The sequence below is a fragment of the Janthinobacterium sp. SUN073 genome, assembly GCF_030397665.1.
Lineage (GTDB): Bacteria > Pseudomonadota > Gammaproteobacteria > Burkholderiales > Burkholderiaceae_D > Janthinobacterium.
Genome location: NZ_JAPUBT010000009.1, coordinates 115,083 through 230,425 on the forward strand (window position 1 = coordinate 115,083; position 115,343 = coordinate 230,425).

Consider the following 115,343-nt stretch of genomic DNA (forward strand, 5'->3'; position numbering starts at 1 on the left):
GACGAATTGCGCGCCGTGCGTACGCAGTGGCGCGAAGGGCTGGCCAGCAACCAGGAGTGCGGCGCGCGCGAATTCCCGTCGCGCCAGCATTTGCACGACATCATCAAAGCCCTGTGCGCGGCCCTGTTTCCCATGCGCCTGGGCCCCCTCGACCTGCAGCAGGAGAGCGAGGATTTCTTTGTCGGCCACACGCTCGACACGACCCTCACGGGATTGCACGAACAGGTGCGGCGCGAACTCAGTTACCACGCGCGCCAGCACGGCTTGCAGCAGACGGTCTCCATCGAACAGCAGGCGCTGGCCATCGTGCAGCGCTTCGCCCGCGCGCTGCCGCGCATCCGCGCCCAGCTCGACACGGACGTGGCGGCCGCCTTCCATGGCGACCCGGCCGCGCACAGCGTCGATGAAGTGCTGCTGTGCTATCCGGGCATCCTGGCCATCATCCATTACCGCCTGGCGCATACCTTGTATGCACTGGGCGCGCCGCTGGTGGCGCGCATCATCGCCGAGGTGGCCCATTCGCAGACGGGCATCGACATCCACCCGGGCGCCAATATCGGCAGCAGCTTTTTCATCGACCATGGCACGGGCGTGGTGATCGGCGAGACGGCCATCATCGGCGAGCGCGTGCGCATCTATCAAGCCGTGACTCTGGGCGCCAAGCGCTTTCCCGCCGGCTTTGATGGCGTGCTGAAAAAGGGACTGGCGCGCCACCCCATCGTGCAGGACGATGTGGTCATTTATGCGGGCGCGACGATCCTGGGACGAGTGACCATCGGCCAGGGCTCCGTCATCGGCGGCAATGTCTGGCTGACCCGCAGCGTGGCGCCCGGCAGCCATGTCACGCAAGCGCACAACCAGCAGGAAGCAGCCGATTTGCCAGCGCCATCGCACCCCGCTTTTGCCCACCACCCATGAGGACAGCATGTTGATCAAACAGTTTGGACTGGCCGTGCGCCAGTTGCGCGAAGGGCATGGCTGGTCGCAGGAGCGGCTGGCCGAAGCGGCCGATTTGAACCGCTCCTTCATCGGCGAAATCGAACGGGGCGCGGCCACGCCGTCGCTGCTGACGGTGGAAAAACTGGCCGTCGCGCTGGGCGTCGGCCTGGCGGGATTGATGGCCCGCTGCGAACCGGAGCTGGTGGATTAAAACGCCGCGTTGATGGCGATAGCATGTTGAGAAGACTGGGGAGACGTCCGATACTTTATTCGTTTTTCAGATAAGCATATTCACTTTTCTCATCAGGAGTAGTCATGGCAGAAGCAACAGAGAACCAGTTCGCGCTGGGCGATAACGCCGCGCGCCAGCTGGCCAATGCAAGCAAGAGCGTCCCCCAGTTATCCACGATCACGCCGCGCTGGCTGGTGCACCTGCTGCAATGGCTGCCCGTGGAAGCGGGTATCTACCGCCTCAATCGCGTGAAAAATCCGAAGGATGTGCGCGTGGCCTGCTCGCAGCGCGACGAGTCGGAGCTGCCGCAAACGTTCGTCGACTACGACGACCAGCCGCGCGAGTATTTTCTCAATGCCGTCAGCACGGTGCTCGATGTGCACACGCGCGTGTCGGACCTGTACAGCAGCCCGCATGACCAGATCAAGGAGCAGCTGCGCCTGACCATCGAGACGATCAAGGAGCGCCAGGAAAGCGAACTGATCAACAACCCCGATTACGGCCTGCTGGCCAGCGTGCACGACGACCAGCGCATCTTTACCCTGACGGGCGCGCCCACGCCGGACGACCTCGACGAACTGCTGACGAAAGTGTGGAAGGAACCGGGCTTCTTCCTCGCGCACCCGCTGGCGATTGCCGCTTTTGGGCGCGAATGCACGCGCCGTGGCGTGCCGCCGCCCACCGTCAGCCTGTTCGGTTCGCAGTTCCTCACATGGCGCGGCGTGCCGCTGGTGCCGTCCGACAAACTGCCCATCGAAGACGGCAAGACGAAAATCATCCTGCTGCGCGCGGGCGAACAGCGCCAGGGCGTGATCGGCCTGTTCCAGCCTGGCCTGGCGGGCGAGCAAAGCCCGGGCCTGTCCGTGCGCTTCATGGGCATCAACCGCCACGCGATTTCGTCCTATTTGATTTCGCTGTATTGCTCGCTGGCCGTGCTGACCGACGATGCGCTGGCCGTACTGGAAGACGTGGAGATCGGTAAATACCATGACTACCCAGACACCTACAAGTGATGGCGCGGCAGGCTTGCCTGCCGTCCCGTTTTTACCCGACGAAGCGACCCTGAACCGGCTGGCGGGCGAGTTTTTCGCGCGTTTGCCGGGCTTGGAAAAGTCGCCCAGCCTCGGTGGTTCCGGCAGCGTGCTCGATGCGGCGCCCCGCTATGCGAACCGGCCGCCGCCGCAGCCCGGCCCTTCGTTCGCCGCCATCGTCCCCGGCGTGGCGACGGCGCAAGTGCCGCCCGTGACGGCGCCCCTGGAGTCGCCGATTGCGCCGGCGCCTGCCTCCGTGCCGACGCCACGGGCATCAAGCCTTGGTGCGCCGTCGCCCTACTATTTTGTCGGCGGCGCGCATGGCTATCCCGCGTCGCACGGCAAGCTCGATGGCCTGGCGCAGCAGGGGCTGGGGCAGGCTGCTCCCGATGATTTAAGCGGACTGTTTGTCACGCCGCAGCGCGCGCCTGCGCGCCAGCTGCCCGTCTCGCCAGCCAGTGGCCAGCCCGCGTTCTATTTCCAGACCGAGCTGCCCTCGGCGACGCAGCCGGGCCAACGCCAGGCGCCCGCGCCGTTCGATGTGCACGCCGTGCGGCGCGATTTTCCCGTGCTGGCCGAACGGGTCAACGGCAAGCCTTTGGTGTGGTTCGATAATGCGGCCACCACGCACAAGCCGCAGTCGGTGATCGACCGCGTGTCGTATTTCTATGCGCACGAGAATTCGAACATTCATCGGGCGGCGCACGCGCTGGCGGCGCGCGCCAGCGATGCGTATGAAGCGGCACGCGCCAAGGTGGCCCATTTCCTCGGCGCCGCCTCGGCCAATGAAATCATCTTCGTGCGCGGCGCCACGGAAGGCATCAACCTGGTCGCCAATACGTTTGGCCGCAAGTACATCGGCAGCGGCGACGAGATCATCGTTTCGCAGCTTGAACACCACGCCAACATCGTGCCGTGGCAGCAGCTGGCGGCGGAAAAGGGCGCGACACTGCGCGTGATTCCCGTCGACGACAGCGGCCAGATCATCGTCGATGAATTCCGCAAGCTGCTCAACGGGCGCACCAAACTGGTGTCCGTGACGCAGGTGTCGAATGCGCTGGGGACCGTCACGCCCGTGGCACAGATCATCGCGCTGGCGCATGCGGCCGGCGTGCGCGTGCTGGTCGATGGTGCGCAAGCCGTGTCGCACCTGCGCGTCGACGTGCAGGCGCTGGGTGCCGATTTTTATGTGTTTTCGGGGCATAAAGTGTTCGGCCCGACGGGCATCGGCGCCGTGTATGGCAAGGCGGACTTGCTGGAGCAATTGCCGCCGTGGCAGGGCGGCGGCAACATGATCGCCGACGTGACGTTCGAGCGCACCGTCTACCAGGGCGTGCCGAATCGTTTCGAGGCGGGCACGGGCAATATCGCCGATGCCGTGGGCCTGGGTGCGGCCATCGATTACGTGCAGCGCATCGGCCTGGACAACATCGCCGCCTACGAGCACGCGCTGCTGGAATACGCCACGCACCACCTGCAGGCGATTGCCGGCGTGCGCCTGATCGGCACCGCATTCGAGAAGGCCAGCGTGGCCTCGTTCGTGCTGGCCGGCTACGAGCCGGCGGAAGTGGGGCGCGCCCTGAACGACGAGGGCATCGCCGTGCGCTCGGGCCACCACTGCGCCCAGCCGATTTTGCGCCGCTTCGGCGTGGAAGCGACCGTGCGGCCATCGTTTGCCTTCTACAACACGTATGAGGAAATCGACCGGATGATCGCGGTGGTGCGCCGCCTGGCGGGTGCGCGCCGCTGATCTTGCCTGCTTGTCAGGCCAATGCCGCCCTTGCGCCAGCGGGGGCGGCATTGTTGCGTCAGGTCACGGACTTTGCGCGCGCCTGGCTGGCGTCCGCAGGCTGGCGGTATAATTTATCCTTGGCAATATTCAAGCTGCGGCCCCAAGGAGATATCCGGTGGAAAATCAACACAGCTCGCCCGAGCTTTTCCTGTTCCTGGCGTCGACCGTGCACGACATGAAAAACTCGATCAGCGTGGTCAGCGGCACTTTGGAGTCGCTGCTGGCGGCCGAGCAGGCCAAGCCCGCGCCCCAGGCCGACCCCGCCTACCTGCAGATGGCGCAAATGCTGTACCAGACCAAGCGCCTCAACGATAACCTGATCCAGCTGCTGGCCCTGTACAAGGAAGTGGGCAAGCCCGGCTACCCGTTTGACGTGCAGCCGCAACTGGTGAGCCAGGTGGTCGACCAGGTGGTGGACCAGGAAAAGATCCTGCTGGCCTCGAAAGGCATCCGCCTGGAGACGGCGTGCCCGGCCGAGCTGATCTGGACCCTGGATGAAGACCTGGTCATCGGCGTGCTGGCGCATGCCATCAACAACGCCATCCGCTACACGAAAGACACGATCCGCCTGTCGGTGCGGGAGCACGACAATATGCTCGAGCTGCGCGTGGAAGACAATGGCGATGGCTACTCGCAGGCGCTGCTCGACGCGGGCAGCGCGGCCATGGATGGCATGGCGGCCGGCGTGAACTTTTCCACCAACAGCACGGGACTGGGCCTGTATTTCTCCAGCGAAGTGGCGAAGATGCACAAGCACCGGGGCAGTAGCGGCAGCATCGCCCTGGAAAATGGCGGCGCGCTGGGCGGCGGCTGTTTCATCCTGCGCCTGCCCTGAACGAGGATGCCATGACGACAGACAGCCACGCCACCGCCGCCGAAGCGGGCAGCACCGACTGGGCCGACAAGCATTATCTGCTGGTCGACGACTTCATCGGCATCCGCATCCTGCTGCGCGAATCCCTGCGCAACCTGGGCGCGCGCCATATCGACCAGGCGGCCAGCGGCGGCGAAGCCATGAAGCTGCTGGCCAAGACGCGCTACGACGTGGTGCTGTGCGATTACAACCTGGGCGAAGGCAAGAATGGCCAGCAAGTGCTGGAAGAGACGCGCGTGCGCAATCTGACGGCGCCGTCGAGCGTGTGGCTGATGGTGTCGGCCGAGAAAAGCGTGGAATCGGTGATGGGCGCGGCCGAGCACCAGCCCGACGCCTACCTGATCAAGCCGATCACGGAAGGCGTGCTGCTGACGCGGCTGAACCGCGTGTGGCACAAGAAGCAGGTGTTTCGCGAAATCGACCAGGCCTGCATGGAAAAGGATTATTTGCGCGCGGCCAAATTGTGCGACGCGCAGATCGAGCTCAACAAGCTGCACGCGCTGGAATTGCTGCGCATGAAGGCATCCTTGCTGCTGAAAAGTGGCGAGCCGGAAAAGGCCCGCGCCGTGTATGAAAAAGTGCTGGCCGAGCGCGATTACAGCTGGGCCAGGGCGGGCCTGGGCAAGATCCGCATGAATAACGGCGAGCACGAGGCGGCGCGGCAGATCTTCCAGGGCGTGATCGTCGAAAACAAGTATTACATCGATGCCTATGATCAGATGGCCGTCGCTTACCAGCTGATGGGCCAGCACGAGGAAGCGTGTGGCGTGCTGGAAAAGGCGGCGCGCCTGTCGCCCAATTCCGTGCCGCGCCAGCGCAATCTGGGGCTGGCCGCCTTGAAAGTCGGCAATGTCAGCATGGCGGAAAAGGCTTTTCGCAAGTGTATTTCCATCGGTGAATTTTCCGTCATGAAGACGCCGGACGCCTACCTGGGCCTGGCGCGCGTGTGCGGCCTGAAGAAGGATGCCAAGGAGGCGCTGCAATGGCTGCTGCTGGCGCAGCGCGAATTCCCGCCCGAGCAGATCGGTTTGCGCGCGAAGATCACGGAAGGCATGGTGCACCACGAAACGGGCGATTACCGGCGCGCGCGCAAGTGCGGCGACGAACTCGAAGCCATGCTGCTGGAAGACCCTGCGCGGCCCGAAAAAAGTATCTGCATGGAACTGGCGACCCTGCTGTTCGCCGTCGGCGTCAAGGATGCGCCGGCCGGCCTGCTGTGCTACGTGGTGAAGAACAATCACGACAACCAGGTGGTGCAGGACGAGGTGCAAAAGATCTTCGACAAGGCGAAGATGGGCGACGAAGGCACCAGCCTGATCATCGCCGCGCGCAAGGAAGCGTCGGACTTGATGAACAAGGGCGTGCTGCTGTGGAAGACGGACAAGCTCAACGAGGCGGTCGCCTGGATGCGCGCGGCACGCGAAAAACTGCCCAACAACCTGCGCATCCTGTTCAATTCCGCGCAAATCATCGTGTCTTTCCTGGAGCAGCGCGGTTACCAGGCGGAATTGGCGGCCGAAGCCATGGAAGTGTTGTTGTATGTAGACAAAATCGCACCGGGACAGCAGCGCTTTGCGCAATTGATGGAGCAACTGGTGCAGCTGACGCCGCCGCCCGGGCCGGAACAGGCCGTCGAGGTGCCGGAAAAAACGCTGCCGGCGCCGGAAAAAGGGGGAAAATCCGTGCGCGAGCGTGCCGGATGATAAACTAGGGGCCAGCGTGGGTTCGCCCGTGCTTGAGTTGCTTTACAACAATAAGGAAGAAACTATGCGTGATGTGGTCAATGAAGTGTACAAAAAAATGAAGGTCGGCAGTATTGCCTGGGTACGCCCGGTCGCCGCCAAGGGAGACACGCTGGAAACATTCCAGTCTTCGTACGAGCACGCCAAGGCGCTGGCCGACGAAGGCCTGATCACGATCGGTGACGTAAAACGCCAGGCCGACAACATGATCGAGGCGATCCGCATTCATCGTATCGCCTGATCATATCGCCGGCTTGCGTATCAGGCCTTGCCTGGTGCTTTAGCCTTGGGCGCTGCGCGTTTCGCGGGCGCCTTGCGCAGCGGGGCCTTGGCCTTGGCTGCCGTGCCTGCTTCTGCCGGCTTGGCGGACTTGCTGGCCGCTGGCTTGGCCTTGGCGCCACCGCCGAAACTGGCCGCTGCCGCACTGGCAGCGTCGGGCGACATTGCCGTCGACACGGCTTGCTTGAATTGATCTTGTAACAAATTCCACCAAGCACTTGGATTGGCCAACTGGGCTGCTGCCTGGTTGCCGGCATCGTCGGGCGCCGCCGCAGCGGGTTCCGGCGCGGGCGCAGGTGCGGGCGCCGGTTTCGGTGCAGGCGCGGGTGCCGCAGGTGTCGCCTGCTGGAAAAACGCGGAAGCGTAGGGCACCGATTCAAAGACGGTTTTCTCGCTGGCGCCTGGCTGGGTGATGGCCGCTGCCAGTGACGCACCCATCGATTTCAGCGTGGCGATAGTGCCGCGCTGTACTTCCAGCGCCTGGATACTGCCGCGCAGCATGCTGGTATTGAGGTTCAGCCATGCTTCGACGGCTTTCAGGTCGCTGATTTTCTTGTCCAGCTCTTCCACCGACATGGTGGGCGCCGTGATGCCGGGCATGCCCATGCCGGGCACGCTCATGCTGCCCCACAGGTTCTTGACGAAGTCGAGGGTATCGGTCACAACTGCTGCGCCCGGTATTTGGGGCATTTGCGGATTTGCCATGCGAAATCTCCTGGTAGGTGGATGTCCCTAGCGTAGCAGATATCAGCTTGCAACTGACGCAACGCTGCCAACATTTTCTTACATAAAACATCAGGAGTTGAGCGCGGGCAAGAAGCGGGAAGTGGGGCGAAAGCGTTACACTACGGCCTATGATGCCCGACTCCTTCTTTTCGCCACCGCGCCGCCGTACCGTCATCTTTGTCGCGGTCATCGGCGCACTGCATTACGTGGCGTTGGCATGGCTCACCTCGCATGCCCGCATGGTGCCGCTGGGGCAGAATCATGCGCAGATGGTCAGCATGGCCTTGATCGCCGAGCCGCCCAGGCCCCTGCCAGTGGTGCCACCGCCACCCGAGCTCCCCATGCCCAAGCCCAGGCCACCGCCACCGCCGCCAACGACGGAACTGGCGTCGAGCGAAACGCCCCAGTGGACGGCGCCCGCCAGCGATGTGCCGGAAGGCCCCGCCACGTCCGAGCCGGCCGCAGTGGCTGCCCCGGCCATTACGGCGCCCGCGCCCGCCGTGGCGGCCGCACCCGCGCCAGCTGCCGCGCCGCCACCACCGGCCGTCGAGCAGGCACGGCACTACAAGACGAATGTGCCTGCCTCGGCCCAGTTCGACTTGCATGTGGACCGGCGCGATGCCGACGGTACCAAGTGGCAGGGCGTGGCCGCCATGGCGTGGGACAACAAAGGCGATACCTACCAGCTGACACTGGAAGTGGGCTTGAGCATGCTGATCACGCGCATCAACCTGCTGGTGCTGACCAGCGAGGGGGTGATCGATGCCAGCGGCATCGTGCCCGTCACGGCCACGGAAAAACGCAAGGGCCGCGCGCAAACGGCCACGCATTTCAAGCGCGACGCCAAGGTCATCACGTTTTCGGCCACGACGGCCACGGCGCCATGGCAGGAGGGGGCGCAGGACAAGGCCACGGTGCCGTTCCAGCTGGCCGCCATCGGCCGCGCCGACGTCAACCAGCTGGCCGGCAATATCGATATCCTCGTCGGCGAGGAAAAGGAAGCGACCGTGTTCCGCTTCCAGCTGGTGGGCGAGGAAGAGCTCGATACCAAAATGGGCCGTCTGGTGACCTGGCATGTGCGCCGGCCACCGAAGCCCGGCACCTATTCGTCGCAGCTCGATATCTGGCTGGCGCCGTCCATGCAATGGTATCCGGTACAAATACGCAATACCGAGGCGAGCGGGGCGCTGACCACGCAAACCGTGACCCAAATTCGCGTCAATGACGCTACAGGAAAATAAATGATGACTTTGACTACTTTAAAACGCGTTGTGCTGGCCAGCTTGCTGGCAGCCATCCTGACTCCCGCCATGGCCGACGCGCCCGTGGAGCATCCCGTCATCAAGCGCCCCTACAAGCTGGCGCCATCGGCGGACCTCGTCTATTCGATCAAGGCCAAACAGCGCGGCATCGGACTGTCCGGCGAATCGGTCAGCAACTGGCGCGTGGGTGATGGCAAGTATTCGCTGCTGGCCGAAACCAAGGCTGCCCTGTTCGGCAAGATTCTGGAGCAGCGCAGCGAAGGCACGGTGGACGATTTCGGCCTGGCGCCTTCTCAATTCGTGGAAAAGCGCTTCCGCAAGGAAGCGGCCACCACCACGTTCAAGCGCGACAGCAAGACCATCGTCTTCAGCGAGGGCGATGACAGCTATCCGCTGAAAGGCGGCGAGCAGGACCGCAACAGCACCGTCTGGCAACTGGTCAGCGTGGCGCGCGCCACGCCCGAGAAATTCACGCCTGGTTCGGAATGGAGCTTCTTCGTTGCCGGTCGCCACGACGCCGAGCCGTGGACCTTCAAAGTCGTCAAGGAGGACAAGGTCGCCACCGGCCTGGGTGAAGTGGCCGCCATCCACCTGGTCAAGGCGCCGCCGCCGGACAAGAAGGGCCAGCAAGTGGACCTGTGGCTGGCGCCGTCGCTGGAATGGTATCCCGTGAAGGTGACGTTCGCTGATGAAGACGGCGATTACGTCGAGCAAACCTTGCAAAAGATCGTCAAGAAGTAAGTGCTTGCTAATAACCCCGATGCAGAAACCGGGGTCGGACCCGGCAGGGGGATGCACCCAGTGGGCGCATCCGATTCCGAAGGAACCGACCTTTCTTCGCCGTTGGGGTTTCCCTCAATACAACACTCGGCAACCTGACTGCCCGCTGGCTGCCCTCCCATGCGCTAAATTGCATGTCAGAACTGATATACTGACGCCCCCGCCCCGCAGCGCTGCGTTAGCCCGCTGCGCCGCCCGCTGAACACTCATCCGGAAAAGAATGATTGATATAATGGCAAGTGTAGCCGTGGCTACGGATGCACATCAGACAGAGCAAGAGCATCACGATTCCTTGCAGGCGCATTTCCAGCCCAATATTTCGGCCGATGAAATTGAGCAAGTTTTTCACTTGAAGCGGGCGCAGCCTTTGCTGCAAGTGTTTACGGCCCTGTTCCATGGCGGTTTTGATGGCGTGCTGGTGCGTCTGCTGGTGTTGCGCGAGCTGGCGTCCGATGCGGCCACGTCCGCCTATACGCGCGCCGATATCAACACCAAGCTGGCCTATTTATTGCCGGAAAGCCTGGAAACGGTCTTGCTGCGCCTGCGCTCGAACCAGTTGCTGGCCTGGGATGCGCAGCAGGGCGTGTACCGCGTGACGCCCATGGCGCGCAATGTGCTGTCCGCCATCGACAGCCTGCTGGGCCTGGGCCAGACGGAAGACGAAGCGGAAATGGGCTTTTTGCTGTCGCAGGTGGCCGGTGCGCAAGCCGTGGGCGGCGTGTCCGTTGAACAACTCCAACATTTGCTGGGCCGCCTGGTGGACTTGACGGAAGAATTTTCCGACGCGATAGCTTCCGGTTCCGAATTCCGGCTGCGCACGGCGCAGGCGAAGTGGAACATGGCGTGCGACTGGGTCGAGAAGGGTTCCGAGATTCTCGTGGCCATTACTTCCGATGAAAACGCGGACAGCGCCACGCACAAGGCGGCGCAGGCGATCGGCCGCGCGCAAAGTAAATTGTTGAACATGCAAGGCATGTTTTCGCGCGCGCTGAACCAGATCGAGCGCCAGCGGGTGCACCTGGGCCAGTCGGGCCTGTCGACCACGGACATCAAGCGCTGGCTCTTGCTGCATGAAGACCTGGCCAGCCTGGCCGAAGGCGCCATCGACCAGCCCGTCGTGCCCCTGTTCAGCACGCCGGCCGAGATGATCGACGTGGCCGAAACGGAACTGCTGTCCGAACGGGCGGCAGGTGTCATCAACACGGGCCTGCCCAGCGGAGAGGACGCGCCCACCACCATCAGCGACGGTCCCGCCATGCAGCTTGAACTCGATGACTTGCTCGAACGCCTGTCGAACTTTGCCAGCCTGGGCAATTTCCCCAGCATCGGCGAAGAAGGGCCGAAGTCCGTACCGGTGCAGGATTCGCTGCTGCCGGCCAGCTTTGCCGTGGCCTCGTACCGCGCCTCGATGCTGCCGCTGCTGGGCGACGTGTCCGAAGCGAGCTTGCAAGGCTCGACGGCCGAACTGGCCCGTTTGCCGATCACCTTTACACCGACCGACGAGATGGTCCAGCTGACCGACCCCCACGTGGCGGCCATGTCGATCGCCTCGCTTTCACTGAATGTTTCACTTGATTTAGATAGCGGCACTGCCGATGAATGACGATTCCCAAATCCTGATTGCGCGCCTGCTCACGCATCAAACCCTGCGCCGCGACGACAAGCTCGTCAAGCGCGTGCTGTCCGACGAGCTGTTCCGCGCCGAAATCGATGCGCGCCTGCTGGCCTGCGGCTTGAAGCTGCTCGACAACGTGTATGCCGACCACGTGACGTTGGCGCTGACGCGCACCATCGAACCGAAGATCTTCGGCGCGCGCGACGTCTGGCAAAACAATAATTTCGGTTTGGCGCGCGATGGCGTGGCCTTGCTGGTGGTGCTGTGGGCGCAGATCATCCTGCCCAAGCGCGAACGCCAGGAAACGCACCAGCACGCGGACGATGACCAGAACGATATGTTCGGCACGGAAAAACCGCTGCCGCGCGCGGAAGACGCGTCGATCGGTATTTCCTACAAGGCGCTGCTGTCGGACTTCGGCGACAAGCTGGGCAAGAAGACGCGCATGGACATGAATTTGGGCACCCTGGCCAAGCTGGGCTTCATCGAGCGGCGTGGCGATTTCATCCTGGAAGGCCCGCTGCTGGACCTGATGATGGATACCGACGTCTTGAAGGAGCGCATCATCAACGGCGCCCTGGCCGACGTGTTCAAGCGCGCGCCCGCGCGCCTGGTGGCTGTCGACCCCGATGCCGACCTGGCAGACGACCTGTCCGCCGAGATCGGCGACTTGCCCGACGCCGGCGATGCCGGTGATGCTGATTCGTCCGACCTCCCTCACTGAAAGCGCCCATGTTTCATATCAAATCACTTGAACTGGTGCACTGGGATTACTGGCAGCGCATCAAGAATATTCCGCTCGACGCGAAGATCATCACCATCGCGGGGCAGAACGGCTCGGGCAAGACCACCTTGCTGGACGCCTTGCGCACCCTGTTCGGCCTCGACTGCTCGATGGGCCGCACGTATAAACACTATGCGCGCCACTCGGGCCAGCAGACGGCCTGGCTGCGCGCCGTGGTCGACAACAAGAACGTGGGCAAGCAGCTGTCGAACCGCCCGTTCCGCAGTTCCGGCTTCTTCAGCGACGATGAAGTGACCCTGTTTTGCCAGATCCAGAAGAACGGCGGCGACTGGAAGCGCCAGTATCTGATGCGTCCGGGCAATGTGCAGATCGAGGACATCACGGATGCCAACGACTGGCTCGGCGTGGAAAACTACCGCAAGCGCCTGGCCAATGCGGGCCTGTCGCCCGCCATGTCGAAAGTGCTGGCGCTGGAGCAGGGTGAGACGGACAAATTGTGCGAATACGCGCCGCGCCAGTTGCTCGACCTGGTGTTTCAGGTGTTCGGCGACAAGGAAGTGTTGGACGCCTACGACGAAGCCAAGCGCCACCAGCGCGATACTGAAGTGGAACTGAAACGCTTCGAAACAGAGCTGGAAGCGTCGAAGACCAACCTGGAAGGCTTGCGCCTGCGCGTGGCCAATTACCACCAGTGGGAAGGGCTGCATAAAGAGCGCCGCAACCTGCTGGAAGAAGTGCTGCCCAGCTTGCAATACCACGAGGCGCGCGAAAAGGCGGCTCAGGCCAGCCGGCAATTGCGCGATGCGCGCAAACCGATGGCGCAGGCGGACCAGCAGCTGACCGATAAACGCAATGCGCTGGCGGCGCAGGCGAAGGCCCTGTCCGACGCGCAGATGAACGAAACCCTGCTGGAGCAGGAATCGATCGGCTTGCAGAGCCGCCTATCGCTGATCAATGCAAAACTGAAACCGCTGGACAGCCTGCTGGAGCAGAAAGACCGTTTGCACAAGCTGGCGGCGGACTCGGGCAGCGACATCGCCGAAGTGACGGCCCAGCTGGAGCAGAAGGAAGCGCAATTGCTGCAGCAGCGCCAGCAGCGCGACGCCCTGTCGGCGCGCATCGCGGGCGAGCAGGCGACGATTGCCGCGCTGCAAGGCAAGACGGCCATGCCGGAGCCGGACAATGTGCGCGGCATGCGCCGCGCGCTGCGCGAAGCGGGCATTTCCCACGCGATGCTGTCGGACATCGTCGAAGTGACGGACAGCCGCTGGCAGGGCGCCGTCGAAGGCGTGCTGGGTGGTTACGCCTCGGTCGTCCTGCTGGACAAGGCCAAGGATGCGGCCGCTGCGTATCGTCTGGCCGAGAAGGAGCGCTATCGCCACTTCATCGTGCCCGAGCTGGTCACGGCGCCTGTGGCGAAAGACGAGAGCTTGCTGGCGGTGGTGAAATTTTCCGCGCCCGTGCCCAGCTGGCTGATCGAGCAGCTGTCGCGCATCGCGCGCGTCGATTCCGTCGAAGCGGGTTTCAAATTGGGCAACCACGAAGAGTGGATCACGCCCGAGGCGTATCACCGCGAACGCCGGGGCGGCCGCTCGCTGTTCGTGGAAGCGTCGCGTTACCGCTTCGGCCAGGCCGGCCGCAGCGGCCGCCTGGAAGCGCTGCTGCGCTCGCTGCCGGGCCTGGAAAGCCAGGAAGACACGCTGACCCTGGCCATTTCCAAGCTGGCGGCCGAAGTGGGCGCCCTGAAAGCGCGCATCGCCGGCGTCGACGCGGCCAAGGAACTCAGTGCGCGCCAGGAAGAATTTGCCGAAGCGCTGCGCAACTCGAAGCCGCTCAAGGAAGAGCGCCTGGAAGTGGGCGGGCGTTTGGGCGAGCTGCAAAACCTGACGAAGAACGCCACCGTGGCGCGCACGCGCGCCGATACCGTGTGGCAAAACGCGCGCCTGGCGTTGTCCGAGGCGGAAGCGGGGGCGCGCCTCGGCTACAAGAAGCAGATTGAACAGCGCGCCGAGCATGCGCGCGCCTTGCTGGCCTTGCGCCATGCGTGGCGCCACTTGCCGAAAAGCTGGCGCCGCCCTGCGCGCCGCGCGGCCCTCGTCGCCGAGCACCAGAATGCGCACCAGGTGGACTTGCGCGTGGCCAGCCTGCAAAACAGCCTGGCGCGCGACGACTGGGAACTCGACGCCACCGTCATCGACCAGCACCACCGCCTGTCGGATCAATTGCATGGCCGCCAGTCGGAAACGGACGAGCGCCGCTACCAGAACAACCGCGCCATCGAAGCGACGGGCAATGCCCGCGGCGCCTACATGGAGCGCTTGCGCTACACCATCAAGACCTATAGCAAGAACATCAAGGAGCTGGGCGAGCTGGCCGGCATCGAAGTGCATGCCGACCCCGTGCGCCTGGAAAACGATGACGTGCAGCTGTCGCAGGCGGGCTTGCACGTGCGTTTCAAATTTGACGGCAAGGGCGTGATCGGCATGAACGATGGCGAAGCGTCGGGCGGCCAGCAGGTAATGAAGTCGCTGGTGCTGCTGATCGGCTTGCTGAAATCGGAAGACGGTTCCGGCGGCTTCGTCTTCATCGACGAACCGTTTGCCCACCTCGATATCCGCAACATTCAATTGGTCGGCGAATTCCTGAAAAATACGCAAGCGCAATACCTGATGACGACGCCGTTGACGCACAACACGGATGTCTACGATCCCTCGGAACTGACGTTGATCACGAGCAAAAAGAAAAAGGATAGCCAATGGGCACAACCGATTTTCGTGCTGCAGCGGCGCATCGATCCCGTGTCGGGCAAGGCCGCGTGATGGCCGTGCGCAAGCTGGTTCTGGCCGCGGCCCTGTCGCTGGCATTGGCCGGGACGGCCGTGGCTAACGACGGCATCGGTTCCGTCAGTGCGGGCGGCATCCTGTTCGGCAAGACGGACGCTGTTGCCATGAAAAAGGAAGTGCTCAGCGTGAGCACGGACTTGATCAAGGTCGAGTACGAATTCCTCAATGAATCGGCCAAGGATGTGGAAGAGACGATCTTCTTCCCCCTGCCAGAATACGCGGCCGGCTACCATGGCTCACCCACGTATTACGGCCAGCCGCAGCAGTTTACTGTCGACGTGGATGGCAAGCGCAAGGGCTATAAAACCACGTTTGTGGCCAAGCTCGACAGCAACGATGTGACGGCCCGCTTGCGCCAGTTGGGCTTGTCCGATGCGCAAATTGCCTATTTCCCTTCGCACACGCCGTTCGACAAAAAGGTGGCGCCGCTGACGGCCGCGCAAAGCAAGATCATGATCAAGGAGGGTCTGCTGGCCCAGCTGTACGACGAGGAGTGGGTGCCGGCATGGACCGTGAAAGTCCTCTATCTGTGGCAGCAGAAATTCCCCGCCGGTAAAGTCGTGCGCGTGCGCCATCAATATGCGCCGTTCGTCGCGGCCGGCCCCGGCGCCTCCTACCTGGGCGATGGCAATACATTTGAAAAGAAATACTGCGGCGACAAGGCCTTTTACAAGACGTGGAACCGTCTTGCGGCCCAGCAGGGCGAAAGCGGCTTCGTCAATGCCGTGTGGGTGTCATACATTTTGACGACGGGTAACACCTGGAAGAATGGCATCGAAGACTTTACCTTGAACCTGATCAAGGGCAAGCCTGACGAGCTGGTCAGCCTGTGCTTCCCCGGCACGTTCACCAAGATCAACCCCACCACCTTGCAAGTCAAGCTGCGCAACTTCCACCCGAAGCAGGATCTGGACGTGTACTTCGGCAATGTCGAGGGCACGGTCAGCCACGACGGCGTGGCGCCGCAGATCCGGCCATAGGAATGAGTACGCAGGAAGCGCTGGCCGCGCGCCTGCGCGCCATCGCCCGTGCCACGCCGTGGTGCATGCAAGCGCTGCACGCAGTGGCGCAGCTGGGCTTGCCCCACTGCTGCATCGGTGCCGGCGCCGTGCGCAACCTGGTGTGGGATGCCTTGCATGCTTACTCACAACCGTCCGCATTGAACGACGTCGACGTGGCGTATTTCGACGCGCACGATTTGCTTGCGGAAAGCGAGGTGCAGCTGCGCCAGCGCCTGGAAACGGTGCTGCCCAGCGTGCCGTGGGAGGTATGCAACCAGGCCCGGGTGCACCTGTGGTTCGAAGCTGAGTTTGGCTACGCCGTGCCGCCCTTGCTGTCGCTCGACGACGCCATCGCTTCCTGGCCCGAATTTGCCACCTCGGTTGGCATCTGGCTGCAGCCTGACGGCGAGATCGGCATCGTTGCGCCGCATGGCCTCGATGACCTGTTCAATATGGTGGTGCGGCGCAACCCGGTGCGTATCAGCGAAGGCGGCTATGCGCAGCGCCTGGCCAGCAAGGACTATGCGGCGCGCTGGCCGCGCGTCACCATCATCGCCCAGGTAAATGTGGCATAAAACACAATTAAATGCACTGTGGATACAAATTGGCTATAATTGCCAATTTTCCAATAGTGTTTTCCTGATCCCATGTCCTTCTTGATTTCCATGCCGCTGCGCCGCCTCGGCCGCCTGTTCTGCCTTTCCTCCGCCCTTGTGGCGCCCGCCGCCTGGGCCGACAGTTATACCGATTTCCAGCAAGCCAGCGCGCGCCTGGAAGCGCTGATGGCCAAGGCGACGCTGCAAAGCGGCTTGCCGCGCCTGGGCGACCCTGAAGTGGCAGCGTTGATTGCCCAGATTACCGATGCGCCGGGCCTGTTCCGGGCGCCCGTCGCGGCGTTGCAGGACATCAACCAGAGCGTGGCCCTGTGCGAGCGGGCAACCAACATCGGCAAGGCGTACTACACGTTTGGCCGCGAGCGGCCGCTGCCGCTGTCCGGAGCCGAATTGCAGCAGGCGCGCAATGACCAGGTAACGCAGAACCTGGCCAATTATGGCGATGAAATGAGTACCTTTTTTGCCTTTGGCATGCATTGCCATGGTCATTTGATAGCGCTGATGGAGCAGGAATTCAGTGCCCAGCCAGCGGATGCGGTGAGCGGAACCGAGCGCCTGCGCGCGCGTGCCTTCAGCAAGGGTTCGACCACCATGTATGTGGGCGTGGTGCAGTTCGTACAAGTGCCGTTCTGGAGCGTGGCGCAAAAGAAACGGATGCTGGAAGCGGCGGCGCAGCACGCCACGGCCAATGTGGCGTTGATGGCGCCGCCGTTGCGCGAGCGTTTGCTGGGCAGTCTTGCGCAGGCGGACCAGGATCTCGATCCCGCCCTGGCGCCGGCGCTGGCGACGATACGTCAGGCACTGGCGGTGACGACGTGTACCGGCCTGTGCCAGTACTACTGACCTGGCTTAGAGCCTATCCCAGTAGGGAGCGTCTTCTGCTGGCAGTTCATCAGGAGCGCGGACAAGGCGTGAGGAGGACGCGTGGCGAGCCACGCGACGACGATCAACGCCGTCCCCGCTTCTGAGGGGCGCCAGCAGGGGATGTATTCATCTACTGGGAGAGGCTCTTACTCGGCAGCTTCCAAGGGTTTGTTGCGCTGGCGCCAGCGCAGCAAGCCCCACGCATACATGGCGTAGTAGCCGATGACCAGGCCATAGGCGGCCATGGTCAGCGGGCTTTGGCCGAACGGCGGCGGCGGCACAGGCACGTCCTGGCGCGTGTTCAGGTAGATTTCCATGCCACGGTACAGCAATCGGGCGATGAACAGCATCGTGATGGTCAGGCCCAGGTAGCGGTGCTGGGTAAAAAAGAAATCTTTTCCTACTTGCTCGAAGCGCGTCAGCTTCAAGCCCAGTACGCCCAGCCAGCCACCGGCCAGCGCGGCCGCGCCCAGGCTGGACAGGGGCAGGACGTCGAATTTGGTCGTCGTCGCCAGGAACAGCAGCAGCGCGGGAAACGCGATCGCCACGCTCCAGTGGCGCCACAGCTGCGATTTCTGGCGCGCCACCAGTTTCTTCAGGCGCGAATAAATGCGCCAGACCAGCAGCGGGACCAGTAACAGCAGGGCGAGGGTGGTGGTTTCCATGTAGGCAATCGGGTGCGGGTAAAACAGCGATTGTAAGCGAGATGGGGACGGGCGACGATGCTTGTCAAACGGTAAAAGTTGCTGGTTGACATTTACATGGCATGAACGCACTATGCCTTGTCACAATGCGCCGCCATGAGCGGTGCGGTGCGCTTGCTTGTTGTCGCCACCTTCATACACTGGAGTTTCATGTCTACTCGTTTGCCTTTGCTGCCCATCACTGTCGGCCTGTTGGCCTCATCTTCCCTGGCCATGGCGCAAGATAGCGCTTATCAAGCCCCGCCAGCGCCCCTGCAAGCCATCGTCGATGCGCCGCGCGCGCCGACCCTGAGCCTGAGCCCGAAACGCAACCTGGCGGCCGTGCTGCCCACGCCATCCTTGCCCGGCATTAGCGAAGTGGCGCAGCCGGAACTGAAGCTGGCGGGTTTGCGCATCAATCCGCGCACCTATTCGGCCAGCCGCTTCAGCTTCTACACGGGACTGGGTTTACTCGACATCGATACGCAGAAGGAAATCAAGGTCAGCGGCTTGCCTGCCTCGCCCCGCATCGCCGACCTGGCCTGGTCGCCCGACCAGCGCTACCTGGCGTTTACGCATGTCGCCTATGCCGATCCCGCCAAGGGCGTGAAGGATGCGGGCGTGCAATTGTGGCTGCTCGACGTGCAGACGAAAGCGGCGCGCAAGCTGGCCAGCGCGCCCCTGTCGACCGTGTATGGCCGTGGCTTTTCCTGGATGCCGGACAGCAAGACCCTGCTGGTGCAGCTGAAGCCGGCCAAGCTGGGTGGGGCACCCGTGGCGAGCGGCATCCCGACGGGTCCGTCCATCCAGGATAGCGTGCCGGGCGGCGGCGTCAAGCAATTGCGCACCTATCCCGACCTGTTGAAGAACGAACAGGATGCGCAGCTGTTCGAACACTACATCACCGTCCAGCTGGCCTTGCTGGACGTGGCGGGCAAGCAGCGCCTGGTGGGCCCGCCGGGCCAGTTCTCGCGCGTGTCGGCCTCGCCCGATGGCAAGCACCTGTTGACGACCAGCATCGTGCGTCCGTATTCGTACATCGTCCCGGCGCATGACTTTGCCCACAAGATCGACGTACGCGACCTGAATGGCAAGGTGGAGCACGCGGTGGCGGCACTGCCGCTGGAGGAAGGGCTGCCGCCAGGCAATGACGCCGTGTCCGCCGGCGTACGCTCCGTCAGCTGGCGCGTCGATGCGCCCGCCACCCTGGTGTGGGCTGAAGCGCAGGACGGCGGCGATCCGGCCAAGACGGCGGAGATCCGCGACATCGTCTACACGCAGGCGGCGCCGTTCACTGCCAAGCCGGCCGTGCTGGCCAGGCTGGGCTCGCGCTACGCGGGCGTGGCCTGGGGCCGCGGCGACCTGGCCCTGCTCAGCGAAGCATGGTACAAGACGCGCGCCGTCAAGCAGTGGCGCATCCAGCCGGACCAGCCGTCCGCCGTGGCGGGCACGCCTGGCGACCTCGTGTACGCCGGCTCCTTCGAAGACCGCTACAACGATCCGGGCCAGCCCGTCATGCGCGCCGACGCGGCCGGCTTGCCGCGTTTGCTCATCGCCGCAGATGGTTCCATCCTGCTCGACGGCCAGGGCGCTTCGAAGGACGGCGACCGTCCCTTCATCGACCGTTTGAACCTGGCGACGAAACAGAAGGAGCGCCTGTTCCAGAGCGCCGCGCCGTACTATGAAAACGTGGTGGCCGTGCTGGACGAGGACGGCAGCCGGCTGCTGTCGACGCGCGAATCGCCCACCGAGCAGCCGAATTACTATGTACGCAACCTGAAACAGCAGGGTGCCGCGCAATTGACGGCCCTCACGCACTTCCCCCATCCGCTGCCGCAATTGAAGGACGTGCAGAAAGAGCTGATCCGCTACAAGCGCGCCGATGGCGTGGACTTGACGGCCACCCTGATGCTGCCGCCGAACTACGACGTCAAGCGCGACGGTCCGCTGCCGACCCTGATGTGGGCGTATCCGCAGGAATTCAAGACGGCCAGCGCCGCCAGCCAGACCAAGGGCTCGCCGTACAAATTCAATGCCGTCAGCTACTGGGGCCCGGCCGCCTTCCTGTCCATGGGCTACGCCGTGCTCGACAATCCTTCCTTCCCCATCGTCGGCAACGGCGAGCAGGAACCGAACGATACCTATCTGCCGCAGCTGGTGGCCGATGCCGAAGCGGCCGTCGAAGAAGTGGTGCGCCGTGGCGTGTCCGACCGCAACCGCATCGCCATCGGCGGCCACTCGTATGGCGCCTTCATGACGGGCAACTTGCTGGCGCACACGCGGCTGTTCCGCGCCGGCATCGCCCGCAGCGGCGCCTACAACCGCACCCTGACGCCGTTCGGCTTCCAGGCGGAAGAGCGCTCGTTCTGGCAGGCGCCCGCCGTCTACCAGGCCATGTCGCCGTTCAACTATGCGGACAAGATCAAGGATGCGTTGCTGATGATCCATGGCGAGCAGGACAACAACTCGGGCACTTTCCCCATTCAGAGCGAGCGCATGTTCCAGGCCGTCAAGGGACTGGGCGGCACGGCGCGCCTGGTGATGCTGCCGAACGAGAGCCATGGCTACCGCGCGCGCGAATCGATCATGCAGATGCTGTATGAAAGCAACAACTGGCTGGAGAAATATGTGAAGAACGCCGCGCCGCCGGCCGCCGACGTCAAGCCGGCAGCGAAATAAGGGGTGCGCAGGGCAGGTGGCGCATATCTCGTGGTATGGTCTTCTTTTGTCTGCAGGGAGGCCAGCCATGTCCGTCATCCACGCCCACCGCGCGCCCGACCCGGCGCCTGTCGATGAACCCATGCCGGCGCCGGAGCCGCAAGAAGCGCCCGGGCACCATCCGGGGCCCGTGCACCCGGTGCCGCAGGACGATCCCGTGCCGCACCCGCATCCTAATCTCGTCAAGAAAGGCTGTTTCAGATGGCAATTGTCAAGGAAGTCTACACACGCAAAGTCAGCGGAGAATCGTTTGACTATGAACTCGATTACACCCAGGGCGCGGACGTGGCCTGGATTGCGCGCGTGTACCACGATGGCGTGCTGAAAGGCTCGCCGCACGGCGCGCTGACGGCCAACGTGCTGTCCGGCCCCGCGCTGGAGCAATATCTGCGCGCCTACGTCGAAGGCATGATAGAGCGGGGGCTCGACGTGGCCGAGTAAGCCGTTTGCGGTAGAGCAAAGAAAAGGGCGCCGAGGCGCCCTTTGTTGTTTCTGTAGTGTCGGATTAGCGCGGCAACGCCACGCGTAATCCGACAACATTGTTGGCCGCCACTCTAATCAAACGCCCATGTGTACAACACGTCCAGCGCATTGTTGGTGCCGGTCTGGAATTGCAGGGTGATGCGGCGATTCAATTTGTAGCGCAGTTTCACCAGGCTTGTCGCCGTGCTGGTGCCTTGCTCGAACGTCAGGTAGGCGCGCGACGACAGGCGCTTGCCGACGGTGACGACCGTGCTTTCCAGCCCTTGCGCCTGCGACAGGCCCACTTCGTCGAGTCCCAGCGAACTGGCCAGCTTGCCCTGCAAGCCGCCGCCGGAGCCGCCGAAGAGGGCGCCTGCGGCCGTCGTCAGCAGGGCCATTTCATCGCCGGCCGCCGTTTCCGCGCCGTGGCCGAGGATCAGCCAGGCCAGCTTGTCGCTGTCTGACACGCTCGGCGTGGACACCAGCTTGGCCGTCGGCGCCTGCGCCGTGCCGCGCACTTCCACGCCCGCTTCCACATTCGTTTCCGACAAGGCTTCGCCCTCGGGACGCTTGCGCACTGCCAGGATGTTCAGCGACGGGTTGTCGTAGGCGCCCGTGAAGGCGATCAAGCCCCGTTCGATCGACAGCTTCTGCCCGTAGGCCGCGTATTGGCCGTTGGTGACTTTGATGCTGCCCGTCACGCGCGGTGCGGCGCGGTTGATGACTCTGGCGCGCACATTGCCGGCCAGGTCGGCGTCGAGTCCCATGCCGCGCAGGTGGAAGGCATTGCCCAGGTCAAATTCCAGGTCGATATTCAGGGGCAGCGAAGGCGCTTCCTTGCCGCCCTTGACTTCCTTGCCCAGCACCACCACGTCGCTGCTTTGCGTCGGGGTATCTTGCGGCGCCAGTTCGATCAACGCGCGGTTGGCCTTGAACTTGCCCTCGAAGCTGAAGCGCTTGTCGTTGCGTACCAGGGTGCTATTGCCCGACAGGATCAAGGTGCGGTCGGGGCGCGACAGCGCTTGCAGGCGGTCGGCCATCAGTTTCAGTTCCAGGCTCGCTTCGCCATTCGCAAAGCGTACCCAGCCATCTGCCTGCACCTTGCCGTCGCCGCCGTCAAAGCTCAGGCGCTGCAGTTGCAGCTGATCGCCGGCCAGCTTGGCTTGCAGCACGCCATTGCGCAATTTCAAGCCCTGGTCGGCCCAGTTCACCAGCAGCTTGCTGCCGTTGATGTCGCCATTCAATTGCGGCGCGCCGATGGTGCCGCTGCCGGACAGGGCCACTTTCAAGGCGCCACCCAGCTCCAGGCCTGGCTGGCCCGTCAGCGGCGCCAGCCAGGCCAGTGTATCGATGCTGGTGGTGCCCGTCAGCGAGAGGGCGCTGTCGTTGCCGATACGCCCGTTCAGCATTTGCACGGTGGCATTGATATCGCTCTGGCCCGCGCGCGCGCCATCGAGTTTCACGGCCAGGCGCAGCTGCTGGTTGGCGACATCCACGCGGGCATCGAAGGTGCGCAAGCCCAGCGCCAGCGGCTGTTCCACGCCCACCGTTACGTCGCCTTTTTCGCGGTAGATGTGGAGCATGCCGGCCAAAGACGGGTCTTTTTGCTTGGCAGTCGGCACTTGCATATCGAGCGACCATTGCGCGCCCAGGGTCAGGTCGCTGCGCGCATTCGCCTGCAGCGAGGGAATCACTTGCGCCAGATAGGTCAGCGCCACGCCGGCCGCCTGGCCGGAACTGCTCCAGCGGGGGCCGTTCTTGACCAGGCTTTGCATGGTGATACTGCCTGCCGGCAATTTGATGACGGTGTTGCCCACGCTGATCTGTTCGGGCTGGCCCAGGCCCGCCACGCCGCTGCCGGCGGGACCGGCCACTTTCACGGGCACGGGCGCTTGCAGCACCAGCGCATAGCGGCCCTTGTTTTGCAGGCTGTCGATCGTTCCCGTCCAGCCGGCACCGCTCTGGCTGCCACGGATTTGCACGCTGGCATCGAAATCGTCATTGCGCGCCGTCACACTGAGCGTATGGCTGCCGCGCGTGCCCGTCGTGCCCAGCTGGGCGCTGGCCAGCTTGAAGGTGGGCGTGCTGTAGCCCGTGATGTCCAGGCTGCTGATCATGGGGTCGAGCGCACCCTGGCCGGCGCCCACGCTGGCGCTGCCTTTGACGGCTTTCAATTGCTGGTCGCCAAAGAAGGTCAGATCCTTGCCATCGAGGCTCAGTTGCGCGGCCGGCGCGTCCATCTTGCCGCTGACGGAGCCGGAGGCATGCAGCACGCCGGCAAAGCGGGGACCGAGCGTCGACAGTTGCGGCGCATCGAGTTTCCACGTCAGCTTGTCGGTGGCGCCGCCCAGCGCGCCCTTGGCCAGCAGACTGTTCGGCCCCAGGCGCAATTCCGCATCCACGCTGTCGATGCGTTTTGCGTTGGCCGACAACTTGGCGTAACCGGCCAGCGGCGCGTTTTGCAGGGTCGATTCGCGCAAACCCAGGTTCAGGGCCACTTGCCAGTCGCTGGTCAGGCGGCCGCTGCCGTTAAAGTCCGCATTCACGCTGCCGTTGGGTAATGTCGCCCCAAAGGAGGCCGGGTTGATCTTTTGCAAGGAACCCGTCATTTTCAATTCCGCTTCCTTCTTCGGACCCGTCAAGCCCACTTCGCCGCTGGCGTGGATGGCGCTGTCCGGCGCGGGACGCTTGCCGCTGGTGAGGCCCAATCCCTTTGCATCGGCAACGAACGTCGTGCGTGGCTGCTGCAGCGTGCCTTGCACCACGCCGCTGGCTTGCACTGCGCCCAGCAAGTCGCTCTGCAGGGCGGAAAGCTGGCGCGCATCGACATTCCAGTTGAGTTTTTCGCCGGCGCCGCCAAAGTTGCCCTTGGCCGTGAGATTATTCTTGCCCAGCGCCAGTTGCACGTCGATGCCGCTGAAATGGGCCGCATCGGCCGTCAGCTTGCCCTTGCCGGACAAGGGCTGGTCGAGCAGCTTGCTGGGGCGCACGGTGAAGTCCGCATTTGCCAACCACTGGGGGGCCACGTGGCCATTGGCGCGCACGTCGAGGTTCAGGTCGGCCACGGGGAAGGCGCCGAAGTCGGCGGGATTGAGACGGCTGGCGTTGGCCACGGCCTTGAATGAGTGTTCATCCTTCAGGCTGATCTGGCCCGTCGCGTTGACGCTGCTTTTGCCCGCTTGCAAGGTGGCCTTGCGCAGTTGCACTAGGGAATCGGCGAGGGTGGCTTCCACGTCCAGGCGCAACTTGGCTTCACCGAGCTTGGCGCGCAGGGTCTGCGTCTTGCCATCGCTGTCGAGCACGATGTCGCCGACGATCTTGGTGCTGTTGATGCTGCTGTAAATATGCGGCAAGTCGATCTTGTCCGTATGCAAGGTCAGTTGCGCGTTGCCGATGGGGCCGTCGACGGCGTCGCGGTTGAGCTTGCCGCTACCCGTGAATTTGCCCGCGTTGCCGAAGTCGATGATGGCCGACTCTAAAGTCGTGGCCGTCAGGGTGCCGCCCAGGCGCGCTTCGAACTGGCGCAGCGGCAGCTTTTGCTGGTCGATGGGGCCAGGCGTGGCGTGGTTGAGGATGGCCAGCTTGCCCGACACGGTTTGCTTGGTCGGCCGGGTGTCGATGGCGGCATCGAGTTCCAGGCTCAGGTCCGCCTGCGGCAAGGTCGCGTCGAATTTGCCCGGATTGATGTTGCGGCCACGGATGCTGGCCGAGCGCAGGATGATGACGGGGTCGAACGGCGCCAGCGCCAGTTGGGCATCGGCCGTGGCCGCGCCCGCGCTGCCCTTGGCTGTCACGTTCAGCACATTCAGGTCGCCACCCAGTTGCAGATTCAAGGCGGCGGGTTTTTCACCGGCGGCGGCATTGAGCTGCGTCAAGCCCGCCTTGCCTGACAGTTTGAACGGCTGCGTGGCAGCAATCGTCGCGCTGGCCGTGGCCTGGCCGAACGGCGTCAGCGCCGAGGCGTCTTCCAGCTGCCATTGCGACTTGTCGCCCGACAAGGTGAAATGGATTTTTTCAAACACCGTGTTGCCGCCCGCGTTGATGAGGGTCACCTTGTCCAGGCGCGCGTCGCTGATGCCGATTTTAAAGGGCGAGGCCAGGCTGGCCGGCATGGTCGACGGCTCCTCGGACGGTGCCGTGCTTGCCACGGACAGGCTGGCCACGTGCAGTTCGCTGATGGCGATGCCTTCCGAAAAGAACTGGAACGGCGACCAGTTGATGTCGATGTTGTCGGCCGTGATGTGCTGCGTCTTGCTGCGGTAGCTGACGTGGCCCAGGTGCATGCGGTTGTACAGCGAGCCGGACACGCCCGACACTGTGATGTCGCCACCGCTGGCGCTGGCCACTTTTTGCACCAGCATCTGCAAGGTCGATTCGCGGCCCAGGAACCAGAAGGCGCCGCCCAGCAGTACGGCCAGGCTGGCGACGGCGATCAAGAGGTAACGCAACGCCCGGCGCGGTTTTTTTTGCGGAGGCTGGGGCGCCGCGTTTGGCGCCTCGGTAGTCAAATCGGACATCAGAAAGTGAATCCCAGAGAAAAGTGCAAACGGTAAGCTTGGACGGCGTGGCCATATGCGACGTCGACATTGATGGGGCCGACGGGGCTCTTGTAGCGCCCGCCCAGGCCGTAGCCCGATTTCGGCGTCATGGCCGCTTTGACGGTGTCGGCCGCGTTACCGGCGTCATAGAAGGCGGCAATCGCCCATTTCGGCTTGAACCAGTACTGGTACTCGGCGCTGCCGGTCAGCATGTAGCGCCCGCCGATGGTGGCGTCGCCTTCCTTCACGCCCAGTTCCTGGTAGGCATAGCCGCGCACTGACTGGTCGCCGCCCGCGCGGAACAGGTAGACGGCCGGCACGCCGCGTTTTTCTTTCGAGCCCAGCGCGCCCATTTCGCCGCGCACGATCAGCTCGCCCTTTTCACCCAGCGGACGGTAATACACGGCCTTGCCGGCCACGCGCACGAAGCGCTCGTCCGTCAGCACGGGCAGCAGGGCGCCGCCCACCTGGGCATTGATGACATAGCCCCTGGTGGGGAACAGCAGGCTGTCGAGGCTGCGCTTGGTGATGGCATAGGTCAGGGGCAAGCTCTTGCTGCGCGTCTGTTCCAGGCCCACGACGGTCTTGTCTTCGCTGAGGAACTCGAACGTCAGGCTGCGTTCGAGGTTGGTGCCGCCCCAGTTGCGCTTGGCAGAGATGGTCGTGACGGCCGTGATTTCATTGGAAATGTCGCTGCGCTCGAACGAAGCGCCCGCGCTATCGTTGTAGCCGCGCTCGGTGGTTGGAAAGTAAAAATTGGCGTGCGCCGCCTGTTTTTTCGTTTCCATGGTGAGGGCGCTCTTGAAGCGCGTGCCCCACACGTTCAGGTTGTCATAGTTGAGCTGGGCGCGATTGCCCGTATTCGTACTGAAACCGAGACCGGCGCTGACGTTTTGCTGCTTGTTTTCCGTCACGCGCACCACCAGCGGCAGCAGTGGCGCGGGGCCGCGGTTGGCAGGCTTGGTTTCGGCGGCGGCCCCGGCGCTGGCACCTGCGGCCTCGGCTTGCTGGCTTTCCTGGCCCGCCTCGATCTGCTCGCCCAGGATGCTGCTCATGTCGGCACTCACTTCCACGCTGGCAAAGTAGCCCGTATCCTGCAGGCGCGCCTGCAACGATTGCAGCGCCGATTCGCTGTAGTAGTCGCCCGGGCGTATCTTGTCGAGGTTGCGGATGATGCTGGCATCGTAGCGCTTCAAGCCTTCGATGCGCAGCTCGCCAAAGCGCAGCTCGGGGCCGCTGTCGAGCACCACCAGCAAGGATACCTTGTGCGTTTCCGGGTCGACCACGGCTTGCGTATCGACCAGCTGGGCGCGCGGGTAGCGCGTCTGCACCACTTCGCGCAGCAGCGCGCGCTTGGCCGATTCCCAGTCGGCCTGGCGGAACACGCTGCCCGATTTCAGCGACCAGCTGCGCTTCAGGCCTTCCGTATCGAAGGGTTCGGAAGCGGCCAGCGGCGGCGTGGGGTCGAAGCCGCGCAATTCCAGCTCGACTTTGTCGATGGTTACCGGTTCGCCCGGGTCGACGTCGACGATGACGACGGGTTTGGCGCCCGTGGTGTCGACGCGCACCGTGACGACGGGCGTGTAGTAGCCGGCCGTGGCGACGAGGTTCTTGGCTTGCTCAGGCGTATCACGCACGAGGCGCTGCAATTGTTCGCGGTCCATGCGCGGGTTGCCGCGGAAGCGTTCCAGGTCCAGGTTTTTTTCCAGCAACTCATCGAGGTCGCCGGGCGCGTTGACCTTGACCTCGTACTGCAGTGGCGCGGGTGCCGCTTCCGTGGCGCTGGCGCTCTCTGGAGCCGTATCTTGCGTCGCCTCCTGGGCGCCGGCATGGGCGATGGGAAACAGCAATATGGCACCGCCGGCGGCCGCCAGTGTCAGTTGCCCCATTACTTTTGTCACTACTTGTGCCAAAATTCGTGGTCGTATCGCCTTGCCGGCAGCCGTATGCCGTATGGGTCGTGCAGAAAACATGGTGCTCCAGATGAGTAAATGCTGACTGCATGTTACCGGAATAGGTAAACTGATGGCGGACGAATAAGTATTTTTTGCGCTGGGAATCACGTTTTCCCGCGCACTATTGGAACAGAATAAAACTGAAAAGAAAGAAATTATGCTAGCAACGGACTCCGCACTGGTGCTCTTTAGCGGTGGACAAGATTCCACCACCTGCCTGGCCTGGGCCTTGAAGCACTATAGCCGCGTGGAAACCATCGGCTTTGACTATGGACAGCGCCATGCGATCGAGCTGACCGTGCGTCCCGGCGTGCTCGAACAGATGCGCCAGCAATCGCCCGAGTGGGACAGCCGCCTGGGTCAGGATCACATGATCGACCTGTCCCTGATTGCCGCCATTTCCGATACGGCCATGACGCAGAACGTCGAGATCGTCATGCAGGAAAACGGCTTGCCGAACACCTTTGTTCCCGGACGCAATTTGCTGTTCATGACGGTGGCTGCCACCGTGGCCTACCGCCGCGGCTTGACGGTGCTCGTCGGCGGCATGTGCGAGACGGATTTTTCCGGCTACCCGGATTGCCGCGACGATACGATGAAGGCCCTGCAAGTGGCGCTGAACCTGGGCATGAATACGCGTTTGAAACTGGAAACGCCGCTGATGTGGCTGGACAAGGCGCAAAGCTGGGATCTGGCGGAAGACCTGGGCGGCCAGCCGCTGGTCGACCTGATCCGCAGCGGCACGCACACCTGCTACCTGGGCGAGCGGGGGCAATTGCACGATTGGGGATATGGCTGCGGCACCTGCCCCGCCTGCGCCCTGCGCGCCAACGGCTACCAGCAATACGCGGCGAGGAAGGCGGCGAAACAGGCCGTCAAATAAGCAGTTTGCGCCGTTTCTTCAAGCGGCGCGGCGGGGAGACCAGCCATGCTGTGGTTTTTGCCACAGGAGCGCCTTGCCATGAAATCCCTCTTTGCCGCGCTGTACGGCCCCGTCTTCTGGGCCGGCTTCATTGGCGCCGCCAGTTACCTGATGGCGGTGTGCCACTACTCTCTCTGGGTCTTGCCGCCTTTGCTGCTGCTGGCTCTGCTCACATCTTTTCTTGCCGAACGCTATCTGCCGTACGACGGCGCGTGGAACCATGCGCACGGCGATGGCTGGCGCGACGTACTGCACGCGCTCGTCAATGAAGCGCTGTACCTGCCGGGCCTGGCGGCTTTTCCCCTGCTGGCTGGCCATCTGGCGCTGGGGCCGTTCTGGCCAGTCCAGCTGCCGTTCTGGGGGCAATTGCTGCTGGCGATTGTCATCGCCGACTGCGGCATTACCCTGGTGCATTACCTGAGCCACCGCTATTATTTTCTGTGGAAGCTGCATGCCGTGCACCACAGCGTGCAGCGCCTGTACGGTTTGAATGGCTGGATGAAACATCCGCTGCATCTGCTGCTGGAAGCGGTGGGCGGCATGCTGCCCTTGTTGTTGCTGGGCATCCCGGAGCGTGTCATGGCCGTGCTGGCGTTTGCCGTGGCGATCCAGTTGTTGCTGCAGCATGCGAATGTCGACATGCGCATGGGGCCGCTGCGCCACGTGTTTGCCTGGGCGCCCCTGCACCGTTTCCACCACATGAAATACGGCACGGCCGGCGACGTGAATTTCGGCCTGTTTTTTACCTGCTGGGACCGCTTGCTGGGCACCTGCTTCGACGCACCGGACTATCGCATGCGGGGCGAGGATCTGGGCATCGGCAGCCGTCCCGATTATCCCGTGGCCTACCTGCCGCAATTGATCGAACCATTCCGCGCGGAAGAGGGCGTGCGCGCGCCCGAGCTGCCGGCTGGCTTGCGCCAGGGTCTCAGTCGAGAAGCGTGACCTGCAACTGGCGCAAGCTGCGGTCGGCGCGCACGCCGAACAGGCTGCGCATGGTGCGCGAAAAATGCGCGGCATCGGCAAAGCCGGCGCCGTGGGCCGCATCCGTCAGGGTGCTGCCGAGCAAGATGAAACGGATGGCCAAGCGCAAGCGGCGCCACAGCACCAGGCGCCGCACGGGCAGACCCAGCTGGGCGCTGAACAGCCGTTCCAGCTGGCTCAGCGACACATGCGCCGCTTCGGCCAGGGCGGCCGCGCTGACTTTGCCCGACAGCAGCGCGTCGACCTGGTCCAGCGCCCGCTGCACGCGCGCGTCGGCCGGCTGCTCGCGCGGCTGTGCCTGCAACGCGGCGGCCAGGCTGTCGAGGCTGGGCGCGCCTGCGCTGCTGGCGGCCGCCAGCAAGGCCGGTCCGCTCAGGCGCTGCGGTTCCGCATAGATGGTCAGCATGAAAGCCGGCGCGGCCACGATGGCGTGCGGGCGCAGGCTTTCGATCAGCAAGTGCCGCGCCGTGTGGACGATGCCGTCGAGCTCTGCCGTGAAGGGCGCACCCGTGCTCAGCATCAGCTGGTGCGCGTAATGGGCGTGGCTGTCCGTGGCGCCCGCTGCGCCATGCAAGATGGCAAAGTCCGGCGCCAGCCATAGTGTTCCCTGCCAGCTATCTTGCTGCAAACGCGACTCCTGCGTGATGGGTTGCGGGGCGTTCATGCCGGCGGACGGGGGATGGTTGTCATGGCATCGAATTTTCCCGAAGTACACATTATTGCATTTGCGAAATTTGTGATTTTTTTAATACAATATTCAGCATTGCAAGGGCGCCCGCTGTAACGTACTATCATTCTCATCGACTACCGATGGTAATCGTGCAGCCCGCTGCCAGCCATGCTGCTGGCCGTGTAGCGGTTTGATGTCCGTTCTGCTTGTCCGCCTGTCATGCCTACACGCGCGTTCACGTCGTGGTTTGCTCGGTCAGTGTCGCACTGGGGGGGGCCGCGCGTGCTGGCTGCGCTGGTGCTGGCGTTGTGCCTGGGACTGACGTATGGCGCCTGGCGCAATGCCCACGATGCCAGCGAACAGCAGGTGCAGGCCGATTTTGACTTCCGCGTGCGCGAACTGGTGGGCAACATCGTCGTGCGCATGCAGACCTACATCCAGGTGCTGCACGGCGTGCAGGGACTGTATGCCAGTTCGCAGGACGTCACGCGCAGCGAATTCCATGCCTATCTGGCGGTGCAGCAGGTGGACCTGCATTTTCCCGGCATCCACGGCATCGGCTACCTGCCGCTGTTGCCCGGTGCCGGGCTGGCGCGGCACGAAGCGAGTGTGCGCGCGGAGGGCTATCCCGGCTATGCCGTGCGTCCGCCGGGCCAGCGCGCCTGGCATGCGCCCATCACTTATCTGGAACCTTTAAGCGAAAGCAACCTGCTGGCCTTCGGCTATGACATCTGGTCGGAACCCGTGCGCCGCGCCGCGCTCGAACAGGCGCGCGACACGGGGCAAGCGGCCATGACGGGCAAGATCCAGCTGGTGCAAGATGGCGGCAGTGCCCAGACGCATGGCTTCCTGGTCGTGCTGCCCGTGTATGAGAATGGCTTGCCACATGCCAGCGTGGCGCAGCGCCGCGCCGCCTTGCGCGCCTGGGTGTTTGCGCCGTTCCGCATGGTCGACCTGATGGCGGGCGTGGGCGGCGAGGGGGCGCGCCAGCTGGACCTGGAAATCTATGATGGGACACAACAGGCTGAGGCGGCCCTGATGTATGACAGCGTGCCGGACATGCTGGCGGCGGCCGGGTCGGACAGCCTGGTGTCGCAGCAGGCGGTCAACATCGCCGGCCATGCCTGGACCTTGCGCGTGCGCGCCATGCCGGGCTTCGATGGCGAGCTGCTGGCGCGGCCCCGCCTGGTGGCCTGGACCGGCTTGCTGGCCAGCATCGTGCTGGCGCTGGCGGCCTGGCTGCTGGCGGCGGGCCGCACCCGCGCCCAGGCGGCGCTGGCGCGTTCGAGCCAGTTGACGGACCAACTGGAGCAGGGCCAGGCCAGCGTGCTGGCGATGGCCGAGGCGGCGCAGCGCAGCCAGGCCATGCTGCGCAGCATCCTCGATTCAACCATCGACGGCATTTTGGTCGACAACATCGCAGGCCGCATCTTCACCTCGAACCGGCGCTTCCGCGACCTGTGGCAAGTGCCCGACGCGCTCGACTGGCAAGCGGACGGCGCGGCACTGGTACGCCATGTGGAAAGCCAGCTGGAGCAGGCGGCGCCTTTCCTGGGAGCACGCGCCCACGCGCCGCACGGCCACCGCGAGCGGCGCGATGTGCTGCACCTGCGCGATGGACGGGTGGTCGAGCAATACGTGCGCAGCATGCAGCTGGGCAATGAACAGGCGCGCTTGTGGACCTTCCGCGACATCAGCGAGCGCAGCCAGATGGAACGGCGCGAGCACACGCGGCGGCAAGTGCTGGAAATGCTGGCCACGGGCGCGCCGCTGGAACGGGTGCTGGAAAGCGTGGTGCTGAGCGTGCAAGCCGACCATCCCGCCATGCTGTGCAGCATCTTGTTGCTCGATGAAAATCGCCACCGCCTGGTGCTGGGCGCGGCGCCCAGCTTGCCCGCGTTTTTCAACGTGTCCAGCCATGGCCATGACCTCGACACCCTGCAGGGCGTGCATGGCATCGCCGCGCAAGCACTGCGCGACGGCCAGCGCGTGATCGTGGGCGACTTGCATGCCGCTGCCAATGTGCAAGAGACGATGGAACTGGCGTGGCGGGCCCAGCTGCAATCGTGCTGGGCCGAGCCCGTGCGTGGCGGCTCGGGCAAGTTGCTGGGCGTGCTGATGGCGTATCACCGCCAGCCCACCTTGCCGGGCGCGGCACATTTGGCGCGGCTGAGCGAGGCGGCGCACCTGGCCGGCATGGCCATCGAACAAGCGCAGGTGGCGCTGGCCCTGCGTGCCGGCGAAGCGCGTTTCCGCAGCCTGTACGACCATGCGCCCGTGGCCCTGTGGGAACAGGACTGGTCAGCCGTGCGCTCCGCGCTCGATGCGCTCGAACAAGCGGGCGTGCGCGACCTGGGCGCCCACTTCCAGGCCAATCCGGACGCGCTGCAGCGGCTGGCGGGGCTGGTGCGCATCATCGATGCGAACGGCGCCGCGCTGGCGCAGGTGCGCGCCAACGAGAGCGACCAGCGCCGCGGCGCACTGGGCCTGGCGCAGAATTTCGATGCCAGCGCCTTGCCCCGTTTCGGCGATGCGTTGCTGGCGCTGGCTGGCGGCGCCCACCTGTACGAGTGCGAGAGCAGCTTCCTGCGTCTCGATGGCGCGGCGCGGCAAAATGAGCTGAGCTTGCTGGTGATGCCCGGCCATGCCGACAGCCTGGACTTCGTCATGGTGTCCTCGCTCGATATCACCGAGCGCAAGCGCATGAACGCGGAATTGCTGCAACTGGCCACCACCGATTTTTTGACGGGCTTGCCGAACCGGCGCCACTTCATGGCGGCACTGGAAAACGAGCATGCACGGCTGCAGCGTGAACTGGCCAGCTGCGCCAGCGTGTTGATGCTCGATATCGATCACTTCAAGCGCGTCAACGACGAGTATGGCCACGCCGTGGGCGATACCGTGCTGCGCCACCTGGGCGCGCTGATGTGCCAGGCGCTGCGCAAGGTCGATGTGCCGGGTCGCGTGGGCGGCGAAGAATTCGCCATCTTGCTACCGGGCACCGACCTGGCGGCGGCGGCCGTGTTTGCGGAGCGGTTGCGCCGGCGCGTGGCGGAAAGTTCGCTGACCACCGATGGCGGCATCCTGATCACCATCACGGTGAGTATCGGCATGGCCGCCATGGCCGGCACGGATGCCGATTGCGACGCCGTGCTGGCGCGCGCCGACGAGGCGCTGTACCGGGCCAAGCGGGGCGGGCGCAACCGCATCGAACAGAATGATGGCGGCAGCGACGGCGTGCTCAGCAAGTTCATGGCGCAGTGATTACAGGCTGTGCTGATGCGCTTGTGTCTGCTTGTGCTTGCGGCTGACGATCAGCCAGACGATGGCGACGGGAATCAGCAGCGGCAGCAGCACGGGCGTGCTCAGCGCCAGCACCAGCACCACGCAGAGTGCCAGCACGGCGATCAGCACCACGCCCACTCCCGCCAGCACCACGCCCGTGACGACGGCGGCGCACACCAGCGCCATGGCGGCGACGAGCAAGCCGCCGCCGGCAAACACCAGGCCGAACAGCCATTCCAGCGGACCGTCGACATCGTCGCCGTTGAACTGCATGTGCATGTCGCTGCCACCGACCTTGTCGAGGAACAGGCAGGCCAGCATGACGATGAGGACGAAGGTGAGCAGTTTTTTCATGGTAAGCCTCGATGTGTGGGTGATGGGGTGTTGCATGATCACACTGTAGGGGCACGCCGGGCTGGCCGCCAGCGGCGTGCGACAGGCCGTCATTTTCACGGTATGGGAGGTCTGTACGGGCAGAAAATGCTGAATCTGGAACAAGATTTCTTTTCTTGTAATACGCGCAAGCCGTCCTATACTGAATACCTCAGTCTCGCAAGGAGGGCAACATGCTTTTGTTTGCAGATACCGGGGATCAATCGCTATCCCTTTCCCACCATCGAACCACGCGCCAGCGTAGCGCCCCGCAGTCCTGCGCCGAGCCCGTCGGCGCGCCATCGGCGATACCGCCGATCATCATCAATCCCTTTAATTACCATGCGCCACTGCCAGCCATCGACCCGCGCTGGGTGCCGCCCGGTCCGCCGCTGACCTGGCCCAACCGGCCTGCCATGTCCATGTGCTGATGGCTGGCCATTGAAAGAAATGACTAGCCTGGTAGTGAAAAAAGCCCGCAAGCGCGGGCTTTTGCCAGTACCTGCCCGCGTCAGGAAGATTTGCGGCGCAGCATGAAACCCAGCAGGCCCAGGCCGGCCAGCAGCATGGCATAGGTTTCCGGCTCCGGCACGGCGGTGATGAAGGCGTGGTTATCCGTCTCGAAGGCATTCTGCGTGGAGTTGAAAGCAACCGAGGTGATCTTGCTGCCAACGCCGGCGAAGGCATTCACATACAGGCCCAGGGACTGATTGCCGTTGGCGGGATCGCCGGCCAGCGCTGCCAGTTGCGTGCCCGTCAGCGTGGTCGAACTGTGGTCGGCAAAGGTGTAGGTTACGCTGTTGTACGTATCCGGCGAACCCATGTAGAAGCCGAAATAGCTCAAGCCGCTACTGAAGTTGGCGATCACGGGCGAATGCTGGTCGGAAGAAGTGCCTGCCGACAAATACTTGCTCATATCGCCAGGAGGCGCGGCATGGTTGCTGTTCGTGCCGGTGAACAGTGCGCCGTCGATGTAGTTGGCGGGCAGGATGCCGCTGTTGAAATCGATCGTGGTGGCGCCTGCAACGGATGTCACCAGCCCTTGGCCGGCCAGGGTTGTGCCGCCGGCCGTAAATGTGGGGACGGCGCTGGCGCTGCCGGCGGCGGCAGCAAGCGTCGCGCATGCCAGTGTGGACAAGATTTTCATGTTTATTCCCTCAAAGTTTTATAGGTGTACGCAGCTGATTTGATCAGGACAGGCAGAAGTGCTTGGCGTGGCGAGGCACAGCGGCGTGCGGGGATGAGGGGCGCCGCAGGGGTAGAAATTTCTTGAGGCCAAGCATTACTAAATGCAATATTTGAAATATAAAAAACATAATTCAGATTGCAAAATCATAATAGTCTTAGTTGAGCAATATCAAAGCTCGATTACTAGAATAAAGCTACTACATTGATAGCTTGTCTTATTGCCGAGATCGACTATGGCGGGCCGCGCCTTACCTTGCGGCAAGGCGGCACGGGAGGGCATTTTCGACTATCATGCTAGCCCCGACCTTCCATCACGAGCACCGCCATGAGTACCGATTTCCCCGACTTTTCCGACGAAGCAGCCGAGCAAGACAATGACGCCCCGATCCAGGAGCCGCGCCTGTGGGTAGGCAATGGCTGGACGGCGAGGGTGATCAAGAACGAGGAAGATGAAGGCTGGGCCGTGGCCATGATCAAGGATGGCGAACCGGAGCCGGCGCTGGTGGGCCCTTGGACCATGGGCCGCGACAAGAAAAACCCGAAACCGCTCGACGTCAACGCGTTTAACACGCTGGTCAAGACGGCGTCGGAAGTGCTGCGCCGCCACGAGCAGCAGTTGCATGCGCAATTGCACAAGAACCTGTTTGTCGCCACAGACGAGGGACAAATCAAGGTGATGTTCGACATCGTGCCCGACGAAGAGCACCCATACGCGGAACTGAGCGCCTACGACGCGGACGGCGAACAGATCGCCAAGGTGCGCACTTCGGCCGCCTTCAAGTTCAATGCTACCGCAGCGGCGAACTGGATCGAAGGCGGCTACCGCCGGCCATGACAGGCGTAGGTCGGATTAGCGGGGCAAGGCCCCGCGTAATCCGACCTATTGTTGGCGCCAGTGGTGGTGTCGGATTACGCTCCTTCGGACCTAATCCGACCTGCCTCCTCTTCCTTCTCCACCTCCTCTTGCCGGCGGTACGCCAGCCGGTACAGCAGCGGCAGCACCAGCAGGGTCAGGGCCGTCGACGATAAAATGCCGCCGATCACCACGGTGGCCAGCGGACGCTGCACTTCGGCGCCCGTGCCCGTGGCAATCGCCATCGGCACGAAGCCCAGCGACGCCACCAGCGCCGTCATCAGCACGGGCCGCAGGCGCGTGATGGCCCCTACACGTATCGCCTCCTGCAAAGGCATGCCCTGTTCGCGCAGCTGGCGGATGTAGGCGATCATCACCAGACCGTTCAGTACCGCCACGCCGGACAGGGCGATGAAGCCCACCGCTGCCGAGATCGACATGGGAATGTCGCGCAGCCACAGGGCGACGATGCCGCCCGTCAAGGCGAACGGGATGCCGCTGAACACCAATAAGCCATCTTTCACGTTGCCGAACATGGCGAACAGCAACACAAACACGAGGGCCAAGGCCACGGGCACCACCAGTTCCAGGCGTTTCGTGGCCGACTGCAGCTGCTCGAACTGGCCGCCCCAGCTGGTCCAGTAGCCGGCAGGAATGGCCACTTGCGCCTGCAACTGCTGCGTTGCTTCCGCAACAAACGAGCCGATATCGCGTCCGCGCACGTTGGCGCTGACGACGATGCGGCGCTTGCCGTCTTCGCGACTGATCTGGTTCGGCCCCGGCGCCACTTGCAGGCTGGCCACTTCACCGAGCGGGATGAAGCGCGCGCGGCCTTCCGCTGCCGCGCCCAGGGGCAGGGCGATGGGCAGGCGTTTCAACTGCTCCAGGTCGCTGCGCAGGCTGTCGGGCAGGCGCACGACGATGTCGAAGCGGCGGTCGCCCTGGAACAGGGTGCCCGCCTCTTGCCCGCCGATGGCCGTGGCAATCGCCGCTTGCACGTCGGCAATATTGAGGCCGTAGCGTGCCGTCTGCTCGCGGTCGATCTGCACCGTCAGCATCGGCAGCCCCGTCGTCTGCTCGACTTTCACCTCTGTTGCGCCCGGGATCTTGCCCAGCACACCCGCGATCTTCGCCGCCGTGCTGTCAAGCACGGCCATGTCGTCGCCGAACAGTTTCACGGCCACGTCGCTGCGCACGCCGGAAATCAGTTCATTGAAGCGCAGCTGGATCGGTTGCGAAAACTCGTAGTTGTTGCCCGGCAAGCTGGTGGCCGTCGCTTCGATTTCCGCCAGCAATTGCTCGCGCGATTTCTTCGGCTCCGGCCATTCGTCGCGGGGCTTGAGCATGATGTAGCCATCGGAAATATTCGGCGGCATGGGGTCGGAGGCGATCTCGGCCGTTCCCGTGCGGGCGAACACGCGCGCGATTTCCTTGTGGTTACTCATCAGCTTGCTTTCCAGCTGCTGCTGCATGGCCAGCGATTGGCTCAAGCTGGTGCCGGGGATGCGCAGGGCCTGGATGGCGATGTCGCCCTCGTTCAGGCTGGGCACGAATTCGCTGCCCATGCGCGTGGCCAGCAAGCCCGACAGCAAGACGGCCACTGCCGCGCCCGTCAGCACGACGGGCGTGTTGCGCATTACCTTGCCCAGCAGCGGTGCATACCAGCGCTTGGCGGCGCGCATGATGGCGTTTTCCTTCTCCGCTACCTTGTCGCCGATAAACAGCGCCACGGCGGCCGGAATGAAAGTAATCGACAGCAGCATGGCGCCCAGCAGGGCGATTACCACCGTCAGGGCCATCGGCGTAAACATGCGCCCTTCCACGCCCGTCAGTGCGAAGATGGGCAGGTACACGACCATGATGATCAGCTGGCCATACAGCAGGGGCCGGCGCGCTTCTTGCGATGCCGCAAACACTTCGTGAAAACGTTCCTGCAAGGTCAACGGCCGTCCCAGTTTTTGCTGCGCATGGGCCAGGCGGCGTACGCAGTTTTCCACGATCACCACGGCGCCATCGATGATGATGCCGAAGTCGAGCGCGCCCAAACTCATCAGGTTGGCGCTCACATGGTATTGCACCATGCCCGTAAACGTGAACAGCATGGCCAGCGGAATCACCATGGCCGTGATGATTGCCGCGCGGATATTGCCAAGGAAGAGGAACAGGATGGCGATCACCAGCACGGCGCCTTCCAGCAGGTTTTTCTTCACCGTATTGATGGCCTTGTCGACCAGCACCGTGCGGTCATACACGGTGACGGCGTGCACGCCTTTCGGCAGGCTGCGGTTGATCTCCACCATTTTCTTGTCGACGGCTTGCGACACGGCGCGGCTGTTCTGCCCGATCAGCATGAAGACCGTGCCGAGCACCACTTCGCGGCCGTTTTCCGTGGCCGCGCCCGTGCGCAGCTCGCGCCCCAGCACCACGTCGGCCACGTCGCGGATGCGGATCGCCACGCCCTGCACATTGGCGACGACGATGTTGGCGATGTCGTTTTTCGATGCCACCTGGCCCGGCGCGCGGATCAGCAGTTGCTCGCCCTGCCTTTCGATATAGCCGGCGCCCACGTTGCTGTTGTTGCGTTCCAGCGCCGTCACCACGTCTTGCAGGCTGATGCCGTAGGCGGCCAGTTTTTCCGGGTAGGGTGCCACCTGATATTGCTTGGCGTAGCCGCCGATGGCATTGATTTCCGTGACGCCCGTGACATTGCGCAACTGCGGCTTGATGATCCAGTCCTGGATTTCGCGCAAGTCCGTCGGTGTATACGGCGTGCCATCGGGCTTTTTCGCGCCGTCCTGCGTTTCCACCGTCCACAGGTAGATTTCGCCGAGGCCCGTGGAGACGGGCCCCATCTTTGGCGTGATGCCTGCCGGCAAGCTTTCCTTGGCTTCCTGCAAGCGCTCGTTGATCATCTGGCGCGCAAAATAGATGTCCGTGCCATCCTTGAAGATCACGGTCACCTGCGACAGGCCATAGCGTGACAGCGAGCGCGTCTGCTCGAGGTTCGGCAAGCCGGCCATGGCCGTCTCGATGGGGAAGGTGACGCGCTGCTCGGTTTCCAGCGGCGAATAGCCGGCGGACTGGGTATTGATTTGCACCTGTACATTGGTGATGTCGGGCACGGCGTCGATGGGCAGCTTCTGGTAGCTGTAGATGCCCAGGCCAGCCATGGCGGCGACGGCCAGCATCACCAGCCAGCGCTGCTCGATGGCGAAGCGGATCAAGCGTTCAAACATGATGGTTTCCTTAGCTTTGACGTGATCAATGTTCGTGGCCGGCGGAATCTTTGCCCAGCTCGGATTTCAGGACAAAACTGCCTTGCGCCGCGTACGGCGTGCCGGCGGCCAGGCCTTGTTTGATGTGCGTCAAGGTGCCATCGCTGCGGCCCAGCACCACGGGCGTGGCCTGGTAGCCATCCTTGACTTGCACGAAGACGACGGGCTTGTCTTCCACCGTCTGGATGGCCGTGCTGTGCACGGTGACGGGTGCGTCCGCTTCGCCGGACACCACTTCCACCGTGACGAACAGGCCCGGACGCCAGGCCATGTCGGGATTCTGCAAGCTGATGCGTGCCTTCGCCGTGCGTGTCTGCTCGCCCAGCAGCGCGCCTACATAGGTGATCGTGCCTTGCGCGCTGGCGTCAAAAGCGCTGGCTTTGACTTCCGCCTTGCCTCCCATGCGCACGGTGGCCAGGTCTTTCGCCGGCACGGCGATTTCCGCCCACACGGTCGACAGGTCGGAAATGACGAAGATGTTCGCGTCTTCCTTGACGGCTTCGCCCAGGGTGATGTGTTTTTCCAGCACCATGCCGTCGAACGGCGCGCGGATCTCGTAGCGGTTCAGCGGACCCTTGGCAGCGCCACTGGCGCCCAGCGCGCTGAGCTTTTGCTGCGCATTCTGCACGGCAATTTCCGCTTCGCGCCACGCCTGCTGCGCCTGCAGATAATCCTGCTCGGCAGAAATTTTTTCGCGCCACAGTTTTTCTTCGCGCTCGTATGTGGAGCGGGCCAGCGACAAACGCCGCTGCGCCGACAGCAATTCGCTGCGCTGTTCCGACAGTTCCGTGCTGGCGATGACGGCCAGCACTTGTCCCTTTTTGACCAGCTGGCCCAGGTCCGCCTGCACGGCTTCCACCACGCCGGCCAGACGCGGCACGACGTGCGCCGTGCGGTCTTCATTGAAACGGATTTCGCCGGGCAGGGCGACGGTGGTCTTGATGCGGCCGGGCGCGGCCGTGGCGATGACGACGCCGGCCGCGCGGCTTTGCGCAGCCGTCAGTTCCAGCCGGCCTTCCACTTCTTCGTGGCCGTGTTCGTCTTTCTTTTCAGCATGGGCTTCCGCCTTGACGGCAGGGACCAAAGGGGCGCCGGACTTGCCCGTGCCAAGGATGAGGATGGACAGCACGATGCCGGCGGCCGCGATGGCGCCGATGGCGATTGCCTGTTTTTTGTTGAGTGTGATGTTCATTGTCGGGTCTTCCTTACAGGGGAGCGGGGGCGCCAAGCAGGCGCTCGATCTCGGCGGCGGCGTGCTGCGCTTCGGTCAGCGCGCGCAGGTATTGGTTTTTGGCTTGCAGCAAGGTGCGCTGGGCATCGAGCACGTCGAGGAAGGCGAACTTGCCGAACTCAAAACCCTTGCTGGCCGCGTCGTAGGCGCTTTGCGCGCCAGGCAAGATGTCCTGGCGCAAGCTTTCCACGTCGAGCCGGGCCGTGGCCAGGCGTTCGGTGGCGGCGGCGACCTTCGTCTGTACGTCGATGCGGGCGGCGGCCAACTCGTCGCTGGCTTTGTCGCTGCGGCGCAAGGCGTCGAGTTTGTTGCCCGCGTTGCGGTCGAACAAAGGCAGCGGCAAGGCCAGGCCGATGATGGCCTGGTTGCGGCCCAGCTCTTCCGAGCGCTTCATGCCGATGCTCACGGTGACGTCGGGCGTGGCGCGCCGCTGTTCCACGTCCAGCATGGCTTGCCGCTGGGCCAGCGCGCTTTGCGCCTGGCGCACGGTGGGTGCCTGGGCCAGGCGCGCCGCCAGTGCGCTGGCGGGTGGCAGCTCCGGCAAGGTTTCCAGGCGACCTTCCGCCAGGCTGAAGCGTGGCGTGGCGTTGCCCCACAGGGCGGTCAGGCGCTTGCGGGCGCTGGCCAGGGTGCTGCGGGCCAGGTTCAGCTCCAGCCGCACGCTCGCTTCGGCGACCCTGGCGCGGGTTTCCTCAACGGGGGAAGCCTTGCCGGCCGTCACCCGGCGCGCAGTGATGTCGCTGGCGCGCGCGGCCAAGGCTTGTGCGCTGTCGGCCAGGCGCAAGCCTTCCTGCGCCGCCAGCACGTCGACAAAGGCGGTGGTCACTAGCGCGCGCGTGTCGGCTTGCTGCAGCGACAGGCCCGCCTGCGCCAGGTCTGCGCCGCGCTGGGCGACGGCCGTGCGCGCCCCCCGCTTGCCGCCCAGTTCTATCAGCTGGTTGAGCTGCACGGTGGTGCTGCGCGTGGCGCGCCGCGTGTCTTCCAGCACGGTTTGCAGTTCCGGGTTGGGCAGGGTGCGCGCCTGCTGAAGGGCGCCCCCTTGCGCCGCCAGTTCATGGCGGGCGGCTGACAGGGTGGCGTTGCCGCCTTCGGCCAACAGCAGCGCGGCGGGCAAGGTCAGGGAGCCGGCAGGCTCCTCAGGTGCTTGCGCATGGGCAAGATTGCCAGCCAACAGGCCGGCGGAGAGACATAACAGATAGATGGAACGGTGCATCGAATTCTCCAAGGTGCGGAAAAAGAATTCGACGGGACGCACAGGCCTGCGCCTGACTTATTGCGCCTGACTTAATCAGGCGCGCGTATTGCGATAAGTGGAATGAAACGTCCCGTCGGCCTAGGTGGCCGACGACCAGTCAGGGCGCTTGGGAGCGTCCGGGATGTGGGACGCGTAAAAGAAGGGGGAGGTGTCCGCGTTGACGGACGCCATGTCGCCGATAGGCAGGCTGGAGCCGGCCGGCAGCCACGCATGGCCTATGCCGTGGCAGACGTTGCAGTCGCTGTGCGGCTGGCCTTTGGATTGCTTGTCAGCTACTTTTTTATCTGTGGCAGGCTTTTTGTCCGTATCGGCCTTGTGCTGGTGGCTGTGGTGGCCCAGGTGCTGCGCCGCCTTGCCTTCCTCGTGCAGACAATACGCGCTCGCCGCGGCCCAGGACATCTGGAGCGGAAGCACGAACAGCAGCAAAATGAGGAAGAATTTACGCATGGTGACGGCTATTGTACAGAAAGGCGGGCGGCCGTGCCGTGCTTAGCGCGGCTGGGCGCGCCACGCCTTCAACTGCGCGGCGATGGCCTTGCCCTGGAATAGCTGTGGCTCGGAATGCTCTTCCGCTTCCATGCCGCCCTCGCGGAAGTCGGCCGCCTCGCGGGCCTGCACCAGCACCCTGGCCTTGTCAAAGGCTTCGGCAAAGCCGGCGCTCCTGGGTAGCGCTTCCTTGAAATACGCTTCGCTGAAATACGTAAAATCGTTCTGGTCGTCGCAGCCGAACGAGGTACGGTCGCTGCGTGCGGCCGTGATGATGAGGGTGTTGTCATCTTTTAATGGCGCAATGAAGCCGCCCGCATAGCAGGCCGAGATCACGATGACTTTCCAGCGGATGCCGCTGTGCTTGAGCATGGACGCCAGCTCCTGCGCGGGCAGGCTGTGCAAATCCATGCCATTTTGCGCCAGCGCCAGTTCGTGCTCGGCCGAACCGTGGCTGGTGAGGAACAGGAACAGGATGTCGTTGGCCTTGTCCATCTTCGCGCCCAGGGCGTCGAGGCTGGCGGCTATGCTGGTGCGCGTGGCCATCGGCTGCTGCGCCACCGTGTTGCGGCTATTGACCAGCATCAGGGAACGCCCCACAGTGCCGTAATCGCGGTCGAACTGGCGCTGCACGAAGGCCGTTTCGCGGTGAAATACTTCCTGCGCGCCATCGCCCGCCACGCCCAGCAGGTACAGATTGATCTTTTTTGCCGCATCGCGCGGCGCGATGCGGGCCAGGGCGCCGTCGAGCAGGGTGCGCTGGTTATACAGGGCCAGCTCGATATTGTCGCGCGTGAGCTTGTCGGCCGCCGGGTCGTCCAGCTGGCCTTCCGTCCAGTTGCCGCTGTCTTCGCGCCGGCCATCCGCCTGCGCCACTGCATAGCGCAGCACGCCCTTGCCGTCGAACTGGCCATTCTTGAAGCCGCCCCGGTATTCGTCGCCGTCGGCCGTGCGCAGCACGCCTTCGCCTTCGAATTTCCAGTCTTTCAGCTCGCCTTCGTAGTGGATGCCGTCGCTGGTGCTGACTTTCGCCTTGCCCTGCAGCTGGCCCTGGACGAAGTCGCCTTCGAAGACGGTACCGTCCGTGTCGGTCAGCTTGCCGGCGCCGTGCGGGCGCCAGTGCTTGAAATGACCTTCGAAGGTGGCGCCGTCGGCGCCCTGGAAGCGGCCTTGCCCCTCGAAGCTGCCCTTGACGAAGCTGCCCGCATAGATCTCGCCCTTGGGCGAGGTGTAGCGGCCGATGCCGTCGAAGGCGCCCTGGCGGAAGGCGCCCGTGTACTCGACGCCGGACGCCTGGCGCAGCGTGCCCTGGCCGGAAAACACGCCGCGCGCGAAGCCCCCTTCGTAAAACGCGCCGCTTGCATACTCGAGCCGGCCCTGGCCATGCATCTTGCCCGCGACGAGGGGACCGAAATAGCGTCCGCCATCGGCCGTCTCCGCCGCCGGTGCCTTGGCGGGCGCGGCGCACAGCGGCGGCATGCCCAGCGCGGCAAAGACCAGCAGGCCGGCGAGGGTATAGGGGCGAAGCGAGGCGCGTAGCGTGGCGGTCATGAGGACGGTCTGGTCTGTAGGAAGGGGCCTAGTCTGCCACTGTATCGCCAAGGTGGCAAATGCCGGCGTGGCATGTGTTGCGCTGCCTCAAGGCAAGATTGTGCGTTTTATGCCGTGCCAAGGCTGGGCTGAACTGATAATATTGATTTTCAGAACATATCGACACAAGGCACACAGTTACCCATGGAAAGCCGTCTCAGCCGTCTGGAAGCCGTTCAAACCGTGTTGCTGGAAATCGGGCAGCGTTCGAGCACCTGCAGCGATATCAGCGAATTCCTGCAGGCGGTGCATGCGGCGCTGGGCCGCATCATGTATGCGGCGAACTTTTATGTGGCGCTCAGCGACCACGATGACGGCCTGGTGCGCTTTCCCTACTTTGTCGATGAATTCGACGCCGCGCCCGACCCGGACGAGGGCGTGCGCCTGGCCAGCGCCGCGCAGTCGCCCACGGCGTGGGTCATCGTCAATCGCAAGCAACTGGTGATGACGGCCGACGACGACGCCATGCGCGCCATCGGCGGCGGCGCCTGGGGCGGCGGCACGGCGGCCGAGCACTGGATCGGCTGCCCGCTGCTGGACCAGCAGCACCAGGTGCTGGGCGCCATCGTCATCCAGAGCTATGATGCCCAGCACCGCTTCAGCCTGGAAGACCAGGCCCTGTTCGCGCTGATCGCCACGCACGTGTCGAGCGCCCTGCAAGGCATGCAAAGCATGGACCGGCTGGAAAAGGCGGTGCAGGAGCGCACGGCCCTGCTGGCGCACGAGGTGGCCGAGCGCCGGCGCGCGGAAAACCTGCAGCATGCGCTGTATGAAATCGCCAACCTGTCGGCGCAGGCGGCCGACGCGACCACCCTGTATGCGCGCCTGCACGCCATCATCAGCGAGCTGGTGACGGCGAAGAATTTCCTCATCGCCCTGTACCATCCCGACAACAAGGACATCACGATCCCGTATTTCGTCGATGAAAAGGATGCGCAGGCGCCCGTGAAACGCTTCCATTACGGCATCGGCATGAGTTCGTACGTGCTGGCGCGCCGGCAAGCGTGTTTGCTCGATGCCAGCAGCTATGCGGCGCTGGTGGCCAGCGGCGAGATGGACGAGCCGCTGGGCAATGTGGGTATCGCCAGCTGGATGGGCGCGCCCATGCTGCTGGGCGAGCGCAAATATGGCGTGATCATCGTGCAAAGCTACGACGAATCCGTCGTGTATGGCCAGGCGGAACTGGACGTGCTGGCCTTCATGGCCAGCCACGTGGCCGTGGCGATGGCCCGCATCCAGGCCGACAGCGCCATGCGCCAGGCCAAGGAAGCGCTGGAAGAGCAGAACGCGGCCCTGAACAGCGCCCTGAGCGCCTTGCAGGAAGCGCAGTCGGAACTGGTGCGCCAGGAAAAACTGGCTTCCCTGGGTCGCCTGGTCGCTGGCGTGGCGCATGAAATCAATACGCCGTTGGGCATATGCGTGACGGCCACCAGCCACCTGGTGCAGGAATTGAAACTCACGCGCGAAGACCTGGACGGCGGCCAGCTCGATGAAGACGGCTTGCGGCAATTCTTCGACATCATCGACCAGACCCTGCGCATCATGACGACGAATACGCAGCGCGCCGCGGCGCTGGTGCGCAGCTTCAAGCAGGTGGCCGTGGACCAGTCCTCGGACGAATTGCGCAGCTTTAATTTGCGCAAATACCTCGATGAAATATTGCTTTCCTTGCAGCCGAAGCTCAAGGGCAAACCGATCAAGGTGGAGATCGACTGCGCGCCCGAAGTGCAACTGCGCAGCTATCCGGGCGCCGTCTCGCAGATCGTCACGAACATGGTGGTCAATTCACTGGTGCACGGCTTTGTCGAAGGCGAACCGGGCAAGATCAAAATCAGCGTGCGGACGGCCGGCGAGATGCTGGAACTCGACTACAGCGACGATGGCATGGGCATGGACAGCGCCACCCTGGGCCAGCTGTTCGACCCCTTCTTCACGACCAAGCGGGGTTCCGGCGGCAGCGGTCTGGGGGCGCATATCCTGTACAACCTGGTGACGGGGCCGCTGGGAGGCACAGTGAAGGTGGTCAGCGCGCCGGGGATGGGGTTGCACTACAAGATACGCTTCCCATTGGAGCCGAAGAGCGCTTGAAAACCTGAAAACGGCGGGCCGGAGACGCGGGCCTGAGAAAATGCCGATGGCGGCGTTGCAGCTCCTTGCCGTACCCTCGACATTTTTCAGGTCCGCTTGGCCCGGAATGCCCGTATTGGGGGCTTGGGCCGAAGCGTGTTTTGCCGGCGTGCGGGGGTCAGACCCTTAGGGTCTGACCCCGGTATTTGTACTTGGGTTAAATGTGGCCCCTAATCAGGAAAACGTTGATTCAGCGCAAGCGCTGCATCGAGATTCTCAATCAACAACTCGACATACTGCGGATCGAGGTGGCTGCCGCTCACTTCGCGCAGGTAGCTCACTACACGTTCCAACGGCCAGGCGTCCTTGTAGCAGCGCTTGTGCATGAGGGCGTCGAAGACGTCGGCGACGGCGGCGATGCGTGCGTATTTGTGGATGTTTTCACCCACCAGCCCTTGCGGGTAGCCGCTGCCGTCGTATTTTTCATGGTGCTGGTGGGCGATCACGGCGGCTGCTTTGAGCAGCGGACGCTGCGAGCCGTCGAGGATGGACATGCCCACCGTCGGATGCTGCTTCATGATTTCCCACTCGGCCGCGTCGAGCTTGCCCGGTTTCAGCAGCACCGCGTCGGGTGTGGAAATCTTGCCGATGTCATGCATGGGCGCCGCGTGGCGCAGCACCATGGTTTCTTCTTCCGACATGCCGGAGGCCTGCGCCAGCAGCTGGCACACTTCGGCCATGCGGCGCACGTGGTTGCCGCCTTCGTGCGAGCGCGATTCGACCACGTCGCCCAGGCGCAGGATCAGTTCGGCCTGGGTATCGGTGATTTCCTGCGTCAGCAGGATGTTGTCGAAGGCGATCGCCACGCCCGAGCAGAACACTTCCAGCAATTGCGCGTCGAGGTCGGAAATTTCTTCCACGCCCTTCAAGACCAGCAGCGAAGCCTTGCCACTGCTATTCGGAAAATAGCCGACATAGGTGTCGCCGTGCAGGCGCGAGATTTTATTGCTCTTGGCATGGTCCAGTTGTGACAGCAGGGAAGGGCTGAGGATGCCGTCATCGGCTTCATGGTCGCCGATCTGCGCGAGGATTTCATAATCCTGCTCGCCCGAGATGGCGCTGGCGCCGCGCAGGCGCAGCAGCATGCTCGTTTCCAGACGCAGCAGGGCAACGACTTGCTGCAGCAGGCCGCTGGCGAAGTCGCGCAGGTTGCGCTGCTTGAAAATGTGCGCCGAGGCGGCGATGACTCTTTCCAGGCCTTCGCGGTAATGCAGCTGGCTCAGCCGTGCTTCCTCGACCTTCATGATGTCGCGGTAGGCGCGCAGGGCGGCAAAGGTGGTGGTGAACAGCTTGGTGCGGTCCAGTTCCGTCTTTTCCTTGTAGTCGTTGATGTCGTAGTTGACGATCACCCGTTCTTCCGGCGCCTGTCCCGGCTGCCCGGTGCGCAGCACGATGCGCGTAAACTGGTTGCCCAGGTCTTCGCGCATCCAGCGCGCCACTTCCAGGCCACTGTCTTCGCGTTCCATCACCACGTCCAGGAAGACCAGCGCGATGCCGTCTTCGCGCGCCAGCACCTGCTTGGCTTCGGCGCCGCTGTACGCGTGCACGAAGCTCAGGGCACGGCCCTCCAGGCGGAAACGGCTCAGCGTCAGTTTGGTGATGTCGTGGATGTCGGGTTCATCATCGACGAGCAGGACTTTCCAGGGAGGTAACTTGGGCGATGCTGAAGACAAAAATGACATGAGGACGAGTTCCGCTAAAAGGCATAACTGACGCAATGTTGAGACGCCTGCGCCAGGAATTCCTGTGCGCCATTACCGGCGTTGCGCGTTTTTTAGGCGCATTTTGTCGATTGTAGACTGACAGCTAAATATTAACAATATGCAAGAAAAATTGACTAACAACATGCAACACACGTGCCAAAAAAACACTTTAAATCCAGGTTGCTGACACTATCTATGCTTTATCGCTTAGGCAACTATATTTTCAAGACAATACTTTGTTTTAATTAATATTGCCAATGAATCTGCAAAAAAAACGGCGTCTTGCCTTTCTGGCGCAAAATCAAAAAAGTAACAAGGTATGAATTGCGCGTCAGGATGGGGTGCGGCGCGCTATATTGAATAGGTATAAGAAGTGGCACCATGCCACGCACATCTCCTGAAAGGGTACATCATGCAAAAGCAAACGACGCGCGCCCTGGTCGCCGGCCTGGCCTTGCTGGCCAGCAGCGCGGCCTGGGCAGGAACGGAAGTGCAGTTCAGCAAACCGGATCAATACACGGATGTCCCGTTCAACCCGCAGGAACGCGATGACGTGTTGAAGGAACTGAGCCGGCATTTCGAGAAACTGGGCGCATCGCTGCCGCCCGGGCAGACCTTGAAAATCGACGTCACGGATGTGGACCTGGCGGGACGTGAAAATCCGTCCCTGCGTGCCGGGCAGGATATTCGCGTCATGAATGGCAGGGTCGACTGGCCGCGCATGCGCCTGCACTATGTGCTGGAGCAGGATGGCAAGGTGATTCGCAGTGGCGATGCCGCCCTGTCCGACATGTCGTACCTGAGCCGCATCAATCACTACTTCAACAATGAGAAGTTGCGCTATGAAAAGTTGATGATCGATGACTGGTATGCCGATACTTTCGGCATCAAGGTGAAGCGCCAGGCGCGCAAGTAAGGGGCGCAGCCCGTCAGGCGGCTTGCCGCTGCGCGTGCCGCCGCGCGAAACGTATTGCGCTACGGAAATTTGCACTTCAGGCTATAGTCAAACGGGGCAGGCAGATGCGGCATGGCGGCATCTGCCTGCCCGTGACTTTTCTGAAAGGAATGCACATGCGTATTTCCACGATGGCGAAAACATGGCTGGCCGCATTGGCGCTGGCCGCCGGCAGCAGCGCCTGGGCGGGCGTGCAGGTGACGTTCGACAAACCCGATGACTATTCCGATGTTCCGTTCAGCTCGCGCGACCGGGAACAGGTGCTGGCGGGCCTGGGGAATCACTTCACCTGGCTGGGCAAGAGCTTGCCCCCCGGCCAGGACCTCAGGATCGAGATCACCGATGTCGACCTGGCCGGACGCGAAGACCCGGCACGGCGCGGTGCCTTCGATGTGCGCGTGATGACGGGCCGTGCTGACTGGCCCCGCCTGCGCCTGCGCTATACGCTCGAGCAGCATGGCAAAGTCATTGCCAGCGGCAACGCTTATCTGTCGGACATGTCCTATTTGCAGCATATCAATCGTTATTCCAGCAACGATGCCTTGCGCTATGAAAAGCGCATGATCGACGACTGGTTCAAGAATACCTTCGGCGTCAAGCCCCAGGGCCGCAGCAGTCCCGTCATGAGCTTGCAGCCGCGCGAAGTGCGGCGCTGGTAATTCAGCGCAGGTAAGCCTCTTCGATGCGTGCCAGCTGGCCGTTCTGCCGCATGGCAAGCAAGGCCGCATTCATTTTCTCGATGAAATCGGCCTTGTAGGCGGGCGTATTGCGCGCGCTGTAGGCGATATACGTGGCTTCGGACGACAGTTCGAGCACTTCGTGCAATTGAAAGCCGTAACTGCTTAGTTCTCCTTGCAGCTGGCGTGCCGTGTGGCGGGCCGCACCGCGGTCGCTGGCGTAGCAATCGATGCGCCGCAGGGCCAGTTTCTTCAGATTGGCATCGTTGCCCTTGGCCGCTTCCAGATGCAGCAATCCCTGGCGGGCCGGCACCATCAATTTTTCCGACAGCAAAAAACCCGTGTTGACGCCGATCGTCAGGCCGGCGAAGTCCGTCGGGAAGTGCGTGCGCGGCTTGCGCATGACGGCGTCATGGCAAAACAGCACCACCGATTCGCGGTACAGCATGGCCGAATATGGTTGCACGTACGGCCGCTCCGTCTTGCGCCCGGGCGGGAACAGACCGAACACCTGGCCTTTTTCCAGTGCGTCGAGTCCCCGTTTCCAGGGGCGCGGCTGCAGGTCCAGCCGATACTCCGGCATGCTTGTGGCGGCTGCGCGCAGCATATCGACGTACATGCCCTTGAAGATGCCCTTTTCCACATAGCTGTACGGCGCATAGTCGTCGTCGCCATACAGGATGACGGTTTGCGGCGCGGCCAGGGCGGTCTGCCACACGCCCCACAACGCCAGGGCCAGGCATAGTCTTGCCGTTATCGCTGCTTGCATGCCGCTCCAGTTTCAATGTCTTCCTGGCAAGCATACAGCATGGCGGCAAGCTGACCCGCTTAATCTGTCCTTTAATCGATCCAGTTCACCTGCGGGAACTTGCTGCCGAACTCTTCCGGCATGGGTACGACTTGGCTGCGCTTGTAGTTGAAAAACACAAAGCCGGACTTGGCCATCGCGATCAGGGTGCTGTCGCGGGGACGCGTGATGCGGAAGGTGATGTCGCCGCCATATTTATTGAAATCCATGACGCCCACTTCGAACAGCAACTGGTCGCGCGCATGGGCTTCGGCACGGTAGGTGGTGGCCAGGTCGGTGACGATGATGCCGGTGCCGTCCGCTTCAATGTCGCGCACGCCGAATTCAAACAGGAAGCGGGCGCGCGCCTCGGAAATCATGGAAATCATGGAATCGTTGCCGAGATGGTTGCCGGCATTGATGTCCGTGGTGCGTACCGTCAGTTGCGAGGAATAGCAGTACTGGTCTTCGGGAAATTCAAGTTTCAAACGGGCCATGGTGTTCTCTTGGGCTGGTGCGCGGGGCGCGTCGGGAAAAACCCATTCTAGCCGGTTCCCCGCGCCCCGTCGAAAAACGCCCTCTGCCGCGTGCGCCGCCATGACCGCCTGCGCACGCTTATTTGCGTACGCTTATTTATGTACACTTATTTATGTACACTTAATTACGTACAACCTTGTACACCTTGCCCGTGCCGCTCAGCATGTACAGCTCGTTTTGACCATCCTGGCCGAACGACAGGATATTGCCCACGTTGGTGATGCCCCAGTCCGTCACGGCGGAGGGCGTGCCATTGCTGTAGCTGAAGCTTTTCAGCCAGCCGCTGCAGTAGTCCGAATACAGGTACTGCCCCGCCAGTTCCGGCAGGGCCGTGCCCCGGTACACATAGCCGCCCGTGATCGAGCAGCCGCCGGCCGTATCGTGGCCGTATTCGATGGCGGGCAGGACCAGCCCCGCCTGGTTGCAACTGGCGCTGTTGTAGCAATGCAATCCTTCCATGATGTTCCAGCCATAGTTGTTGCCCGCCTGGCCCACGGGACGCACGTCGACCTCTTCCCAATTGGCCTGGCCCACGTCGGCGATATACAGCAGCTGGGCCGGCACGTCGAAGGCGTAGCGCCACGGGTTGCGCAAGCCATACGCCCAGATTTCCCCGCGTGCGCCCGGCGTGCCGGCAAATGGGTTGCCCGGTGGAATGACGTACGGCTGGGCTACCGTGCTGGCGTTGACGTCCAGGCGCAGCAGTTTTCCGAGTAGTACATTCGTGTTTTGCGCATTGCCGGACGGGTCACCCGCGCTGCCGCCGTCGCCCGTACCCGCGTACAGGTAGCCGTCCGGGCCAAAGCTGAGCAAGCCGCCATAGTGGTTGCTGAACGTGGGGTGGGGTAGCGTCAGGATGGTCAGCGCGGACAGGGGATCGGCCACGTTGGCGTTGCCCGCCGACACTTGCCGCCGCTCGATGACGATGTCGCCGGCCAGGTTGGTGTAATAAATAAAGAAATAGCCGTTGCTGGCGTATTGCGGATGGAAGGCCAGCGACAGCAAGCCCCGCTCGCCGCTGGTGGTGAGCGGGCTGATATCGAGGAAGGGCGTGGCCAGCAGGTTGCCGTTCTGCAGCACGCGGATGCGGCCGGGGCGTTCGAGAATGAAGAGGCGGCTGTCGCCGGGCGGGGCCGTGAGGAAGATGGGCGTGCTCAAGCCGCTGGCCACCTCTTGCAGGGCCAGGGCCAGCGGTGCCGTGACCGCATAGGTGATACTGGCGCTGGCCGTCGCCCCCGCATTGACTTGTACCTGCTGCGTGACGGGCGTGGGTGCCAGCGTTTGCGTGCCTTGCGCCACGCTGGCGGCGCTGAGCGTGTAGGCGCCGGGTGCCAGGCCAGTGAGCGTGGTGCTCGCCGTCAACGTCTTGCTGTACGACCCGGGGCCGCTGAGCGTGGCGGCGCCCGCCACGCCGGCCGGCAAGCCGACTATGCTGATTGTCAGGTCACCCGTGGTGGCGTCGGGCGGATGGTGCTCGTGGCCGCCGCCGCAGGCGGCCAGCAGGGCCAGGCAGCATGCCAGCAGCAGGGGCAACCAGGGGCGGGGAAAGCGGGAAAGCAGATGGCGCATGTCAGTCTCCTGCGGGAACGACGCAACGACTGCTCAATTAGGGGACTTGCACCAAGAATGCGCGTCCTTGTGTTGGAACGTTTGAGCTGGCGCAAACGTGCGGCGGCATCGGACAAATGCGCGGCGTTTTCAGACAAGCGCGGGGCCAGCTGCAGCCTCACGCCCTCCCGCGCCCGATAATGGCGCATCTGAAACCGAGCAGGAAGAATCCCCATGAAAACCAAAGCCGCGATTGCCTGGAAGGCGGGCGCCCCGTTGACCATCGAAGAAGTCGACCTGGCCGGCCCACGCGCCGGCGAAGTGCTGGTCGAGCTGAAAGCCACGGGCATTTGCCATACCGATTACTACACCCTGTCCGGCGCCGATCCGGAAGGCATCTTCCCCGCCATCCTCGGCCATGAAGGCGCCGGCGTCGTCGTCGACGTGGGTCCGGGCGTGACGACCCTGAAAAAGGATGACCACGTCATCCCCCTGTACACGCCGGAATGCCGCCAGTGCAAATTCTGCCTGTCGCAAAAGACGAACCTGTGCCAGGCCATCCGCTCCACTCAGGGCCGCGGCCTGATGCCGGACGCGACCAGCCGCTTTTCCCTGAATGGCCAGCCGCTGTTCCACTACATGGGCACGTCCACTTTCTCGAACTACATCGTCGTGCCGGAAATCGCCCTGGCCAAGATCCGCGAAGATGCGCCGTTCGACAAGGTTTGCTACATCGGTTGCGGCGTGACGACGGGCGTGGGTGCGGTCTTGTTCTCCGCCAAGGTCGAGGCGGGCGCCAACGTGGCCGTGTTCGGCCTGGGCGGCATCGGCCTGAACGTGATTCAGGCGGCGAAAATGGTTGGCGCCGACAAAATCATCGGCATCGACATCAATCCGGCGCGCCAGGCCATCGCGCGCAAGTTCGGCATGACGCATTTTATTAACCCCAACGAGGTGGAAAACGTCGTTGATGCCATCGTGCAACTGACGGACGGCGGCGCCGATTATTCGTTTGAATGCGTCGGCAACACGACCCTGATGCGCCAGGCGCTCGAATGCACGCACAAGGGCTGGGGAAAATCGTTCATCATCGGCGTGGCGGCGGCCGGCCAGGAAATTTCCACGCGCCCGTTCCAGCTGGTGACGGGGCGCGAATGGCGCGGTTCGGCCTTCGGCGGCGCGCGGGGCCGCACGGACGTGCCGAAAATCGTCGACTGGTATATGGAAGGCAAGCTCAATATCGACGACCTGATCACGCACCGTTTGAAACTGGAAGATATCAACCAGGGTTTCGACCTGATGAAGAGCGGCGAATCGATCCGTTCCGTGGTCTTGTACTGATCTGCGTGTACGTATTGCGCAACACTTGACGGATGGGGCAGGGCGGCAGGGCTGTACTTCGCCGTCTGCGCCTGCTAGTGTGAAGGCATCCGCTTTGCTTTGGGAGCCGCTCATGTTTGCCACTGCCTACCTCGCCACGTTGCGCCGCATGCTGCCCGTCTTCCTCGGCGCGGCCCTGTCCTCCCTGCTGTCCTTGTGGTGGAGCAATGCCGCCATCCTCGCCACGCCCGCCATCTGGCTGGCGCTGCTGGCCACCTATCTGCTGTGCGCGCTGATGTTTACCCCGCTGGCCTGGCACCGCCAGCAGCTGGCCACGCGCCACGTGCGCAGCAACAAGTCGCGCTGAGTCTCGCAGACCCTGGCGGACCTTCGCTGCGCCTAGCGCGCCGTGCTGGAAAAGCGTTCGCGGTAGTCGCGTGGCGTGATGGAGAGTTTCTTTTGAAACAGGCGGCGCAGCCTTTCCTCGCTGTGCAAGCCCGCCTGCGCGGCCACCTGTTTTAAGGAAGACACATTGTCTTCCAGCAAGCGACGCGCCGCTTCAAAGCGCGCCGTTTCGATGAATTCCGTCGGACTGCTGCCCGTTTCGCGCTGGAACACGCGCGTAAAATTACGCTCGCTCATGGCTAGCCTGGCCGCCAGCAGCGGCACCGTGAGCTCTTCGGCCAGGTGTTCCATGATCCAGCCCTGCAACTGGCGGATGGTCGGATGCGTCGTCATCTGGCTCGACAGGTGTACGGAAAACTGCGACTGGCCGCCAGGCCGCTTCAGGTACACCACCAGGTCGCGCGCCACTTCCAGCGCGATATCGCGGCTGAAATCGTCTTCCACCAGGGCCAGGGCCAGGTCGATGCCGGCCGTCACGCCAGCCGACGTCCAGAATTTTCCTTCCCGCACGAAAATCGCATCGGCATTGACCTGTATCAATGGATAGCGCTGGCGCAGGCTGTCCACGGCGCTCCAGTGCGTGGCGGCGCTCTTGCCGTCGAGCACGCCGGCTTCGGCCAGGAAGAAGCAGCCCGTGCACAGCGCCGCCAGCGTGTCGATGCGCGGCGCCGCCTCGGCCACCCAGGCGGCCAGGGCGGGAATATCCTGCAAGACTTGCTCGACATGGTGGCAGCCGACGATGACGGCCAAGTCGGGCAGGCGGTTCACATCGAGTGCCTTGCTGGCGTGCAGCGACATCAGCGTATCGGACTCGACTGGGCCGATGGCTGTCGAGGCGATGCGCACGTCGTAGCCGCCGGGCAAATTGCGCAGGCGCAAATGGGTGTTGGCGTAATCAAACACTTTCATGGCGCCGATGGCTTCCAGCGCCTTGAAGCCGGGGTAGACGATGATGTCGACGGTACGTAATGGAAATTCTTGCGGGCTGTGCTTGATCATGCAATGAATGAGATAAATGAAATAGTGCCATAATGCAACTTCGGTTTTGGCATGCAGATTAGCATGAAATTTGCTACAAACCGTTTGTCCTCACATTCATCAGATTGCCGAACACCGTGCGCATATACATTTTCGTTGCCGCTTTACTATTTTCGCTGTGTACTGGTCCAGCCCGCGCCGGAACGCTCAATTTTAACGGTGCTGCCGTCACGGACTGCAGCAATAGCGGCGTCGAATATACCTGCGCCTCTTTGTCGATGCTATGGAATGACGAGATTGTCATTGAGAGCGGCTACCGTGTGACGGTCAACAGCCCTGTGACAATAACGTATAACCAAGGCTTGACGATGCGAGGCACGGCTACCCTGACGGCCAAGGGCGATATCAATGTCAGCGACAATCCGCCAGCGAGGTTAAAAATAAGTGGCGGTAGCATTATTGCCAATGGTGGCACTTTTATTGCAGGCGGGCAGAACGGGCAAAACATAGTCGCCAATATCATCGCGTCGTCGATCAAGCTGGGCGGCAGTCCGATCAGCGTGACAGGCAATCTTAATGCAAAGGGTGCCGTCACTATCTCTGCCAGTTCGACCGTGAATGGCGCTATTCAGGGCGGCTCCGTGAGCATCGAGGCTGATGCCAAGGTCACCAACGGTATTAGCTCGACAGGGCCAATCAATCTCGCATCGAGAGTGAATGTCACGGGGGCTATTACCGGTACCACCATCGTTACCGCTTCCGCTGTCGTTATTGCTGGCAGCATCACCGCCAGCACCTCGCTCTTGATCGAGTCTGCAAGCAAGGTGACCGGCAACCTGACGGCCCCTTCCATCCAACTGAAGTCGACGGACCTGGTGGTGACGGGCGATGTCAAGGCATCCCAGACTCTGGTCGTTGAGAACAAAGCTACCATCAAGGGCGATGTCGAAGGTGGAAACGTGATCCTTGGGGATTCCGATGCGGCCATCACCGGCAACGCCTTGGTCGATCACATTACATTGGGATACCACGGCCGGGTGCAGCAGACCATTACCTGCAAGGCGTACACGCCAGCCAACCCCTGCAGCTGCGTGACGAACAACAGCGGCTGGCCCTACACTGACCCCATGGGGCCGAAATGCGGGCCCGGCACGCAGGCAGGGCCCCACCATTTCCAGATCGATCATCCAGGCACGGCCCTGACGTGCGCGCCGCAGACCGTGAAGGTCACGGCGTGCGCGGATGCCGCCTGCAGCGCCAGGTACACGGGCGGCGCGAATGTCACCGTCAGCCCTGGCGGCACGTCGACGCTGATCGGCAGCAGCGGCGTGGCTACGGCCAGCGTGCGCCAGTACACGGTCGGCACGGCCACCCTGGGCCTGACGAGCGTGCCCGGCGCCACCGGTGCGCTCGTCTGCAAGCGCGCGTCGGACAACAGCCGCAGCTGCGACATGAGCTTTGCGGCGACCGGCTTGATGGTCACTTCCGTCAATCATAATTCCGCCGTGGCCACGGATTTCACAATCAGTGCATTGCAAGACAAACCGAACGAGCAGGCCTGCGTGCCCCTGTTCATGAATACCACCAAGGATTTGACCCTCAGTTGTAGCTACAGCAATCCCTCCGCCGGCACCTTGCCGCTCCTGGTCAAAGGGACGGGGGCCTTCGTGCCGTTGGCCGCGAGCGCCAGCAGCGCGTGCAGTGCGACGGGGCAGTCCGTCAACCTGGCGTTCGACAACGCTGGCGTTGCCACGGCAACCATGTTGTATGCCGACGCGGGCAAGCTGACGTTGAACGCGAAGTATGAACCGGCCAGCGGCGGCGACAAGGGCTTGAAGATGCAAGGCAGCGGTGGGGTGGTTGTCGCTCCGTACGATTTTGTGTTCAGTCCGATCGCCACGCCACAGCGTGCGGGCCTGGCCGTGATGGGCGTGGCGCCGGCAACGGTGGTTAGCGTATCGGCACGGAATTTTTTGAAGGCAGCCACGCCCAACTTTGGCCGGGAATCGGCGGCGCCAACCGTGCTGCTGGGACGTACTGTCGTCGAACCCACATTTGTCGGCCACGCCGAGCCATCGGCCGATGGCAGCCTGGGCTTCAACGGGGGTGTCTTGACCGCCACGGGCATGAGCTGGAAGGAAGTGGGGGTTGTTCAATTTACGGCCAGCTTGATGAACTACCTGGGATGGCAACTGCCTGCCGTCAACGGCGACGTTCCACCGCTGGCAAGCGGCACGAGTGGTAAGGTGCAGTTCATCCCGCACCACTTCATCACGGAGCTGATCAAAAAGGACGACGGTGACGAGCCGGCCGCGACCAACGGCATCGCCACGCCGTGCGCCGCGCCGCTCACCTGTGCCAACGATGGGGAGAAAGGCCGCTACGCCTACTCGGGGCAGGCGATAGGCGTGCGCGTGACGGCGCGCGCCCTGGGGGAGACGACGACCCAAAATTATGATGAGCTCAATCCGAGTGTGCTGGCGCCCGTGTTGCTCGAAGGCCTCGATGCGGCCACGGGCAAGATTTCCTTTCCGCCGAGTACTCCTGATGGCAGTAGCCGCCTCACCGATGGCAGCAAGGCGCAAACCACCGTCACCGGCGTGGCGCCCGCGAAATTCACCCTGGGCATCGCCCGAACCATGGTCGCCTACCGTTTTCCGGGCAAGGCAGGCGTGCCGGTGACGGTGGCGCCCACCGACGTGCTGCTGCGCGCCAGCAGCACATATCCCGGCGGCGCCGTCGTCAGCTCCAGTTCGGCATTGATACAGAACGAGGCACGGATGACCGTGCTGTCGGGGCAATGGCAGGTAGCCCACGGCTATGGCTCCGAGTTGCTGCCCGTCCGGCTGGCCGTGCAAGTGCAGTACTGGAATGGCACGAAATGGATCACGAACCTGCTCGACAGCATCAGTGCGTTCAACAAGTCGCAGGTACTGTTTGTCAATTGCAAGAAAACGCTGGACTGCAGCAAGCTGGCCGCTGATGATCTGCCCTATACCGTCGTGCAAGGCGCGTTGCCGCAGGCCTATCGCCTGACGCTGCTGGCGCCCGGAACCGGCAAGGCCGGCAGAGTGGACGTTTCCGTGGGCAATCATCCCTACCTGGGCAGCACGGTGGGCGTTGTTGTCTTTGGCATCCTCAGATCGGGCCCCGTGATTTACCTGCGCGAGATGTATTGAGCCTGGGCAAAGGGGGGCGGACGCAGGCGGCGTGAAAAACCAGTAACATGCCTGGCTGTGGCATTCCCCCCAACCTCAGACTGGAGTTTCTATGAGCACAACATCGCAGTGGATCGATATCGCCGGCCCCGACGGCAGCTTCCAGGCTTACCTGGCCGTGCCGCATATTGGCAAAGGCCCCGCCATCATCCTGTTGCAGGAAATTTTCGGCGTCAACGAGCACATCCGCGCCGTGGCCGACCAGTACGCGGCCGATGGCTATGTGGTGCTGGTGCCCGACCTGTTCTGGCGCGCGGGCGCGCACATCGAGCTGGGCTATGACGCTGACGGCTGGAAGCGCGCCGTCGAGCTGATGCAGGCCACCGACAATCCGCATGCCGACGCCGATATCGCCGCCACCGTCGCCGCGCTGCGCGCGCGCCCGGAAGTGACGGGCAAGCTGGCCTCGGTCGGCTACTGTTTTGGCGGCCGTCTGTCATTCCAGACGGCAGCAGCCGGCCTGGTCGATGCCGCCATCGCCTATTACGGCGGCGGCATCCAGAACAAGCTGGACCTGGCCGACCGTATCCAGGTGCCGTTGCTCATGCATTTCGGCGGCGAGGATAGCCATATTTCGCCGCAAGCCGTGCAAAAGATCGCCGAGCGCTTCGAAGACCGGCAAGACGTGGAAATCCATATCTACCCGGGCGCCGAGCACGGCTTCAATTGCACCCACCGCGACAGCTACCTGCAGCGCGCCGCGGCCCAGGCACATGGCAATTCCTTGATTTTCCTGTCGGAAAATCTGTAAGCGGGAGCGCCGCCAGCGCTGTCGACTCGGCAGTAAAGCCGCATGGGCGCTAAAATAGCGGCTGTGCCGGGCATCTCCGGCCGGCCGGGCGCAGCGCCCGGCAAACCTGGATGAGGAACCGAATCAAAGATGGCCCAAGTAATTGTTTCTGTAACATTGGCGGCAAGCGCCGAAAGAGTGTGGGATTTTATCGGCGGCTTCCAGTCGCTGGCTGAATGGTCGAGCTCCATCAAGACCAGCCTGTCCGAGCATGGCGGTCGCGTGCGGCGCCTGAAAACCACGGACGGCGCCATCATCGCCGAACGCCTGCAAAGCTACAGCGAAGCGGACAAGAGCTACAGCTACACCATCGTCTCGGGCCCGATCCCCGTCAAGAACTACCGTTCCACCCTGCGCGTCACGGGCGAACCGGGCGGCGCTTCCTGCGTGGCCGAATGGTCGGGCGAGTTCGACGCGGCCGAAGGCGTGGAAGAGGTCATGGTGGGCGCGTTTCAACATTTGTATGAAACGGCGTTCATCGACCTGAAACGCATCATGGCGATTTGAATTGCCAAACCCCATAGCAAATACCGGGGTCGGACCCTGAGGGTCCGACCCCAGCCTTTCCGCTTTGCGGGTTAAAACATTGTTACCCTCTTAGCGTTTTACCTTGCCAAACGCTTCGCCCTTGTTCCAAGTAGGCAAGTTCCTGTCGTTCGCCACTTCGTAACCGAGGTTCAGGGTGAACTGTGCCTGCTGCACCATGCCGGACAGATCCCACGAAGGGTGGTACTCATCCGTGACCTGGTGGTAATCCTTTTTGAAGGCCACCAGGCGCTCACCTGAGGCTTTGGGTTCCTTGACGAAATCAAAGGAGCCGTCGCCGGAGAATACTGCCGAACCCACGTTGAAGGCGGGCACGCCGGCCTTGGCAAACGCAAAATGGTCGGCCCGGTAAAACGCGCCGGACAGGTCGGGGATCGTCGGCGCCAGGCGCAAGCCCATGCGCTTGGCGACCTTGGCGGCGCTGGCGTGCAGGCTGCTGCGCTCGGCGCCGGCCACGCCGATGTCGTGCGTCTTGCCGACAAAATTCATGCTGTCGAGGTTCAGGTCGGCGGCGGTTTTCGCCAGCGGCCATAATGGCGCGCGCGTGTAGGCCGTGCTGCCCAGCATGCCCGTTTCCTCGCCGGCCGGCCACAGGAAGATTTGCGTGCGGCGCGCCGGCTGTTTCACGGCCACTTGCGCCATGGCCAGCAGGGCCGCCGCGCCCGAGGCGTTGTCGATGGCGCCGTTGTAGATATGGTCGCTTTGCCCGGCGCGCTGGTTGCCCTCGTCATCCTTGCCCAGGTGGTCCCAGTGCGCCGAGTAAATCACGGCTTCGTCCTTGAGTTTCGGGTCCGTGCCCGGTACGATGCCGGCCACGTTGAATTGCTCGATGCTGCGGATCTGGCTATTGACTGCCACCTTGACCGTCGCGTCCAGGGGCACGGGGCGGAACGCGCGCGTTTCGGCCTGTGCACGCAAGGCGTCCAGGTCTTGTCCGGCTTGCTGGAACAGGGTGCGCGCCATGTCTTCCTGCAGCCAGCCTTCCATCGCATTGCCCGCGCCAGCCAGGTTGAAGCGCTCATGGCCGAAACCGTTGGCCGGCACCGACCACGGATACGAGGCGGACGCCGTCGTGTGGATCAGCAAGACCCCGGCGGCGCCCTGGCGCAGCGCTTCCTCGTACTTGTAGACCCAGCGGCCGTAATACGTGAGGGACTGGCCGGCAAAGCGCTGCGGTTCGGTGGCGGTCGGCTGCGGGTCGTTGACCATCATGATGACCAGTTTCCCTTTTAAATCAACACCCTTGAAATCGTCCCAGTTTTCCTCGGGCGCGCGGATGCCGTAGCCGGCAAACACGACGGGCGCGTCGAACGCCACTTTCTGCTGGCCATTCGCCGCGCCAAAGACGATATCCTTGCCGAAGGCGGGAGACAAGGTCTTGCCGCCCGCACTGAACGTCACTGTGCTCGATGGCAAGGCCTTGCTGCCGACAATGGTCAGCGCCTGGCGGTAGCTGCCATCTTTTAATGGCTGCAAGCCGGCTACGGCCGCCTGCGTTTCCAGGTAGCGCACGGCCAGGTCGCCGCCGCGCTGGCCCGTGCCGCGTCCTTCCAGCAAGTCGTCGGCCAAGAAGGACAGATGGGCGCGCAGGGGCGCTTCGGCAACGAGCGGTTGGGCGAGGGCGGCCGTGCTGAACAGGCTGGCGGCGAGGACGAAGGGTAAACGCATGACAACTCCAAAAGTGAATACAGGAAAGCAAAACAGCGGCAATCTTACTCTACCGCAATGCTCTGGCGTAGCGCGCGGCGTGCGCGCGCCATTGCGGCCACAATGGCCGCTGGTCCACCGACAAGGAGCGTTCCATGACTGCCACTGACTTGCAATCGAGCAATACCCTGCGTACCGCCGACGGCACCTTGATTTACTACAAGGACTGGGGCAGCGGCCCGCCCGTCGTCTTCAGCCATGGCTGGCCGCTGTCGTCCGACGCTTGGGAAGACCAGATGTTTTATCTGGCTGCGCACGGCTACCGCGTCATCGCGCACGACCGGCGGGGCCATGGCCGCTCCAGCCAGCCGTTCGACGGCAACGACATGGATACTTATGCCGACGACCTGGCCGCCCTGATCGCAGCGCTGGACTTGACGGGCGCCACCCTGGTCGGCCATTCGACGGGCGGCGGCGAAGTGGCGCGCTACATCGGCCGCCATGGCACGCAGCGCCTGGCGGGCGCCGTGCTGGTGGGCGCCGTGCCGCCGCTGATGCTGCAAACCACTGAAAATCCGCTGGGTTTGCCGCTGTCCGCGTTTGACGCCATCCGCGCCGGCGTGCAGGCCGACCGCAGCCAATTCTTTCGCGACTTGAGCGAGGCCTTCTATGGCTATAACCGGCCCGGTGCCAAGCCGTCGCAGGGCGTGCGCGACAGCTTCTGGCGACAAGGCATGCAGGCGGGCATGCCGGCATCCTATTTATGCATCAAGCAATTTTCCGAAACGGATTTCACCAGCGACCTGGCCAGCTTCGATGTGCCGACCCTGGTGATCCATGGCGACGACGACCAGATCGTGCCGATTGCCGCCTCGGCGCGGCGCACGGCTGAGCTCATCATCGGCAGCAAGCTGCTCGTGTATGCAGGCGCGCCGCACGGCCTGGCGACGACGCACAAGGACCGCCTGAACGAAGACTTGCTGGAGTTCTTGCGCACCTGAAACGGGGCGGGCGCCATGCTGGCGAGGCGCCCGCCGTTGCTGTTGCCACGTAGAACAGGCGCAGGCGGCACATTGTTGTGTATCGTTTAATGTTGGCAAAATCACGCGTCTATTGCGTGTGGATAGCCGATTTTTCTGCCTTTTTTCGGTAGATATGCCGCAAAAAACGGCGTTCTGCGGCATGCAGCCACCCGGTGAGGTCCAGTAAAGAGTAAACTAGCAGATACACTCTTTCGCATTGGGCGATTCGAGCGAACTTGTGAGTGATTTCATGTCTGATACACCAATTTCCTTATTTTCCGACCTTAACCTGAGCGAGCCGCTGATTCGCGCGCTCAAGGATGTCGGTTACGAAACACCGTCGCCTATCCAGGCGGCCACGATTCCATTATTGCTCGCTAACCGCGACGTGCTGGGCCAGGCGCAAACAGGCACGGGTAAGACCGCCGCCTTCGCCTTGCCGATTCTGTCGCGCATTGATCTGAAACAAAGCTCACCCCAAGCCCTGGTCCTGGCACCGACACGCGAACTGGCCATCCAGGTCGCCGAAGCGTTCCAGGTGTACGCCGCCCACATTCCCGGCTTCCACGTGCTGCCGATCTACGGCGGTCAAAGCTACGGCCCGCAACTGTCGGCCCTGCGCCGTGGCGTGCACGTCATCGTCGGTACCCCTGGCCGCGTCATCGATCACCTGGACAAGGGTTCGCTCGACCTGTCCAAGCTGAAGACGCTGGTGCTGGACGAAGCCGATGAAATGCTGCGCATGGGCTTTATCGACGACGTCGAGCGTATCTTGAAAGAAACGCCGGATGGCCATCAAACGGCCCTGTTCTCGGCCACCATGCCTTCCGTCATCAAGCGCATCGCCACCACCTATCTGGTCAATCCAGCCGAAGTGACGGTCGCCGCCAAGACGGGTACGGCCGACAACATTCGCCAGCGTTACTGGCTGGTGTCGGGCATGCACAAGCTCGACGCTTTGACCCGCATCCTGGAAGCGGAAGTGTTTGACGGCATGATTATCTTTGCCCGCACCAAGCTGGGCACGGAAGAGCTGGCCGGCAAGCTGCAGGCACGCGGCTTCTCGGCTGCCGCCATCAATGGCGACATCCAGCAAGCGCAGCGCGAGCGCACGATCCAGCAGTTGAAAGACGGCAAGATCGACATCCTCGTGGCAACCGACGTGGCCGCCCGCGGCCTGGACGTCGAGCGCATCAGCCACGTCGTCAACTACGACGTGCCGCACGATCCGGAAAGCTATACCCACCGTATCGGTCGCACGGGCCGTGCCGGCCGCAGCGGCGAAGCGATTTTGTTCATCACCCCGCGTGAAAAGAACTTGCTCAAAGCCATCGAACGCTCGACCCGCCAGCCGATCGGCATGCTGGAATTGCCGACGATTCAGGCCGTCAACGATGTGCGTATCGCCAAGTTCAAGGAACAGATCAGTGAAACCCTGGCCTTGGGCGAACTGGAGCAGTTCCAGTCGCTGATCGAAGATTTCGAACGCGAGCAAAATATTCCCGCCATCGAAATCGCCGCCGCCCTGGCGAAGATGGCACGTGGCAATACGCCGCTGCTGCTGGACAAGAACAAGGCGCGCGAGCAAGCCACGTGGCAAGACGACCGTCCTGTACGCCAAGACCGCTTCGAACGCAATGACCGTCCGGAACGGGGCGACCGTTTCGAGCGTAACGAGCGCAGCGAGCGTGGCGAACGTCCGGCCTTCCCGAAAAAGGAACGCATTTCCCGTCCTGCCGACGCCGGCATGCAGACTTTCCGTATTGAAGTCGGTCATCAGCATGGCGTGAAACCGGGTAATATCGTGGGCGCCATCGCCAACGAAGCGGGTATCGATTCGAAAAATATCGGCCGCATCGAAATCTATGACGACTACAGCGTCCTGGACTTGCCGGATACCATGCCGAAGGAATTGCTGGATCAGCTGAAGTCCGTCTGGGTTGCTGGTCAGCAATTGCGTATCAGCCGTGACGGCGATGCACCTGACCTGGCGCCGCCAGCCGCGCCGCGCAAGCCGTTTGCCGCCAAGTCCGCGCCAGCGTTCAAGGATGCGCCAGCGGACGCGGGCGAGGCAGCACCAGCGCCGCGCGCGCCGAAGAAGGAACGTCCACGCCCGGGCGTGACGGCCTACCGCATCGAAGTGGGCCGTGAGCACGCCGTGACGCCAAGCAACATCGTGGGCGCCATCGCCAACGAAGCGAACCTGGAAGCCAAGCATATCGGCCGTATCGATATCTTTGACAACTACAGCGTGCTGGACTTGCCGGAAGGCATGCCGCCGGAAATCCTCGACCACCTGAAATCGGTCGTCGTGTCGGGCCAGAAATTGCGCATCAGCCTCGATGACGGCACGACGGAGCGCAAACCTGCACCAGCGCGTCCAAAGTCGCCGCCGCGTAAAACGTTCAAGTAAGCCATTCCTTCCCAGGCGCCTCCCCGGCGCCTGTGTCGCGAATTGGAGACAGTTCCCCCACTGGCGCATTCGCGCCAGTTTTTATTTCCTCTCAAGAAATGAACATTGTCGCCGCCTTATGCTTGCCGGCAGGCGTCACCATGTGCCGGCCTTTATCGCAATGCTTCCGCAGTTTTTTATCGTCGCCTGCACCATATTTATTGCCTGCTACATCGATACATAATTTTTTATTAATTATTGCATCTGCACGTAATTTGAATTTTGCATTTCAATAAAATCAATCAAGTTAAATTAAAGTAAATTCTAAAACATAAATAAATTGACTTTTATTAAATTATTTGACCCGCGTCACTTTCGCCGTGGCGATATCTCGCCGGTGCTTGATGTGGTATATTGTTTTTATGTTTTTGTTATGCTAGTTGAAAAAAAATAGAGGAGCGACATGCGGGTCAATACGCCTATCACGCAAAAGGAATACGTATTAAATGAAGGCATGACGATTGTTTCCACCACGGATTTACAGGGAAACATCAATTACGCCAATCAGTATTTCATTGAAGTCAGCGGTTTTTCAGAAATGGAACTGCTGGGTGCGCCACAAAATATTCTGCGTCATCCCGATATGCCGGCCGAAGCCTTTGCCGACCTGTGGGATACCATCAAGACGGGCATGCCCTGGACGGGCATGGTCAAGAACCGCTGCAAGAATGGCGATTTTTATTGGGTCTTTGCCAATATCACGCCCGTCATTGAAAACGGCCGCCCGATCGGCTACATGTCCGTGCGCACCAAGCCCACGCGCGAGCAGATCAATGAAGCGGCAGCCCTGTATAAAAGTTTTAAAGATGGCAACACCGCCAGGCTGGCGATCCGCAATGGCCGCGTCGTGCGCCAGGGCTGGGTCGCCAAGCTGGCCGAGTGGCGCAAGCTGAGCCTGTCGCAAGACCTGGCCCTGCATTGCATCGTCTTCGGCGTGGTGCTGGCCATCCTCGGCTGCGCCGTGTGGAGTATCGATGGCGACACGAGCACAGCCACGCGCAGCTGGCTCAGCGGCGCTTCCGCCGCAGCCGTCGCGCTGATGCTGTATTTCTGGGCCCATCTGCACAATTCGCTGGTCGCGCCGCTGGGCGACGCCATCACGATGGCGCGCAAGATGGCCGGTGGCGACTTGACGGGCGTGATCGACAAGGTGCGTGATGATGATATGGGTCAATTGATGGCGGCCTTGCGCCAGACCAATATCAACCTGCACAGCATCATCGGCGACGTGCGCGCCAATTTCGAGGATATCCGCATCACCACGGCGGAAATCGCCACGGGCAATATGGACCTGTCCAGCCGCACGGAATCGCAGGCGTCCAGCCTGGAGCAGACGGCAGCGAGCATGGAAGAATTGACGTCCACCGTGCAAAACAGCGCCGACCACGTGGCCACGGCCAACGACCTGGCGGCGCAAGCGTCGACCGTCGCCGCCAAGGGCGGTACCATCGTCAGTGAAGTGGTCACCACGATGGATGAGATCAGCACCTCGTCGCGCAAGATTCTCGACATTATTGGCCTGATCGACGGCATCGCCTTCCAGACGAACATTCTTGCCTTGAACGCGGCCGTGGAAGCGGCGCGTGCGGGCGAGCATGGCCGTGGCTTCGCCGTCGTGGCTGGTGAAGTGCGCAGCCTGGCGCAGCGCTCGGCGACGGCGGCCAAGGAAGTCAAGCACCTGATCGACCATTCGATCGCCACCGTGAATGCGGGCAGCGTGCTGACCAGCAATGCGGGCGCCACCATGGCGGAAGTGATCGCCTCCGTGGCCCGCGTGACGGAAGTGATGGACGAGATTTCTTCCACCACCCGCGAGCAGAACCAGGGCATCGGGCAAGTCAACCAGGCCGTCATCCAGATGGATGGCATCACGCAGCAAAATGCGGCGCTGGTGGAGCAGGCGGCCGCGGCCGCCACCAACCTGGCCCAGCGCACGGACAGCGTGGCCCAGTCGATCGGCATCTTCAAATTGAAGGCCTCGCCCAAGCGCAAGGTTGCCGGCGTGGGGCGCGGCGTGGGCGCGGGCGTGGCGGCAAGGGCGCTGTTAAAGGTACGCTAGTAAAACCCGCGAACTGCCGGGGTCAGTCACTGCGTGACCGGAATGCTTCCCATTGGGAGCATTCCCCCCAGACTTTGTGGGGTACTCTTACTTCTTCACCCGATACACTTCCCCGCTGCGCACCTTCCGTACCACCCCATCCCCGCCAAACAAAATGACATATTCTCCCTGCGCACCTGCGGCGGCCGGGTAGTTGTACATCCACACTTCATTGCCGCTGTCGAAACGGATGGCCGTGCTGTCGCCGAGCGCGGCGCGCACCTGCTCGCGCGTGCTGCTGCCTTGCTGCACCGTTTGTTCCAGCGTAGCGTAAGGCACAGTCTTGCTTGCCTGCAAGGCGCGCGTGCCCGAGCACCCGGCGAGCAGCGTCAGCATGGCGAAGACCAGCCACTTCATGGCGCCACCTCATCCATATAAGTAAATTCCAGCAGGGTATCGTCGGGCCAGCTCGCATCCCACAGCGGCGCGTAATACGTGCGGTCAAGCAAGACCTGGCAATCGCAATAGGGCAGCGAGGCGGGCGTTTGCTCGCCGCCCGCGTACAGCATGGTGAACGGTAACGACACCCTGCGTTCGCCATGCACGAGGGTCACGCCGAACAGGGGCCGCTCCGTGAAGAACAGGTAGTTGCCATCGGGTTCGGAACACACTTTATCCGTGCTGTAGAGCATGCTGGACAGCCAGGCGATGATTTGCGGGTCGTTCGAGATCAGGCCCGAATCCATGCCGGCGCGGCATTCCAGGCGCAAGTCGCCCAAGCGCCGCGTGCCGGGCGGCAAGCCGGGCGTGATCACTTGCGCCCGCCAGCTCATGGTGGTGGCCTTGCGGTTGGCGATCAGCACGGCGTCTTCGCGCGCGGCCTGCGCATTGCGCACGGGGGCAAAGCTGTTGTCCTCGGCCAGGGGCAGGGGGATGCTGACGCTGTCGCCGGCGATGCGCAGCTGTACGCCTGTCATGTCCACGCCGGGCTGGCGCGGCAGCAAACGGAAGCGCAGCACCGCTTGCGGCGCCAGCGCATGGTCGCGCTCGAAACGCTCCACGCCCTGCAGCATCTTGCGGTAGGATTTGTCGACGGGGTCGCGCGTGGCGTCCACCTTGACTTGCGGCACGGGCGCGGTTTGCGCCAGCGCAGCATGGCCGTGGATCAGGCAGACGAGCAGCAGGGAAAGAGGGATGCGCATGGCCCGATGCTACGCCTTTTTGCGCATCAGCCACGCACGGCTGGGGATCAGTACTCGCTGTATTTGCGCGCGTCGCCGCGCACTTGCTGCGCCGGATACTTCTGTGCGTTGAGTTCCATCTTTTCCAGCACGGCCGCGTGCAGGTCGACGCCGCTCTTGTCGGCCAGGCGCACCAGGTACATCAGCACGTCGGCCAGCTCGTGGCGGATGCCCGTGCGTTTGGCCTCGTCCAGTTCGCTGTCCGCGCCCGTGGGCAGCCACTGGTAATGTTCCACCAGTTCGGCCACTTCCACGGACAGGGCCATGGCCAGGTTTTTTGGCGTGTGGAACTGGTCCCAGTCGCGCTCGGCGGCAAAGGCGCGCAGGCGCGCGCGGATGTCGAGCAAGCTGTCGGTGGGCGCGTTCATGCCGCCACCTGCAGCGGTTTTTCCATGAAGACACTGAACGGATCGTCGGGATAGTCGCCGTAGGGACCGCGCCGCTGGTAGCCATGGCGCGCGTACAGGGCGATGGCGGCGGGCTGGTGGACGCCCGTTTCCAGGGTCAGCAAGCGGCAGCCGCGCGTCAGCGCCTGTTCTTCCAGCAAGGCCAGCAAGCGCCTGGCCAGGCCCAGGCCACGGCTGTCCGGGTGCACGTACATGCGCTTGACCTCGCCGAAATCGGGTGTGACGACGATGGCGCCGCAGGCGCGCGCCGTGCCTGCGGCATCGCGGGCGACGGCAAACAGCAGGGTATCGGACGGCACGGACGCCAGGTCCAGCGCATACACGCACTCGGCCGGATACAGGGTCTGCTGATAGGCATCAAGCTCGGCGATCAGGGTTTGCACATCGGCTTGCTGCGGTGATTCCAGGTGAATTTGCATGGGGGAAGCACGTTGACTGAGATTCCCCCCATGGTATCACTGCGGCCGCGCCAGGCGCATCGTCAGGCCGATGGGCGACATCACAAAGCCCATCAATTCCTGCGCCTCGCCGCCATCGGGCGTATCGACGCCGGCGATGTCGAAGCTGCCCAGCAGCATGGCCATGGCGATCTTGATTTCCAGCAAGGCCAGGTAGCGGCCCGGGCACGTGCGCAAGCCGGCGCCGAAGGGCATCGACGCGCGCTTGTTGTTCGCCTCGCCGCCTTCGGCCAGCCAGCGTTCGGGCTGGAAGACTTGCGCGTCGGGAAAGTGCGCATCGGCTACGGTGTCGTTGCGCATCACGCACCACACGAGGGTGCCGGCCGGCACGGCAATATCGGCGATGACCGTGTCGCGCAGCGCCTCGACGGGCAGGAACGGCGCCACGGGTTTCAAGCGCATGGCTTCGCTGGCGCAGGCGCCCACGTAGTCGAGGCTATCCATCTGCTCGATGGTGAAATGGGCCACGTCGGGCGCCAGGCGCCGCACTTCCTCGCGCGCCCGGGCCAGGGTGTGCGGATGGCGTTGCAACAAATAGATCATCCAGGACACCGTGTTGGCCGTCGTATCTTCGCCCGCCAGCAGCATGGTCAGCACATTGCCGGCCACGTTGCGGTCGGTCACGCCGCTGCCTTCCAGGTCGGCGGCGGCGATCATCGCTTCGAGCAGGTTGGGCGGACGCTCGCGGCGCGCCGGGTCGTGCGCCATGCGCGTGCGCGCCTGCTGCACCAGGTCGGCCACGGCGGCGGAGAGCGCCGCCACGTCGCGGTCCAGCCGCCGGTCGACGGGCAGCTTGACATAGCGCCAGTACGGGAACATGGACAGGCTGCGCCGCGCCACGGCGGGCAGGATGTCGTCCATGTGACGCTGGATCACGTCTTCGCCCGATTCGAGCGTGTTGACTTCCGTGCCGAAGGCCAGGCCGGCGATGATGTCGACCGTGTAGCGTTTCAGGTCGCCATCGAGGTCGATCGCCTGGCCTTGCGTGGTGGCCAGATGCCAGCGCCGCTGCAGGCGTTGCGCCACCGTCACCAGCGCCGGGAAGTAGGCCTTGATGGCGCCGGGCGCCATGCCGGCCATGACCATGCGGCGCTGGTTGCGCCACTCCGTGCCCTCGGCCAGGAACAGGCCGGGCACGCCGCCCATTTCGTCGGACACGACGGAGCTGCTCAGGGGGCGGCGAAAACCGTCGGGCCGGTCGCGCAGCACGGCGCCGACGGCCTCGCTGTCGGCCACCACCAGCACCAGCGTGCGGCCGAACCAGGCGCGCATGAAGGGGCCGTAGCGCTGCACCCACTGTTCCACGTCGCGGTGGATGCGCGTGAGCTTGATCTGCAGGCTGTTGCCGACGATGGGCAGGGCGAAGGGCCCCGGCAAGCGGCGGATCTGGCGCAGCGGCCGCGCAATGTCGGGTGCTGCGGCGTGGTCGAGTGGCGGCATGGACATCTCCTGTCGATACGGTGAAAGTACGAGGATTGCTTGTAATAATGGCCATACTCTACGCGATTGCGGCCCGTTTGTATTGAACGAATACGACATCGTGCGCGGCCAGAAATTGCCGGTACAATCGTCGCCATGCCTGCCGCCCCTACGCCCCTGACCCGCCTGATCGCGCCGCGTACCGCGCTCGCTTCCTGCGTGCGCGCCGTCCTCGTGCGCGACACCACGCGCTGCGCGCCCTTGCCGCCGGCCCAGCGCCTGAACCGTTTTCCCGCCGCGCCCATGTGCAGCATCATCTGGACCGTCGCGGGCGATGTGGAGGCGGCCGCGCCGGGCCTGTCGCTGCCGGACGTGCGCATGCCGCCCGCGCTGTTCGGCGGCCCCCGTTCGTATCCGCTGGTCAGCTACAACCCCGGCCCCGTGCATTCGTTTGTCGTGATGTTGTATCCGGCCGCCCTGCATGCGTTGACGGGCATATCGATGGATGCCTTGCTGGACCAGTTTCGCCCTCTTGCCGCGCTGTTCGATGCCGACTGGCTGGCCCTGTCCGACGCCGTGCTGGCGGCGCCAAGCGACGAGGCGCGCGTCAGGCTGGTGGAGGATTTTCTCGCGCCGCGCTGGCAGGCGGCGCGCAAGGGCAGCGACGTGTCGGCCGGCGTCGTGCAAGACTGGGTGCGCCGCCTGGGCGTACAGGCGGCCTCGACGGGCCTGGCCAGCAGCGCGCGGCATATCGAGCGCCGCATCAAGGCCTGGGCCGGCCAGCCCATGCGCACCTTGCGCCGCATGCGCCGCGCGGAGCAGCTATTCCTTGACGAACGCGGCGCCATCCTGCAAGGCAAGGTGTCGTGGTCCGATATCGCCGCCAGCGGCGGTTACGCCGACCAGGCCCATTTCTGCCGCGAGACGCGCGAAATCACGGGCTTGAGCCCTACCGAGCTGGCGCGCGCCATGCGCGACGATGAAAGCTACTGGATATACAGAGTGTGGAGTTGAACCGGATTTGTTAGCCGGTGTAGACGACGCCTTTGTGCAAGGTCACTTCATGGTGCCCCGCGCCGGGCGCCATCATGGGGAAGCAGTTTTCCGCGCCATGCACGCGCACGTCAAGGAAGTAGGGGCCTTCGGAGGCCAGACAGGTAGCCAATGCCGCGTCGAGTTCCTCGCGCCGGCTCACCGTGTGCGCCTGCCAGCCGAACGCGCGCGCCAGGGCGACGAAATCGGGCAGCGCTTCCGTGTAGCTGTGGCTGTAGCGCCCGCCATGGATGAGTTCCTGCCACTGGCGCACCATGCCCATATAGCCATTGTTCGACAACACCACCTTGACGGGCAGGCGGTGCTGCACGGCGGTGGCCAGTTCCTGGATATTCATCAAAATCGAGGCATCGCCGCTGACGCACACCACGCATTTTTCGGGATGGGCGATCTGCGCGCCGATGGCGGCCGGCAAGCCATAACCCATGGTGCCGGCGCCGCCCGAGGTCAGCCAGCGGCGCGGCTGCTCGAAGCGCAAGTGCTGCGCCGCCCACATCTGGTGCTGGCCCACGTCGGTGGAGACGATGGCGTCCCGGCCGTCCAAGGCCGCCTGCAGCCGGCGCATCAGCGCCTGCGGCGCGATCACCTGCGGCGTGTCGTCGAAAGCCAGGCTGTCCTGCGCGCGCCAGCCATCGATGCGCTGCCACCACGGCTGGCGGTCCGCCAGCAAGCGGCCGCGCAGCTGCGCCAGCAGGGCGTTTAACACGGGGGCGCAATCGCCGCGCAGGGCCACGTCGGCGCGCACCACCTTGCCGATCGAGGCCGGGTCGATATCGATGTGGATGATCTTTGCGCCGGGGCAGAAGGCGTCCAGCCGTCCAGTGACCCGGTCGTCGAAGCGGGCGCCGACGCAGACGATCAGATCCGCATGGTGCATGGCCAGGTTGGCTTCCAGGGTACCGTGCATGCCCAGCATGCCGAGGAAGGCCGGATGCGAGGCGGGAAAGGCGCCCAGTCCCAGCAAGGTCAGGGTGCAGGGTGCTGCCGCCAGTTTCACTAATTGTTGAAACGCGGCGCAGGCGTCCGGGCCGGAATTGATGAGACCTCCGCCGCCATAGAACACGGGCTGGCGTGCGGAAGCGATCAGGCTGGCGGCCCGTTCCAGATCGGTGAGCTCTGGCAGAGGTGCTGCGACGGTAGAGGCGGGCGGCAGCGGCGCGGTTTCGATGACCTGCGCCAGCTGCAAGTCCTTGGGAAAGTCGATCAGCACGGGGCCGGGCCGGCCTTGCGTGGCCTGAATAAATGCTTCGTGCACCACGTCGGCCGTTTCGTCGGCCGTGCGGATTTGCCGGTTCCACTTGGTGACGGGGCGCGAGATGCCCAGCGCGTCGCATTCCTGGAAGGCTGCCGTGCCGATGCTGGTGGTGGCCACCTGGCCGCTGATGCAGATGAGGGGTATCGAATCGCACAGGGCGTCGAGCAAGCCCGTGGTGGTGTTGCTCATGCCGGGGCCGGAGGTGACGAAGACCACGCCGGCCCGGCCCGTGCTGCGCGCATACCCTTCTGCCGCGTGCACGGCCGCCTGTTCGTGGCGCACCAGCACGTGGCGCAAGCGGGGCTGGGCGTGCAGCGCGTCGTACAGGGGCAGCACGGCGCCGCCCGGATAGCCGAAGACGGTGTCGACGCCGAGCGCCAGCAGGGTGTCGATCAGGGTGCTGGCGCCGTTATGGGATGCGCGAGCGAGGAGGGGGGCGGGATCGGGTTTCATGGCCTTATTTTCTGCCTGATGCGGCAGAAAAGGCTGCTGGTTTTCTCGTATAGAATGCTTATTTAAGCAAAATTTGCTGTGAAATAAGGATATGACAGAATGAAGCTGGATAAATTCGACCTCGCCATCCTGACGGCCCTGCAGCAGGACGCCCGCATCAGCCTGCACGACCTGAGCGCCAAGGTGGGCCTGACCTCGTCGCCATGCTGGGCGCGCATCAAGCGCATGGAAGACGATGGCGTCATCGAAGGCTATACGGTGAACGTCAACGCGGCCAAGGTGGGCTTGGCCGACACCGTCATCGTGCAAGTCACACTGGACGACCATTCCGACCAGGCCCTGTTCGAATTCGGCCACGCGCTGGCCATGATCCCGGAAGTGCTGGAAGCGTTTCTCGTCTCGGGCGACTACGATTACTACCTGCGCATCGCGGTGAGCGACACGCGCGACTATGAACGCCTGCTGCGCGAGCGGCTATACAAAATTCCCGGTATCCGCCACAGCAAATCCAGTTTCGTGTTGCGCCAGCTGAAGCAGAGCTATTTGCCCCTGCAACGGTAAGCTTGTACACGGCGGGAATTTTTCCCTAGTTCTCCGAAGGTGGCTGTCCGATACTGGACGCAATAAAAACCACTATAAAACGGGGATACGCATGAAACTGACTTTATTCGCCGCCGCCGCCATGGCGCTGTGCCAGGCGCAAGCCGCCGAGCCGGCCACCTCGGGCGACTTGCCCACCGTCGTCATCACGGGCAGCATGCCGCTGCCCACCGTGGAGCAGCCGCGCGATACCCTGGCCGCGCCCGTGCAGACGGCCAGCGCGCAGCAGATCGCCCGCAGCGGTGCGCTCGACATTTCCGCCTTCTTGCGCCGCAACCTGGGCAGCGTTGTCGTGAACGAAGTGCAGAACAATCCGTTCCAGCCCGACGTCAGCTATCGCGGTTATACGGCCTCGCCCCTGCTGGGCACGCCGCAAGGCCTGTCCGTGTATCTCGATGGCATGCGCCTGAACCAGCCGTTTGGCGATGTCGTCAGCTGGGACTTGATCCCGCGCATGGCGATTGAATCGCTGACGCTGATGCCCGGCTCGAACCCATTGTTCGGCTTGAATACCCTGGGCGGCGCGCTGGCCCTGCAAACCAAGGACGGGCGCAGCAGTCCCGGCACCGCCATCGAGGCGCGCCTGGGCTCGCACCAGCGCCGCGCCGTCGAATTCGAGCATGGCGGCAGCAATGCGCAGGGCTGGCACTGGTATGTGACGGGCAACCGCTTCAAGGAAGAGGGCTGGCGCGACGATTCGCCGTCCGACGTGCGCCAGGTGTTTGGCAAGCTGGGCTGGAGCGATGCGCGCACGGACATTGCCGCCACCGTGGCCCACGCGGACAATGCACTGACGGGCAACGGCTTGCAGGAGCAGCGCCTGCTGGCGCGCGATTACCGCAGCGTCTACACCAAGCCGGACTTGACGCAGAACAGGTCGACCCTGTTGAACCTGACGGGCAAGCACCAGGCCAGCGATGCCTTGCTCTTGTCCGGCAATGTGTACTACCGCAAGATCGACACGCACACGTTCAATGGCGACCTGAACGACGAGTCGCTGGACCAGTCCGTCTACCAGCCCGGCGCGGCCGAGCGGGCGGCCCTGGCGGCGGCCGGCTACACGGGCTTTCCCGCCAGCGGGGCGAACGCAGGCAATACGCCGTTTCCGAAATGGCGCTGTATCGCCAACGTCTTGTTGAACGATGAGCCGGCTGAAAAATGCAATGGCATGATCAACCGCAGCCATACCGTGCAGGAAAACTATGGCTTCTCCGGCCAGTTCACCGTGCTGGCCGATCTGGCGGGCGCGCGCCATGCCGTCACGGCCGGCGCCGCCCATGACACAAGCCACGCCACCTTCCGCCAGACCAGTCAGTTCGGCTACCTGAACCCGGACCGCAGCATCACGCCCGTCGCATTCTTTGCCGACGGCACGGAAATCGACGATGACGGCACGCCCGTCGACAACCGGGTCGACTTGAGCGGGCGCATGCGTACGTGGAGCGTGTATGCGAGCGACAGCATGGCGTTCAATCAAAATCTGACCTTGACCGTTTCCGGCCGCTACAACCGCAGCACGGTGCGCAACCGCGACGCCATCACGCCGGGCGGGGGCAGCGGTTCGCTCGATGGCGACCACCGTTTCAGCCGCTTCAATCCCGCCATCGGCCTGGCCTATGCGCCGGCGAAGGGCGTGAGCGCCTACCTCGGTTACAACGAAGGCAGCCGCACGCCGACGGCCATCGAACTCGGTTGCGCCGACCCGGAAAACCCATGCCGCCTGCCCAACGCCATGGCCGGCGACCCGCCATTAAAACAGGTGGTGACGAAGACGTGGGAAGCGGGTGTGCGTGGCAAGCTCGCCGACGTGGCCCGCTGGAGCGCGGGCGTGTTCCGCGCGGAAAACCTCGACGATATCCTGTTCGTGGCCGACAACCAGGCGGGATTTGGTTACTTTAAAAACTTCGGCAAGACGCGCCACCAGGGCGTGGAGCTGGCGCTGGACGGCAAGGCGGGCGCGCTGGACTTCGGCGTCAACTACACGTGGCTGCAGGCGACGTATCAAAGCCGGGAAGTGGTCAACGGCAGTGCCAACAGCAGCAGCGACGCGGATGCGCCTGGCCTGGAAGGCAATATCGTCATCACGCCCGGCAACCGGATTCCCTTGACACCCAGCCATATTTTCAAGGCGCACGTGGATGTTCAGGGCGGACGCGACTGGACGGTGGGCCTGGCCATGACAGCCGTGTCGAGTGCCTATGCGCGCGGCAATGAAAACAACCAGCACCAGGCGGGCGGGCCAGCGTACCTGGGGTCGGGCAAGAGCGGCGGCTATGCCGTGGTGGAACTGAATGGCAAAGTCCAGCTGACGCCGCAGCTGAGCATATTTGCCCAGGTGAATAACTTGTTCGACCGGAAATATGCGACGGCGGCCCAGCTGGGCGCCACGGCTTTCGACGCCAACGGCAATTTTGCCGCCCGGCCGCTGCCGGCCGTGAACGGCGCATATCCGATGGTCAACGCGACCTTCTATGCGGCCGGCGCGCCGCGCAGCGTGAATGCGGGCTTGCGCTACGTGTTTTAAGGGTGGATCTGTTCGATGACGCCATTACGGAGCGCAAGATGCACGAGGGCGGCGGGGCCGGCCACGTCGAGCTTTTCCTTGATGCAGGTCTGGTGGTTGGCCACCGTCTTGCTGCTCACGTGCAGCAGGCGGGCGCAGTCGGCGGCGCTGCGGCCTTCGGCCAGCAGGCGGAAGATTTCGAATTCGCGCTGGCTCAGGCTGCTCAAACGCTGCGCTTCCATGCGGGCCGTGCCCTGCAGCACGCCGGGCGCGCTGTGCGGGTCCAGGTAGCGCCGGCCCGCGTGGGCGGCGCGCACGGCATCGACCAGGTGTTCCGGGTCGGCCTGCTTGCTGACGAAGCCGCAGGCGCCGCCGTCAAACGCGCGCGCGATCAGCTGCGGCGTGTCGTGCATGGAAAACACCAGCACGCGCGCAGCGGCGTCGCGCGCGACCAGCTTGCGCAGCAATTCCAGGCCGCCGATGCCGGGCATGGACAAATCCGTGACACACACGTCCGGCGCCAGCTCCAGGTACAAGCCATACGCCGTTTCGCCATTGCCCGCTTCGGCCACGACGGCGATGTCACCGCCCTGTTCCAGCAGGCGCCGGTAGCCCGTGCGCACCACCGGGTGGTCGTCCACCAGCATCACGCGGATCGGCTGCAAGGCGTTGTGCATGGCGTTCATGCCGCGCACCGGGCCGCCAGGGCCACTTCGATGCGCAAGCCGTTGCCCAGCGCACTGATCCAGCGGATATGGCCGCGCAGGCCGGCGACTCTTTCACGCATGCCCAACATGCCGAAGCCATCTGCTGGCGTTTTGTCCTGACACAAACCCTGGCCATTGTCTTCGATGGCCAGGTGCAGCAAGCCGTGCGCATCGGCGCGCAATTCCACCGTGGCCTGGTCGGCGCCCGCGTGGCGTGCCACATTCGTCAAGCCTTCCTGCACCAGGCGGTAGATGGCCGTGGCGATGCTGTCGTCGAGGTCGGCGGGGATGGCGTGCGGCGCGAAACGGCAAGCGATGCCGTGCTGCTGGGCCCAGCTGTCGCACAGCGCCTGCAGGGCCGCTTCCAGGCCCAGGCTGTCGAGTACGGGCGGGCGCAGCCGGCGCAGCATGCTGCGCACCATCGCATGCAGTGCTTCCGCGGAGCGGGCAATGCTGGCGGCGCAGGCTTGCACATTCGCCTGGTCGCCATCGCGCGCGCGCAGGATATAGCTGGCGGCGGCACGGATGGCCGTGCAATCTTGTCCCACCTCATCGTGCAACTCGCGCGCCAGCGCGCAGCGTTCCTCTTCCTGTGCGCGCAGCAGACGTTGCGTGAGCGCGCGGTTTTGCGCCAGCAGCAGCGCCACCTGGCGTCCGCGTCGCACGGCAAAGCCGGCCAGCACCAGCACCAGCAGCAGCAGGCTCATGGCCAATTCATCGAGTTGCCAGTGCTCCTGGCGCCAGAGGACGCGCGTCAGCCGTTCGGCCAGGTCCAGCCTGGCGGCCAGCAGGAAGAAAGCCAGCGCCAGCGCGCAGCACGCGAGGATGCGCCAAGCGCGCCAAACCGGCCGCGTGCCTGAGCGGCCGCTGCCGGCCAGTTGGTAGTGTTCCATGATGCGGCTCCCTGAGCACGGTCGATCCCCTTGTTGTGCAAGCTTCATGCCATCGGCACAGGGGAGGGGAGTGGTGCCAGGGGCGCGTCGGGCGGGGCGCCGGCGGACCCAGCAGTGTTCCAGGATGGAACAGGTGTACCGCGATGTGACGGTGCAGCAAGCGCGGGTTTGGAGCGGACTGACGTCGCATCGGCATGGCGGCGCATACGCCTGGGCGACCATGAATATTGTTTAAATATAACGTTGAGATTCCTCAAGCTTTCATAGCTCAAACAAAACAAAGCTTCGCAGCGTTAGATAAAAGATAAAAAAATGATATTAAAAATATGATATTTATTTTATGTAATTTGCTATATCTGTTGAGCTTTTTGTCAAAAAACTGACAGCGGGCGTCAGACCTGCCGACCTATCCATCCACAACAATCAAGGGAATAGCATGAATCGTATATCACATGCGCGGGTCTCGCCCGCCACCGTATTTGCCGCACTGGCCACCTTGTCCGTGCTGGCCCCGGCGCCGGCCATGGCCGGTGTCATGACCTTCGATAACTTGCGCCCCGACGTGTATGAAAGCGGCCAGACGCTCAATACGTCGAGCTACAATCTGCTGTTCCTGACCGACCCGACCACGGCGGCCGGCGGTGGCGTCAGCGGCGTGGGCGCCATCCTCGATGGCCGCGCGGGTTCGTCGTGCGATATCGCCGCCTGCCCGCAGGGCGCCAGCGGTAATTACCTGGCCATCCTCAACGATGGCGGCGTGAATTTCTCACGCGCCGACCACCGGGCATTCACCCTGTCCGGTTTCGACTATTCCTTCATCGCCCCCATCACGGGCTTGCCGAACATGAATTGGGGCCAGCTGCAACTGAGCGGCACCCTCAGCAACGGCCAGGTGGTCAGCACCTCGCTGGCGTTCCCCGGTCAGGGCAGCGATGGCAATTACCATTTCCAGAGCGCTTCCCTTCTGAGCGGCTTGCGCAACTACGCCTTCACTGGCCTGACTTTCAATGCGTGCATTTTCAATGACACTGGCGCGTGCAGCAATTCCCTCGATTTCCCCGCCTTTAACCTGGGTCAGTTTGCGCTCGATAATATCAATATCAGCGCCGTGCCGGAACCGTCGACCTGCATGCTGATGCTGACCGGCCTGGGTGCCATCGGCATGCTGTCGCGCCGCCGCGCCGGCACGTTCGCCACTGCCACCGTGCAAGGAGCGTGAGATGAAATTACGTCCCGTTTCACTCGCCATCCTCCTGCTGGCCAGCAGCCTGGCGCCTGCGGCGCAGGCGCAGGAACGCCGCTCCTACATCGTGCAGCTGGTCGACAAGCCGGCCGCCACCTACACGGGCCAGGTCGACGGCCTGGCCGCCACCAGGCCGGCCCCCGGGGCGCGCATCAATGTGGGCGCGGCCGATGTGCAGGCTTACCTGAGCTACCTCGATGCCAGGCAGGCCGCCGTGGCCGGCACCGTCAGCGCGGCCGAGATCACGCACCGGTACAGCGTCGTCTTCAACGGCTTTTCCGCCTTGCTGACGGACGATGAAGTGCGGCTCCTGAAGAAAAACAGGGGCGTGGCCAGCATCAGCGCCGATTCCATCCTGCGGCTCGACACCACCTACACGCCCACCTTCCTGGGCCTGGACAAGCCGGGCGGCATCTGGGAGCAGCTGGGCGGCAAGGCGCACGCGGGCGAAGACATCATCATCGGCATCGTCGACAGCGGCATCTGGCCCGAGAACACGGCCTTTGCCGACCGCCTCGACGAGAACGGCGTGCCCAGCCACAGCGGCAACAATGTCGTGTACGGCGCGCCACCGGCCAGCTGGCAGGGCGCTTGCCAGACGGGCGAAGGATTCTCCACCGAGAATTGCAACAACAAGCTGATCGGCGCGCGCTACTACCGCGCCGCCACGTCGGCGTTGCACTGGACGGAATTTTTGTCGCCGCGCGATTCCATCGCCGGGCTGACGGGGCACGGCGGCCATGGCACGCACACGGCCTCCACGGCCGGCGGCAACAATGGCGCCCTGGCCACCTCGAATGGCGTGTCGCTGGGCAAGGCGTCCGGCATGGCGCCGCGTGCCCGTATCGCCGCCTATAAAGTCTGCTGGACGGCTGCCTCGACGGGGCGCAACGGTTGCGCCACGGCCGACAGCGTGGCCGCCATCGACCAGGCGGTCAAGGATGGCGTCAACGTCATCAACTTTTCCATCGGTCCGAACGCGGGCGGCGGCGCCTTCGACGAGCCGACGGAAGTGGCTTTCCTCGGCGCGGCGGCGGCGGGCGTGTTCGTCGCCACGTCGGGCGGCAACTCCGGCCCGGCCACGCCCGCGCCCGACGTGCCGGCGCCCGTCTCGCACATCAGCCCCTGGCTGGCAACGGTGGCCAATTCCACCCACAACCGCCTGTACGCGGCCAACGTCATCCTCAGCAACAGCAGCAAGCTGGAAGGCGCCTCGAGCAATGCGAAGACGCCCGCGCTGCCGCTGATCCGCTCGCGCGACGCGGGCCTGGCCGGCGTGTTGCCGACGGATGTCAACCTGCTGCGCTGCTTCGGCGCGGCCGATGCCACCTCGGCGTATCTGGATCCGGCGAAAGTGGCGGGCAAGGTGCTGGTGTGCGACCGTGGCGGCAACGTGCTGGTCAACAAGAGCGCGAATGCCAAAACGGCGGGCGCGGCGGGCGTGATCATCGCCAACGTGGCCGGTGGCGTCAACACCATCATCAACCAGGCGCATGCGCTGTCGACCGTGCACCTGGCGCAGACGCAGGGCGACGCGCTGAAGGCTTTCATGGCGGCCAACCCCGATGGTACGGCGGCATTGGGCGAAATCCATACCATCGCCGACACCACGGTGCAGGCGCCGATCGTCAGCGACCGTTCCTCGCGCGGGCCGAACGTGGCCAACGCGAACATCCTGAAACCCGACCTGTCGGCGCCCGGCACCAACGTGCTGGCTGGCGTGACGGCCGACCTGACGCAGGCGCAGCGCGATGCCGTGGCGGCAGGCGGCGCAGCGCCCCTGGCGGAGTGGGATTTCTATTCCGGCACCTCGATGGCCAGCCCGCACGTGGCCGGTGTGGCGGCGCTGCTCAAGCAGCAGCATCCGGACTGGTCGCCCGCGGCCATCAAGTCGGCGCTGATGACGACGGCCTTCAGCACGTATTCCGACGGCTTGAACGGTTCCGTGTCGTGGGATGCCACGGCGAAGAACTCGGGCCAGCTGCCGTGGGGCCAGGGCGCCGGCCACATCGCGCCGAACGGCGCGGCCGATCCGGGCCTCGTGTACGACGTGTCGGAAATCGACTATGCACGCTTCTTGTGCGGCCTGAACCTGAAGGTCTACAGCGCCGCCACCTGCCAGGCCATCGGCACCATTCCTGCCTACAACCTGAACCTGGCGTCACTGACGGCGGCCAACGTGCTGGGCACGCAAGTATTGACGCGCACGGTGACCAACGTGGGCGCCGGCAGCGCCGTCTACAACGTCTCGGCCAGCCTGCCCGGCTACACGGTGGCGGTGACGCCAACGAGCCTGAGTCTGGCGCCGGGCGCCAGGGCGCAGTACCAGGTCAAGCTGACGCGCACCACGGCGCCGGCCAATACCTGGACTTACGGCGCCCTGAGCTGGAGCGATGGCACGCACACGGTGCGCAGCCCGCTGACGGCGCGCGGCACCTCGCTGGTCGCCATTCCACTGGTCAGCAGCGAAGCGGCCACGGGCAGCAAGGTGCTGACCCTGGGTACGGGCTTCACGGGCGCGCTGGTGGGCGTCAAGTCGGGGCTGGTGGAAGCCGTGCGCGAAACGCGCACGATCGGCCAGGCCAACAACAGCACGGCTTCGGCCAGCTGCAAGGCTGGCGGCGCCACGGGCGTGAATGTGCACAACGTGGTGATTCCGGCCGGCACCCTGGCGGCGCGTTTTGCCACTTACGACGCGGAAACGACAGGTGGCGAAAATACCGACCTGGACATGGAGGTCTACAACGCCGCCAATGTGCTGGTCGGCAGCAGCGGCAATGAAAGTTCCAATGAGCAAGTGGAACTGCGCCTGCCCGCCGCCGGCACGTACAAGGTGTGCGTGATCGGCTTCGCGCCGCAAGACGGCCAGGCTGACTACACGCTGTCGTCATGGGTGCTCGCGCCGGGCTTGTCGAATGGCGGCTTCAAGGCGCTGATGCCGGGCACGGCCTACACGGGCGGCACGGCGACTGTCTTGCTGAGCTGGTCCAACCTGGCCGAAGGCAAGCGCCACCTGGGCGCCATCGGCTACCAGGTGGGCGGCGTGGTGCAGGGCGTCACGGTGGTGGAAGTCAATACCAATGATCCCGTGCCGCTGTTCCAGAATGCGCGCGGCGCCAAACCGGTGCTGGCTGAATAGACCGTTCGCTGTGTGAACGCAAGGCGTGCCTCCGGGCACGCCTTTTTTTATTCGCTCACCCCCGTTCGGGAGGAATAGCGCTTGCATGGCGGTAACGCCACCGGTATCTTGTCGGATAGCCATGGCTTTGTGCCCTGGCATTCTTGGGGAGTCGCGCGTGACCAGTTTCCGCACCAATACCGACCGCCTGCTGGAAGTGCGCCTGCAGGATGAAAAAGTGCTGGCGATTGCCGGCGCCATGGTCGCCTATACGGGCAGCATCAAATTTGAAAAATCCCTGCTCGGCGGCGAGGGCATCTTCGGCGCGCTCAAGCGCAAGGTGACGAACGAAGGCATGCAGCTGATGCAGGCTTCAGGCAGCGGCACGGTGTTTTTCGCGCAGAATGCGGCCGAGATCACCGTCATGGCGCTGGCCGGCGAAAAGCTGACCATCGAAAGCAGCAGCCTGCTGGCCTACGACACCAGCCTGAAGACGGGTACCAGCTTTGCCGGCTTGCGCGGTGCCAGCTCGGGTCAGGGCCTGTTTTCCACCACCGTCGAAGGCCATGGCAACCTGGCCGTCATTTCGCGCGGCAACCTGATCATGCTGGAAGTGACGCCTTCTCACCCGCTGCGCGTGGACCCGGACGCCTTCGTCGGCTTCAAGGGCGATATCCGCCAGGAATTCGTTTTTGATGTCAACTGGCGCACCATGATCGGCCAGAGCTCGGGCGAATCGTACCAGCATAAATTCACAGGCCAGGGCGTGGTGTTCATCCAGCCCGCCGAACGTTAAGTCAGCGAGGACCCGCGATGCCTGTCTATCAGCAGATCAATGAAAAGATGCTTGAGGTTAAACTCGGCAATGAAGAAGTGTTCGCCCGCAAGGGCGCCATGGTGTCTTACCAGGGCGATGTGGCGTTCAGCCGCTCCTTCCTGGCGGGCCAGGGCGTGCAAAGCCTGGCCATGCGCGCCGTCACGAACGAGGGTTATGCCCTGATGTCGGCGCGCGGCACGGGCAGCGTGTTTTACGCGCAGGGCGGCCTGTTCGTCAGCATCGTGCCCGTGCGCGGCGAAACTTTCTATGTGGAAAGCGATTCCCTGCTGGCCTTCGATGCGCGTCTGACGGCCGGCACCATGTTCCTGGGCAACCAGGGCGGCGTGCAGGGCGTGGTGCGCGGCATGGCCTCGGGCCAGGGCTTGTTTACCACCACCTTGCAAGGCACGGGTGAAGTGGCGATTTTGTCTGACGGCAACGCCATCGGCTTGCCCGTCACGCCGGACGTGCCCGTGTTTGTCGACCCGCAAGCGTATATCGGCCACACGGGGCAGCTGAGCTCAACCATCGTCACGGACCTGAACTGGAAAACCTTCGTCGGCCAGGCGTCCGGCGAATCGTACCAGGTGAAGTTTACGGGCCAGGGCACGGTCTACATCCAAGCGAGCGAAAGGTAAGCCATGACGATTTACAATCCCGATACCTTGCCGAAGAACGATAACCTGAACCGTTTTTCGTATGTCATCGACGTCAAGGAACAGATCTTCATTCGCAAGGGCAAGATGATCGCCTTCTATGGCGAGCTGCGCTTCGAAGCCATGGGCAGCAGTGTGCTCGACCTGATCGTGCGCAATGCCTTCAATGCGCCCAAGTATGTGCACCACTTTGTCGTGGCGCAAGGCCAGGGCCAGTTGATCCTGGGCGATAACGGCAACGACCTGGCGTGCTACGACCTGGACAACGCCAACATGACGATCCGCGCGAAAAACCTGCTGGGTTTTACCAAGGATGTGATCTGCCAGGAATCGACCTTGCCCGGCTATCTGACCATGATAGGCACGGGTAAAGTCATCGCCTCGTCGAACGGCCCCGTGCATTTCCTGGAATTGCCGTGCCGCGTGGACGAGCAGGCCGTGCTGGGCTGGGCAGATTGCCCCAGCCCTTCGTATCACTACGATTACGCCCACGTGCAGGGCTGGGCCTCGGCCGCCGGCGCGCTCACGGGTTTTACCCTGTCGGGCGAGGAAAAGCAGATCGACTTCACGGGCGCCGGCACGGTGCTGGTGCAGTCGTCCGAACTGGACGTGACGGGCAGCTCGGCCCTGATGCAGCTGCTGGCGCAATTGCCGCTGCTGGGCAAGGAAGACTTGGGTACCTTGAGTCTTTCCGTCCAGCAGCAGATGAAGCAGGAACGTTAAGCTACCTGACGGTCGCCCAGCCGGGCGGCCGCTTCTCTAAAAAGGCGGCAACGCCTTCCTCCGCATCCTCTTCCATCATATTGCGCGCCATCACGTCGCCCGCATACGCATACGCGTCGTCCAGCGGCAGCTGGCGCTGCCGGTAGAACATGGCCTTGCCATAGCGGATGGCCGTCGGGCTTTTCGCCATGATCTGCTGCGCCAGGCGCGCCACGGCCTCGTCGAGCGCCGCGTCGGCCACCGTTTCGTTGATCAGGCCCCAGTCGGCGGCCGTGTCGGCATCGATGAAGCGGCCCGTCACCAGCATGTCGAAGGCCCGCTTGGGCGACACATTGCGCGACAGGGCGACCGATGGCGTGGCGCAGAACAGGCCCACGTTGATGCCGGACACGGCAAAACGGGCGGACGCGCCCGCCACGGCCAGGTCGCAGCTGGCCACCAACTGGCAGCCGGCCGCCGTGGCGATGCCGTGCACGCGGGCAATTACGGGCACGGGCAAGGTTTGAATGGCTTGCATCACGCGCGAGCATTGCGCGAACAGGGTTTGATAATATGCAAGCTGGCGCGTGGCCTGCATCTGGCGCAAGTCGTGGCCCGCGCAAAAGGCCTTGCCTTCGGCGGCCAGCACCACGCAGCGCACGTGCGGCTGCTGCGCGATGGCTTCGAACGCCTCTTGTAGCGCCGCCAGCATGGCTTCCGACAGGGCGTTGAATTGCAGGGGGCGGTTCAGGCGCAGGGTGACGAGGCCATCGTGCTCTTCGCGCAGCACCAGCGGTGCGTCGGTATCCTGGGTATCGGGTGTTGCGGTCATGCGGTCTCCAGTGGCCTGATGGCCTTTTTTTATGGAAAAATCTTACTTGGCGGCGTTGACGCTGCCGATGCCGGCGATCGACTTGTGCACGATCTTCGGCTTGCCGTAATAGGTCAGTTCGCCCATGCCGCGCACCACGGCGTTCAGTTCGCCCGAGGAATACACCTTGACGGAACCGATGCCTTCGAAATTCACATCGACGTTTTTCGCCAGCAAGGCTTTCGTATCGACTTCGCCCACGCCCTGCGCCTTCAGGCGCAGCCAGTCGACCTGGCCATCGGCGGCCAGGCGGCCCGCGCCCTTGTAGCTGATGTCGACTCTTGGACCATTGAGCTTGGTCAAGATCTTCTCGCCCGCGCCTTCCGCGATCAGCTTGCGCAAGGTGGGCATGGTGATGATGACGCGCGGGTCGCCCTCGGTCTTCTTGATGTCTTTATCCTTCATGGAAATTTTCAGCTCGCCATCGACCACTTCGGTGATCACGCCGCTGAGGAATTTCTGGTCGCCGCGCAGCAGCAGGCTCTGCTCCTTGCCCGATTCCACTTCGATGCTGATGGGGCCGCGGATGTCGATGGCGTTGAAGGCGGCTACCGTGCGGGTTTGCTCGTCGGCATGCGCGAGGGGGGAGAGGCAGGCAAGGGACAGGGCTGACAACAGGAACAGAGGGCGCATGGCGGTTTCCTTGAGTAGTTGATCAGTGTATTCTATTGTGCAACATCTCCATTGGGGAGAAATTTGCGATGAACGGCACAAATCGCGGCGCGGATGATACGCTGCCGCCACCGGCCAGCCGCGCGCCCGACGCGGCGCCGTTGGGCTATGCTATGGCGTACCGCGTCCTGGAGACTAGATGAAAAATTACCACAAAGAAGATTATCCCGTCGCCGATATCCGCCGCTTCCTCGAACCGGGGCCGGTGGTGCTGGTCAGCTCCACCTGGAAGGGCGAAAGCGACGTCATGACCATGGCCTGGCACATGCTGATGGAGTTTACGCCATCCTTGCTGGGCTGCTTCATTTCCGATGCGAACCACAGCTATGAAATGATCAAGCGCAGCATGGAATGCGTGATCAACCTGCCCACGGCCGACATGGTCGACCAGGTGGTCGCCATCGGCAATTGCAGCGGCGAAGACACGGACAAGTTCACGGCCTTCGGCCTGACGCCGCAGCCGGCCGAACTGGTGGGCGCACCGCTGATCGCCGAGTGCTACGCCAACTTCGAATGCAAACTGGCGCAGGTGGCGGGCAACCCGAAGGGCGGCTTCTTCATCTTCGAGTGCGTGAAAGCCCACGTGGCCACCTCGCCCAAGCTGCCTGAAACCCTGCACTACCGGGGTAATGGCGAGTTCATGGTGTCGGGCCGCACCATCAGCCGCAAGAGCCTGATGAAGCCTGAAATGCGTTAACCCCAAACGCAAGGGCCGGGGTCGGACCCTGAGGGTCCGACCCCAGATTTTGTCATTGGTTTAAATCACACCTTGCGCCAGCATCGCGTCGGCCACTTTGACGAAGCCGGCGATATTGGCGCCATCCACATAGCTGACCGTGCCGTCGGCGCGCGTGCCGTATTGCTTGCACGCGGCATGGATGCCTTGCATGATCTGCAGCAAACGCGCGTCGACTTCTTCGCGCGGCCAGGAAATTCGGGCCGCGTTCTGGCTCATTTCCAGGCCCGACGTGGCCACGCCGCCCGCATTGCTGGCCTTGCCCGGCGCATACAGCACGCCGGCCGCCTCGAAGGCCTTGGCTGCCTCGATGGTGGTGGGCATGTTGGCGCCCTCGGCCACGCACTGCACGCCATTGGCGATCAAGGTGCGCGCGTCGTCGATGTTCAATTCATTTTGCGTGGCGCAGGGCAGGGCGATGTCGACCGGTACATGCCATGGCGACACACCCGCTTCGAAGCGCACGCCCGTGCGTTCGGCGTAATCGCTGACGCGGCCGTACAGATGGTTCTTGATCTCCATCAGGATGGCCAGCTTTTCCGGCGTAAAACCGTCTTCATCGATGACGGTGCCGCTGGAATCGGAGACGGTGATGACTTTCGCGCCCATGGCCATGGCTTTTTCCACCGCGTACTGCGCCACGTTGCCCGAACCGGACACGGACACGCGCATGCCTTCGAACGAGCGGCCCCGCGTTTTCAGCATTTCTTCGGCAAAATACACGGTGCCGTAGCCCGTCGCTTCCGGCCGCATCAGCGAGCCGCCGAAGCTGGCGCCCTTGCCCGTGAACACGCAGTCGGCACGGTTGCTGAGTTTTTTCATCATGCCGGCCATATAGCCCACTTCACGCCCGCCCACGCCGATGTCGCCGGCCGGCACGTCCGTGTCCGAGCCCACATGGCGGAACAGTTCGCTGACGAAAGCCTGGCAGAAACGCATCACTTCGCCCGGGCTCTTGCCCTTCGGATCGAAATCGGCGCCGCCTTTGCCGCCGCCCATCGGTAATGTGGTCAGCGCATTCTTGAACGTCTGTTCGAAGGCGAGGAATTTCAGCACGGACAGGTTGACGGAGGGGTGGAAGCGGATGCCGCCCTTGTACGGCCCGATGGCCATGCTGTGCTGGATGCGATAGCCGCGATTGACTTGTACTTGCCCATGGTCATCGACCCACGACACGCGGAACATCACCACACGCTCCGGCTCGATCAAGCGTTCCAGCAAGCCTTGTTCCGCGTATTTCGGGTGCTGTTCCAGGAACGGCCACAAGCTCTCCATGACTTCGGTGACGGCTTGCAGAAACTCGGGTTGACCTGGATTGCGTGCGGCGACATGCTGGACATACTCGTGAGCAGATGCGTATTTCATCAGAATTCCATGGAGGTAATCGGTTATTTGGGCAACTATCATCGCAGATTTCGCACGAAAATGGTGCGGAAATTTGGTTTTGAGGGGTTTCTGCTACATTGTGGGGATTTTTTAGGGCTCTGCGGTCGATGTGGGGAGGGAACTGGCTTGGCCCACAAACGACAACGCCAGCCCGAAGGCTGGCGTTGTCGTTATTGCCGGGTGGATCACCCCGCCATGCTGCGCAAGATCAACCCCGTGATGTAGGCGCCATAGGTGCCCAGCGCGTAGCCGAGCACGGCCAGCAGGACGCCGACGGGCGCCAGCGATGGGTGGAAGGCGCTGGCGATGACGGGGGCCGAGGCGGCGCCGCCGATGTTCGCTTGCGATCCCACGGCCATGAAGAACAGGGGCGCGCGGATGAGCTTGGCGACGAGCAGCATCAGGCCGCCATGCACGGCGATCCAGATCAGGCCCAGCAGGAACAGGAAAGGCTTGTCGAACAGGGCTTTCAAGTCCATGTGCATGCCGATGGTGGCCACCAGCACGTACAGCATGGCCGAGCCGATGGTCGAGGCGCCCGCGCCCTCCAGGCTGCGCGCCTTGGTAAAGCTGAGCAGCAGGCCGAAGGTGGTGGCGAGCACGACGATCCAGAAGAAGTTCGATGTCAGGCTGTAATCCTGCAAGCGCCACTCGGCGGGCAGGGTGGCGATCCAGCCGATGATGGGGCCGGCCAGGAAGTGCGACAGGCCAGTCACGCCCAGGCCTACGCCGAGGATGATCATGATGTCGGTCAGGGTGGCGATGCGCGCGTGCTGGGCCCGATAACTTTCGATGCTGTCCTTGAGCGCATTGATGGCGGATAAATCCGCGCCCGTCCAGCGGTCGAAGGCGCCCGCGCGGCCGGCCAGGAACAGCAGCACGGCCGTCCAGACGTTGGCCACCAGCACGTCGACGGCGACGAACTGGCCGAACAGCGTGGCATCGACTTCAAACACTTCCTTCATGGCCGCCTGGTTGGCGCCGCCGCCTATCCACGAACCGGCGACGGTCGTCATGCCGCGCCAGGTGTCGCCCGCCACCGTTTCCGGGTGGATCAAACGCAAGGCTTCGAACGAGACGAGGGCGCCCAGCATCACGCCGAGCGTTCCTGTGAGAAACATGATGATGGCCTTGGGGCCCAGGCGGATGATGCCGCCGAAATCGATGGCCACGCACAGCAGCACCAGCGCGCTGGGCAGCAGATAGTCGCGCGCCACGGCGTACAGGCCGGAGGCGTTGCCGTCGATGATGCCGAAGGTGTTGAGCAGCGCCGGGATCAGGTAGCACATCAGCAGCGACGGGATATAGGTATAAAACTTTTTCCAGAAGCCATTTTGGCGGGAGGCGGTCCAGAAGACGGCCCCCAGGGTCATGGCGAGCAGGCCGAGGACGACGGCGTCGTTGGTGATCAGGGCGGGTGTGGCAGGTGGCATCGGGGATTCCGGTGAACGTGTCAGGGACGCACGGGAATCCGATAAGGCCCCCGGGCGCAGGGTGGCCGTATCGTATAGTAATGTTGAAGCTTAAACAAATTGTTTAAGCGGTGAATCGTGGTTTTTTACTTGTCAAATCAAACACTTACATACTGGCTCATCACCCCGCGCGGCAGACTCGCGGTTACAAATAGCGCGCCAGCAAGGCCTTGTCCAGCGCCCCGTCGAGTTCGATGCGCACGAAGTGGCCGCTGCCGGGCGCGACCTGGATCTCCTTGCCGTCGTCGCTGAGCATGCGGGCAATGGTGAAATCGCGGTTGCCGCCCGGATGCAGGGCTTCGATGCGGTCGCCCACGGCGAAGCGGTTTTTCACTTCCACCCTGGCCCAGCCATCCGTCACGCCCAGCACGTCGCCCACGTACTGGCTGCGGTCCGCCTCGGACGCGCCGCGCATGTAGTTCTGGTGCGTTTGCGTGTGATGGCGCTGGTAAAAACCGTCCGTGTAGCCGCGGTTGGCCAGGCCTTGCAGCTGACCCAGCAGGCTGATATCGAAAGGACGGCCTGCCACGGCGTCATCGATGGCCTGGCGGTAGACTTGCGCCGTGCGCGCCGCGTAGTACAGCGACTTGGTGCGGCCCTCGACCTTCAGCGAGTCGACGCCGATCTTGACCAGGCGTTCGATATGCTCGACGGCGCGCAAGTCCTTCGAATTCATGATGTAGGTGCCGTGCTCGTCTTCGAGGATCGGCATCAGCTGGCCCGGGCGCTGGGCTTCTTCGATAAAGTAGGGCTGGTCGGCCAGCGGGTGGCGCGGCTGCTGGTGCAGGGCGGAAAACGCATTGTTGTCGGCCTCGGCCAGCGCCTGGTGAAATTCCAGCGGCACCACCTGCATGCCGCCCAGGTCGCCGCTGGCGTCTTCCGAGGCATTTTTCACCTTGTAATCCCAGCGGCAGGAATTGGTGCACGTGCCCTGGTTCGGGTCGCGGTGATTGAAGTAGCCGGACAGCAAACAGCGGCCCGAATAGGCGATGCACAGGGCGCCGTGGACGAACACTTCCAGTTCCATCTCCGGGCAGCGCTGGCGGATTTCCTCGATCTCGTCGAGCGACAGTTCGCGCGACAAAATGACGCGCGTCAGGCCCATGCGGTGCCAGAATTTCACGTCCGCCCAGTTGACGGCATTCGCCTGCACGGACAGGTGCACGGGGACGTCCGGCCACTTGTCGCGCACCATCATGATCAGGCCGGGATCGGCCATGATCAGGGCGTCCGGGCGCATGGCGATCACCGGTTCCATGTCGTGCAGATACGTTTTCAGCTTGGCGTTGTGGGCGAAGATGTTGCTGGCGACAAAGAATTGCTTGCCGCGCGCATGCGCGCCATCAATTCCCTCCTGCAAGGCTTGCAGGGTTGAAAAATCGTTATTGCGCACGCGCAAACTGTAGCGCGGCTGGCCCGCATAGACGGCGTCGGCGCCATAGTCGAAGGCGGCATGCATCTTGGCCAGGGAGCCGGCAGGCAGGAGGAGTTCGGGAGCGTGGCGCATGGGCGAGGGGCAAAGCCGGCGATTGTAAGCGCGCGGCGAGCGCATTGCATTGCCCTGGATCAAGGGATTGCAAGGCGCCGCGCCGTGGCAGGCTAGGCGGCAGGACAGATGTTCTGGTTGGCGCGGAACAGGTTGGCGGGATCGTATTGTTTCTTGATACGCGCCAGGCGCGGATAGTTCACGCCATACGCGTCGGCCGTGCGCCCGCTTTCATCCTCGGTGAGGAAATTGACGTACACGCTGCCCGTCGCATACGGTGCGGCGTCGTTGAAGAAGTCGCGTGCCCAGGCGATGCAGCGCGCGTCATCGGCAGGCGCGTCCCAGCGCGTGTGCACGTTCATCACATACAGGGCGTCGCGGTGCGGATAGGCCGTCTCCTGGGGCGCCGGCCGGCTCGCCTGCGCGCCCAGCAGGCCGAGGAAGATTTCGCATTGCGGCGTCGGCAGCTTGCCGGCATGGCGGATGACGGTATCGATGGCGCCGTCGCTGAGCTGCGTGAAGTTATGCGACTTCCAGTAGTTGCGCGCGCCCGGCGTGAGCAGCGCATCGAAGGCTTGCTGCCAGGCCGTGTACGGCATGCTGCCCAGGTGCATGCCCAGCGGCTGGCCGAAGCGGCCGATGCGCTCGATCGCCTCCTGCATGGCGGCCGACTGCACGGGTGAAAAGACGGGCAGGACCAGCACGTCCTGGCCATGCACTTCGGGCGGCAGGAACGGTAGCGGCGGCGCCTTGCGCAAAACGGCCCAGACGGTCAATTCATCGGGCATGCTGTCGACGAAATCGCGGTATTTCGTCAGCACCGCCTTGGCTTGCGCCCAGGGGAACACGATGAGGCCGGCCGTGACTTGCGGCCCGACGGGATGCAGCTGGAATTCGAAGCGCGTGACCACGCCGAAGTTGCCGCCGCCGCCGCGCAAGGCCCAGAACAGGTCGGGATGCTCGGTCGCGCTGGCATGCAGGAATTGTCCGTCGGCCGTGACGACGTCGGCCGCCAGCAGGTTGTCGGCCGCCAGGCCCAGCGTGCGGCTGAGCCAGCCAAAGCCGCCGCCCAGGGCCAGTCCCGCCACGCCCGTGGTGGAATTGATGCCCAGCGGCGTGGCCAGGCCGAACGCCTGTGCCTCGTGGTCGAAGTCGTGCAAGGTGGCCCCGCCTGCGACGTGGGCGCGGCGCCGTTGCGGATCGATATGCACCGAGCGCATGCCAGACAGATCGATCACCAGCCCATCGTTGCACAGGGCGCTGCCGGCGATATTGTGGCCGCCGCCGCGCACGGCCAGGGGCAGGCCGTGGTCGCGCGCATACGCCAGCGCCGTGCGCACGTCCGCCGTGCCCGCGCAGCGCGCGATGAGGGCCGGATGCCGGTCGATCATCGCGTTCCAGACGGCGCGCGCGCTGTCGTAGCCGGCGTCGTCCGCTTGTAAAAGTTGCCCTCTCAATGACGCTTGCAGCGCATTGAAGTGGCCATTCGTCAATGTATTCATCATGTACCTCCCTACAGTTGCAGGTGATTACGGTAAGAGTGACGGGAAACAGGGAGCCTGTTCCGGCGCGCCGGCTTGCCTGCACCGCCAGCCAGCGCGTGGTTTCATGATAGGAAGCGGCCAGGCGGTACGCAAGAACCGCTCATGCAAATGTGATAAGGAAGTTCGCGTGCCTGCGCGCAGGCAAACGACGGGCGGACTCTGGCGCCTCAGGCGTAGGGCGTGCCCGCCATGGCGGCGTTCAAGCCGGTGTGCCCCCGCTTCATCAGGGACAGAAAGCCGGCCCTGGCCAGCAGCAGGCTGGCCGCCAGGTGGGCAAGGGGATCGCCTGCATCGCGCCCCGTGGCGTCGGCCAGCGCCTGCGCCACCACATGCTTCATCATCGGCCCCGTGCTGGGCTTGCGCTTGCAGAAACCGGCGCAAGCCCTGGCAGGCTAGTGCGCGTGCGAGGCCCCGCTGCTGCCGGCCTGTCCCGTCATGGGCAGGTGTTCGGGTGGCATGCCGTCCTTGAACAGTTGACGCAGCTGCTGGCGTAGCTCCGGCGTGTCGTGGTGATGGTGTACCGAGACCGCGTGTTCCACAGCAATGCCCAATAGCTCTTCCTCGCTGTCGGCCGAAATGGCCACCGAGCAATTTGTGTCGCTTGGAAATTCCCGGCAATCGATGAATTTGCGCGTCATGATCGACTCCTTTCTGCAAAGAGCGGGCACCGCACCCGCTCCATTCAGTATAGGTCGCAAATTCGCCTAGGCGGCGCGGCTGCCGGTATCGGCCTCGTGTACCGGCAAGTGTGTTGGCTGCGCCGCCTCGGCCGAAAAATCGTCGACCTGGATCAAGCCATCGACCAGGCGCGCATATTCCAGCAAGGTATTGTGCTCCTGGCAGCTGACGGTGCCTGCCGCCTTGGCTGCGGCCAGCCATGGCTGCATGGCGGACAGGCTTTGCGGCAGGTGCCGCAGGGCCGCGCCTTCGGGCGTGTCTTTCAGGCGCTTTTCGATGTGCAGCACTTCCGGCAGCAAGACCAGTGCCCGCTCGGCGCAAGCCACGGGATCTGCCGCGTCGCTGGCAACATGGCCATCGGCCAGCAGGCGTTCGCGGTCGGCGCCCGGCGTTTGCAGGGCCAGCGCCACTTCACTGCCCAGTTCGTCGGACGGCGGACGGTGGGGCAGGCCGAACGGGAACAGCAAGGTGCGCAGCAGCACGGCCAGCACGCGCGCGGGGAAATTGTCGAGCACGCCCGTCAAGCCTTGCTGCGCCTTGAGCAGCGCATCTTGCAGCGACCAGTGCACATAGGGCAGGTCGGCCTCGGGCCGGCCATCGTCCTCGTAGCGCTTCAGCACGGACGAAGCCAGGTACAGCTGCGCCAGCACGTCGCCCAGCCGGGCAGACAGCCGTTCGCGGCGCTTGAGTTCGCCACCGAGCACGAACATCGACATATCCGTCATGACGGCGAACGCCGTCGACAGCCGCGTCAACGCGCGGTAGTAGGGCGCCAGTGCGGGCGCGCCGGCGTCGGGCACGGCCGCCAGGCGCGCGCCGCCCAGTCCGTACCATAGCCCTCTGGCCAGGTTGCCCAGCACAAAGCCCACGTGGCCAAAGAAGGCTGCATCGAAATCGCGCAGGGCCTTGTGGCCATCGCTTTCGCTGACGGCGGCCATTTCCCTGAGTACATACGGATGCGCGCGGATGGCGCCCTGGCCGAAGATGATCAGGCTGCGCGTGAGGATGTTGGCACCTTCGACCGTGATGGCGATGGGGATTTGCTGGTAAGCGCTGGCGAGGAAATTGTTGGGGCCGATGCAGATGCCCTTGCCACCGAGGATATCCATGCCGTCGTTGACGAGTGCGCGTCCCCGTTCCGTGACGTGGTATTTGAGGATGGTGGAAATGACGGCCGGCTTTTCGCCCAGGTCGACGGCGTGCGCGGCCAGGGTACGCGCCGCGTCCATCAGGTACAGGTTGGCGCCCATGCGCGCGAGCGCTTCCTGCACTCCCTCGAACTTGCCGATCGGCATGTTGAACTGGCGCCGCACGGCCGCGTACGCGCCGGTGCCGCGCACGGCCATCTTGCCCATGCCCACGCTGGACGAGGGCAGAGAGATGGCGCGCCCCGCCGCCAGGCATTCCATCAGCATGCGCCATCCCTTGCCCACTTGCGCCTGGCCGCCGATGACCCAGTCGATGGGGATGAAGACGTCGTTGCCGGAGGTGGGGCCGTTCTGGAACGCGGCGTTCAGGGGATGGTGGCGGCGGCCGATCACCACGCCGTCGTGGCTGGCGGGGATCAGGGCGCAAGTGATGCCTGGTGCATCGTTATCGGAGAGCAGATGTTCGGGGTCGCTGGTCTGGAATGCCAGACCCAGCAAGGTCGCCACGGGCGCCAGGGTGATGTAGCGCTTGTTCCAGGTGAGGCGGAAACCCACGGTGGCGCGACCCTCATGAACGCCCATGCAGACCACACCCAGGTCGGGGATGGCGGCCGCATCGGAACCCGCATACGGGCTGGTCAGGGCAAAGCAGGGAATCTCCGTGCCGGTGGCCAATCGCGGCAGATAGTAATCTTTCTGGGCTTCGGTGCCGTAGTGCAGCAGCAGTTCTGCCGGTCCCAGCGAATTGGGCACCATCACGCTGACCGCCAGCGCCGAGCAGCGGCTCGACAGTTTCATCACCACCTGCGAGTGCATGTAGGCGGAGAACTGCTTGCCGCCGTATTGTTTCGGGATGATCATACCGAGGAAACCCTGGCTTTTCATGTAGGCCCACGCCTGCGGTGGCAAGTCGAGTTGCTGCTGCGTTTCCCAGTCATTGACCAGTTCGCACAGCCGTTCGACGTCATGCTCAAGAAAGTGGCGCTCTTCGGCCGTGAGCGTGGCGCGGCCATACGCCAGCAGTTTTGTCCAGTCGGGCCGGCCGGAAAACAGGTCCGCATCCCACCACGTGGTACCTGCCTCGAGGGCGTCGCGTTCCGTGTCGGACATCGTTGGCAAGATGCGCTTGAACAGGGCCAGCAGGCGTGGAGCGAGCAGGGCGCGGCGCACGGGGCCGGGCGCGAACAGTACAACTAGGCCCAGCAGGGCCACCATCAGTATGATCGTCAGCATGCGATATCTCCCATTGAATAGGGACAGGATAGGCTGATGCGGCCGATGTTACTGTGCGGTACAGCGCATACGCACAACGCCAACCGCAGGGGTTGGCGTTGTGGTGTCCGATGTCGCTCGGATTAACGTGGTGGAACGACAATCACCGTATCGCCCGTCTTGCCCTTGGCGCCGGTGTCGCCTTTGGCGCCTTCATCGCCGGCAACACCAGCGTCGCCCTTGGCGCCATCGTTGCCTTGCATGCCGCTGTCGCCGGTCTGGCCCGTGGCGCCGGTGGCACCCGTCGCGCCGGCAGGGGCTTCAGCGCCCTTGGCACCGGTAGCGCCGGCAGGACCAGGCGCGCCGGCCGGGCCGGGAACGACTTGCACGACGGTAGGCGCGGGTGGCGCTTCGCGCTGGCAAGCGGTCAAGGCCAGGGTAGAGACGAGCGCGAGCAGTATCAGGGTAGGTTTCATGATGCATCCTTTGGCAGTGTGCCGTTATGTACGGAACGGCTCGACGGCGTCGGGCGCGAGTTTCGCATGGCGGTGTGGCGGGGAGAGCTGGCCAGGTGGCCGTTGCGCCGTGTCGCGCAGGGCGCTGGCGGCGGGAAGGGTGTGTGGTCTGCCTGCAGCATGGGCCCTTGGGCGGCTGTAGTCCGTACGTTTGCGTACATAGCGGCGGGATGGAAGGTTTTTGCTATGTGCTGCTGAATTCTTGGTGCCCGGGTGGTATCGAACCACCGATATAAGGATTTTCAATTCCGATGCTGGTCGGTATCAAATAAATCACACTTTTATTTATCTTCGAGATAATTCCTGAAAATCAACATGGTGCAATCAATCTGGCATCCCAGAGTGCGGTGTGCGCACAGCAAACCATAGTTGATCAAGGGCAACGATCTCTCATTCTGGTCATCGGCTGCCGCATAAAAGGGAGACACTATCCGCTGACCAGTCCGAGTGCCTCTTCGAAATAAACGTCAACTTCGACGGCGTTTGCCCCTGATATCGATGGCACGAACGACCTCTAGCAGCGGGAACCTTACCGTGGATATCCCGATCATCGGCCGAACGCTTCGGCCCGCATTCGAATGTAGCGACTTTCCGTCAAAATGGTTTGGAAGAAATTTTTTCTGATAAAGGTCATTCAACATGAAATTCTATTTTTTGACATGTCTGTTGACACTCGCACTTGCTGCCGAAGCCGCTATGTCGTCCCCGACATTAGACGAAGTTAACACGGCATATGAGACGAAAGATTACGCTGCGTCTTTAACGGGCTACGCGAAACTTGCTGCGGATGGTAATGCGGTGGCGCAGAACAAATTGGGCGAGATGCACGCCAACGGCGTGGGTACTTCAAAAGATGAGCAACGGGCGGTTTCATGGTATCGAAAAGCTGCGGAGCAGGGCTTGGCCGATGCGCAGCAGAACCTGGCCGTGATGTACGGCAAAGGCAAGGGAGTCCCCCAGGATTGGCAACAGGCTCTGGCTTGGCATCGCAAGGCGGCAGAGCAGGGCTACGCTCTCGCCCAGTTTTTCATGGGAGTGATGTACGAATTCGGACATGGGGTTTCCAAGGATCCAGTACAAGCTATCAGTTGGTATCGCAGAGCCGCCGATGATGGGTTTGCTCGCGCTCAATATCGTATGGGAACGGCAGCGGCAGACGGATGGGGCATGCCTGTGGACGGACAGCAGGCGGTGAGCTGGTATCGCAAGGCTGCTGAACAAGGGCATGCCAACGCACAGCTTGAATTGGGCTTGGTGTTCGCCACTGGGGATGGTGTCCCGAAAGACGAGCAGCAAGCGGTGAGCTGGTATCGAAAAGCGGCGGCGCAGGGGAGTTCGCGGGGACAGTTCAGTTTGGCATTGGCTTATGCCAACGGTACAGGGGTGCCGCGTGACGAAGAGGAAGCCTCGACCTGGTATCGCAAGGCTGCGGAACAAGGCTACGTCGATGCGCAATACAATCTGGGAGTACTGTATGCCAGCAGTCGCGGGCCTACCAAGGATGAGAAGCAAGCGGTTAAATGGTATCGCCGGGCGGCTGATCAAGGCGATGCTGGCGCGCAGTACAATTTGAGCTTGATGTACCTTTACGGCAGAGGCGTCCCGCAGGATATTCAGCAAGCTTATTTCTGGTGCCTCTTATCTAGCTTCAGAGGTCATAAAGCCGCAACCCTATCCAGGCTGCTTGCTTCCTTTGACAGCAATGAGACAGCCGCGGCGCATGAAAAAATGTTTGCAAAGGTTAAGGCATGGGTGCCAAGAACTGAATAGGCCTAGGCCCTGATCTCAGGCGGTCGTGCTCGGCATGGTGGAGTATATTAACGCTGAGCAACAAGCGGAGCCGCCCGAAGTACGGTGGCCTACCGGGCATCATAGATGGACCGGGGCAAAGATTTTTTTGAGCCTGCAAATAAAAAGCCAACCCGAAGGTTGGCTTTTTATTATGTACTGCTGAATTCTTGGTGGCCCGGGGCGGAATCGAACCACCGACACAAGGATTTTCAATCCTCTGCTCTACCGACTGAGCTACCAGGCCAAGGCGGCGAATTATAGCAGAAAGACTTTCTACCTGACCAGAGCTAGCTGTGTTCAAATGCAACAGATGGCCAAAACATGGTGTTTTGGCATCCTTGTATGAGCTGAAGGGATGTGGCAATGCAGCGATGTATTGGAGTGCAAGGCCTGGCGGCTGCTGGCTTGTTCAGTTTGTTTTGCGGTACGGCGCGGGCAGATGGCCTGGCCGATCTGAATGCGGCGCTGGCGCGTTTGCAGGGGCAGATGCCGATCAAGGCGCAGGTCGAATCGAAAACCTGGCGCCGCGAGGGCGAGGGCAAGGCGGCGGAAGACGATAGCGGCCAGGCCACGGTGGCTGTCGACAGCGGGCCGGCGGGCTTGCAGGTGCTCTACAGTAAGGAGGTGCTGGCGAAAGTGGAAGCCGAGCAGCGCGCCAGGGTGAAAGATCCGAAGGTCAAGACGCCGATCGGCTTTGCGCTGGGAGAAATGAAGGCGACGGAGCTGCACTCCATGGTGTCGGCGGCCGATGCCCTGTCGCGCGAAATCGAGGAAGCCGTGTTCAGCGGCGAGAAGATCGATAACTACAAGGGCAAGCCGGCGCGCCTGCTCAGCTTTACCTTGTCGCTCGACAAGGTGCCGGAAAAGGACCGCAAGTATGTGAAGAAGTTCGAGGGCGGCATCGAGGTGTGGATCGCCGCCGACGGCACGCCGCTGGCCAGCCATTTCCACTTTGACGTGAGCGGGCGCGCTTTCGTTGTCATCAGCTTTACGCAAAAGACGGACGAGACGCGCCAGTATGGCGTCAGCGGCGACCATTTATTGTTGTTGCGCAAGGAAAGCAAGAATGCCACCTCGGGCGCGGGCGAGAAGGTGGAAAGCAAAATTATCAAGACCTTGCAGCTGCAGTCCTGACGCGTTGCAGCCCCCCCCCAAGCCGCTGATCCAGCGGCTTTTTTTACATCGCCGAACTGCCGCCCATGGTGCTCTTTTGCAGCACGCAGCGTCCCGCCTCGCAGGTGGCGCCCGGATCCGTGACGATGGAGCAGGTCGACATCATGCCGTCCGCCTGCTGCTGCTTGCGGCTCGCCTCGGCTTGCGCCTGGGCCAGTGCCTTGAGTTTCTTGCCGTCATAGCTTTTGCTGGACCAGGCCAGGTAGCGCTCGGGGCCGCCGCAGGCCTTGGCGCCGATGGCGAGGGTCTGGCATTGCTGCGTGGAATCGCAGGCGGCGGCGCCCACTTCCGCCTGGATTTGTGCCAGCAAGCCGGCATTGCCGGGGGCGGGCGGCGCATCTTGTGCGGGGGCGCTGCCGCAGGCGCTGGTGAGCAGCAGCAGGATGGCGGCGCACGTGGCGCGCAGGACGGAGTAGGTTGGCGTTTGCATGCCTTCATCATGTGCCACGCTTGCCCGAATGGCAAGCACGATTCGCACTTGGCCAGAACCTTGATCCCCGTCATTTTCATTGCCAAGCAGTCAAAGTTAATATAAATCAACATCCAATCAGTGATGTACGGGTGGCAACCGGGCCGGTGCGCTGCATTCCCGCGCCGGCGCGTGCCGCCGATTCGGGAATGTTTCCAGGAGTTAGACTATGCGCCGCACCCTCTCACCCATCCTTTTCATCACCAGCCTGGCCTTCGGCTGCGTGCTGCATGCCGCCGAAAAGGAACCGATCCAGCCGATCACTGCCGCCAAGGTGGCCAATCCGGCGATGGTCGAATTGGGCAAGAAATTGTTTTTCGACCCGCGCCTGTCGCGCTCGGGCTTTATTTCCTGCAATAGTTGCCATAACCTGAGCATGGGCGGCACGGACAACATCAAGACTTCGATTGGCCACAACTGGCAGCGCGGGCCCATCAATTCACCCACGGTGCTCAATTCCAGCATGAACGTGGCGCAGTTCTGGGATGGCCGTGCCAAGGATTTGCAGGAGCAGGCGGGCGGTCCCATCGCCAATCCCGGCGAGATGGCTTTTACGCATGAGCTGGCCATCGATGTGCTGGCCTCGATTCCTGCCTACCGCGCGGAATTTCGGCAAGTGTTCGGCCAGGATAAATTGACCATCGAGCAAGTCACGCGCGCCATCGCCGCCTTCGAGGAAGTGCTGGTAACCCCTGGTTCCCGCTTCGACCAATGGCTGATGGGCAAGAAAAGCGCGTTGACGAAAGACGAGCTGGCCGGCTACCAGTTATTCAAATCCAGCGGCTGTATCGCCTGCCATAACGGTCCCGCCGTGGGCGGCAACACCTTCCAGAAGATGGGCGTGGTGGAACCGTACAAGACGGCGATGACGGCGCAAGGGCGCTCGGCCGTGACGGGCAAGGATGCCGACCGTTTCAATTTCAAGGTACCGACCCTGCGCAACGTGGAGCTGACCTACCCCTACTTCCACGATGGCGAAGCGGCGACCCTGACGCAAGCCGTCGATGTGATGGGCCGTTTGCAACTGGGCCGCACCTTTACGCCCGATGAAAATGGCAAGCTGGTGGCTTTCCTGAAGACCCTGACGGGCAAGCAGCCGCAGCTCGTGCTGCCGATCCTGCCGCCATCGTCGGACACGACGCCGAGGCCGGTGCCGTTTGACTGAGTAAGCTGTACATAAAAAATGCCCGCATACAAGCGGGCATCGAGGTTTACTTCAATGTTCTCTGGAACAACTGATAGATGCGGCGGTACTCGTCATACCACGCTTCCGGCTGCACGAAGCCGTGGCGTTCCATCGGGTAGCTGGCCATTTCCCAGTTATCCTTTTTGAGCTCGATCAAACGCTGCGACAGGCGCACGGAATCCTGGTAAAACACGTTGTCGTCGATCATGCCGTGGGCGATCAGGAGGTTGCCCGTCAGTTTGTCCGCGTATTCGATGGGCGACGAGATTTTATACGCATGCGGATCGATGTCCGGCGTGTTCAGGATATTCGCCGTGTACTCATGGTTGTAGGTGGTCCAGTCCGTCACGGGGCGCAGGGCGGCGCCGGATTTGAACACGTCCGGCGCGCGCATCAGGGCCATCAGGCTCATGAAGCCGCCATAACTGCCGCCATAGATGCCCACGTTCCGGATGTCGCCCTGGTGCTGCTGTGCCAGCCAATTGGCGCCATCGATGAAATCTTCCAGTTCCGGGTGGCCCATCTGGCGGTAGATGGCCGTGCGCCACGCGCTGCCATAGCCGAGCGAGGCGCGGTAGTCGACGTCGAGCACGATGTAACCCTGCTCGACCAGCAGGTTGTGGAACATCTGCTCGCGGAAGTAGACGGGGTAACGTTGCGTGACGTTCTGCAGGTAGCCGGCGCCGTGCGCGAACATGACGATCGGATATTGTTTACCCGCTTGCAGCTGCGCCGGGCGATACAGCTTGGCCCAGATCGGGGCCGCGCCATGCGTGGACGGCACTTGCACCAATTCCGGCATGACCCAAATGCGCGCCTTGAAGGCCTCGCTGCGCGTATCCGTCAGGATATTCGCCTTGCCGCCTGCAACGGAAATCGTCGCCAGCTGGGCCGGCATATAGCTGGTGGAGTAGCGCAGCAGCAGCTTGCCGTTATCGGGCGACAGGCCGAAGTTTTCCACGCCTTTCAAATTCGTCACTTCGCGCGCGCCGCCATCGCTGGCCGTGCTGGCGCACACGTCATACGTGCCAGGCGCTTGCCGGTTGCACATGAAATAGGCGATTTTGCCGTCGCGGCTCCATTCGACGGCGCTCACTTCCCACTGGCCGCTGGTCAAGGCGCGAGCCGGAGCGGCGCCCGTCTTCGTGTACAGGTGGGCGTAGCCGCTTTCCTCGGACAGGTACCACAGGGTGGCGTTGTCGGGCAGCCAGCCGAATTCGTCGGCGCGGCGGTTGACCCAGGCCGCGTCGCTGATGCGGTGCACCGGCACCAGGGCACCGTTGACCAGGTCGACGGTGGCGAGCCAGCTGTCCTTGTTGTCGATGGCGCGCACGCGCACGGCAACTTTGCTGCCGTCATCGGTCCAGGCGATGCCGTCGCGCTGGGCGTCGATGCGCACGGGACGGTTGCCTTTCAACGGCGGCAGCTTTTGTTCGGCGCGCAGAAGCGCCAGCGGATCCACGGCGATGCCGGGCAGGCTGTCGAAAGCGATGTCGCGCACCTGGCCCGTGCGCAAGTCGGCCAGTTTCAGGCTTTGCGCGATCGGCATGTTGCGGCCCACGCGCGTGCGCTCGTCGTCCGCTTCCGGGTAGCCCGTTTCCGTGACGTAGCGGGCCAGCTTGCCCAGCTTGCCCTTCTCGGCGGCCTTGTCCTGCGTGACGAACAGCAGCCAGCGGCCATCCGGCGACAGGGCGCTGCCGGAAATCGTGACTTTATCTCCCAGGTAGATCGGTTCCGGCGCGCGCGTGGCGTCCAGGCGGCGCTCTTCCTGGCGGCGTTCGCGGGCCGCGTCGCGGTCTTGCTTCTGGCGCGCCAGGTTGACGATCAGGCGCAGCTGCAGTTCGCGCAGGGCGTCCGCTTCCGGCTTGGCGTCCGGGTCCTTGGCCGCGCGCAGCAGGGCGACGGGCGCGCTCAGGCGGTCAACGCGGCTCCAGCTGAACCAGTCTGTGCCGCTGCGGTATTGTACCGCGCCGCCGTCGGCGGAATATTGCGGGTCGCTGATGGCCGAGACGCCGCGCGTGATTTGCGTCAAGGCGCCGTTTTTCAGGTCGCGCTCGAACAAGTCGCCGTTGCGCAGCAAGATGGCGCGCGTGCCGGCCCGGTTGACGAGCATCTGCTGGCCATCGAGATGGGCCAGTTGCGCGTCGTCGACCTTCTTGCCGCTATTCAGTTTGGCGTTCGCGCCTGCCACTTGATACGTGTCGCGCAGGGGCGAGCCGAGGCGTTTTTGCTTGTAATACAGCTGGCCATTCCAGCCCCACCATGCCGCTTCGACGGGAGTACCGATCCAGTCGGGATCGGCCATGGCCTGGTCCAGGGTGATGGGCGTGGGGGCGGTGGTGGAAGGGGCCGCATGCACGGCGGGCAGCAGAGATAGCAGCAGGAGCGGCAGCAGGGGAAGAACCAGACGCATCGGGGATCGCTTTAATCAAAGGGGATGGTGAAGGTACAGGCTATGAGGCCGGTATTCTAGCGGAGGAGTTTCGTACAGGAAATGTCGGAAAGCTAAGCTTGCCGCCGGGCCAGCCAGGCGAGAAAGTCGGCTAGCGGCATCGGCCGCGCATACAGGTAACCCTGCAAGCCGTCGCAATCGTGGGCGACCAGGAAGTCGGCCTGCTCCTGCGTTTCCACGCCTTCGGCCACCACGCGCAAGCCCAGGTGGCGCGCCATGGCCAGGATCGCTTGCACGATGGCCGCGTCGCGCGGCGTGTCGTCGATGAAGCGCTTGTCGATTTTGAGTTCGTACAGCGGCATCGAGGTCAGGTAGGCGAGGCTGGAATAGCCGGTGCCGAAATCATCGATGGAAAAGCGGATGCCCAGTGTCGCCAGTTCGCGCATGCGCGCCAGCGAGGCGTCGCGCTGGTCGATCAGCAAGCCTTCCGTCAATTCCAGGATCAGGGCGCCGGCCGGCGTGCCGTGTTCGGCCAGCGCCGCCTGCACGCGGGAGGCGAAATCGGGCTGGCGAAACTGGGCCGGGCTGACGTTCACGGACAGGGCGACGGGTGATCCCGCCTGCGCCAGCAGGCAGGCGGCGCGACACGCTTCGCGCAGGGCCCAGTGCCCCAGCCTGACGATCAGTCCCGATTCCTCGGCGATGGGGATGAAGATGCCCGGTGCGATAAAGCTGCCGTCCGGCTGCGGCCAGCGCATCAGCATTTCGGCGCCCGTGACCCGTCCATCGCGGTCGACCTGGGGCTGCACGTGCATGCACAATTGGCCCATGTCGAGGGCGCGTGCCAGCGCCCGTTCCAGGGTCAGGCGACGCTCCACGTCCGCTTGCATGGCCGCTTCAAAGAAGGCGATGCCGTTGCGTCCTTCCGCCTTGGCACGGTACATGGCGATATCGGCTTCGCGCAGCAAGTCGTGCGCCTGCTGGCCCGCTTTCGGCAGCAGGGTCACGCCGATGCTGGCGCTGCAATGATACGACTGCCCCTCGATATCAAAGTCGCGCGCGATGGCGGTACGGATTTTCTCGGCCACCTGGGCCGCCGCATGGGCTGCGCCGTGCAAGTCATCGGCCAGGTGCGCCAGCAGTACGACGAATTCGTCGCCGCCGATGCGCGCCACCGTGTCGGCCTTGCGCATCAGCTGTGCCAGCCGTTCTCCCGCCAGGCGCAGCAGCGCGTCGCCGGTGGCATGGCCGCGCGCGTCATTGATGTGCTTGAAGTGGTCGAGGTCGATGAACATCAGCGCGCTGATGGACTGGTCGCGCGGCGCGGCGGCCAGCAAATGGGCGATGCGGTCCATCAGCAGGCGCCGGTTGGGCAAGCCCGTCAGCACGTCGTAGAAGGCCAGGCGGTGGATGTCCGCTTCCGATCGCTTGCGCTCGTCGATTTCGCGTTCGACAGCCACCCAGTGCGTTTGCCTGCCGTCCGCATCCGTAAACGGCACCAGTTCCGCTTCGACCCAGTACGCCTTGCCGGCCTTGTTGTAGTTCAGCAATTCCGCCCTGGCCGGCTGGGCGCTGGCCATGGCGGCGGCGACGCGCGCCAGTTCGCCCGCATCGGTGGCGGGGCCCTGCTGGAACAGCAGGCTGCGGCCCAGCACCTCGGCGCGCGCATAGCCGCTGCTGCGCTTGAAGGCGTCGTTGACGAAGATGATGCGCGTGGCCGATACCGTCCCGGCGCCGGGGCCGGGCGGGCCGTCCAGCACTTCGGCGATCATCACCATGTCGTTCAGGCGGGCCAGCGCCGTGGCCGTCAAGCGCAGCTCGGCGTTGCGTTGCGACAGGGCCTGGCTGCTGTCTTCCAGGTGGCGCAGCAGGAAGGCGCAGGACAGGGTCAGCACGGCGGCGATAAACAGGAAGTTCAGGGCCACGATCAGCGCGCGCAGCACGGGAGAGTCGGGCGTGCCCGGCAGGTGCAGGGCGACGTCGGGGTGCAGGCCCAGGAAAAAGATGGTCAGCGAGGTCAGGGCCAGGGTGGACAGGGCTGGCCGCATGCCCAGCAGCAGTGCCGCCAGCACGGGCATGAGCATCATGTAGATCTGGCTGACGGGGCCGATTTTCAGCAGCAGGCCCACGCCTACCAGGTAGGCGACGATGAGGAATTGCCACACGCGCCAGCGGTAGGGCATGGCGCGCAGATGCCAGATGACGCCGATCCAGCCGATGGCCAGCAAGTCGAGGGCGACAATGGACCAGATGGCTTCGCTCGCGGCCAGCAAGGCGCTGGGAATGGCCGTCACGAAGCCAAGCAGCAGCACCATCTGCAGCAGGTGCTTGAAGACCTGGCCGCGCCAGTGCGCGAGATCGTTCGACGCCGCCACGCTGCCGTCCTTTCTCCAGGATGCCATGTAACCGTACTGAGCAGTAGGTTGACTAAATACTACGCGCTATCTTTCCCCATGTCATCTTGATCATTAAGCATGGTTGCCGGCGTTCAACGTTCAGTCTTGTCGACGGATGCATTGATCCATTCGTAGGGCATGATCACTTTGCTGGCGACGGGCTTGCCGTCCAGCGTTTCCGGCTGGAAGACGCACTTGGCCAGCGCATCGCGGGCCGCCTGGTCGAGGGCGGGATAGCCGCTGGAGCGGATGACAGCCGCTGCGCTGACCTTGCCGTCCGCCTCCACCGTGAAGTGCAAGGTCACTCTGCCTTGGGCGCCGCGCCGTTTCTCGCCCGGGGGCCAGGCTGGCTGGGTGCAAGCAGCCGGCATGCTGGCCGGCACGCGCACGGCAGGTGCCGCGACCGGCGTCGGCGTGGCCGTGTGACAGCCGCTCAGGACGATGGCGAGGCAGGCGGTGGCCAGCAGGCTGCTGGCAGAGGAAGGGGGCAGGCGATAGGGCAAAAGGGAACTCCATATTCGGAACAAAAAAAAGCCAGCCTTTCGGCTGGCGCTGTGGGGTGAAGCGCACACTGGCGCTTCGAACCGGCGCTTACTTCTTGGGTGCGCTCAGGCATTCTTTCATGAATGCCTTGCGCGCGTCGCCCTTCATGTCCTTGGCGTCGGCATTGCACGCTTTCATCTTGTTTTGCTGCGTCATGGCAGGTGCTGGCTTGGCGCTCAGACATTCCTTCATGAAGGTTTTGCGCTCATCGCCTTTCTTGCCGGCGGCATCGGCATTGCAGGTGGTCATTTTCGACTGTTGCGCCGTCTTGGCGACTGGGGCCGCTTCCGGTGCGGCGGCAAAGGCGGTGCTGGCAAACGCGGCAGCGATGCAGAGGGCGATTAATTGTTTCATGGCAAATCCTTGTAGACGCAGGCGATGGAAGGGAACGTGCAATCGGCAGCTCACTGCCGATATGCAGAACGTAACTAACTATATGACATTTATCAACAAAATTTCCACTCGTGTGTGTCTTTTTGTTACCGCCAGGCGCCAGACGTCCACCGGCGGCTCCGGGCAGTCATGTTGCGGCGGCAGCGGCCCTGTTTTTTGCTATGCTAGCGTCTTTCCACCGGCCGATGCCGCTGCCTTGGCCGGCGCACCCTCAATACGGAGTAGTTATGGTCTCGTTGCAAGAGCAGTTTTTAAAGGCCGGCCTGGTCGACAAGAAGAAGGTCAAGCTGGCCAACCAGGACAAGAGCAAGCAAAAAAAGGACGAGCGCAAGAGCGGCACGCAAAGCGTCGACGAGGTGCGCCTGGCCGCGCTCGAGACGCAGCGCAAGAACGCGGAACGCGCGCGCGAGCTGAACGCCCAGCGCGACGCGGCCGCCAACCAGAAAGCCATCGTGGCGCAGATTGCGCAAATGGTGCAAAAAAACCGCCAGAGCAAGGGCAACCACGGCGAGCTGCCGTACAACTTCACTTTTAATAACAAGATCGAGCGCATCTACGTGACGGCCGCCGTGCAAGCTCACCTGGTGGCGGGCCGTCTGGTGATCGTCTGCCTGGGCGGCGCCGTGGAACTGGTGCCGCGCATCATCGCCGACAAGATCGCCGAACGCGATCCGGCCATCGTCGTGCGCGTGAAACAGGCCAGCACGCAAGTGGACGAGGACGATCCGTATGCGGCGTTCCAGATTCCGGATGATTTGATGTGGTAAGAGGGTGATTGCCCGGTGCCGCTGAGAGTGAGTGCGGGCCGGGATGGTATCGGCGGCAGGTAAAGTTATCTACTGATAAAAAGTTACTGTCATTCCGGCTGTGCAGCCTGTGTTTGAGCATTTACTTCTTGTTTTACCTCAGGTCGGCCAAAGGATTCTGGTACCCGTCCAAAAACTTCACCAGTGATTCCGGAATAGAAAACAATTCCTAAAATATTTCCAGTCAGGTACTTGCTTTGCATGGACATTTCTTTTGGGTCATCTCTTGTCGGTTTTGCGTAGAAGTAATCATAGATGAGATAAGGAGAGGCAATCTTCATCACGATCAACGCTTTTAATGCTGGAAGCTCCTTGGCTGCGTTAGCGTTTTCCAGGGTGAATTGCGCGACAGGGGAAGGATTTGTGTAAGCTTTCTCCCGTCTGGCACTTAAAAATGGAATCTTGTTTACTGCGACACCAAGTCTTACCGACATTGTTTTTTCAACGACGACGGTTGCGCCATAAGCATTGCTGGCCTCATAAGTGTCTTTTGCGATTACTTTAAAGTCTAAGTCGAACTGATCCAGGTCCGTATATTGGCGCTTGTTTGTATCGTAGTCAGGGGCGCCAATGCCGTTCATGGATAGCTTATTTGGCAGCGCAAACAAGCGTACTCCCCCCGTGTCCGCATTGAAGTCATATGCCAGCCCCTCCTTATACTTCCCGCCTTTTTTAACCGGTAGAGCAAGCGCAAAGTAATCATTCAGGGTTGACTCGCCAATTACTTTTTCGTTCAGGCTGGCTATCTTTCTTGCATTGAAATCGGCTGTTGACTCAAACTCCCCCTTGCTGGCCCCTGTGATTTTTTGCACGGCTGCCACGATTTCACTGACAGGAAAACCCTCGTATGCGGGATCGATGCGACCGTTTTCGATCATGCTCATTGAAAAGCTGACCGGTTTTTTTTGTTCTTGTTTGATTGGCGGCAATGACGCAACAGGAGTCTTTCTTACTTGTTTTGCCGTGCTAGCGACTGTTTGTATTTTATTGACAGCTGGCTTGGTTTGGGCTGCGCAGATACTGGCAAGTGAGGCTGTGAAGGCCAGTACGAACCATTTTTTCATTCTCGTTATCCTTTGATCGTATAAATAAGAGTTCTCCGCACGAGGCGGCTCGCCGTTGATTTTTATGTAATTTTAACATGTTTCACATGGGAAAACTTTCCTGTGGTCTGGCTGCCTCCGACCTGCGTGATGCGACTGGACGGGTAAGTTGGAGCGATGTGCTGCACCGGATGCAAGAGCGTTTGGGGATTGCGGAGGGGGGGCGACGACGTGCGGGAAATGAGGAGTATGACTATACGGCCCACAAACAAAAAACGCCACCCGAAGGTGGCGTTTTTGAAAGTATTACGAATTCTTGGTGGCCCGGGGCGGAATCGAACCACCGACACAAGGATTTTCAATCCTCTGCTCTACCGACTGAGCTACCAGGCCAAGGTGGCGAATTATAGCAGACCAAAACGGGAATGCAAGAGCCGGCTGCGACTTTTCCCCGATTTCCTGCATGGTCATCACATTACTTGCCTGCGGGTCAAATATGATTTGATATAAACGGCATTTTTCTCAACAAAGGATGGGCGCATAGTGTGGTCATCGACATTTGTTTGAGAGGACTGCCGCATGAACACGACTACCCGACACACCGCCATCCCTGAAATCGGCCTGGGCACCTACCGCCTGCAAGGCCAGGTCGTCATCGATTCCATCGCCACGGGGCTGGACGTCGGCTACCGGCATATCGACACGGCACAAATCTACGGCAATGAAGCCGAAGTGGGCCAGGCGATCGCCGCCAGCGCCGTCCCGCGCGACGCGCTGTTCGTCACCACCAAGATCTGGATCGAGAACCTGCAGCGCGACAAGCTGATACCCAGCCTGAAGGAAAGCCTGCGCAAGCTGCAGCTGGAGCAGCTGGATTTAACGCTGATCCATTGGCCGTCGCCGCAGGACGCCATTCCCGTGGCCGAGTACATGGCGGCGCTGCTGGAAGCCAAGGCGCAGGGGCTGACCAGGGCCATCGGCGTGTCGAATTTCACGAACGCGCAGCTGCGGCAAGCCATCGATACGGTGGGTGCGGCAGAAATCGCCACCCAACAGATCGAGATCCACCCCTTCCTGCAAAACCGCACCGTCGTCGAGTTCGCGCGCAGCCAGGGCATCCACATCACGGCCTACATGCCGCTCGCGTACGGCAAGGTGGTCGCCGATCCGGTCATCATGTCGATTGCGGCCAGACACGGCGTGACGCCGGCGCAAGTGGCCCTGAGCTGGTCGCTGCAGCAGGGCTTTGCCGTGATCCCGTCGTCGACCAAACGCGCCAACCTGGAAGCGAACCTGCATTTCCAGCGCATCACCCTGTCGCCGGACGAGATGGCACAGATGGCGACGCTGGAGCGTGGCGAGCGCCTGGCCAACCCGCACGGCCTGGCGCCGCAGTGGGATTGAGGAGAAGACGATGATTGCGATGAACAAGCTGGGAAAGCAGGTTTTGAGCATCGGCCTGGATCGGCGCGCAGATGGATGGCTGGCTCGCTTATCCGGGCACGCCGGAAGACCATGCGCGGCGTGCGGCCGGCGTGCAGCATATCGGCTTGCAGCTGCGGCAGAACCGCCGCCCGCTGGCCGAGACCTTGCAGGAGATCGCGCACTACGTGCTGCCCGTGTTTCATGGCGCCGCTTGATCTGGGGCACGCGTCCTGTACTTCCGGACTATCTGAAAAGGGTGGGGCAAACGCTATAATGGCCGCATGAACAGTCCCAATCCCCCTACCATGCGGCGCTTCATGCACAGCCACAGCGACGTTTGCATCGTCGGCAACGGCGCCATCGCGAAAACCACGGCGCTGGCGTTTGCCCAGGCCGGACAAAGCGTCACCCTGTTATCCCCGGTGAGCCCGCCCGCCTCCACATCCACTTCGGCCGCCAAGCCGGTCGAAGCCAGCTGGGATGTGCGTGTGTATGCGCTCAATCACACGGCGCACCAGTTGCTGTCGTCGCTGAAGGTGTGGGGCGCTTTGGCGGCCGACAGGGTGGCGCCCGTCGACGCCATGCTGGTCAACGGCGACGGCGCGCAGGCGGGCGGACTCGGTTTCGACGCCTACGGCGCCCATGTGGCTACCCTGGCGTGGATCATCGAAGACCGCAACCTGGGCCAGGCGCTGGACGCCGCCCTGAAATTCGCGCCGAACGTCAGCGTGCTGCAGGGCCGCGCCAGTCGCCTGGAATGGACGAATGACTCGGCCATCGTGCACCTCGACGGCGGCGATACCATCACCTGCGCGCTGGTGGTGGGCGCGGACGGTGCCCAATCGTGGGTGCGCGGTCAGTGCGACATCGGCCTCGATTACCGCTCCTACGGCCAGCGCGGCGTGGTCAGCAACTTCGCCTGCGAAAAGCCGCACCATGGCGCGGCCCACCAGTGGTTTACGGGCAGCGAAGGCATCGTCGCGCTGCTGCCGCTGCCGGGCGAGCGCGTTTCGCTGGTCTGGTCGGCGCCCGATGCGCTGGCCGATACCTTGATGTCCGAATCGGCCGACGCCCTGGCCGCGCGCCTGGCCGCGTATTGCCATGACAAACTGGGTAAGCTCACGCCGCTGCAGCCGGAACTGGTGCGCGCGTTTCCGCTGACCCTGATGCGTCCGCACGCCATGGTGGCGCCGCGCGTGGCCCTGGTGGGCGACGCCGCCCACGTGGTACATCCGATGGCCGGCCACGGCATGAACCTGGGTTTTGCGGACGTGGCGCAGCTGGTCAAGACGATCAGCGAACGCGAAGCGCACCGCGGCATCGGCGACGAACGCGTGCTGGCCCGCTATGCGCGCGCGCGCAAGGAAGACGTGCTGCTGATGCAGCTGGCCACCGATGGCCTGGCGCGATTATTCGGCGCCGATCTGGAACCGCTGCGCGTGGTTCGCAATTTGGGATTAAACTTGCTGGATAAATTACCGGCCCTGAAGCGGAAAATGATTGCGCACGCATTGGGGCATCAGTGAAAATCAGTAAGTCTTAAGATATCGCTGGATAATGGTAGCAGTGAAAATTCAAGGTCGCCGCAGCTGGTCTGCGGCGCTCGTTTTGTTTAAAAGATAATTTCGCCGGGCCAGAGGCCAGTTCCGTCAGGCGTTTCAAGTGGAGAAGTGATAGTGATAACAATGAACAGAAGCATGAGCAAAATCGCCTTGCTGATGGCCTCGGGCCTGATGATGTCGTGCGCCGGCGCGGAAACGCCAACGGAAGCGAGCATCAAAAAGCTGATCGAGCCGCGTCTGGGCGAAGGCGCCAAGGTCGATTCAGTCAAGGAAACGCCGTACGGCGGCCTGTACGAAGTGCGCACGGGTGGCGATATCCTGTACACGGACAAGGCCGCGCAATACCTGTTCGTGGGCCACGTCTTCGATGCCAAGACCTCGCAAGACCTGACCAAGGTGCGCCTGGACGAAGTTAACCGCATCAAGTTCTCCGACCTGCCGCTCGACTCGGCCATGAAATCCGTCAAGGGCAACGGCAAGCGCGTGATCGCCGTGTTCGAAGATCCGAACTGCGGCTATTGCAAGCGCTTCCGCCAGAACGCGCTGAAGGAAATCGACAACGTCACCGTCTACACCTTCATGTACAACATCCTGTCGCCGGACTCCATCGTCAAGTCGCGCAATGTCTGGTGCGCACCGGACCGCAACAAGGCCTGGGATGACTGGATGTTGAACGGCAAGGCGCCAGCCACGGTCGCCGCCACTTGCGCCAACCCGCATGAAAAAATCCTGGCCCTGGGCCAGCAGTTGCGCGTCTCGGGCACGCCGGCCATCTTCTTTGCCGACGGCAGCCGCATTCCGGGCGCGGTCGATGCGAAGACCCTGGAACAGAAATTCTCGACCATTAAGTAATCCGGGCTGTCGCCAGGAAGGCTGGACGGCGCGCCCTCGCAAGGCGCGCTTTTTTTTGTACTTTTTTCCGCTGTCGTATCATCAAGTGTTGTTTGTAGACGCCATAACAATCCAAAAAAGGGGAAGCAGCAGATGATTACCTTGAATATCAACGGACGCGACACGCAGGTCGACGCCGATCCTTCCACGCCCATCTTGTGGGCGCTGCGCGATAACCTGAACATGACGGGCACCAAATTCGGTTGCGGCGCGGCCCTGTGCGGCGCCTGCACGGTGCATCTCGACGGCCAGCCCATCCGCTCCTGCATCACGCCGATTTCCTCGGTCGGCGCACAGAAAATCACCACCATCGAAGCGATGGAAAACGACCAGGTGGGCAAGGCCGTGCAGGCGGCATGGGTGCGCCACGACGTGCCGCAATGCGGCTACTGTCAAAGCGGCCAGGTGATGAGCGCCACGGCGCTGCTGCGCAGCAACAAGGCGCCCAGCGATGCCGACATCGACGGCGCCATGAGCGGCAATATCTGCCGCTGCGGCACTTATCAACGGATCCGCGCGGCCATCAAGGACGCGGCCAAGACCCTGGCCTGAGGAGAGCGACATGCGTATCGAATGGTTGAATCAGGAAGCATTGCAGCATGGCGGCGTGACCCTGGGTGCGGCGCTGGCATCGGCGCCGGTGGCTGTGGTTGGCGCGGCCGATGGCGTCTCGCGGCGCGGTTTCATGAAGGCCGGCGCGGTGGCCGGCGGCGGCTTGATGCTGGGCTTTTTCCTGCCCGGCGCAGGCAAGCTGGCGCAGGCGGCCGATGCCGCCCCCGCCAAGCCCGTGTACGCGCCGAACGCCTTTTTGCACATCGCCCCCGATAACACGGTGACGGTGCAGGTGAACCGGCTGGAATTTGGCCAGGGCGTGCAAACGAGCTTGCCCATGCTGATCGCCGAGGAACTCGACGCCGACTGGTCGACGGTAACGGGCGCGCTGGCGCCAGCCGGCGAGCAGTACAAGGATGCCGCCTACGGCATGCAGATGACGGGCGGCTCCGGCAGCATCGCCCATTCGTTTACGCAGTACCGAGAAATCGGCGCCAAGGCGCGCGCCATGCTGGTGGGCGCCGCTGCCGCACAATGGAAAGTCAGTCCTGACCAGGTGCGCGCCGCGAAAGGCGTGCTGTATGGCCCCGGCGGGCAAAAGGCGACGTATGGCGAACTTGCCGACGCGGCCATGCGCCAACCCGTGCCTGCCAGCGTCAAGCTGAAGGACCCGCGCGATTTTTCCATCATCGGCCAACCCGTGAAACGGCTCGACGCGGCCGCCAAGTCCACGGGAAAACAGCAGTTCGGCATCGACTTCAAGCCGCCCGGCGCGAAAGTGGCCATGGTGGCGCGCCCGCCCGTGTTTGGCGCGAAAGTGGCGAAGTTCGACGCCAGCAAGGCCAAGGCCATCAAGGGCGTGCTGGAGGTGCTGGAAGTCAAAACCGACCGTGGCGGCAGCGGCGTGGCGGTGATTGCCGACGGCTATTGGCCGGCCAAGCAGGGGCGCGATGCGCTGGTGATCGAGTGGGACAGCAGCGCGGTGGAAAAGGTCAGCAGCGACCAGCAACTGGCGGCCTTCAAAGCGCTGGCCAAGACGCCGGGTACGGTGGCGCGCGCATTCGATGTCGCCGCATTATCCAAGGCGCCGAAAAAAATCGAGGCCGTCTACGAATTCCCCTATCTGGCACACGCGCCGATGGAGCCGCTCAACTGCGTCGTCGACCTGCAGGCCGACAAATGCACGATGTGGGTGGGCTCGCAATTTCAGACGGGCGACCAGGCGGCCATCGCTGCCACCTCTGGCCTGAAACCCGAACAGGTGACCCTGCACACGATGATGGCGGGCGGCGGCTTCGGCCGGCGCGCCGTGCCCTCGTCCGACTACGTGGTCGAAGCCGTCAATGTCGCCAAGGCGTACCGGGCGGCGGGCAAGAGCGGTCCATTAAAGCTGATGTGGAGCCGCGAGGATGACATCAAGGGCGGCTACTACCGGCCGTCGCATGTGCACCGCGCGCAGATCGGTCTCGACGCGAAGGGCAAGATCCTCGCCTGGGACCATACCATCGTCGGGCAGTCCATCATGGCCGGCACGCCGTTCGAAGCCTTCATGGTGAAAAATGGCGTCGACGGCACCATGGTCGAAGGCATGGGCGAACCGTATACCTTGCCGATGAAGCTGTCCGTGCATACGGCCAAGGCGAACGTGCCCGTGCTGTGGTGGCGCTCCGTCGGCTCGACGCATACGGCCTTCGTCATGGAAACCCTGATCGACGAAGCGGCGCATGTGGCGAAGATGGACCCCGTCGCCTACCGCAAGCAGCTGATCGACGCGAAGCACACGCGCCACATCGCCGCGCTGGACCTGGCCGTGGCCAAGTCGGGCTATGGCAAGAAGAAGCTGCCGAAGGGCCAAGCCTGGGGCGTGGCCATGCATGAATCGTTCAATTCCGTGGTCGCCTACGTGGTGACGGCGTCGGTAGTGGAAGGCGCGCCCAAGCTGCACCAGGTGTGGGCGGGCGTGCATTGCAACCTGGCCGTCAATCCCCTGACGATCGAGGCGCAAGTGCAGGGCGCCGCGCTGATGGCGCTGGGCATGACCATTCCCGGCGCGGCCATCACGCTCAAGGATGGCGTGGTGCAGCAGCAGAACTTCGGCGACTACCCGGTGCCGCGCATGTCCGACATGCCGGTGATCGAAGTGCACCTGGTGCCGTCGGGCGACGCGCCGACGGGCATGGGTGAACCGGGCGTGCCGCCGCTGGCGCCCGCCTTCGCCAATGCGCTGTTCGCGCTGACGGGCAAGCGCCTGCGCAAGCTGCCGTTCGACCTGGCGGCCGCATGACGGTAGCAGTTTTTTGAGTACGGTCGGCATCTTGCTGGCAGCCGGAAGGGGACGCAGGTTCGATCCTTCCGGCGTGCAGAACAAATTATTGCAGCCGTTGACGGAAGGCCCGCATGCGGGCTTGCCGGTCGTGGTGGCGGCGGCCAGGAATATGCTGGCCGCCTTGCCGCGCGTGCTGGCGGTGGTGCGTGCCGACGACACGCAGGTGGCGCGCGCGCTCGGTGCGCTGGGCTGCGAGGTGCGCGTCTGCCATGATGCCGATACGGGCATGGCCGCCTCGCTCACCTGCGCCATCGATTACGTGCGCGGCGCGCCGGGCTGGCTGATTGCCCTGGGCGACATGCCTTGCGTAGAACCGGCTACAATCGCCGCCTTGTCGCAAGCCATCGGCGATGGCGCGCACATCGCCGTGCCCGTCTTCCAGGGCCGGCGCGGCAACCCTGTCGCGTTCAGTGCCTTTCACTTGCCGCTGCTGCTGGCGCTCGATGGCGACCAGGGCGCGCGCAGCATCGTCAACAGCCATGCCGTATGCGACGTGACAGTGGACGACAGCGGCATCTTGCGCGATATTGATACACCTGACGATTTGTCGCCGGTGCATGGCGCGCCCGGGCGACTTTAGAACATCCATGCCAG

Annotated in this window: 94 protein-coding genes, 2 tRNA genes and 1 pseudogene (1 of these 97 only partly in view); 53 read left to right on the forward strand and 44 right to left on the reverse strand. The window is 63.2% G+C overall.

Features of this window, described 5'->3' with window-relative positions; all coding sequences use genetic code 11:
- The 7 genes from epsC to O0882_RS21855 form a co-directional block, all read left to right on the forward strand.
- Positions 1-918 carry the 3' portion of a serine O-acetyltransferase EpsC gene (epsC, locus tag O0882_RS21825; RefSeq protein WP_289951416.1) on the forward strand. 69 nt of this gene lie to the left of the window's left edge, so only the last 918 of its 987 coding nucleotides appear in the window; the start codon falls outside the window, past its left edge; its stop codon occupies positions 916-918.
- Positions 919-925: 7 nt separating this feature from the next.
- Positions 926-1,150 (forward strand): helix-turn-helix transcriptional regulator, encoded by a 225-nt coding sequence (locus tag O0882_RS21830; protein ID WP_070305409.1) that lies wholly within the window; start codon positions 926-928, stop codon positions 1,148-1,150.
- Between the two features lie 104 nt (positions 1,151-1,254).
- Positions 1,255-2,184 carry a family 2A encapsulin nanocompartment shell protein gene (locus tag O0882_RS21835; RefSeq protein WP_034784363.1) on the forward strand — a complete coding sequence of 310 codons (930 nt, stop codon included), beginning with the start codon at positions 1,255-1,257 and terminating at the stop codon, positions 2,182-2,184.
- The gene (locus O0882_RS21840; protein ID WP_289951421.1) at positions 2,159-3,952 is read left to right on the forward strand and encodes a family 2A encapsulin nanocompartment cargo protein cysteine desulfurase; all 1,794 of its coding nucleotides are present in this window, start codon (positions 2,159-2,161) and stop codon (positions 3,950-3,952) included. The genes O0882_RS21835 and O0882_RS21840 overlap by 26 nt, the downstream gene beginning before the upstream one ends.
- A 157-nt stretch (positions 3,953-4,109) precedes the next feature.
- The gene (locus O0882_RS21845; RefSeq protein ID WP_289951423.1) at positions 4,110-4,829 is read left to right on the forward strand and encodes a HAMP domain-containing sensor histidine kinase; all 720 of its coding nucleotides are present in this window, start codon (positions 4,110-4,112) and stop codon (positions 4,827-4,829) included.
- A gap of 11 nt (positions 4,830-4,840) precedes the next feature.
- Positions 4,841-6,571: a tetratricopeptide repeat-containing response regulator gene (locus O0882_RS21850; RefSeq protein WP_289951425.1), complete on the forward strand. Its 1,731-nt coding sequence runs from the start codon at positions 4,841-4,843 to the stop codon at positions 6,569-6,571.
- Positions 6,572-6,635: 64 nt separating this feature from the next.
- Entirely contained in the window at positions 6,636-6,851 is a 216-nt protein-coding gene (locus O0882_RS21855; protein ID WP_010394693.1) for a hypothetical protein, read from the forward strand.
- Positions 6,852-6,871: 20 nt separating this feature from the next.
- Here O0882_RS21855 and O0882_RS21860 read toward each other — a convergent pair whose 3' ends face one another.
- A complete protein-coding gene (locus tag O0882_RS21860; protein ID WP_289951426.1) occupies positions 6,872-7,594 on the reverse strand; it encodes a PhaM family polyhydroxyalkanoate granule multifunctional regulatory protein in 723 nt (240 codons plus the stop codon).
- Between the two features lie 149 nt (positions 7,595-7,743).
- Between O0882_RS21860 and O0882_RS21865 the strand changes: the two genes are divergently transcribed.
- From O0882_RS21865 to O0882_RS21900, 8 genes are all read left to right on the forward strand, one after another.
- Positions 7,744-8,856, forward strand: a complete 1,113-nt coding sequence (locus O0882_RS21865) for a DUF3108 domain-containing protein (RefSeq protein ID WP_289951428.1) — start codon at positions 7,744-7,746, stop codon at positions 8,854-8,856.
- Positions 8,857-9,618, forward strand: coding sequence for a DUF3108 domain-containing protein (locus O0882_RS21870; protein WP_289951430.1), 762 nt, complete (start codon positions 8,857-8,859; stop codon positions 9,616-9,618). It abuts the gene before it with no gap.
- A gap of 271 nt (positions 9,619-9,889) precedes the next feature.
- Positions 9,890-11,260, forward strand: coding sequence for a hypothetical protein (locus O0882_RS21875; protein ID WP_289951432.1), 1,371 nt, complete (start codon positions 9,890-9,892; stop codon positions 11,258-11,260).
- Positions 11,253-11,996, forward strand: a complete 744-nt coding sequence (locus tag O0882_RS21880; protein WP_289951434.1) for a hypothetical protein — start codon at positions 11,253-11,255, stop codon at positions 11,994-11,996. The genes O0882_RS21875 and O0882_RS21880 overlap by 8 nt, the downstream gene beginning before the upstream one ends.
- A gap of 8 nt (positions 11,997-12,004) precedes the next feature.
- Positions 12,005-14,836 carry an ATP-binding protein gene (locus O0882_RS21885; RefSeq protein WP_289951436.1) on the forward strand — a complete coding sequence of 944 codons (2,832 nt, stop codon included), beginning with the start codon at positions 12,005-12,007 and terminating at the stop codon, positions 14,834-14,836.
- A gap of 5 nt (positions 14,837-14,841) precedes the next feature.
- Positions 14,842-15,840, forward strand: a complete 999-nt coding sequence (locus tag O0882_RS21890; protein ID WP_289951437.1) for a DUF4424 family protein — start codon at positions 14,842-14,844, stop codon at positions 15,838-15,840.
- A 2-nt stretch (positions 15,841-15,842) separates the two neighbouring features.
- A complete protein-coding gene (locus tag O0882_RS21895; protein WP_289951438.1) occupies positions 15,843-16,436 on the forward strand; it encodes a nucleotidyltransferase family protein in 594 nt (197 codons plus the stop codon).
- A 72-nt stretch (positions 16,437-16,508) separates the two neighbouring features.
- Entirely contained in the window at positions 16,509-17,318 is an 810-nt protein-coding gene (locus tag O0882_RS21900) for a hypothetical protein (protein WP_289951440.1), read from the forward strand.
- A gap of 167 nt (positions 17,319-17,485) precedes the next feature.
- On the opposite strand, the gene O0882_RS21905 is transcribed toward O0882_RS21900, so the two are convergent.
- Positions 17,486-18,004 carry a hypothetical protein gene (locus tag O0882_RS21905; protein ID WP_289951443.1) on the reverse strand — a complete coding sequence of 173 codons (519 nt, stop codon included), beginning with the start codon at positions 18,002-18,004 and terminating at the stop codon, positions 17,486-17,488.
- 189 nt (positions 18,005-18,193) lie between these two features.
- Here O0882_RS21905 and O0882_RS21910 point away from each other — a divergent pair, with 189 nt between their 5' ends.
- On the forward strand, positions 18,194-20,701 hold the full coding sequence (locus O0882_RS21910) for a prolyl oligopeptidase family serine peptidase (RefSeq protein ID WP_289951444.1): 2,508 nt from the start codon (positions 18,194-18,196) through the stop codon (positions 20,699-20,701).
- Positions 20,702-20,941: 240 nt separating this feature from the next.
- A complete protein-coding gene (locus tag O0882_RS21915) occupies positions 20,942-21,181 on the forward strand; it encodes a hypothetical protein (protein WP_034753464.1) in 240 nt (79 codons plus the stop codon).
- 113 nt (positions 21,182-21,294) lie between these two features.
- Here the strand turns inward: O0882_RS21915 and O0882_RS21920 are convergent, their stop codons facing one another.
- Positions 21,295-25,719 carry a translocation/assembly module TamB domain-containing protein gene (locus O0882_RS21920; RefSeq protein WP_289951446.1) on the reverse strand — a complete coding sequence of 1,475 codons (4,425 nt, stop codon included), beginning with the start codon at positions 25,717-25,719 and terminating at the stop codon, positions 21,295-21,297.
- A complete protein-coding gene (locus O0882_RS21925) occupies positions 25,719-27,629 on the reverse strand; it encodes an autotransporter assembly complex family protein (protein WP_289951451.1) in 1,911 nt (636 codons plus the stop codon). Before O0882_RS21925 ends, O0882_RS21920 begins: the two co-directional genes overlap by 1 nt.
- A 223-nt stretch (positions 27,630-27,852) precedes the next feature.
- Here O0882_RS21925 and queC point away from each other — a divergent pair, with 223 nt between their 5' ends.
- Both queC and O0882_RS21935 read left to right on the forward strand, forming a co-directional pair.
- On the forward strand, positions 27,853-28,578 hold the full coding sequence (gene queC, locus O0882_RS21930) for a 7-cyano-7-deazaguanine synthase QueC (protein WP_289951452.1): 726 nt from the start codon (positions 27,853-27,855) through the stop codon (positions 28,576-28,578).
- A 78-nt stretch (positions 28,579-28,656) separates the two neighbouring features.
- A complete protein-coding gene (locus O0882_RS21935) occupies positions 28,657-29,562 on the forward strand; it encodes a sterol desaturase family protein (protein ID WP_289951453.1) in 906 nt (301 codons plus the stop codon).
- Here the strand turns inward: O0882_RS21935 and O0882_RS21940 are convergent.
- Positions 29,546-30,265 (reverse strand): AraC family transcriptional regulator, encoded by a 720-nt coding sequence (locus tag O0882_RS21940; protein WP_289951455.1) that lies wholly within the window; start codon positions 30,263-30,265, stop codon positions 29,546-29,548. The genes O0882_RS21935 and O0882_RS21940 overlap by 17 nt on opposite strands.
- Before the next feature lie 225 nt (positions 30,266-30,490).
- Between O0882_RS21940 and O0882_RS21945 the strand changes: the two genes are divergently transcribed.
- Positions 30,491-33,535 (forward strand): CHASE domain-containing protein, encoded by a 3,045-nt coding sequence (locus tag O0882_RS21945; RefSeq protein ID WP_289951457.1) that lies wholly within the window; start codon positions 30,491-30,493, stop codon positions 33,533-33,535.
- Here O0882_RS21945 and O0882_RS21950 read toward each other — a convergent pair whose 3' ends face one another.
- Positions 33,536-33,910, reverse strand: coding sequence for a hypothetical protein (locus O0882_RS21950; RefSeq protein WP_289951459.1), 375 nt, complete (start codon positions 33,908-33,910; stop codon positions 33,536-33,538). It abuts the gene before it with no gap.
- Between the two features lie 212 nt (positions 33,911-34,122).
- Between O0882_RS21950 and O0882_RS21955 the strand changes: the two genes are divergently transcribed.
- Positions 34,123-34,359 carry a hypothetical protein gene (locus O0882_RS21955; protein ID WP_157750893.1) on the forward strand — a complete coding sequence of 79 codons (237 nt, stop codon included), beginning with the start codon at positions 34,123-34,125 and terminating at the stop codon, positions 34,357-34,359.
- Positions 34,360-34,439: 80 nt separating this feature from the next.
- Here the strand turns inward: O0882_RS21955 and O0882_RS21960 are convergent, their stop codons facing one another.
- The gene (locus O0882_RS21960; RefSeq protein WP_289951463.1) at positions 34,440-35,075 is read right to left on the reverse strand and encodes a PEP-CTERM sorting domain-containing protein; all 636 of its coding nucleotides are present in this window, start codon (positions 35,073-35,075) and stop codon (positions 34,440-34,442) included.
- A 366-nt stretch (positions 35,076-35,441) separates the two neighbouring features.
- On the opposite strand from O0882_RS21960, the gene O0882_RS21965 reads away from it, so the two are divergent.
- A complete protein-coding gene (locus O0882_RS21965; RefSeq protein ID WP_099760825.1) occupies positions 35,442-35,951 on the forward strand; it encodes a hypothetical protein in 510 nt (169 codons plus the stop codon).
- A gap of 74 nt (positions 35,952-36,025) precedes the next feature.
- On the opposite strand, the gene O0882_RS21970 is transcribed toward O0882_RS21965, so the two are convergent.
- The 5 genes from O0882_RS21970 to O0882_RS21990 form a co-directional block, all read right to left on the reverse strand.
- The gene (locus O0882_RS21970) at positions 36,026-39,205 is read right to left on the reverse strand and encodes a CusA/CzcA family heavy metal efflux RND transporter (RefSeq protein WP_289951468.1); all 3,180 of its coding nucleotides are present in this window, start codon (positions 39,203-39,205) and stop codon (positions 36,026-36,028) included.
- Positions 39,206-39,230: 25 nt separating this feature from the next.
- Entirely contained in the window at positions 39,231-40,436 is a 1,206-nt protein-coding gene (locus O0882_RS21975) for an efflux RND transporter periplasmic adaptor subunit (RefSeq protein ID WP_289951470.1), read from the reverse strand.
- 13 nt (positions 40,437-40,449) lie between these two features.
- On the reverse strand, positions 40,450-41,688 hold the full coding sequence (locus O0882_RS21980; RefSeq protein ID WP_289951473.1) for a TolC family protein: 1,239 nt from the start codon (positions 41,686-41,688) through the stop codon (positions 40,450-40,452).
- 120 nt (positions 41,689-41,808) lie between these two features.
- Positions 41,809-42,177 carry a cation efflux protein, CzcI family gene (gene czcI / locus O0882_RS21985; RefSeq protein ID WP_289951475.1) on the reverse strand — a complete coding sequence of 123 codons (369 nt, stop codon included), beginning with the start codon at positions 42,175-42,177 and terminating at the stop codon, positions 41,809-41,811.
- Between the two features lie 42 nt (positions 42,178-42,219).
- The gene (locus O0882_RS21990) at positions 42,220-43,767 is read right to left on the reverse strand and encodes a C13 family peptidase (protein WP_289951476.1); all 1,548 of its coding nucleotides are present in this window, start codon (positions 43,765-43,767) and stop codon (positions 42,220-42,222) included.
- Positions 43,768-43,950: 183 nt separating this feature from the next.
- Between O0882_RS21990 and O0882_RS21995 the strand changes: the two genes are divergently transcribed.
- Positions 43,951-45,894 (forward strand): GAF domain-containing sensor histidine kinase, encoded by a 1,944-nt coding sequence (locus tag O0882_RS21995; protein WP_289951478.1) that lies wholly within the window; start codon positions 43,951-43,953, stop codon positions 45,892-45,894.
- Between the two features lie 209 nt (positions 45,895-46,103).
- On the opposite strand, the gene O0882_RS22000 is transcribed toward O0882_RS21995, so the two are convergent.
- Positions 46,104-47,615 (reverse strand): response regulator, encoded by a 1,512-nt coding sequence (locus O0882_RS22000; protein WP_289951480.1) that lies wholly within the window; start codon positions 47,613-47,615, stop codon positions 46,104-46,106.
- 433 nt (positions 47,616-48,048) lie between these two features.
- On the opposite strand from O0882_RS22000, the gene O0882_RS22005 reads away from it, so the two are divergent.
- Together O0882_RS22005 and O0882_RS22010 are read left to right on the forward strand one after the other, a co-directional pair.
- Positions 48,049-48,552 carry a DUF3016 domain-containing protein gene (locus O0882_RS22005; protein WP_289951483.1) on the forward strand — a complete coding sequence of 168 codons (504 nt, stop codon included), beginning with the start codon at positions 48,049-48,051 and terminating at the stop codon, positions 48,550-48,552.
- Positions 48,553-48,707: 155 nt separating this feature from the next.
- Positions 48,708-49,250, forward strand: a complete 543-nt coding sequence (locus O0882_RS22010) for a DUF3016 domain-containing protein (RefSeq protein WP_289951485.1) — start codon at positions 48,708-48,710, stop codon at positions 49,248-49,250.
- A 1-nt stretch (position 49,251) separates the two neighbouring features.
- Here O0882_RS22010 and O0882_RS22015 read toward each other — a convergent pair whose 3' ends face one another.
- The 3 genes from O0882_RS22015 to O0882_RS22025 form a co-directional block, all read right to left on the reverse strand.
- Positions 49,252-50,037: a transporter substrate-binding domain-containing protein gene (locus O0882_RS22015; protein ID WP_289951486.1), complete on the reverse strand. Its 786-nt coding sequence runs from the start codon at positions 50,035-50,037 to the stop codon at positions 49,252-49,254.
- Between the two features lie 71 nt (positions 50,038-50,108).
- Positions 50,109-50,552, reverse strand: coding sequence for a thioesterase family protein (locus tag O0882_RS22020; protein ID WP_289951489.1), 444 nt, complete (start codon positions 50,550-50,552; stop codon positions 50,109-50,111).
- Between the two features lie 160 nt (positions 50,553-50,712).
- Positions 50,713-52,161 carry a PQQ-dependent sugar dehydrogenase gene (locus O0882_RS22025; protein ID WP_289951490.1) on the reverse strand — a complete coding sequence of 483 codons (1,449 nt, stop codon included), beginning with the start codon at positions 52,159-52,161 and terminating at the stop codon, positions 50,713-50,715.
- Between the two features lie 213 nt (positions 52,162-52,374).
- On the opposite strand from O0882_RS22025, the gene O0882_RS22030 reads away from it, so the two are divergent.
- Both O0882_RS22030 and O0882_RS22035 read left to right on the forward strand, forming a co-directional pair.
- Complete coding sequence (locus tag O0882_RS22030; protein ID WP_289951493.1) at positions 52,375-53,481, forward strand: S-(hydroxymethyl)glutathione dehydrogenase/class III alcohol dehydrogenase; 1,107 nt, start codon at positions 52,375-52,377, stop codon at positions 53,479-53,481.
- 112 nt (positions 53,482-53,593) lie between these two features.
- Positions 53,594-53,827 (forward strand): hypothetical protein, encoded by a 234-nt coding sequence (locus O0882_RS22035; RefSeq protein WP_289951495.1) that lies wholly within the window; start codon positions 53,594-53,596, stop codon positions 53,825-53,827.
- Positions 53,828-53,859: 32 nt separating this feature from the next.
- Here O0882_RS22035 and O0882_RS22040 read toward each other — a convergent pair whose 3' ends face one another.
- Positions 53,860-54,864 carry a helix-turn-helix domain-containing protein gene (locus O0882_RS22040; protein ID WP_289951496.1) on the reverse strand — a complete coding sequence of 335 codons (1,005 nt, stop codon included), beginning with the start codon at positions 54,862-54,864 and terminating at the stop codon, positions 53,860-53,862.
- A gap of 347 nt (positions 54,865-55,211) precedes the next feature.
- Between O0882_RS22040 and O0882_RS22045 the strand changes: the two genes are divergently transcribed.
- From O0882_RS22045 to O0882_RS22055, 3 genes are all read left to right on the forward strand, one after another.
- Complete coding sequence (locus O0882_RS22045) at positions 55,212-58,022, forward strand: DUF6701 domain-containing protein (RefSeq protein ID WP_289951498.1); 2,811 nt, start codon at positions 55,212-55,214, stop codon at positions 58,020-58,022.
- 91 nt (positions 58,023-58,113) lie between these two features.
- On the forward strand, positions 58,114-58,812 hold the full coding sequence (locus O0882_RS22050; protein ID WP_289951500.1) for a dienelactone hydrolase family protein: 699 nt from the start codon (positions 58,114-58,116) through the stop codon (positions 58,810-58,812).
- Positions 58,813-58,941: 129 nt separating this feature from the next.
- A complete protein-coding gene (locus tag O0882_RS22055) occupies positions 58,942-59,358 on the forward strand; it encodes an SRPBCC family protein (protein WP_289951501.1) in 417 nt (138 codons plus the stop codon).
- Positions 59,359-59,448: 90 nt separating this feature from the next.
- Here O0882_RS22055 and O0882_RS22060 read toward each other — a convergent pair whose 3' ends face one another.
- On the reverse strand, positions 59,449-61,065 hold the full coding sequence (locus O0882_RS22060; protein WP_289951502.1) for a M28 family peptidase: 1,617 nt from the start codon (positions 61,063-61,065) through the stop codon (positions 59,449-59,451).
- 134 nt (positions 61,066-61,199) lie between these two features.
- On the opposite strand from O0882_RS22060, the gene O0882_RS22065 reads away from it, so the two are divergent.
- The 3 genes from O0882_RS22065 (at position 61,200) to O0882_RS22075 (ending at position 66,577) form a co-directional block, all read left to right on the forward strand.
- Entirely contained in the window at positions 61,200-62,045 is an 846-nt protein-coding gene (locus O0882_RS22065; RefSeq protein ID WP_289951504.1) for an alpha/beta hydrolase, read from the forward strand.
- Positions 62,046-62,316: 271 nt separating this feature from the next.
- Positions 62,317-64,479 (forward strand): DEAD/DEAH box helicase, encoded by a 2,163-nt coding sequence (locus tag O0882_RS22070; RefSeq protein ID WP_289951506.1) that lies wholly within the window; start codon positions 62,317-62,319, stop codon positions 64,477-64,479.
- Positions 64,480-64,921: 442 nt separating this feature from the next.
- Entirely contained in the window at positions 64,922-66,577 is a 1,656-nt protein-coding gene (locus O0882_RS22075) for a PAS domain-containing methyl-accepting chemotaxis protein (protein WP_289951507.1), read from the forward strand.
- Positions 66,578-66,664: 87 nt separating this feature from the next.
- Here the strand turns inward: O0882_RS22075 and O0882_RS22080 are convergent, their stop codons facing one another.
- From O0882_RS22080 to O0882_RS22100, 5 genes are read right to left on the reverse strand one after another with little or no spacing between them, the layout of a single operon-like run.
- A complete protein-coding gene (locus O0882_RS22080; protein WP_289951509.1) occupies positions 66,665-66,973 on the reverse strand; it encodes an outer membrane protein assembly factor BamE in 309 nt (102 codons plus the stop codon).
- Complete coding sequence (locus tag O0882_RS22085) at positions 66,970-67,758, reverse strand: hypothetical protein (RefSeq protein ID WP_289951510.1); 789 nt, start codon at positions 67,756-67,758, stop codon at positions 66,970-66,972. Before O0882_RS22085 ends, O0882_RS22080 begins: the two co-directional genes overlap by 4 nt.
- A 47-nt stretch (positions 67,759-67,805) precedes the next feature.
- Positions 67,806-68,165 (reverse strand): nucleotide pyrophosphohydrolase, encoded by a 360-nt coding sequence (locus O0882_RS22090; RefSeq protein ID WP_289951512.1) that lies wholly within the window; start codon positions 68,163-68,165, stop codon positions 67,806-67,808.
- Positions 68,162-68,623, reverse strand: a complete 462-nt coding sequence (locus O0882_RS22095; protein WP_289951513.1) for a GNAT family N-acetyltransferase — start codon at positions 68,621-68,623, stop codon at positions 68,162-68,164. Before O0882_RS22095 ends, O0882_RS22090 begins: the two co-directional genes overlap by 4 nt.
- 36 nt (positions 68,624-68,659) lie before the next feature.
- Positions 68,660-70,102: a cytochrome P450 gene (locus O0882_RS22100; protein WP_289951514.1), complete on the reverse strand. Its 1,443-nt coding sequence runs from the start codon at positions 70,100-70,102 to the stop codon at positions 68,660-68,662.
- Positions 70,103-70,237: 135 nt separating this feature from the next.
- Between O0882_RS22100 and O0882_RS22105 the strand changes: the two genes are divergently transcribed.
- Positions 70,238-71,095: a helix-turn-helix domain-containing protein gene (locus O0882_RS22105; RefSeq protein WP_289951515.1), complete on the forward strand. Its 858-nt coding sequence runs from the start codon at positions 70,238-70,240 to the stop codon at positions 71,093-71,095.
- A 10-nt stretch (positions 71,096-71,105) separates the two neighbouring features.
- On the opposite strand, the gene ilvB is transcribed toward O0882_RS22105, so the two are convergent.
- Positions 71,106-72,842 (reverse strand): biosynthetic-type acetolactate synthase large subunit, encoded by a 1,737-nt coding sequence (gene ilvB / locus O0882_RS22110; protein ID WP_289951517.1) that lies wholly within the window; start codon positions 72,840-72,842, stop codon positions 71,106-71,108.
- Between the two features lie 99 nt (positions 72,843-72,941).
- On the opposite strand from ilvB, the gene O0882_RS22115 reads away from it, so the two are divergent.
- Positions 72,942-73,403 carry an Lrp/AsnC family transcriptional regulator gene (locus tag O0882_RS22115; protein WP_070217690.1) on the forward strand — a complete coding sequence of 154 codons (462 nt, stop codon included), beginning with the start codon at positions 72,942-72,944 and terminating at the stop codon, positions 73,401-73,403.
- Positions 73,404-73,494: 91 nt separating this feature from the next.
- Entirely contained in the window at positions 73,495-75,966 is a 2,472-nt protein-coding gene (locus tag O0882_RS22120) for a TonB-dependent receptor (protein ID WP_289951519.1), read from the forward strand.
- Here O0882_RS22120 and O0882_RS22125 read toward each other — a convergent pair.
- Together O0882_RS22125 and O0882_RS22130 are read right to left on the reverse strand one after the other, a co-directional pair.
- Positions 75,963-76,631: a response regulator transcription factor gene (locus O0882_RS22125; protein ID WP_289951522.1), complete on the reverse strand. Its 669-nt coding sequence runs from the start codon at positions 76,629-76,631 to the stop codon at positions 75,963-75,965. The genes O0882_RS22120 and O0882_RS22125 overlap by 4 nt on opposite strands.
- Positions 76,628-77,545, reverse strand: coding sequence for a histidine kinase (locus O0882_RS22130; protein WP_289951524.1), 918 nt, complete (start codon positions 77,543-77,545; stop codon positions 76,628-76,630). The genes O0882_RS22125 and O0882_RS22130 overlap by 4 nt, the downstream gene beginning before the upstream one ends.
- A gap of 436 nt (positions 77,546-77,981) precedes the next feature.
- Here O0882_RS22130 and O0882_RS22135 point away from each other — a divergent pair, with 436 nt between their 5' ends.
- The 5 genes from O0882_RS22135 (at position 77,982) to O0882_RS22155 (ending at position 84,102) form a co-directional block, all read left to right on the forward strand.
- Complete coding sequence (locus O0882_RS22135) at positions 77,982-78,764, forward strand: NF038120 family PEP-CTERM protein (protein WP_289951526.1); 783 nt, start codon at positions 77,982-77,984, stop codon at positions 78,762-78,764.
- Between the two features lies 1 nt (position 78,765).
- On the forward strand, positions 78,766-81,927 hold the full coding sequence (locus O0882_RS22140) for a S8 family serine peptidase (protein ID WP_289951527.1): 3,162 nt from the start codon (positions 78,766-78,768) through the stop codon (positions 81,925-81,927).
- Between the two features lie 121 nt (positions 81,928-82,048).
- Positions 82,049-82,702: an AIM24 family protein gene (locus O0882_RS22145; RefSeq protein ID WP_289951530.1), complete on the forward strand. Its 654-nt coding sequence runs from the start codon at positions 82,049-82,051 to the stop codon at positions 82,700-82,702.
- Positions 82,703-82,719: 17 nt separating this feature from the next.
- A complete protein-coding gene (locus tag O0882_RS22150; protein ID WP_101483726.1) occupies positions 82,720-83,361 on the forward strand; it encodes an AIM24 family protein in 642 nt (213 codons plus the stop codon).
- 3 nt (positions 83,362-83,364) lie between these two features.
- A complete protein-coding gene (locus O0882_RS22155) occupies positions 83,365-84,102 on the forward strand; it encodes an AIM24 family protein (RefSeq protein ID WP_289951535.1) in 738 nt (245 codons plus the stop codon).
- A gap of 1 nt (position 84,103) precedes the next feature.
- On the opposite strand, the gene O0882_RS22160 is transcribed toward O0882_RS22155, so the two are convergent.
- The gene (locus tag O0882_RS22160) at positions 84,104-84,913 is read right to left on the reverse strand and encodes an enoyl-CoA hydratase (RefSeq protein WP_289951537.1); all 810 of its coding nucleotides are present in this window, start codon (positions 84,911-84,913) and stop codon (positions 84,104-84,106) included.
- Positions 84,914-84,955: 42 nt separating this feature from the next.
- Positions 84,956-85,585: a head GIN domain-containing protein gene (locus O0882_RS22165; protein ID WP_289951540.1), complete on the reverse strand. Its 630-nt coding sequence runs from the start codon at positions 85,583-85,585 to the stop codon at positions 84,956-84,958.
- Between the two features lie 178 nt (positions 85,586-85,763).
- Here O0882_RS22165 and O0882_RS22170 point away from each other — a divergent pair, with 178 nt between their 5' ends.
- Positions 85,764-86,321: a flavin reductase family protein gene (locus O0882_RS22170; RefSeq protein WP_289951543.1), complete on the forward strand. Its 558-nt coding sequence runs from the start codon at positions 85,764-85,766 to the stop codon at positions 86,319-86,321.
- A 60-nt stretch (positions 86,322-86,381) separates the two neighbouring features.
- On the opposite strand, the gene gdhA is transcribed toward O0882_RS22170, so the two are convergent.
- From gdhA to O0882_RS22210, 8 genes are all read right to left on the reverse strand, one after another.
- Complete coding sequence (gdhA, locus tag O0882_RS22175) at positions 86,382-87,725, reverse strand: NADP-specific glutamate dehydrogenase (RefSeq protein WP_289951544.1); 1,344 nt, start codon at positions 87,723-87,725, stop codon at positions 86,382-86,384.
- Between the two features lie 206 nt (positions 87,726-87,931).
- Positions 87,932-89,179 (reverse strand): DUF819 family protein, encoded by a 1,248-nt coding sequence (locus O0882_RS22180; protein ID WP_289951545.1) that lies wholly within the window; start codon positions 89,177-89,179, stop codon positions 87,932-87,934.
- A 184-nt stretch (positions 89,180-89,363) separates the two neighbouring features.
- Positions 89,364-90,725 (reverse strand): tRNA 5-hydroxyuridine modification protein YegQ, encoded by a 1,362-nt coding sequence (gene yegQ, locus O0882_RS22185; RefSeq protein WP_289951547.1) that lies wholly within the window; start codon positions 90,723-90,725, stop codon positions 89,364-89,366.
- Between the two features lie 92 nt (positions 90,726-90,817).
- Entirely contained in the window at positions 90,818-92,206 is a 1,389-nt protein-coding gene (locus O0882_RS22190) for an FAD-binding oxidoreductase (RefSeq protein WP_289951620.1), read from the reverse strand.
- A 209-nt stretch (positions 92,207-92,415) separates the two neighbouring features.
- Positions 92,416-92,589, reverse strand: a complete 174-nt coding sequence (locus tag O0882_RS22195; protein WP_289951549.1) for a hypothetical protein — start codon at positions 92,587-92,589, stop codon at positions 92,416-92,418.
- A gap of 51 nt (positions 92,590-92,640) precedes the next feature.
- Positions 92,641-92,886, reverse strand: coding sequence for a DUF1059 domain-containing protein (locus O0882_RS22200; protein ID WP_289951551.1), 246 nt, complete (start codon positions 92,884-92,886; stop codon positions 92,641-92,643).
- Between the two features lie 66 nt (positions 92,887-92,952).
- Complete coding sequence (locus tag O0882_RS22205) at positions 92,953-95,307, reverse strand: acyl-CoA dehydrogenase (protein WP_289951552.1); 2,355 nt, start codon at positions 95,305-95,307, stop codon at positions 92,953-92,955.
- 122 nt (positions 95,308-95,429) lie between these two features.
- Positions 95,430-95,762 carry a collagen-like protein gene (locus O0882_RS22210; protein ID WP_289951554.1) on the reverse strand — a complete coding sequence of 111 codons (333 nt, stop codon included), beginning with the start codon at positions 95,760-95,762 and terminating at the stop codon, positions 95,430-95,432.
- A gap of 678 nt (positions 95,763-96,440) precedes the next feature.
- Between O0882_RS22210 and O0882_RS22215 the strand changes: the two genes are divergently transcribed.
- Entirely contained in the window at positions 96,441-97,571 is a 1,131-nt protein-coding gene (locus tag O0882_RS22215) for a tetratricopeptide repeat protein (RefSeq protein ID WP_289951556.1), read from the forward strand.
- Between the two features lie 189 nt (positions 97,572-97,760).
- Here the strand turns inward: O0882_RS22215 and O0882_RS22220 are convergent.
- Positions 97,761-97,836 (reverse strand) — tRNA-Phe (locus O0882_RS22220).
- Between the two features lie 119 nt (positions 97,837-97,955).
- Here O0882_RS22220 and O0882_RS22225 point away from each other — a divergent pair.
- Positions 97,956-98,726: a hypothetical protein gene (locus O0882_RS22225; RefSeq protein ID WP_289951558.1), complete on the forward strand. Its 771-nt coding sequence runs from the start codon at positions 97,956-97,958 to the stop codon at positions 98,724-98,726.
- A gap of 43 nt (positions 98,727-98,769) precedes the next feature.
- Here O0882_RS22225 and O0882_RS22230 read toward each other — a convergent pair whose 3' ends face one another.
- Positions 98,770-99,195 carry a hypothetical protein gene (locus tag O0882_RS22230; RefSeq protein WP_289951559.1) on the reverse strand — a complete coding sequence of 142 codons (426 nt, stop codon included), beginning with the start codon at positions 99,193-99,195 and terminating at the stop codon, positions 98,770-98,772.
- 208 nt (positions 99,196-99,403) lie between these two features.
- Here O0882_RS22230 and O0882_RS22235 point away from each other — a divergent pair, with 208 nt between their 5' ends.
- Positions 99,404-100,399: a cytochrome-c peroxidase gene (locus O0882_RS22235; protein ID WP_289951561.1), complete on the forward strand. Its 996-nt coding sequence runs from the start codon at positions 99,404-99,406 to the stop codon at positions 100,397-100,399.
- Between the two features lie 46 nt (positions 100,400-100,445).
- Here O0882_RS22235 and O0882_RS22240 read toward each other — a convergent pair whose 3' ends face one another.
- The 4 genes from O0882_RS22240 to O0882_RS22255 all read right to left on the reverse strand — a co-directional run bounded on the left by O0882_RS22240 (position 100,446) and on the right by O0882_RS22255 (position 106,105).
- The gene (locus O0882_RS22240; protein ID WP_289951563.1) at positions 100,446-102,833 is read right to left on the reverse strand and encodes a S9 family peptidase; all 2,388 of its coding nucleotides are present in this window, start codon (positions 102,831-102,833) and stop codon (positions 100,446-100,448) included.
- A 92-nt stretch (positions 102,834-102,925) separates the two neighbouring features.
- Positions 102,926-105,214, reverse strand: coding sequence for an EAL domain-containing protein (locus O0882_RS22245; protein ID WP_289951565.1), 2,289 nt, complete (start codon positions 105,212-105,214; stop codon positions 102,926-102,928).
- A gap of 86 nt (positions 105,215-105,300) precedes the next feature.
- A complete protein-coding gene (locus O0882_RS22250) occupies positions 105,301-105,711 on the reverse strand; it encodes an energy transducer TonB (RefSeq protein WP_289951568.1) in 411 nt (136 codons plus the stop codon).
- Between the two features lie 88 nt (positions 105,712-105,799).
- The gene (locus tag O0882_RS22255; protein ID WP_096233722.1) at positions 105,800-106,105 is read right to left on the reverse strand and encodes a PsiF family protein; all 306 of its coding nucleotides are present in this window, start codon (positions 106,103-106,105) and stop codon (positions 105,800-105,802) included.
- 266 nt (positions 106,106-106,371) lie between these two features.
- Between O0882_RS22255 and O0882_RS22260 the strand changes: the two genes are divergently transcribed.
- Positions 106,372-106,911 carry a DUF2058 domain-containing protein gene (locus O0882_RS22260; RefSeq protein ID WP_289951572.1) on the forward strand — a complete coding sequence of 180 codons (540 nt, stop codon included), beginning with the start codon at positions 106,372-106,374 and terminating at the stop codon, positions 106,909-106,911.
- Between the two features lie 89 nt (positions 106,912-107,000).
- On the opposite strand, the gene O0882_RS22265 is transcribed toward O0882_RS22260, so the two are convergent.
- Both O0882_RS22265 and O0882_RS22270 read right to left on the reverse strand, forming a co-directional pair.
- Positions 107,001-108,014, reverse strand: coding sequence for a hypothetical protein (locus O0882_RS22265; RefSeq protein ID WP_289951573.1), 1,014 nt, complete (start codon positions 108,012-108,014; stop codon positions 107,001-107,003).
- A 296-nt stretch (positions 108,015-108,310) separates the two neighbouring features.
- Positions 108,311-108,386, reverse strand: a tRNA-Phe gene (locus tag O0882_RS22270).
- 186 nt (positions 108,387-108,572) lie between these two features.
- Here O0882_RS22270 and dkgB point away from each other — a divergent pair.
- The 7 genes and pseudogenes from dkgB (at position 108,573) to O0882_RS22305 (ending at position 115,329) form a co-directional block, all read left to right on the forward strand.
- A complete protein-coding gene (gene dkgB, locus O0882_RS22275; RefSeq protein ID WP_289951574.1) occupies positions 108,573-109,397 on the forward strand; it encodes a 2,5-didehydrogluconate reductase DkgB in 825 nt (274 codons plus the stop codon).
- A gap of 53 nt (positions 109,398-109,450) precedes the next feature.
- Positions 109,451-109,633, forward strand: a pseudogene (locus O0882_RS22280) (LLM class flavin-dependent oxidoreductase); the annotation flags it as partial.
- Between the two features lie 66 nt (positions 109,634-109,699).
- Complete coding sequence (locus tag O0882_RS22285; protein ID WP_289951575.1) at positions 109,700-110,944, forward strand: FAD-dependent monooxygenase; 1,245 nt, start codon at positions 109,700-109,702, stop codon at positions 110,942-110,944.
- A gap of 171 nt (positions 110,945-111,115) precedes the next feature.
- Positions 111,116-111,832 (forward strand): DsbC family protein, encoded by a 717-nt coding sequence (locus O0882_RS22290; protein ID WP_242428528.1) that lies wholly within the window; start codon positions 111,116-111,118, stop codon positions 111,830-111,832.
- A gap of 132 nt (positions 111,833-111,964) precedes the next feature.
- Positions 111,965-112,423, forward strand: coding sequence for a (2Fe-2S)-binding protein (locus tag O0882_RS22295; protein WP_071079595.1), 459 nt, complete (start codon positions 111,965-111,967; stop codon positions 112,421-112,423).
- Positions 112,424-112,433: 10 nt separating this feature from the next.
- Positions 112,434-114,707, forward strand: coding sequence for a xanthine dehydrogenase family protein molybdopterin-binding subunit (locus O0882_RS22300; RefSeq protein ID WP_289951582.1), 2,274 nt, complete (start codon positions 112,434-112,436; stop codon positions 114,705-114,707).
- Between the two features lie 13 nt (positions 114,708-114,720).
- Positions 114,721-115,329, forward strand: a complete 609-nt coding sequence (locus O0882_RS22305) for a nucleotidyltransferase family protein (RefSeq protein WP_289951584.1) — start codon at positions 114,721-114,723, stop codon at positions 115,327-115,329.
- The last annotated feature ends 14 nt before the right edge of the window (positions 115,330-115,343 follow it).

What these genes read in the sequence shown, in the direction of transcription:
- O0882_RS21830 (WP_070305409.1), top strand. Translation starts at nt 926, where the DNA reads ATGTTGATCAAACAGTTTGGACTGGCCGTGCGCCAGTTGCGCGAAGGG.
- O0882_RS21835 (WP_034784363.1), top strand. Translation starts at nt 1,255, where the DNA reads ATGGCAGAAGCAACAGAGAACCAGTTCGCGCTGGGCGATAACGCCGCG.
- O0882_RS21840 (WP_289951421.1), top strand. Translation starts at nt 2,159, where the DNA reads ATGACTACCCAGACACCTACAAGTGATGGCGCGGCAGGCTTGCCTGCC.
- O0882_RS21850 (WP_289951425.1), top strand. Translation starts at nt 4,841, where the DNA reads ATGACGACAGACAGCCACGCCACCGCCGCCGAAGCGGGCAGCACCGAC.
- O0882_RS21855 (WP_010394693.1), top strand. Translation starts at nt 6,636, where the DNA reads ATGCGTGATGTGGTCAATGAAGTGTACAAAAAAATGAAGGTCGGCAGT.
- O0882_RS21860 (WP_289951426.1), bottom strand. Translation starts at nt 7,594, where the DNA reads ATGGCAAATCCGCAAATGCCCCAAATACCGGGCGCAGCAGTTGTGACC.
- O0882_RS21865 (WP_289951428.1), top strand. Translation starts at nt 7,744, where the DNA reads ATGATGCCCGACTCCTTCTTTTCGCCACCGCGCCGCCGTACCGTCATC.
- O0882_RS21870 (WP_289951430.1), top strand. Translation starts at nt 8,857, where the DNA reads ATGATGACTTTGACTACTTTAAAACGCGTTGTGCTGGCCAGCTTGCTG.
- O0882_RS21875 (WP_289951432.1), top strand. Translation starts at nt 9,890, where the DNA reads ATGGCAAGTGTAGCCGTGGCTACGGATGCACATCAGACAGAGCAAGAG.
- O0882_RS21880 (WP_289951434.1), top strand. Translation starts at nt 11,253, where the DNA reads ATGAATGACGATTCCCAAATCCTGATTGCGCGCCTGCTCACGCATCAA.
- O0882_RS21885 (WP_289951436.1), top strand. Translation starts at nt 12,005, where the DNA reads ATGTTTCATATCAAATCACTTGAACTGGTGCACTGGGATTACTGGCAG.
- O0882_RS21895 (WP_289951438.1), top strand. Translation starts at nt 15,843, where the DNA reads ATGAGTACGCAGGAAGCGCTGGCCGCGCGCCTGCGCGCCATCGCCCGT.
- O0882_RS21900 (WP_289951440.1), top strand. Translation starts at nt 16,509, where the DNA reads ATGTCCTTCTTGATTTCCATGCCGCTGCGCCGCCTCGGCCGCCTGTTC.
- O0882_RS21905 (WP_289951443.1), bottom strand. Translation starts at nt 18,004, where the DNA reads ATGGAAACCACCACCCTCGCCCTGCTGTTACTGGTCCCGCTGCTGGTC.
- O0882_RS21910 (WP_289951444.1), top strand. Translation starts at nt 18,194, where the DNA reads ATGTCTACTCGTTTGCCTTTGCTGCCCATCACTGTCGGCCTGTTGGCC.
- O0882_RS21915 (WP_034753464.1), top strand. Translation starts at nt 20,942, where the DNA reads ATGGCAATTGTCAAGGAAGTCTACACACGCAAAGTCAGCGGAGAATCG.
- O0882_RS21920 (WP_289951446.1), bottom strand. Translation starts at nt 25,719, where the DNA reads ATGTCCGATTTGACTACCGAGGCGCCAAACGCGGCGCCCCAGCCTCCG.
- O0882_RS21925 (WP_289951451.1), bottom strand. Translation starts at nt 27,629, where the DNA reads ATGGGGCAACTGACACTGGCGGCCGCCGGCGGTGCCATATTGCTGTTT.
- queC (WP_289951452.1), top strand. Translation starts at nt 27,853, where the DNA reads ATGCTAGCAACGGACTCCGCACTGGTGCTCTTTAGCGGTGGACAAGAT.
- O0882_RS21935 (WP_289951453.1), top strand. Translation starts at nt 28,657, where the DNA reads ATGAAATCCCTCTTTGCCGCGCTGTACGGCCCCGTCTTCTGGGCCGGC.
- O0882_RS21940 (WP_289951455.1), bottom strand. Translation starts at nt 30,265, where the DNA reads ATGAACGCCCCGCAACCCATCACGCAGGAGTCGCGTTTGCAGCAAGAT.
- O0882_RS21945 (WP_289951457.1), top strand. Translation starts at nt 30,491, where the DNA reads ATGCCTACACGCGCGTTCACGTCGTGGTTTGCTCGGTCAGTGTCGCAC.
- O0882_RS21950 (WP_289951459.1), bottom strand. Translation starts at nt 33,910, where the DNA reads ATGAAAAAACTGCTCACCTTCGTCCTCATCGTCATGCTGGCCTGCCTG.
- O0882_RS21955 (WP_157750893.1), top strand. Translation starts at nt 34,123, where the DNA reads ATGCTTTTGTTTGCAGATACCGGGGATCAATCGCTATCCCTTTCCCAC.
- O0882_RS21960 (WP_289951463.1), bottom strand. Translation starts at nt 35,075, where the DNA reads ATGAAAATCTTGTCCACACTGGCATGCGCGACGCTTGCTGCCGCCGCC.
- O0882_RS21965 (WP_099760825.1), top strand. Translation starts at nt 35,442, where the DNA reads ATGAGTACCGATTTCCCCGACTTTTCCGACGAAGCAGCCGAGCAAGAC.
- O0882_RS21970 (WP_289951468.1), bottom strand. Translation starts at nt 39,205, where the DNA reads ATGTTTGAACGCTTGATCCGCTTCGCCATCGAGCAGCGCTGGCTGGTG.
- O0882_RS21975 (WP_289951470.1), bottom strand. Translation starts at nt 40,436, where the DNA reads ATGAACATCACACTCAACAAAAAACAGGCAATCGCCATCGGCGCCATC.
- O0882_RS21980 (WP_289951473.1), bottom strand. Translation starts at nt 41,688, where the DNA reads ATGCACCGTTCCATCTATCTGTTATGTCTCTCCGCCGGCCTGTTGGCT.
- czcI (WP_289951475.1), bottom strand. Translation starts at nt 42,177, where the DNA reads ATGCGTAAATTCTTCCTCATTTTGCTGCTGTTCGTGCTTCCGCTCCAG.
- O0882_RS21990 (WP_289951476.1), bottom strand. Translation starts at nt 43,767, where the DNA reads ATGACCGCCACGCTACGCGCCTCGCTTCGCCCCTATACCCTCGCCGGC.
- O0882_RS21995 (WP_289951478.1), top strand. Translation starts at nt 43,951, where the DNA reads ATGGAAAGCCGTCTCAGCCGTCTGGAAGCCGTTCAAACCGTGTTGCTG.
- O0882_RS22000 (WP_289951480.1), bottom strand. Translation starts at nt 47,615, where the DNA reads ATGTCATTTTTGTCTTCAGCATCGCCCAAGTTACCTCCCTGGAAAGTC.
- O0882_RS22005 (WP_289951483.1), top strand. Translation starts at nt 48,049, where the DNA reads ATGCAAAAGCAAACGACGCGCGCCCTGGTCGCCGGCCTGGCCTTGCTG.
- O0882_RS22010 (WP_289951485.1), top strand. Translation starts at nt 48,708, where the DNA reads ATGCGTATTTCCACGATGGCGAAAACATGGCTGGCCGCATTGGCGCTG.
- O0882_RS22015 (WP_289951486.1), bottom strand. Translation starts at nt 50,037, where the DNA reads ATGCAAGCAGCGATAACGGCAAGACTATGCCTGGCCCTGGCGTTGTGG.
- O0882_RS22020 (WP_289951489.1), bottom strand. Translation starts at nt 50,552, where the DNA reads ATGGCCCGTTTGAAACTTGAATTTCCCGAAGACCAGTACTGCTATTCC.
- O0882_RS22025 (WP_289951490.1), bottom strand. Translation starts at nt 52,161, where the DNA reads ATGCGCCATCTGCTTTCCCGCTTTCCCCGCCCCTGGTTGCCCCTGCTG.
- O0882_RS22030 (WP_289951493.1), top strand. Translation starts at nt 52,375, where the DNA reads ATGAAAACCAAAGCCGCGATTGCCTGGAAGGCGGGCGCCCCGTTGACC.
- O0882_RS22035 (WP_289951495.1), top strand. Translation starts at nt 53,594, where the DNA reads ATGTTTGCCACTGCCTACCTCGCCACGTTGCGCCGCATGCTGCCCGTC.
- O0882_RS22040 (WP_289951496.1), bottom strand. Translation starts at nt 54,864, where the DNA reads ATGATCAAGCACAGCCCGCAAGAATTTCCATTACGTACCGTCGACATC.
- O0882_RS22045 (WP_289951498.1), top strand. Translation starts at nt 55,212, where the DNA reads ATGCGAGGCACGGCTACCCTGACGGCCAAGGGCGATATCAATGTCAGC.
- O0882_RS22050 (WP_289951500.1), top strand. Translation starts at nt 58,114, where the DNA reads ATGAGCACAACATCGCAGTGGATCGATATCGCCGGCCCCGACGGCAGC.
- O0882_RS22055 (WP_289951501.1), top strand. Translation starts at nt 58,942, where the DNA reads ATGGCCCAAGTAATTGTTTCTGTAACATTGGCGGCAAGCGCCGAAAGA.
- O0882_RS22060 (WP_289951502.1), bottom strand. Translation starts at nt 61,065, where the DNA reads ATGCGTTTACCCTTCGTCCTCGCCGCCAGCCTGTTCAGCACGGCCGCC.
- O0882_RS22065 (WP_289951504.1), top strand. Translation starts at nt 61,200, where the DNA reads ATGACTGCCACTGACTTGCAATCGAGCAATACCCTGCGTACCGCCGAC.
- O0882_RS22070 (WP_289951506.1), top strand. Translation starts at nt 62,317, where the DNA reads ATGTCTGATACACCAATTTCCTTATTTTCCGACCTTAACCTGAGCGAG.
- O0882_RS22075 (WP_289951507.1), top strand. Translation starts at nt 64,922, where the DNA reads ATGCGGGTCAATACGCCTATCACGCAAAAGGAATACGTATTAAATGAA.
- O0882_RS22080 (WP_289951509.1), bottom strand. Translation starts at nt 66,973, where the DNA reads ATGAAGTGGCTGGTCTTCGCCATGCTGACGCTGCTCGCCGGGTGCTCG.
- O0882_RS22085 (WP_289951510.1), bottom strand. Translation starts at nt 67,758, where the DNA reads ATGCGCATCCCTCTTTCCCTGCTGCTCGTCTGCCTGATCCACGGCCAT.
- O0882_RS22090 (WP_289951512.1), bottom strand. Translation starts at nt 68,165, where the DNA reads ATGAACGCGCCCACCGACAGCTTGCTCGACATCCGCGCGCGCCTGCGC.
- O0882_RS22095 (WP_289951513.1), bottom strand. Translation starts at nt 68,623, where the DNA reads ATGCAAATTCACCTGGAATCACCGCAGCAAGCCGATGTGCAAACCCTG.
- O0882_RS22100 (WP_289951514.1), bottom strand. Translation starts at nt 70,102, where the DNA reads ATGCCGCCACTCGACCACGCCGCAGCACCCGACATTGCGCGGCCGCTG.
- O0882_RS22105 (WP_289951515.1), top strand. Translation starts at nt 70,238, where the DNA reads ATGCCTGCCGCCCCTACGCCCCTGACCCGCCTGATCGCGCCGCGTACC.
- ilvB (WP_289951517.1), bottom strand. Translation starts at nt 72,842, where the DNA reads ATGAAACCCGATCCCGCCCCCCTCCTCGCTCGCGCATCCCATAACGGC.
- O0882_RS22115 (WP_070217690.1), top strand. Translation starts at nt 72,942, where the DNA reads ATGAAGCTGGATAAATTCGACCTCGCCATCCTGACGGCCCTGCAGCAG.
- O0882_RS22120 (WP_289951519.1), top strand. Translation starts at nt 73,495, where the DNA reads ATGAAACTGACTTTATTCGCCGCCGCCGCCATGGCGCTGTGCCAGGCG.
- O0882_RS22125 (WP_289951522.1), bottom strand. Translation starts at nt 76,631, where the DNA reads ATGAACGCCATGCACAACGCCTTGCAGCCGATCCGCGTGATGCTGGTG.
- O0882_RS22130 (WP_289951524.1), bottom strand. Translation starts at nt 77,545, where the DNA reads ATGGAACACTACCAACTGGCCGGCAGCGGCCGCTCAGGCACGCGGCCG.
- O0882_RS22135 (WP_289951526.1), top strand. Translation starts at nt 77,982, where the DNA reads ATGAATCGTATATCACATGCGCGGGTCTCGCCCGCCACCGTATTTGCC.
- O0882_RS22140 (WP_289951527.1), top strand. Translation starts at nt 78,766, where the DNA reads ATGAAATTACGTCCCGTTTCACTCGCCATCCTCCTGCTGGCCAGCAGC.
- O0882_RS22145 (WP_289951530.1), top strand. Translation starts at nt 82,049, where the DNA reads ATGGCTTTGTGCCCTGGCATTCTTGGGGAGTCGCGCGTGACCAGTTTC.
- O0882_RS22150 (WP_101483726.1), top strand. Translation starts at nt 82,720, where the DNA reads ATGCCTGTCTATCAGCAGATCAATGAAAAGATGCTTGAGGTTAAACTC.
- O0882_RS22155 (WP_289951535.1), top strand. Translation starts at nt 83,365, where the DNA reads ATGACGATTTACAATCCCGATACCTTGCCGAAGAACGATAACCTGAAC.
- O0882_RS22160 (WP_289951537.1), bottom strand. Translation starts at nt 84,913, where the DNA reads ATGACCGCAACACCCGATACCCAGGATACCGACGCACCGCTGGTGCTG.
- O0882_RS22165 (WP_289951540.1), bottom strand. Translation starts at nt 85,585, where the DNA reads ATGCGCCCTCTGTTCCTGTTGTCAGCCCTGTCCCTTGCCTGCCTCTCC.
- O0882_RS22170 (WP_289951543.1), top strand. Translation starts at nt 85,764, where the DNA reads ATGAAAAATTACCACAAAGAAGATTATCCCGTCGCCGATATCCGCCGC.
- gdhA (WP_289951544.1), bottom strand. Translation starts at nt 87,725, where the DNA reads ATGAAATACGCATCTGCTCACGAGTATGTCCAGCATGTCGCCGCACGC.
- O0882_RS22180 (WP_289951545.1), bottom strand. Translation starts at nt 89,179, where the DNA reads ATGCCACCTGCCACACCCGCCCTGATCACCAACGACGCCGTCGTCCTC.
- yegQ (WP_289951547.1), bottom strand. Translation starts at nt 90,725, where the DNA reads ATGCGCCACGCTCCCGAACTCCTCCTGCCTGCCGGCTCCCTGGCCAAG.
- O0882_RS22190 (WP_289951620.1), bottom strand. Translation starts at nt 92,206, where the DNA reads ATGAATACATTGACGAATGGCCACTTCAATGCGCTGCAAGCGTCATTG.
- O0882_RS22195 (WP_289951549.1), bottom strand. Translation starts at nt 92,589, where the DNA reads ATGATGAAGCATGTGGTGGCGCAGGCGCTGGCCGACGCCACGGGGCGC.
- O0882_RS22200 (WP_289951551.1), bottom strand. Translation starts at nt 92,886, where the DNA reads ATGACGCGCAAATTCATCGATTGCCGGGAATTTCCAAGCGACACAAAT.
- O0882_RS22205 (WP_289951552.1), bottom strand. Translation starts at nt 95,307, where the DNA reads ATGCTGACGATCATACTGATGGTGGCCCTGCTGGGCCTAGTTGTACTG.
- O0882_RS22210 (WP_289951554.1), bottom strand. Translation starts at nt 95,762, where the DNA reads ATGAAACCTACCCTGATACTGCTCGCGCTCGTCTCTACCCTGGCCTTG.
- O0882_RS22215 (WP_289951556.1), top strand. Translation starts at nt 96,441, where the DNA reads ATGAAATTCTATTTTTTGACATGTCTGTTGACACTCGCACTTGCTGCC.
- O0882_RS22225 (WP_289951558.1), top strand. Translation starts at nt 97,956, where the DNA reads ATGCAGCGATGTATTGGAGTGCAAGGCCTGGCGGCTGCTGGCTTGTTC.
- O0882_RS22230 (WP_289951559.1), bottom strand. Translation starts at nt 99,195, where the DNA reads ATGCAAACGCCAACCTACTCCGTCCTGCGCGCCACGTGCGCCGCCATC.
- O0882_RS22235 (WP_289951561.1), top strand. Translation starts at nt 99,404, where the DNA reads ATGCGCCGCACCCTCTCACCCATCCTTTTCATCACCAGCCTGGCCTTC.
- O0882_RS22240 (WP_289951563.1), bottom strand. Translation starts at nt 102,833, where the DNA reads ATGCGTCTGGTTCTTCCCCTGCTGCCGCTCCTGCTGCTATCTCTGCTG.
- O0882_RS22245 (WP_289951565.1), bottom strand. Translation starts at nt 105,214, where the DNA reads ATGGCATCCTGGAGAAAGGACGGCAGCGTGGCGGCGTCGAACGATCTC.
- O0882_RS22255 (WP_096233722.1), bottom strand. Translation starts at nt 106,105, where the DNA reads ATGAAACAATTAATCGCCCTCTGCATCGCTGCCGCGTTTGCCAGCACC.
- O0882_RS22260 (WP_289951572.1), top strand. Translation starts at nt 106,372, where the DNA reads ATGGTCTCGTTGCAAGAGCAGTTTTTAAAGGCCGGCCTGGTCGACAAG.
- O0882_RS22265 (WP_289951573.1), bottom strand. Translation starts at nt 108,014, where the DNA reads ATGAAAAAATGGTTCGTACTGGCCTTCACAGCCTCACTTGCCAGTATC.
- dkgB (WP_289951574.1), top strand. Translation starts at nt 108,573, where the DNA reads ATGAACACGACTACCCGACACACCGCCATCCCTGAAATCGGCCTGGGC.
- O0882_RS22285 (WP_289951575.1), top strand. Translation starts at nt 109,700, where the DNA reads ATGAACAGTCCCAATCCCCCTACCATGCGGCGCTTCATGCACAGCCAC.
- O0882_RS22290 (WP_242428528.1), top strand. Translation starts at nt 111,116, where the DNA reads ATGAGCAAAATCGCCTTGCTGATGGCCTCGGGCCTGATGATGTCGTGC.
- O0882_RS22295 (WP_071079595.1), top strand. Translation starts at nt 111,965, where the DNA reads ATGATTACCTTGAATATCAACGGACGCGACACGCAGGTCGACGCCGAT.
- O0882_RS22300 (WP_289951582.1), top strand. Translation starts at nt 112,434, where the DNA reads ATGCGTATCGAATGGTTGAATCAGGAAGCATTGCAGCATGGCGGCGTG.